The organism is Vibrio sp. D401a, assembly GCF_030248515.1.
Classification (GTDB): domain Bacteria; phylum Pseudomonadota; class Gammaproteobacteria; order Enterobacterales; family Vibrionaceae; genus Vibrio; species Vibrio rotiferianus.
Window position 1 is genome coordinate 57,672 of the sequence record NZ_JAHGAI010000012.1, and the last position, 115,343, is coordinate 173,014.

A 115,343-nucleotide genomic window follows, 5' to 3' on the forward strand; every position below is an offset into this window, starting at 1 on the left:
GAACCACTCTTGCATTTTATTTGCCGTTTCGGCTTGTAGTGAACCAGAGCGTGTCCATTCTTTTAGCATGCTTTCGAACTGAGGTAGGTCGAAGAAGAAATGCTCAGAGTCTTTCATTACTGGAGTAGCGCCAGATACTGCTGATTTTGGATCAATCAGCTCAGTTGGGCTGTACGTCTCACCACAGTTATCACAGTTGTCACCGTATTGGTCTTCTGACTTACACTTAGGACAAGTACCTTTTACGAAACGGTCCGGTAGGAACATTTCTTTCTCAGGATCAAACAGCTGAGAGATAGTACGGCTAGAGATAAAACCGTTTTTCTTAAGCTCTAGGTAGATGTGAGAAGCTAGCTCACGGTTCTCTTCTGAGTGTGTGCTGTGGTAGTTATCAAAGCTAATATCAAAGCCAGCGAAGTCTTTTTGATGCTCTTCGCTTACTGCAGCGATCATCTCTTCTGGTGTAATACCCATCTGTTGTGCTTTTAGCATGATTGGCGTGCCGTGAGCATCGTCAGCACAGATGAAGTTTACAGTGTTGCCGCGTAGGCGTTGGTAGCGAACCCAGATGTCAGCTTGAATATGTTCAAGCATATGACCTAGGTGAATCGAACCATTAGCGTACGGAAGGGCACAAGTTACCAGCAGTTTTCTTGGATCGTTTGCCATACTTAATAATCGCTTTTTGATAGGTATAAAAAAATAGAGAGTAATACTACCCCATGAGCTTCCTAACGCCAAGGCATCAAACCATGGATTGCCTTAGTTTTTTTGGGGTTCTGAATCTTGTCTCTGGGTGCTACGATTAGAGTGTTATACCCAAGTGACTTCAAGATGCGAAAAGGCCTAAGCACTTTGAGGTCATTTAGGTATAAAGGAGGCGTCATGCACCAGTTCACTTCAAAACAAGACTTTTGTCATTGGCTTAACCAGTTCCAACATCCGCAGTTGGTGGAAAACTGGGCAGATATTCATGGGATGGTCGCGATTCCAGCGCAAGGCGGCATCCAAATTACTTTGCCATTCGCGAGCAACGAGCTTCAACAAGCGCTGAGCGATTGGATCAAAGAACAGCAAGCAGCAGGTGATGTCCCTGCGTTTGAGTTCCAGATTGAGCTCGGTGTCAAAGCGCTTGAAACCCAGGTTCAGAATGCAGTTAAGGGTGTTAAGAACATCATTGCAGTCAGTTCTGCGAAAGGAGGCGTGGGTAAATCGACAACGGCGGTTAACCTTGCTTTAGCTATTGCACAGTCGGGTGCGAAAGTTGGCTTGTTAGATGCTGATATCTATGGCCCATCGGTTCCTATGATGTTGGGGCAAGAAGACGCGAAGCCTGAAGTTCGTGATGCGAAATGGATGGAGCCTATTTTTGCTCATGGCATCTATACTCATTCTATCGGTTACTTGGTAGATAAGTCGGAAGCGGCTATTTGGCGCGGTCCTATGGCCTCCAAAGCGCTATCACAACTGCTGACAGAAACGGATTGGCCTGAGCTTGATTATTTGGTGATTGATATGCCACCGGGTACAGGGGATATTCAGCTGACGTTGTCACAACAAATTCCAGTAACAGGTACTGTACTTGTTACTACGCCGCAAGACTTAGCTTTGGCTGATGCTCGTAAAGGTGCTGCGATGTTCCATAAAGTGAATGTACCAGTGGTGGGCGTCGTGGAGAACATGAGCTATCACATTTGTAGCCAGTGCGGAGCGGTTGAGCACATATTTGGTACGGGTGGCGCTGAAAAAATGTCGCAAGAGTTTGGTTTGGCGTTGCTTGGGCAGATCCCACTTCATATATCAATGCGAGAAGATATTGATGCGGGTATCCCAACTGTGGCAAGACGTGCTGATAGCGAGCATGCAGGTTACTACAAACAACTTGCGGATCGTGTGTGTTGTACAATGTATTGGCAAGGCAAAGCAAAACCAGATGCTATCAGTTTTACTATGGTGAACTGAGTTTAATATCAAGGCCGGTTGAATATTGTGCATTTAAACGTTTGCTTGGCGGTTAATCCTCTGAGTAGATAGAAACTTATAACTAAACCCTAATTCCAACTAGTAACGAAGGGGTGAACTCCCTATAATCAGGCAGTTTATCTTTTTATGTGACTAGAAAATCATCATCGGGTGCAAACTAATGTCTGATAATAATCAATGCGTCATCGTAGGTATTGCTGGCGCTTCTGCTTCTGGAAAAAGTCTGATCGCGAGCACAATCTACAATGAGCTTCGCGAGAAAGTGGGCGATCATCAAATCGGTGTCATCACGGAAGATTGCTACTACAACGACCAAAGCCAACTAAGCATGGAAGAGCGTGTAAAGACTAACTACGACCACCCGAGCGCGTTGGACCACGACCTACTCTGTGAACACCTAGAGAAGTTGGTGCGTGGCGAAGCTGTAGAAGTACCAGAATACAGCTACACAGAGCACACTCGTACAAGCAACACCACTCCAATGACCCCTAAAAAGGTAATCATTTTGGAAGGTATCTTGCTGCTAACAGACCCACGCCTTCGTAATTTAATGCACGCGACAGTGTTTATGGATACTCCACTTGATATCTGTCTACTGCGTCGCGTTAAGCGTGATGTTGAAGAGCGTGGCCGTACTATGGAGTCGGTTCTTAAGCAATACCAACAGACAGTTCGTCCGATGTTCATGCAATTTATCGAACCTTCTAAGCAATACGCGGACATCATCGTACCTCGTGGTGGTAAAAACCGTATCGCAATCGACGTTCTTAAAGCGCACATTGCAAAACTTCTGAAAGCTTAAGCCTTTAGACGGCTATATCGCTTTATTTTTGTATAAAGAAGTGGCACCTTAAGTGCCACTTCTTTTTTTTGTTTTTAAATTAGCCAGTTGCAATACAAAATCGGACATTTTTCACGCTTTCGTGGAACTGTCAGCGATAAAAAAAGTCTGCGCTTATAATTGTAAAAACACCCGAGCAAGGAAAAAGCGAATGAAGAAACTGCTCTTAGTCATTGCCATCCCGATTGTGGCGATTTTGGCTGTTATTTTAGGGTTAGTGATTTTTGTTAATCCAAACCAATTTAAACCACTGATTGTGGAACAAGCTCAAAAGCAAACCGGCTTGGAACTGGTCATTGAGGGGGACATTAGTTGGCAGTTTTTCCCATCAATTGGCTTCGAACTGGGTCGCACTGAATTAAGAAACCCACAAGGCTTCAGCCAACCAAATCTATTTAAAGTTGAGACGGTCGGTGTAGATGTTTCCGTTACTCCTCTGTTCAGCAAACAGCTGGAAATTGGGAATGTCACTCTTGATGGCGCTGAGTTCTATCTTGAAACGCTGAAAGATGGTACCAAGAACATTGATGCGCTAACCAAAGCACAAACTCAGCAAGCAGAAAAAACGACTGAAGCGACTCCAGAGCAAGCGGTAGATTCACAGAGCACGGCTTCTGATTGGACGATCAATCTGGCTGGCGTCACCATCTCTAATGGCTATGTTGAAATCCAAGACAAGCAAGCGGGTAGCTACACTAAGCTGTCTGATATTTCTTTAAACCTTTCTCAGTTTGCCTTTGATAACTGGACAACGGCAGACTTCGGCGTGAAAGGTGAAATGAATGACCAGACGTTTACAGCGCAAGGTAAAGCGGATTTCAAACTGGCGAAAGGTTTAACTAGCTACGCTCTGAAAAACATTAACTTTGATGCAACTTACCGCGATCCTGCAAACAAAATTGAATCTGCGACCATTGGTTTAGACACGTTTGAGTTCGATAGAGTAAACAACCTAAGCTACGCATTAAAAGGCGAAGCAGGTGGCATGAAGCTTGATATGCAAGGTGGCGGTGAGCTAAACGTCGATAAAGCTATCAGCAAAGTGCAATTGAACAAATTGACGTTGAACTCAACGTTTGAAGGAGATGCGCTTCCACAATCACCAATGAAAGTCGATATGGCTTCAGACCTTTCATTCGATTTGGCTAAGGGCCACTTGAGCTTTGTTCTAGAGAAACTTACTGCAAACGCCATTGCACTTGATGGTAAAGCGGATGTGACTCTAGGCGATATTCCGAAAGTTCGCTTTGCTGTACACAGTCCTAACATCGACTTAGATGAGTTCCTTGGCTTAAATCAACAAGCACCAGTTAGTGACAAGCCAGCGTCCGGTGGCGAAAGTGCGCCAGCAGGGCCGGAAGTTGAACCAGACTTATCTGCATTAAAGACTCTGGATGTGAAAGGCGATATTACGATTGATAAGTTCAAAGCGGCTAACGCGAAGATGGAAGCGGTTAAAGCAAGCTTCTCTATCAATCGTGGTGTCTTTGACCTAACTTCATTCAGCTCTAAGTTGTACCAAGGTACGATTACTGCAACCGCTAAGCTAGACGCACGTAAATCACCTGCAACTTACTCAGCGAAGAAGTCAATTAAAGGTGTCCATATTCAACCATTGCTGATCGATGTAGCCAACAACGACATGTTGGAAGGTACTGGTAACATTGATGTAAACGTAAGTGGTAAGAGCTTAACGCCAACTGGCATCAAGAAGAACCTGACCGGCACGGTCGTGATCAATTTTGCCGATGGCGCTGTGAATGGCATTAACGTTGCTCAATTGATCCGAGAAAACTACGCGCGATTCAAAGGTCAAAGTCTAGAAGGTACAGATGAAGTTAAGAAAACCGACTTCAGTGCTATGACAGCGACCTTGAAGTTGAACAAAGGTGTAGTCTCTACCGATAATATGAAAGCGCAGTCTCCACTTCTTCGCGTTCGTGGTAAAGGTAAAGCGAACTACCTGAATGAAACGGTTGACTTCACCATCAGCACCTCGATTGTGGGCACGCTAGAAGGTCAGGGCGGTAAGAACATTGATGAACTGAAGGACATTACTATTCCTATCAATGTTTCTGGTAAGTGGGCAGATCCTAAGTTTAAGCTGGTCTTTGATGATGTGTTGAAGCAAAAAGCACAGAAAGAAATTGACCGTGGTGTAGAGAAGCTAACGGATAAGATCAAAGACGAGAAAACCAAAGAAGCAGTAGATGGCTTGCTGAAGAACCTGTTTAACTAACAGACCCTAGTAAAAGAAAAGGGTTGGCATTGAGCCAACCCTTTTTAGTTTGTAGTCTTTTCGGAAGCAACGACGGATGCTTACCAATCTACGCCTTTCAGAGCTTTAACACCGGATTCAAAAGCGTGCTTTACGTTCTTCACTTCGGATACAGTGTCGGCCATTTCGATCAAAGTGCGGTGTGCTCCGCGACCAGTAATGACGACAGATTGCATTTTCGGACGGTTGTTCAGCGCTTCGACCACTTCATCTAGGTCGATATAGCCATAGCTCACCATGTACGTCAGTTCGTCAAACAGAATTACATCAATCGATTCGTCGGTGAGCATACGCTTACACTCTCGCCAAACCAGTTGCGCTGCTTCAGTATCGGCAGTTTTGTTTTGTGTCTCCCATGTAAAACCCGTCGCCATGACTTGGAACTCAACACCGAGCTTTTCAAGTAGGTTACGCTCTCCGTTGTCCCATGTCCCCTTGATAAACTGAGCAACAGAACACTTCAAACCGTGGCCCACCGCTCGCGCAATAGTACCGAAGCCTGAAGTCGACTTACCTTTGCCATTACCTGTAATGATCAGCAATAAACCTTTTTCTTCTTGGGCGGCAGCGATCTTGGCGTCTACCTGTTGTTTTACTTTTTGTTGGCGAGCCTTATGGCGTGCTTCTTTGTTTTCTTCGATAGACATAGTACTTCCTCAATTCCTTTTTGTACCTTGTACGGGGTGACTTGGGTTCATTGAATTATCTCGCTATGATAGACCAACACACCGTGAAGAAAAACCATCGATAATTCAGGGAATAAAATGAAGAAACTACTCGTTGTTTGTATGGGAAATATCTGCCGCTCGCCAACCGGGGAGGCAGTGCTAAGAGCAAAAGCGCAAGAGCTAGGTGTAGTTGTAGAAGTGGACTCTGCTGGGACAATTGGCTACCACGCTGGCAACCAGCCTGATGCGCGTTCGATGCAAGCTGGTAAGCAACGAGGTTATTCGTTTAAAGGGATGCGTTCTCGAAAGGTAACATTAGAGGACTTTAAGGAGTTTGATATGGTGCTAGCCGCGGATAAAGCGAACTTGGCTGATCTTCTCGATCTTTGTCCTAGAGAGCATCGCCATAAAGTATCACTGTTTTTGAGTCACTCAAGTTCTGATTACAATGAAATCCCAGACCCATATTATGGTGGTGATGCAGGCTTTGAATTGGTACTTGATTTGATTGAAGAGGCGTCAGAAGCGATTTTGAAGAAGCTCTAAGCATTTACAACGTGCCAGATACCAAAAGGGATGAGTATTACTCATCCCTTTTTGCATTATTCATACAGCTAAAAACTGCAATTTATGTTGGCTTAGCCAGCCAGAATGTCAGTTGCAACTTTATAGCTTGGGTCTTCTTTTACGTTGATTTCTACCAAGCTACCAGCTTTATCTAGAAGCTTGCGGCAGTCTGGGCTCAAGTGGCGTAGGTGAAGTGTTTTACCTAGTGCAGCGTAGCGCTCTGCCAAAGTTTCAATCGCTTCGATTGCGGAGTGATCTGTTACGCGAGAGTCTGCGAAGTCAACGATAATATCTTTTGGATCGCCGTGCGCGTTAAACAGTTCTAGGAAGTTTGCCGCTGAGCCGAAGAAGATAGGGCCGTGAATCTTGTACTCTTTTGAGCCTTCATCATTTAGTCGAGTATCGGCATAGATATGTTTCGCATGTTGCCATGCAAACATGAGAGCAGATGCTACAACGCCCACTGCAACCGCAACCGCTAGGTCAGTTAGAACCGTCACAACTGTTACTAGAACAATAACGAAGAAATCTTGTTTAGGTACACGACGTGCCAGTTTGAATGTCGCCCATTCAAATGTGCCGATAACCACCATGAACATTACACCAACGAGCGCGGCTAGAGGGATCATCTCAATCAGCGAAGAAGCAAATAGGATGAACATCAGTAGAGCGATTGCAGCAACGATACCTGATAGACGGCCACGACCACCTGAGTTCACGTTGATCATTGACTGGCCGATCATCGCACAACCACCCATTGCACCAAACACTGAACAAGTCATGTTCGCCATACCTTGACCAATACATTCACGGTTAGATTGACCACGTGTGTTGGTCATTTCATCTAGCACCGTTAGCGTCAGTAGAGACTCAATCAGGCCGATAGCCGCAAGAATGATTGCGTAAGGTAAGATGATTTGCAGTGTTTCAAGAGTGAAAGGTACTGCTGGAATAGAGAAGGTCGGAAGAGAACCCGCCAAAGTCGCTGCTTCGTCACCAGACATAGTACGTAGGAAGTCAACAACTGTACGCGTTTCTAGATCCAAGCCAACCACAAGAGCCGTCACCGTCACGATTGCTACTAGAGAAGACGGTACCGCAGTTGTGAGCTTTGGTAGGAAGTGAATGATCGCCATTGTTAGCGCAACGAGCCCCAGCATTAGCAGCATTTGGTCTTGTGGTAGCCAAGTTAGCATGCCGTTGATGTCTGGTGCTTTAAACTGGCCTAATTGTGCTAAGAAGATAACAATAGCAAGACCGTTTACGAAACCAATCATTACCGGGTGAGGTACGATTCGGATGAATTTACCTAGCTTGAATAGACCAGCTGCGATCTGAAGAATACCCGCCAGCATAATAGCAGCAAATAGGTATTGAACGCCGTGAGTCGCGACCAGCGATACCATAACAACGGCCATTGCGCCTGTTGCACCAGAAATCATACCTGGGCGACCACCAAAGATAGAGGTGATAAGGCCAACAATAAAGGCTGCGTACAGGCCAACCATAGGGTCAACACCGGCAACGAATGCAAATGCAACGGCTTCAGGGACCAGTGCTAATGCAACAGTTAGGCCTGATAGCACGTCGTTTTTTACGGAGTGCTTAGAAAATTGAGGGAATTCGAACATGTTTTGTATTGAGTTCTCTTGGCGATGAATTTCTCTCGACACATATTCGTATTTGCACAAGCACTGGTGGTCGAAGTTGTTACTTCGTATCAGCGCAAACCGTAGTAAAAAAGAGCAGCATCAGAATGGTGTCGAAAACTTGAGTCGGCGAATGCTACCGAAAAGTGTGATTAAGTTCAAGAATGAAGGGGATATTGACGCACAAATGTGATCCGTCATTGATATTAATATGGCTAATTAGAGTTAACACTTACTTCAACAAAAAAGGCTGCCAATTGGCAGCCTTTTGCTTCTTATTTCGCTTAATGCGATGACAAGCTAAAACTTAGTTAAAGTTAGGCTTTGTCATTCCTGAAGATGCACGGTTAGTCGCTACTTGGCTACCTGCACCTTTTGGTGCGTAGCGCTCAGCTTTAAACGGTGCTGCTGAAACAGTAATCTCGCGAAGCTCTTGAGGACCTGGTGCTTTAGTCATCGGAGCACTAGCGCGTGGCTTAGCTGCTACTTTGATAACTTCAGCTTTAGGAGCTGGTGCAGCGATTGGTGCTTCTACTGCAACTTGCTCTACAGTGTCTTCTACCACTTCAACTACTGGCTCTTGAGCTGCTTCTGTGGTGGTTTCAGCTTGCTCTACCACTGCTGGTTCAGCCACTGGTGCTGCTGCAATAGGTGCTTCTACAACCGGTGCTTCTACAACTGGAGCTTCTACTTTCGTTTCTACAGGTTGTTGAACTTTTGGTTCAACCACTGGCGTTTCAACGACTGCAGGTTGTTCACGGCGAATGATCACTTTACCCATCGCCATTTCAGGGCAAGCAAAACCACCTTGGATTGCAGGTACTGCTGTCGCTACTACCGCTGCTTCTTCCTTCACTCGCTCTTCCTTCTTAGGCGCTGGTTTTGGAATGTAGCGTGGCATCACTTTGCCCATTGCCATCTCAGGAGATGCTACACCACCTTTACGTAGGCGGAATGGGTTAGGGCGACGATCGCGACCACGACGACGACGTTGACCGCTTGCACGTAGGTGACGCGGTGAACGACGGTTACGACGTTGTTTTGATTCTGCTTTGTTATCCTTATCCTGTTGAGTCTCAGCCACTGCCTCTACTGGCTTCTCTACAGGAGTTTCAATCGCTTTTACTGGAGCCTCAGCTACCTGTTCTGAAGCTTGCTGATCTTTAACGCGTACAGATTTGTTAAGTTTGCGACGTTGACGGCGCTCTTTAACTTTTTCTGCTTTCGCATTTGACTTCGCTTTGCTCTCTTCAGGTTTCGCTTCAGAGCCAGTACGAGCTTCAGCCGCAAGCTGTAGACCTTTTTCCGCTACCTTAGCGTTTGCTTTCTGCTCTTGAGCTTTATCAGCTTGCTGAGCTTTTGGTTTGCGTTTTTGGTTACGGTTTTGCTGTTTATTAGGCTGTTGTGTTTCGTTTTGCTCTGTTGCTTGCTCATCACGTGGCTTGCGACGACGTTTGTTATCGCGGTTATCTCTGTTGTCACGTGGGTTACGGCGACGGTCGTTACGATCACGTCTGTTGTTACGTTTGTTGTCGCGTGCAGGCTTAGTTTCTTCTTGCTTAGGTTCTTCTTTTTCTTCGTTAGAACCAAATAGGAAGCTGCTTAATGCTTTGAACAAACGACTAAACAAACCAGGTTTTTCTTCTTGCTCTACGTCTTTCTTCTTAGGCGCGGCAGCCGCAGCAGCAGGTTTCGCTGCTGGCGTTGGAGCTGATTGAGTTGAAGAAGCAAAGCCTTTTAGTACAGGTTCTTCGATCTTCTTAGGCTTTAATTCAGTCTCTGGTACTTCTTTGCCTTCTGCTTCTTTCATTGCTTCCAGTTTCTTTGGAAGTAGGTAAGAAAGCAGGTCGAACTCTTCGCCTTCACGAACACGAATCACTTCAAAGTGCGGTGTTTCCATATCTGAGTTAGGAACAACCGTGATCTTCACTTCTTGTGTACGCTCAATGTGGTTCACAGAGCGACGCTTTTCGTTTAGAAGGTATGATGCGATTGGAACAGGGACAACTGCCAGCACTTGAGCTGTATTGTCTTTTAACGCCTCTTCTTCGATTAGACGAAGTACAGAAAGCGCTAGAGACTCGTTGTCACGAACAACACCAGTACCTGTACAGCGAGGACAGATGTGGTGGCTTGCTTCTGCTAGAGATGGGCTCAAACGTTGACGAGACATCTCCAATAGACCGAAGCGAGAAATGCGACCAATTTGAACGCGAGCGCGATCTAGACGAACGGCTTCACGTAGACGGTTTTCTACTTCACGCTGGTGGCGTACAGGTGTCATATCGATAAAGTCGATAACTACCAGACCACCAAGGTCACGCAGTCGCAACTGACGAGCAATTTCATCAGCAGCTTCAAGGTTAGTGTTAAGTGCTGTTTCTTCGATATCACCACCCTTTGTTGCACGAGCAGAGTTAATATCGATAGAAGTCAGTGCTTCTGTTGGGTCGATAACGATAGAACCACCAGACGGTAAGCGCACTTCACGTTGGAAAGCTGATTCAATTTGGCTTTCGATTTGGTAGTGGCTGAACAGTGGAACTTCACCATCATATTTCTTCACACGGTTGATGAAATCTGGACGCACTAACTGAATATGCTCTTTCGCACGTTCGTAGATAGTGTTGCTATCGATCAGGATTTCACCGATATCACGACGTAGGTAGTCACGGATTGCACGAACAATAACGTTACTTTCTTGGTGGATTAAGAATGGAGCAGGGTTAGAATCTGCAGCACCTTTGATCGCTCCCCAATGATTTAGGAGTACGTTTAAATCCCACTCTAGTTCTTCAGCACTCTTACCAACGCCAGCTGTGCGAACAATTAAACCCATACCTTGCGGCAGTTCAAGAGTACTCAATGCAGCTTTTAGTTGCGTACGCTCATCACCTTCGATTCGGCGAGAAATACCGCCAGCTCGAGGGTTGTTAGGCATCAGAACTAGATAACTACCAGCTAAAGAGATGAAAGTAGTCAGGGCTGCACCTTTACTACCACGCTCTTCTTTTTCCACTTGTACGATTACTTCTTGGCCTTCGGTCAGCACTTCTTTAATGCTTGGTCGGCCTTGGTAAGTGTAACCTTCAGGGAAATATTCGCGGGCAATTTCTTTAAGAGGAAGGAAACCATGACGCTCAGCACCGTAATCAACAAATGCGGCTTCTAAGCTTGGTTCAATACGTGTGATACGTCCTTTGTAGATATTCGCTTTTTTGGACTCATGACCTGGACTCTCGATATCAAGATCGAAAAGTCGCTGGCCATCAACCAGAGCGACACGCAACTCTTCTTTTTGAGTTGCGTTAATTAACATTCTTTTCATTGAAAATTTCTCGTTGTCTTTTCTTTTGTCTTTCTAGTCAACTTGTCACTGTTTTTTCGCTCTTTCACGGTGCCTGATCCCATGGCTATATTTTGCAGCCTCCCGGCTGGAAGGGGATGCTCTTGGGCACTTCAGTCATCACAAGTCTAGTTTAGGTTTCGTTGGAAACGCAGGCTTGTGACCCGCTATATGGTGCGGTAGATACTCAACGTGAATATGCGAGGAGTAGAGTAACAAGTGTGTTGAATTCAGCATGTCTTACGCCAATGCAGCACCTGAGCTTCAACAATCTACTCACATTGCTTGGGGATAAATGATTGGTAATGAACAAAATGTAACCAAACCTTCCTTAGCAGCTGTGAACTATAGCAGTGCAGGTGGATATCAGCAATCTGCTTTCACGCAAACGTTGGAAAATTTGGCGCTAAATTCAAGTTTTGTAATTTATAACTGGCTGTTTCATAAGCAGTTGAGTCTAGAAAATTGAAAAAGAGGCAAAGCAGATTGAGAAGTTGGCCAAGAGTTTTGATAATTGAAACAAAAGGTTGGCGTGTTTTAGAACTATTTATGGCAACAAGTATTTCTTTTGTGGCAAGAATAATGTGAAGTCGTACAGATTTGGGTTTACAATACCGCGCATGAGCGAAATAAGAACACAAGTCCAGTTCGTCGATATCGACGAAGATATGGCGGGTCAACGCATTGATAATTTCTTGCGTAACCAATTAAAAGACATCCCAAAGAGCATGATTTATCGAATTGTGCGCAAGGGCGAAGTACGCGTAAATAAAAAGCGCATTAAAGCCGAGTACAAACTCAAAGCAGGCGATCTTGTTCGTATTCCTCCAGTTACGGTAGAAAAGAAAGAAGACGACGTTGCACCAAGTACCAAGCTAAACAAAGTGGCAGAGTTAGAAGATAAGATCATTTTTGAAGATGATCATATGCTGATTCTTAATAAGCCTTCTGGAACCGCAGTTCATGGTGGTAGTGGTTTGAAGTTTGGCGCGATTGAAGCACTTCGTGCTTTGCGCCCACAAGCTCGCTTCCTTGAGTTAGTTCACCGTATCGACCGTGACACTTCCGGTATATTGCTTGTTGCGAAAAAGCGTTCGGCACTACGCCACTTACAAGCACAGTTCCGTGAAAAGACAGTGAAGAAGTTCTACTTTGCACTTGTCATGGGGGAGTGGAAAGCAAGCTGTAAGGTTGTTAATGCACCACTGCTAAAAAACGAAGTGAACAGTATTGTTCGAGTGAACCCAAATGGTAAACCGTCAGAAACACGCTTCAAGATTTTGGAAAAGTTCGACCAAGCAACGCTAATCCAAGCAAGCCCGATTACTGGTCGTACTCACCAGATTCGTGTGCATACCCAATATACAGGGCACCCAATTGCATGGGATGATCGTTACGGTGACCGCCGCTTTGATGCTTATACTGGGCAAGTTGGCTTGGATCGTTTGTTCCTTCATGCGGCGAACATCAAGTTCCAGCACCCATCGAATGATGAGTGGATGGAGATCAACGCGCCGATGGAAGCGAAATTAGAGAAAGTCTTAGCGGGTTTGCGTAAAAAGTAGAGGCAAGAGTATCTACACCCTTCGGGGCCGCAAAAAGCTATGTAAAAGCCGATGTTAATACATCGGCTTTTTTGATCGTAGAAAGCTTTTTAGAGAGTGGCGGCAGCTTTGCCTGTTGAGTTATGAGAACTTTGTGCTCAGCAATACCGTTGAAAGAGATCCCCAACTCGCTCGTTTCTCACTTTTGAGGATGACGTGCAGTGAATTCTGAATTTAAGTGGGTTATGACTTACTTTTTGATGGATGAGCTTAAACGACGTCATTCCCGAAAGCGACGAAGGAGCGTTGTCGGGAATCTCTAGTTGAGATGCAAAGTCATTAGCTTGATGACTGCTTACACCGTCCATATCAACCCTTTGGAGTCTTCTGTATTCCCTACAAAACCTCTAACCCTTGCTTTTGCAGCATATCGATCAAATCAATCAGTGGCAGGCCGACTAGCGTATTCGGGTCTTTGCCGACTAACTTCTTAAACAGACAAATCCCCATACCCTCGCTTTTAAAACTGCCAGCGCAGTAAAACGGTTCTTCTCTGTCAACGTAACGCTCGATTTGCTCGCGAGCCAAATCTCTGAAATGTACTTCAAAGGTATCGAAGCCGACTTCAGTATGATTTGTAGCGGTGTTATGTACCGCAAGCCCGGTATAAAAAGTGATGGTTTTACCGCTTTGAGCTAATAGCTGTCTGATTGCGTTTTCTCGGCTTAGCGGCTTACCCACAATTTCACCGTCGATAACACAAACTTGGTCACTGCCAACGACCAAACTGTCCTGAGTTGTGTGGCAAGATGTCGCTTTTCCAATCGCGAGCCTTTGAACGAGCTCTAAAGGGGGTTCATTAGGTAAAGGCGTCTCGTCACAGTCTGGTGATAAGCAAGTAAAAGGTACTGCTAGTTTTTCCAGCAGTTGTTTACGAAAAGGAGAGGTTGAGGCTAAAACCAGTTGGTAATTTTTCATTTTGAATTACAATTCGCACAAGCATTTTCACTAGGATAATCGATCAAAATCGATTCTGGCTAATGCTCTGTATGATAAGCGTAAAAAAGTACAACTTTTTTTCCTTTTTCTTTGACTAATTTTGATTTGGAAGATAATATTCGCGCCCTATGCAAAAGGTAAAAATACCGCGAACAGTTGATCCGGCGAAGTCCGCACAGAAACGATTAGATTACGATGGCATCATCCAAGCTAGTCTTTTCAAGCGCTTAGCGGAAACAACTGAAGGCGTAAAACGCGACGCAGAAGTCTCATTGTCATTTGATATTGATGAACAGCGACTTGTTGTTATCTCTGGTAAAGCTAACATCGAAGTCGATTTAGAGTGTCAGCGTTGTAATGAGGTATTCACACATTTGTGTGAAGTTGAATTCCTTTACACTCCTTACTACGGTGAGAAGACGGAAGAGGAAGCACCAGAAATTTATGATTTGGTAGATCTAAATGAGTACGGTGAATTAGACCTTATACAACTAGTTGAAGACGAGTTCATCTTAACATTACCTCAAATCGCAATGCACGATGAAGCGGATTGTAGCGTTGATTCAAATAACATGGTTTTTGGTGAGATTCCTGAAGAAATTGAGGAAGAAAAACCGAATCCATTCGACGTTTTGAAAAATCTGAAAAAGTAACTGGTGTGGTAGCCGCTTCTTCTTTAGGTTTTTAACCCAATAGTATAGGAGTAGGGTCAATGGCCGTACAGAAAAACCGTAAAACTCGTTCTAAGCGCGGTATGCGTCGTTCACACGATGCGCTAACTACAGCTGCACTATCTGTAGACGCGACTTCTGGTGAAACTCACCTACGCCACAACGTAACTGCTGAAGGTTACTACCGTGGTCAAAAGGTTATCAACAAGTAAGGTTGAACCTTTGCAAAGTATTACCGTTGCACTTGATGCAATGGGCGGGGATTTCGGTCCACGCGTAACAGTGCCTGCCGCCGTGCAGGCACTGTCTCATTTCCCAGAGCTAAAAGTGATTCTTATAGGTGATCAATCTCTGATCACGTCTCAATTATCTCAACTAGGTGCCTCTACCAGTTCTCGTTTGAGCATTCTTCATAGCGAGAAAGTGATATCAAACTCAGAAAAGCCATCTTTAGCATTACGCAATAGCCAAAACAGCTCTATGCGTATGGCCATCGATCTTGTTTCTGAAAGCGAAGCAGACGCATGTGTGAGTGGTGGCAACACCGGTGCGCTTATGGCGCTCTCACGTTTCATTCTTAAACTGCTTCCTGGTATTGAGCGTCCTGCTTTAGTTTCCGCATTACCAACTATCAGCGGCAAGCGTACCTGGATGTTAGATCTTGGTGCGAATGTGTCGTGCGATGCCGACAGTTTGTTCCAGTTTGCAGTGATGGGCAGTGCATTAGCTGAGGAGCACCTCGGTCATCCACCTCGTGTGGCTGTACTAAATATTGGCGCTGAAGAAATCAAAGGAAACGATTTGGTCAAGCGCTGTGCAGAAATGCTTTCTCAAACCGACGCAATTAATTTTGTGGGTTATATTGAAGGTAATCAAATTTTGCATGACGTAGCCGATGTCATTGTTTGTGATGGCTTTGTTGGTAACGTATGCTTAAAAGCCAGCGAGGGAACAGCACAACTCTTTATCGAAAAACTTAAAACCAGCATGATGGCATCAACGATAAAGGGATGGATTGCTAGAAAGTTGTTTTCTCGGCTATTTAATGAACTAAAAACACTGAACCCCGACCAGTATAACGGCGCAAGTTTGCTAGGATTGCGCGGCATTGTCATAAAAAGCCATGGAAGTGCGGATGTATCTGCGATTGTCAATGCACTTGGCGAGGCAGTACACGAGGTCAAACGACAAGTACCAAGCCGTATTAGCGATCGTTTGGAAGCGGTTTTACTCGAGAGGCATTATTAGTCTTCATGCATAGCAAAATATTAGGTACTGGCAGCTACCTGCCATCTCAGGTGCGTACTAACGCAGACCTAGAGAAAATGGTAGATACAAGTGATGAGTGGATCGTAGCTCGCACGGGTATTAAAGAGCGTCGAATTGCAGCAGAAAATGAAACGGTTGCAGACATGGCATTCTACGCAGCTGAAAACGCTATCGATATGGCCGGCATTGATAAAAATGATATCGACCTAATTATCGTTGCTACTACTAGCAGTAGCCATACTTTCCCTTCATCTGCGTGTCAGGTGCAGGGAAAGCTTGGCATTAAAGGTTGTCCAGCATTTGACTTGGCCGCTGCTTGTTCAGGCTTTGTATACGCCTTATCTGTTGCTGATCAACACATCAAATCAGGTATGTGTAAAAACGTACTCGTGATTGGTGCAGACGCATTATCGAAAACGTGTGATCCAACGGATCGTTCAACCATCATCTTATTTGGTGATGCGGCAGGAGCGGTAGTGGTTGGCGCGAGCGAAGAGCCGGGTATCATCTCTACACACGTATACTCAGACGGTCAATTTGGTGATCTGTTGAGTCTGCCGGTGCCAGAACGTGGCAAAGATGCGGACAAATGGCTGCACATGGCGGGTAACGAAGTATTCAAAGTGGCAGTAACTCAGCTATCTAAGCTAGTGAAAGACACACTTGAAGCGAACGACATGCACAAGTCTGAACTAGACTGGCTAGTGCCGCACCAAGCGAACTACCGCATTATTTCAGCGACAGCGAAGAAGCTTTCGATGTCACTAGACCAAGTCGTGATTACACTTGATAAGCACGGCAACACATCAGCGGCAACTGTGCCAACAGCACTGGATGAAGCAGTACGTGATGGTCGAATTAAACGCGGTCAAACTTTACTTCTTGAAGCGTTTGGTGGCGGATTCACTTGGGGCTCGGCTCTGGTGAAATTCTAAGTTTCATAAGAATTCAAAATTTAAGATGCGCTACCGTGCATCTTATTTCTTTTTACTTTGCTTAAAGGAAAACAACATGAGCAAGTTTGCTATCGTATTTCCAGGCCAGGGTTCACAAGCTGTAGGTATGCTTGCTGATCTAGGCGAACAATATGACGTAGTAAAACAAACATTTGCAGAAGCATCTGACGCACTAGGTTACGACCTATGGGCGCTTGTTCAAAATGGACCTGCAGAAGATCTAAACCAAACTTTCCGTACACAGCCTGCATTGCTAGCTTCATCTGTTGCTATCTGGCGCGTATGGCAAGAGCTTGGTCTTGAGCAACCAGCAAACCTAGCGGGTCACAGCCTAGGTGAGTACTCAGCACTAGTATGTGCTGGCGTGATTGACTTTAAAGAAGCAATCAAACTGGTTGAGCTACGTGGTCAACTTATGCAAGAAGCCGTACCAGCAGGTACTGGTGCAATGTACGCGATCATCGGTCTAGATGACGAAGCGATTGCAAAAGCTTGTGAAGAAGCTGCGCAAGGTGACGTAGTTTCACCAGTAAACTTCAACTCGCCTGGTCAAGTTGTTATCGCAGGTAGCAAAGACGCAGTAGAGCGCGCGGGCGTACTATGTAAAGAAGCGGGTGCAAAACGTGCACTTCCTCTTCCTGTTTCAGTGCCTTCACACTGTGCACTAATGAAACCAGCAGCAGAGAAACTAGCGGTTGCGCTAGAGTCTATTGAATTCAACGCACCACAACTTCCAGTTATCAACAACGTTGATGTGGCAGCAGAAACGGATCCTGCAAAAATCAAAGACGCACTTGTTCGTCAGCTACACAGCCCAGTTCGTTGGACTGAGAGCGTGCAGCTAATGAGCGAGCAAGGCGTAGAAAATCTTCTTGAGCTTGGTCCTGGCAAAGTACTGACAGGTCTGACTAAACGTATCGTGAAAACACTAAGCGCAGCAGCTGTTAACGACGTAGCGTCGCTAGAAGCTGCTAAGTAATTCGTTCACGATAAGAAAAGGAAAACACAACATGATGAATCTAGAAGGTAAGATCGCTCTAGTGACAGGCGCAAGCCGTGGCATTGGTCGTGCGATTGCTGAGCTTCTTGTTGAACGCGGTGCAACAGTAATTGGTACTGCGACTTCTGAAGGTGGCGCAGCAGCGATCAGCGAATACCTGGGTGAAAACGGTAAAGGCCTAGCACTTAACGTGACTGACGTTGAGTCTATCGAAGCGACACTAAAAACCATTAATGATGAGTTCGGTGTAATCGATATTCTAGTTAACAACGCTGGTATCACTCGCGATAACCTACTAATGCGTATGAAGGATGACGAGTGGAACGACATCATCAATACGAACCTAACGCCAATTTACCGCATGTCTAAAGCGGTTCTTCGCGGTATGATGAAAAAACGCGCAGGTCGCATCATCAACGTAGGTTCTGTTGTTGGTACTATGGGTAACGCTGGTCAAACGAACTACGCAGCAGCGAAAGCAGGCGTAATTGGTTTCACTAAATCAATGGCTCGTGAAGTCGCTTCTCGTGGTGTAACGGTTAATACAGTCGCTCCTGGTTTCATCGAAACTGACATGACTAAGGCGCTAAATGATGACCAACGTGCAGCAACGTTATCGAACGTGCCTGCAGGTCGTCTAGGTGACCCACGTGAAATTGCATCAGCAGTAGTATTCCTAGCTTCACCTGAGGCAGCTTACATTACTGGTGAAACTTTGCATGTAAATGGCGGCATGTACATGGTTTAATGCACAGTTCGTGCAAAATAAGCTATTTTACTTTATGAAAAATAGCCTATAGTTGCTGTTAACTGTCATTAAGTTGTGATGGTCGTGCACAAGATTTGTGCATGATTTAAGTCAAAAATGTATTGAAATTCGGTTAAATTCGCTAATTTTGTGGTTTGACCAGCAAGGACCCCCTTGCAACTTTCCATAGTTCGAATAAACTACGGAATCATCGCATTAGGCGAAATCTGTAAAGGAAAAGAAAAATGAGCAACATCGAAGAACGCGTAAAGAAAATCATTGTTGAACAGCTAGGTGTAGACGAAGCAGAAGTTAAGAATGAAGCTTCTTTCGTTGACGATCTAGGTGCTGATTCTCTAGACACAGTAGAGCTAGTTATGGCTCTAGAAGAGGAATTCGACACTGAGATTCCTGACGAAGAAGCTGAGAAAATCACTACTGTTCAAGCTGCAATCGACTACGTAAACAGCGCTCAGTAATTATCTCTCCCAGGCGGTCTCCTAGACCGCCTGTGTTCTTTCTAACTTCTTCTATCCTCTCATAGAAACATTCAATTCCCGGAGAATTATATCGTGTCCAAGCGTCGTGTAGTTGTCACAGGCATGGGTATGTTGTCACCGGTAGGCAACACAGTAGAATCATCTTGGAAAGCCCTGCTAGAAGGTCAAAGCGGAATCGTTAACATCGATCATTTCGATGCAACGAACTTCTCAACTCGTTTTGCAGGTCTTGTTAAAGATTTTGATTGCACAGAGTACATGTCTAAAAAAGATGCTCGTAAAATGGATCTATTTATCCAGTACGGCATCGCAGCAGGTATCCAAGCGTTGGATGACTCTGGCTTAGAAATTACCGAAGAAAACGCAGCTCGAGTTGGTGTCGCAATCGGCTCTGGTATTGGCGGTCTAGACCTAATCGAAAAAGGTCACTCAGCACTTGTTGAGAAAGGCCCGCGTAAAGTTAGCCCATTTTTTGTTCCTTCGACCATCGTAAACATGGTTGCAGGTAACCTATCTATCATGCGTGGTCTTCGTGGTCCAAATATCGCGATCTCTACTGCATGTACTACAGGCCTTCACAACATCGGCCACGCAGCTCGTATGATTGCATACGGTGATGCAGAAGCGATGGTAGCAGGTGGTGCCGAGAAAGCATCAACACCGCTAGGCATGGCTGGTTTCGGCGCGGCTAAAGCATTATCGACTCGTAATGATGAGCCTCAAAAAGCGTCTCGTCCATGGGATAAAGGCCGTGACGGCTTCGTTCTTGGTGACGGCGCGGGTATGATGGTTCTTGAAGAGTACGAACACGCAAAAGCTCGTGGCGCTAAGATTTACGCAGAGCTTGTTGGCTTTGGTATGTCTGGTGACGCTTACCACATGACTTCTCCAAGTGAAGATGGTTCAGGTGGCGCACTAGCAATGGAAGCCGCGATGCGTGATGCAAACATCATCGGTACGCAAGTTGGTTACGTTAACGCTCACGGAACATCAACACCTGCTGGTGACGTAGCTGAAATCAAGGGTGTAAAACGTGCTCTTGGTGAAGAAGGCTCAAAACAAGTATTAGTATCTTCGACTAAATCGATGACTGGCCACCTACTAGGTGCTGCAGGTTCTGTTGAAGCTATCATTACGGTTCTTTCTCTGGTTGACCAAATCGTTCCACCAACGATTAACCTAGATGATCCTGAAGAAGGCCTAGATATTGACCTTGTACCGCATACTGCGCGCAAAGTTGATATGGAGTACGCAATCTGTAACTCGTTTGGCTTTGGTGGCACAAACGGTTCACTTGTATTCAAAAAATTCGCTGAGTAAGAATCTCTAACACTGTTTTAGAGTAGCGATACTTGTATTCTAACGGCTCGATGCTTAGCATTGAGCCGTTTTGTTTTATTTGTCGATCAGAAATCAAAGGGTATCTGAATGTTCTGGGTAAATGGACTTCCACAAACGCATGTTTCGCTCGGTGATCGCTCATTTCAGTATGGTGATGGCTGTTTCACTACTATTAAGACTAAGTACGGTCAACTGGAGCACTGGCAAGCGCATATTGAACGTATGGAGGCGTGTCTAAAAACATTGCAAATACCTTTCCCAGATTGGAATACGGTTTTTGATTGGGCGATGCTCGCGGTCTTAAATGACGAGGCGGCAGGAATCAAGATTCATATTAGTCGTGGTTGTGGTGGTCGAGGGTACAGCCCAAGCGGTATAGATGGTCCGGTTGTGACTATTTCGAACTTTGCATTTCCTTTTCATTATGCTCAGTGGCAAGAAAATGGTGTGCAGTTAGGTATTTGTGAAACCCGCCTTGGCATCCAACCATTACTTGCAGGTCACAAGCACAACAACCGAATAGAGCAGGTTCTCGCAAAGGCGGAAATTGATGGTTCTGAATTTGCCGATGCTGTGACGTTAAATGTGCAAAATCATGTCATTGAAACTACAATGGCAAACCTTTTTTGGGTTAATGATAAAAGGGTATACACACCGGATTTGAGTTTGTCCGGTGTGGCCGGCGTAATGCGCCGTAAGGTATTGGAGTTTCTCCAAGCTGAAGGTTACCCGGTGAAGGTAGCCCAATTCACACTGACAGATTTGCTTGATGCAGAAGAGGTGTGGATGTGTAACTCACTATTGGGTGTAGCGCCGGTTTGCGGTATTTCAACACCAGAGAACAAGATTGAACTTCCAATTGGAAAACTGACTCGACGACTTCAAGGGAATCTAAATACGTGATTAAAAAACTGTTTGCTTTTGTTGTACTGATTGCCGTTATTGGTGCAGCAGGTGCTTTTTACGTTGTTTCACAGACTAAGCAATACGTTAACTCGCCAATCCTTATAGAACAGCCACAGCTGTTCAGCGTTGAAAATGGCACCAGCTTTCACCGAGTCATGCGTGATTTAGTGAAAGATAATATTATTGAAGCTTCTGATTACACCCGCTTAATGCCTCACCTTTACCCAGAGCTTCTTCAAGTGCGAGCAGGCACTTACCAACTAGAGCCAAAGCTTTCGCTTTATCAAACGTTAGAACAGCTCAATACGGGCAAAGAACATCAGTTTGCAATAACATTTGTGGAAGGTAGTCGCTTTTCTGAATGGGTTGAACAACTAAGTACAGCACCTTATGTAAAACATGACTTAACCGGATTATCTGAAAAAGAGATGGCTGAAAAGCTAGGTATTGAGCGCGAAAAGCTTGAGGGCTTATTCCTTGCCGAGACCTACCATTACACAGCAGGCACGAGTGAAAGTCAGATCTTAGAGCGTGCTCATACTAAGTTGAACAATATTCTTGATGCTCATTGGGAAGGGCGCCAAGAGAAACTGCCGATTAAAGACAAATACGAAGCTCTGATCCTTGCTTCAATTATTGAAAAAGAAACGGCAATCGACTCGGAGCGTGAACGAGTGGCGTCTGTATTTGTCAACCGTCTCAATAAACGCATGCGCCTGCAAACTGACCCGACCGTTATTTACGGAATGGGTGATGCGTACGATGGTAATATTCGTAAAAAAGATTTACGTACTCCAACGCCATACAACACATACACAATCAACGGTTTGCCACCAACACCAATCGCTATGGCAGGCGAAGCGTCGATTGAAGCTGCTTTAAACCCAGAAAACAGCAAATATTTATATTTTGTAGCAAGCGGAAAGGGCGGACATGTATTTTCGAAATCCCTTGCTGAGCACAACCGTGCTGTACGTGCCTATTTAAGAGAACTAAGAAAGAATAAATGATGAAAGCAAACTTTATTGTCGTTGAGGGCCTAGAAGGCGCGGGTAAAAGTACTGCGATTAAAACCGTTTTAGACACGCTGAAAGCGGCGGGTATTGAAAACATCGTCAATACTCGTGAGCCGGGTGGTACACCACTGGCTGAGAAAATGCGCGCGTTGGTTAAAGAAGAGCACGAAGGCGAAGACCTAAAAGATATGACCGAGCTGCTTTTGCTTTACGCCGCGCGTGTTCAGTTAGTTGAGAACGTGATTAAACCAGCACTAGCAAACGACCAATGGGTGGTGGGTGACCGTCATGATTTGTCTTCTCAAGCTTACCAAGGTGGTGGTCGTCAAATCGATGCGTTGCTGATGAAGAACCTGCGCGATACGACTCTAGGAGAGTTTAAGCCTGCTTTCACTTTGTACATGGACATTGATCCGCGCGTTGGCCTTGAGCGTGCACGCGGTCGTGGTGAACTCGACCGCATCGAAAAGATGGATATCAGCTTCTTTGAGCGTACTCGTGAGCGTTACTTGGAACTCGCGAATGCAGATGACTCTATCGCAGTTATCAATGCAGAGCAGTCGATTGAAGAAGTAGCACAAGACATCAAAGCCGCTTTGAACGAATGGCTAGCATCATTGTAAGCAGGATGTGGATTGAGGTGATTCATGCTAAATGACTTTCCATGGTTACAACCCGTTTGGGATAACCTCAAAACAAGTTTGGATTCAGAACGAGTTCCAGGTGCACTGTTATTACAAAGTGAGAAAGGCTTAGCCGTTGAAAAGTTGGTTGAGCTCTTTAGTCATTCACTTTTATGTCAAAACTACACCAGTGAAGCGTGTGGGTTCTGCCATAGCTGCCAGTTGATTCAGTCAAACAGCCACCCTGACTTACACTGGGTCAAACCAGAGAAGGAAGGGAAGTCAATTACGGTTGACCAGATTCGAGGGTGTAACCGTCTTGCTCATGAGTCTTCCCAGCTAAATGGCTACCGTGTGTTTATTATTGAGCCTGCGGATGCGATGAACGAGTCTGCATCAAATGCGTTGTTGAAAACACTCGAAGAACCGGGACAGAAGTGTTTGTTCTTGCTGGTGACGCATAATCAAGAGCGATTGCTTCCAACCATTCAGAGCCGTTGCCAGCAGTGGGTAGTTACGCCGCCTTCAACAGAACAAGCAATGAGTTGGATGAGCGAGCAGGGCGCCTCGAAAGTGCCGCCGTACGCACTCAAGCTAAACATGGGGTCCCCCATAAACACACTAGAAGCGGTAAAAAACGGTGAGCTTGATGAGTACCAAGTGTTTGAGCGCTGCTTTATAGATACTTTGTCTTCTCCCGTTTCTGATGTGTTTCAATGTGCGTCTTTAATGGCTAAGAACCCGGACAAAACATTGGATTGGGCTTGGCACTTGTTAGCGGATGCACAAAAAGCGCAATTTGGTGTGGTCGAAGTGGACCAACTTCCGGGGGCTGATAAGTTTCCTCCGAGCAACTACAACGGCTTATACTTAGCAGCACAAAAATTGCTCGAATTAAAGGCTCAAATGCAAACCTTCCCAGGCTTAAACCTTGAGCTACTTTCTATGAATTGGTTAATTGAATCACGAGAGGCATTATGTTCGTAGATTCGCACTGTCATTTAGACAAATTGAATTACGATGATCTTCACATCAACGTTGAAGACGTTATTAATAAAGCAAAGCAAGCGAATGTCACAGAGCTTCTATCGGTTGGCGTAACGCTGGACTCGTTTCCTAAGATGCTGGAGTTGATCACACCTTATGAGAATGTTTATGCTTCTTGTGGTGTTCATCCACTCGACGTGGAAAGTGCGTTTTCATTAGAAACGCTACACCAACATGCATCGCACGAAAAGGTGGTGGCGATTGGTGAAACGGGCTTGGATTATCACTACAAGCCAGAGACAGCAGCACTGCAAAAAGAACGTTTTGAGCAGCAAGTTGACTTAGCTGTCGAATTGAACAAGCCACTTATCATCCACACTCGTAATGCACGAGAAGATACATTAGAAATTCTTCGTAATGGTGGTGCCGAAAAATGTGGTGGCGTGATCCACTGTTTTACTGAAGATCTAGCATTTGCAGAAGCGGCGCTTGATTTAGGTTTCTACATCTCAATTTCAGGTATTGTGACCTTCCGCCAAGCAACAGAACTAAAAGAAGTTGTGAAAGCTTTACCACTAGAGAAGTTGCTCATTGAGACGGACTCGCCGTATTTGGCTCCTGTTCCTCACCGCGGAAAAGAAAACCAACCAGCTTATGTAGTGGAAGTTGCGGCCTATATTGCGCAGCTAAAAGGGTGTGCTTTATCTGAGGTCGGGCAAAAAACCACCGAAAACTTCCGAAATCTTTTTTTGCGTTAGAAATCATTAAATAGTTTAAAAAAGGGGCGCAAGCCCCTTTTTTGTTGATTAAAGCAACAAAACTACTAATTAATTTAATGTTTACTAAAAATGTTGATTTACTGAAGGCCTAAACCTACAAATGTAATTTTGTTACTAAAAATAACATCGTGGTTTATTTTATTTACGCACTAAAATTAATTTTATAGATATAAAACCAGTTAAAAAACAACAATTTAAGTGTGGTGCAAACCTTTTCATTAGCTCGTTTTTCATGTGATCTAAGACTTGTTTTGAAACTAAATTTCGTAACTGTGTGGAAAGTTTGAGGGTCATCAATATATATTTAGAGCCGGAAAATATAATGCAACGTGTGGTTACATTTTCATTGGGTGCTAACATTTAGGCTACGGGGGTGTGCCGTTAGTGCCCAAATAATACTTATAATTTATCAGGAGCATAAACATGTTTAAGAACCTTTTTGCAAACCTGCAAAAAGTTGGTAAAGCTCTGATGCTACCAGTATCAGTGTTACCAGTCGCAGGTATCCTACTAGGTGTTGGTGCTGCCCACCTAAGCTTCATTCCAGAGATCGTTTCGAACCTAATGGAACAAGCTGGTGGCTCAGTATTCGGCCAAATGGCACTTCTATTTGCTGTTGGTGTAGCACTTGGCTTCACAAACAACGACGGTGTAGCAGGTCTTGCTGCAATCGTTGGTTACGGCATCATGACAGCTACACTAGGTGTTATGGCTGGCATCATGGGTGTTGAGAAAATCGATACAGGTGTACTAGGTGGTATCCTTGTCGGTGGTGTTGCTGCTTGGGCATTCAACCGTTTCTTCAAAATCCAACTTCCAGAGTACCTTGGCTTCTTCGCTGGTAAGCGTGCTGTGCCAATCATCACTGGTTTCGCTGCGATTATCCTAGGTGTTGTACTATCTATCGTGTGGCCGCCAATCGGCGGTGCAATCTCTGCATTCTCTGACTGGGCTGCGCACCAAAACCCACAACTAGCGTTCGGTATCTACGGCGTTGTTGAGCGTTCTCTAATCCCATTCGGTCTACACCACGTTTGGAACGTACCATTCTTCTTCGAAGCAGGTACTTGTGTGAACGCTGCTGGTGAAACTCAAAACGGCGTACTAACTTGTTACCTAGTTGCTGATGAAGCATCTCGTGCTGCTGGTAATGGCTTCGGTCAGCTAGCGGGTGGTTACATGTTCAAGATGTTCGGTCTACCAGCTGCAGCAATCGCTATTGCTCACTGTGCTAAACCAGAAAACCGCGCGAAAGTAATGGGTATCATGGCGTCAGCTGCACTGACTTCATTCCTAACTGGTATTACAGAGCCAATCGAATTCTCATTCCTATTCGTTGCTCCACTACTATACGGTATCCACGCTCTACTAGCTGGTTCTGCATACGTTGTTGCTAACACTCTAGGCTTCGTACACGGTACTTCATTCTCTCACGGTCTGATCGATTTCCTAGTTCTATCTGGTAACGCTCAGAAGATGGGTCTAATGATTGCTGTAGGTCTAGTTTACGCTGCAATCTACTACGCAGTATTCCGCACTGTAATTACAGCACTTGATCTGAAAACTCCTGGTCGTGAAGATGAATCTGAAGATGCAGTAGCAGCTACTGGTTCTGACATGGCAGGTGAGCTTGTCGCAGCATTCGGCGGCAAAGCTAACATTACAGGTCTAGACGCATGTATCACTCGTCTACGTGTTGCAGTTGCTGACACAGCAGCAGTTGACCAAGACAAGCTAAAACAACTAGGCGCTGCTGGTGTTGTAGTTGTAGCAGGTGGTGTTCAGGCTATCTTCGGTACTAAGTCTGACAACCTGAAAACTGAAATGGATGAGTGGATTCGTAACCACGGCTAATCTCAATCATTCATAAAAAAGGAGGCTTCGGCCTCCTTTTTTCATTTTTGCTTTTCATTATCCCTTTCTTGTATGTGTCATAGTGGGTCGTTGCTTAGCAATTAGTCACGTGATCTTGTTCTCAGACTTACGTTTGTAGCCTTTTTCGCACATCATTCTTACTCATTGCTGACACAATAAAATCGCATAATGTTTGAATTATGTACACTGTTTTTTAAGAGTAATGACGTGTATGAAAAAGAAAATAATGCTGGTCGCGGCACTGTTTCCCAGTGTTAGCATGGCAGCAGATCAACCGAAGAACTTTTCTGTAGGTATGGCAGTGGATCAGCAACTGAGTGTTGTAATTGAAGTTGAAGACAAGTACCGCGGTATTATTGGTAATGATGGTATGGCATTTGATTACATCGCTAAGCGTGGCACATTCGACCAAAGCATGCCATTGACGTGGTATGTCGGTGTTGGTGGTTGGTATGAGTGGGATGATGAGTTCGGTGTCCGTGTTCCGCTCGGCTTAAACTGGGATCTATCTAAAGGCTGGGATCTGTACGCCCAAGTTCATCCGGAGATAGATTTTTATAAAGGACCAGATTTACAAATCGGTGGGGCGCTTGGTATCAAATACAATTTCTAATAGAGACAAAAATGCCGGCATTGAGCCGGCATTCTGTTGTTGAAACTTATCCGTTCTATGAATTAACGGCGTTATTGCTGTTTATTCATTGCTCTTTTGATGCATACCGCGGCTCCACCCCAAGTGATGCCAAGACCGATAATCATCATGATGATTGCACTTGTTGTCATTACGCTTTCTCCTTGCTCACGACGTTAATCAATACACCAGACACAAATAGTGCGGCAATCATTACCCAACCAAGAGTTAGGTCGTAGCCACCGTAACCTTCGGTGAGAAGGGCGTACAGCTTGGTTGCCAAGATAACTGCTAACATGATTGGTGTGACAAAGCGTAAACAGATTTCGAACCATTGACCAACAGAGAAGTCAGAGCGCTCATTTACGTAGTTACGAACTTCAGGCACTTGTTTCAACAACCAAGCCATTAGAACGATTTCTACTAGGCCGCCAACCATAATACCAACGTTGTTTGCGAAGTGGTCGACAAGGTCCAGAAGAAGCAATCCGCCGTTGGCCGCGAATGCCATCGAGACAACAAATCCAGTACCAATCACTACGTTTGCAGCTTTCTTACGGCTCCATTTTAATTTGTCGATAACGGCTGAGGTTACCGCTTCCATGATTGAGATGTGCGAGCTTAAGCCTGCAACAACCAAAGCAAAGAAGAACAAAGGACCAAGGATGTATGGCGCTGGTAGTAGGTTAATTGCCGCAGGTAACGTCACAAATGCCAAGCCCACACCCGCAGAGACTACCTCAGTAAGCGGTTTGCCTTGTTCTTGAGCCATATAACCCAATACCGAGAAAATCATGATACCGGCAAGGATAGAGAAGCCACAGTTGATCAATACCGTCATGAATGCGTTGTTGGTGATGTCTGATTTCTCTGGCAGATAGCTCGAGTAAGCCAGCATAATGGCAAAGCCGATACTCAGTGTGAAGAAGATCTGACCGTAAGCCGCTGCCCACACTTTTACGTCCCAGATTTTGCTGAAGTCTGGTTCGAACATGTAGTTCACACCGTCTAGCGCACCAGGAAGGAAAATCATGCGACCGATCAGGAAGATCACCATAATGAACAATATAGGCATCATGATCTTAGATGCGCGTTCAATACCTGATTTCACACCGCTCACAATCGCAGTATAGGTAATTGCCCAAGCAATCAGCATGGATACGGCGATCTTCCATTGAATGCTGCCTAAGTCCGTTGGAGAGTTATCACCAAGTTTTAGGTATTCACTAAAGAAGAATGCGTTGGTATCGGAACCCCAACTTTGAGTGAACGACATCCCAAAGTAAGAAATTGCCCAACCAATAACCGCAACATAGTAAACGGCGATGACGGCAGCAACGCCAACTTGGAACCAGCCAAGCCATTCAAATTTTGCGTGGATTTTTGCCAATGTTTTTGGTGCAGAACCACGGTATTTTTGACCCATACTGAACTCAAGGATCATGAATGGAATACCTGCTGTGATCATGGCGAAAAGGTAAGGAATAAAAAAGGCACCGCCACCATTCTCATAGGCCATGTATGGGAAACGCCAGATGTTACCCAAACCGATGGCTGAACCGACTGCGGCTAAGATGAATCCCGCACGGGATCCCCATTGTTCTCGCTTCATATTTGACCCCTGTACGACTCCCTAAGGAATGAAGCTCTTCTCGGCAATGAGCAAAACCAGTAGAACAAAGGACAACTGTTATCCGTCAGCTTTCTATCCGATATTCGGTGTTGGTATAAAATTCTGGTGTTTTGCTTTGCGTTGCCTAACAAGAAATAGAATTAAATGCTTTAAATTTTGATGTGTGTTTGCAAAAGCTGAAATATTCTTCTGCTTTCTGTCTTCAGACTAACTTTTTACATTATTTATCGCAATAGATTCTAAATGTTAATGATAATATTTTATCTGGTTTAAATATTGTTAATTAGTCGTTTTTTAGGCCATTAGATCGAGGGGGAGAGTGTCTTGTGAAATAAAATTGTGTTTGCTGGGTGTGATTTTGGTCAAATAATCTGTTTTTTAATATTAGGGCGTATCGCTATGTTCCCTACGCCCAATAGATGATTTTCCGTTAAAAGCCTTAACTAGAAGCGAAAGGTAAAACCAATATTTGATTGGAATTGGTTCATCCAGTCGGTTTCAAACTTTATTACACAGTTGGAACCGTCATCTGGCAGTACACACGCTCCGGACGTATCGTTATCAACAACAGTCCCAAGCCAACGGACTTGTGCTGTTAAGGCGAATTCCGGTGATATCGCGTATTCCATGCCTAAAAAAGCTGTGGCCGAAAACCCATATTTCGTATCAGCCCAATCTACATCGGTATAAGCGGCGCCTAAACCAATACCTAGCTGTGAAGACCAACCTTGGCTGATAGGGTACAAGATGCTGCTCTGAAAATGGAGATAGTGAAAATCAGAATTATTATTGACTCGTTCTAATTCTGTAGACTGGTAAGAGTAGAATAGACCCAATCGTCCATTCTCAAATGGCGTTTCAACAGCAAGTGCATAGTTTGGTGATGGTTCAATGTCAAATTTAGCGCCGTCCTCATCTTCAACATTTCCGCCGCCGGTAAAACCTATATAGGGAGTAATTATAACTTCTGCATGGCAGGTGATACTGCCCAGCAATAATGCACTCCCAATTAGCCACTTGATATTGTTCTTCATCTTGCTATCTCCCTATATTAACTAGATTAATTGTGATGCCTTAGCCAAAATTGTGCGACTAAATTAGCCATTTCTTGAACATAATTCACACTGGTGTTATTAATTTGTTACAACAACAGGAGGTGTCTATGGAACACGATCTCAAATCTGCCCTACTCATTGTCGTAACAGTCTTTGCTGTCTTACTTACATTCGGCATCATAGCGATTACGACAGCTTAACCTAAGAGGTTGAGCCTATGATACGCAACAGCGGTATTATCACAGACAGCCACATAGAGCTTGAATTCTCAGTTTATGAGCACTATTGGCAAGGGAAAACAGCTTTGGTCGCTCAAGGTGGCGGCCAGAGAGGGATTTTTACCGCTGGTGTGTTGGATGCATTTCTACTCTCCAACTTCGATCCTTTCGATGAATTTTATGGTACTTCCGCGGGTGCCCTCAACTTGTGTGCGTTTTTATGTCGTCAGCATGGGATGGGAAAAGCGTTTATTACCGATCTTACGACTTCAACAGAATTCTTTAACTTATTCGGATATATCCGTAAGAAGCAGTACTTAGGGCTCGAATGGGCGTTAGAACGTATCCAAGAATACCCATATAAACTCGATCTCGATTTGGGACACCGCTCTCTTGGTCACCGAAGGGCATTTGCTGCGGTCACCGATACGCATTCTTTATCTGACCGTTATTTACCTATGCTAGGAAAACGCTGGTTCGAAACTATGATCGCGACTTGTGCGATTCCCAAGCTATATCAAGGAATCGTTAACATTGATGGCTCACAGTATGTGGACGGTGGGGTTTCTGCTTCCATTCCGGTGCAAGAAGCTTGGCGTCAAAATGCTCGCAATATCATTGTGATAAGGACTGAGCCATTCTCTCCGGCTCAAGCTAAAGAGAGTGAAACTGGTCAACATGTTGAGTGGTATCGAGAGTCATTCAATTCAGTTCAAGATACTTGGCAGCAGCGAGTTGAGCAATGGAAAGAAGATTGGAGCAGCTTTTTACAGCAGAAAGTGGCGGCTGCTCATCAAACTAAAATGCCGGGACATAAGTTATTAAACGGTGGGCGTTGGTTGTTTGGTGCAGATAACCTATATCGCCTGAGTCATTTGATTGGTGAGCACTTTGACTCTGGCCTCGCAGACATGCTGATGATTCATTATCAGACATACGAGTTGACCCAAGAGTTTTTAGCGAACCCACCCGATGACACGTTTATTTTGCAAGTGGCTCCAAAAGAGGCATTGAGGGCGTCTTCACTGTTGAGTGAGCCCGAGGATTTGGAGCACGACTATCAACTGGGACTTCAAGCCGGGTTCAACTTAATCAGCCTCTATGATGAACTCAAATCGGATGGTTTGGAAAGGGCTTAAAATAGGCTCAATACTCGCTGAGAATATTGAGCCTAGCGATAGGTTAGCCCTAAGCCGATAAGATTCGCATACAGTTCGTTGAACCTACCACGTCCATTACATCGCCTTGGGTAATAATCACTAAATCACCCTCGTGTAATAGGCCTTGCTCTTTGAGAGTCTCAATCGCAGCATGTGCTGTTGTAAGCCCAACATCACCTTTGGAATCAAAGTATACTGGCGTTACCCCTCTGTATAACGCTGCGCGGTTGAGGGTCGATTCATTTCGCGAAAGAGCAAATATCGGCAGACCAGAGCTTAATCGAGACATCATCAATGCTGTTCGGCCAGATTCGGTTAATGCGATCATCGCTTTGATGCCTTCCATATGGTTGGCAGCATACATCGTCGACATTGAAATGGTTTCTTCAGCCGTTTCAAAAGTTCGGTCTAAGCGGTAACTAGAGTGATTTGCTTCTGACATCTTCTCAGCACCCATGCACACCTCGGCCATGGATTTAACCGTCTCTACCGGGTAGAGGCCTGCTGCTGTCTCTCCCGATAGCATAACGGCATCTGTTCCATCTAATACTGCGTTGGCTACGTCCATAACTTCAGCACGTGTTGGCATTGGGTTTGCCATCATCGATTCCATCATTTGGGTTGCTGTAATGACAAGTCGGTTTAGGCTACGAGCACGGCGAATAAGTTTCTTTTGTACGCCAATTAGTTCTGGGTCTCCGATCTCTACACCGAGGTCACCACGTGCAACCATTACTACATCAGAAGCCTTGATAATGTCATCAATAGAGTCGTTGCTTGCGACAGTTTCGGCGCGCTCGACCTTAGCGACCAATTTTGCTTCCAATCCAGCGTCTCGTGCGAGTCGACGGGCATAGTGCATATCCTCCCCATTACGAGGGAAAGATATTGCTAAGTAATCGACTTTGATCTCCGCAGCCGTCAATATATCGGCTTTGTCTTTATCCGTAAGGGCATCGGCAGATAAGCCACCACCTTTTTTATTAATGCCCTTATTGTTCGAAAGAGGGCCACCTACGGTCACTCGAGTATGGACTTTATTACCTTCAACTTTCGTTACCTGTAGTTGTACACGGCCATCGTCCAATAATAGAATGTCATTAGTGGTGACATCTTGTGGAAGCTCTTTGTAATCAAGTCCAACAGCTTCTTGGTTACCTTCGCCCCTTGGGAGATCGCTGTCTAAGGTAAATTTGTCACCCACGGCCAGAGTGATTTTCCCCTCTTTAAACGTGGATACGCGAATTTTGGGGCCTTGAAGATCTCCTAAAATAGCAACCTGTCGCCCGAGTCTTGCCGCTATCGCTCTTACTTTTTCAGCTCTGACTTTGTGGTCTTCTCTGGTACCGTGAGAAAAGTTCATACGGACGACGTTTGCGCCAGCTTTGATGATATCCTCAAGGACGTTGTCTTTATCTGTAGAAGGGCCAAGAGTTGTAACGATTTTTGTTCTTCTTAGTGTTGAAGTCATAAATTCTCCGAGGAATGCGATGTAGGGACGAGATAAGTATATGCACAGTCTTTAGCTATTGTTCACTTTTAGCGCAAAGCTCTGTAGAAACACCATGCTTCAGACTTTGGTTCCTAGTTTGAGGAAAAAAATAAGTGTCTTGCCATTCAATTTATCAGCAGTTGATTTTCTGTTATTTGATTGAATACACAAACAAACATGTTTATACGTGACGCTTGTCACGGGGATCTATCAATTCACTTCACAATTACTTCGCAAAGTAAAAAAATTACCGAGTTATAGAATTTCGGAGTGCAAGATGTACATGGCTCAACCGGGCCATATTGATCATATCAAACAGGTCAATGCTGGTCGTGTATACAAACTAATTGACCTAAAGGGTCCAATTTCTCGAATTGATTTATCCAAGCAAAGTGAGCTTGCGCCTGCGAGTATCACAAAGATCACTCGAGAACTAATTGAAGCCCACCTTATCCATGAGACGACGGTGCAAGAAGCTACGAGCCGTGGACGTCCGGCGGTAGGTTTGCAGGTCAATAATGAAGGTTGGCAGTTCTTGTCGATGCGTTTAGGCCGAGGCTATTTGACGATTGCACTTCATGAACTGGGCGGTGATGTTCTTATCGATACCAAAATCGACATCCATGAGCGTGATCAAGACGACGTGCTTGAACGCTTGCTTTACGAAATTGATGAATTTTTTCAAACTTATGCCGATCAGCTTGATCGCGTGACTAGTATTGCGATTACACTTCCTGGCCTCGTGAATTCAGAACAGGGAATTGTATTGCAAATGCCGCATTACAATGTTGAAAACCTAGCGCTTGGTCCTGAAATCTACAAAGCGACGGGGCTACCAGTCTTCATTGCTAACGATACTCGAGCTTGGGCGCTAGCTGAAAAGCTGTTTGGTCACTCACAAGAAAACGATAACTCGGTTCTTATCTCTATCCACCACGGACTCGGAGCAGGCATCATCCTTGATGGACGAGTACTGCAAGGTCGTCACGGAAACATCGGTGAACTCGGGCATATCCAAATCGACCCGAATGGGAAGCGCTGTCATTGCGGTAACATTGGCTGTCTAGAAACGGTAGCAAGTTCGCAAGCTATCCGCGAAGAAGTGGTGAGCCGTATTGCGGATGGTGAGCCGTCTATTCTTGCTGAACAGGAAGAGATGAGTATTGAAAGCATCTGTGAGGCGGCAGCAAACGGAGATCCGCTAGCCGTTGATGTGATTGAAAAGCTTGGTCGTTATTTAGGTTCAGCTATCGCTATCGTAATCAATCTTTTCAACCCTGAAAAGATTCTAATCGGTGGGGTTATCAATCAAGCAAAAGATGTGCTTTATCCTTCGGTTCGTCGCTGTATTGAAGAGCAAAGCCTTCCTGTTTACCACCAAGATCTTGAATTAGTCGAGTCTCGCTTCTACAAACAGGCAACAATGCCTGGTGCTGCGCTAATTAAACAAGCCCTTTATGACGGTCAATTGCTGATGAAGGTGATTGAAGGTTAATCCTTTTTTCGTAGGTTTAGTGAGATAGCTACACCTACGAAACCGTGTTCATTGCTATATTCTCTCCATTCATGTAATTTCCTCTAATTATCAAGGCAACTTAACTTTTTCTCATTTGAGCCGATATTGTAAGAAAGTTGCTTGTCATTTTTTAAGGTAGTAGGAAGTCGTATGTCTGGAGTTTTAAATACCGTTGATCAGCGTACAAATTTAGTAGGTGAGAACCGACTGGAATTATTGTTGTTTACTTTAAACAGTCGACAATTGTTTGCTATTAACGTCTTTAAAGTAAAAGAAGTGATTAAGCTACCTCCGCTAACCAAGCTTCCTGGCTCACATTACAATATTCGTGGTGTTGCTTCTTTACGTGGAGAAGCTGTTCCGGTTATCGATTTACGTCAATCTATTGGTTTTCCTCCTCTGCGTGGTGATGCTGAGGAAGAGAACTTGATTATTACCGAGTACAACCGCTCTATTCAGGGCTTTTTAGTTGGTCCTGTACGCAATATCATTAATACGGCTTGGACCGAAATCCAACCGCCGCCGAAGACTTCAGGGCGTTCAAATTACTTAACTGCGATTACCCAAGTCAAAGAAGGGGATGGTTCGCAGATCGTAGAAATCATAGACGTTGAAAAGGTTTTAGCTGAAATCATTCATTATGATGTGACGATCTCTGAAGGTATTTTGGATCAGAATCTTGTTCAAGAAATGGTGGGTCGTAATATTCTGATTGTGGATGATTCTTCTACAGCTCGAAACCAGGTTAGGGACACCTTGTCTCAGCTTGGTCTAAATATCATCGAATGCTGTGATGGCCTTGAAGCCTTAACTTTGTTAAAGCGTTGGTGTGACGAAGGTAAGGAAGTATCTAAAGAGCTACTTATGATGATTACCGACGCAGAAATGCCAGAGATGGATGGATATAAGTTGACTCACGAAGTTCGTACCGACCCACGCATGTCCGATCTATTTGTTACTCTGAATACGTCATTAAGTGGCAGTTTCAATGAGGCAATGGTGCAAAAAGTAGGTTGTGATCGCTTCATTTCGAAGTTTCAACCCGATTTGTTGGTAGAAGTTGCCCAAGAGCGTTTACGCCAAGTCGTTTATCCTGAGGGATAAAGGATAGTTACAATTTACCGTATAAGCTGTGGTGATTAATCGCCCTGCTTTTGCTATGCTTTAGTTACATATTTTTTACAATGAAATATGTAAGGTATACCACGTCACTTTTCACCTACTAACATAGGGCAGTTCCTTTTAATGATATGGCTAACATCTAAAGTCGTTATGACTTTATCTTTGTTACTGTATAGGGAATACAAGAAAAAGCGTACGGAAGCGGAAGCTGATAATTAATTCAGCGGATTTGAGAAGGGAGGGCTAACCTCCCTTTTTTTGTCTAGCCCTTACTTTAGTGGCACAGCTATTAAGGTATTATTTCTTAATGGAAATCACGCGATTTACTTTTTAGTTCAGCAAGATTGTGTGTGTAGTCGATGAGCTTCCCTGCGATTACGTGCGTCACTTCCCCTTCTCGTTCTAGAATACCTTTGACCATCAATACTTTTGAGGTGAGATAAGCCTGCTTTTGAGCACGTGCGGTTGCTCGCCATACCACCACATTAATGTTGCCCGTATCGTCTTCCAAAGTGAAAAAGGTCACGCCAGCAGCGGTGCCGGGAGATTGTCTGCCTGTGACGACACCGACGACCGTTACTAAAGATTTGTGCTCTTTTTCTACCAGTTGCTTCATCCGAGTAAAGCGTGGTAACTTGCCTGCCTCTTCCAGCAAAGTAATCGGGTGGCGACTTAGCGATAGTCCGGTACTGGCGTAATCTTCTATCAAACTCTCGTATTCAGAAGGCTGAGTTTGGTAACTCATCACTGGCTCTTCTACATGAGTGAACAAGGGTAAGTCTGATAACGAATCCATCGCTGCCCAACGTGCGTTATAGCGATTGCCAGAAAGGATCTGAAATGCATTAGCAGAGGCGAGTAATTCAATATCGCGGCGGCTTCTTAAGATTTGTTTTACCTCTTGGATACTGCGATAGCCAGTTTTTGGTCGGCGTTCGACCAGCCGAGAAGCACTCTCTTGGTTAAAGCCTTTCACTAATCGAAGCCCCAGTTGAACACCAAAGCGACCATTAGGACGCTGAACCAAATGATGCTGATACGAAGAGTGATTAATGCAAACAGGCAGCACTTCCACGCCATGTCGGCGAGCATCTTGCACCAGTTGAGAAGGGCTATAAAACCCCATCGGTTGGCTATTAAGTAGGGCTGTATAGAACTCAGCCGGGTAATAGAACTTTAACCATGCGGAGCAGTAAGCCAGCACCGCGAAAGAGGCGGAGTGACTTTCTGGGAAGCCATACTCGCCAAAGCCGCAGATTTGGTCGAAGATGCGCTCTGCAAATTCCAAGTCATAACCGCGCTCAAGCATCCCGTCGATAAGCTTTGGTTTGAACTTGGCGAGATCGCCGTTCTTTTTCCATGATGCCATTGCTCGTCGAAGTTGGTCGGCTTCTCCGCCACTGAACCCTGCTGCTACCATCGCGAGTTTGATCACTTGCTCTTGGAAAATCGGCACGCCCATAGTGCGCTCTAGTACGCTTTTTACTTCTTCCGATGGATAACTGATCGGTTCTTCACCGTTTCGCCTTTTTAGAAACGGATGCACCATATCACCTTGGATTGGGCCCGGACGGACAATCGCAATCTGTACGACTAAGTCGTAGTAACGTGCAGGCTTCAAGCGTGGCAGCATGCTCATTTGTGCGCGAGACTCAATTTGAAACACGCCAACGGTGTCCGCTTTTTGGATCATACGGTATACGTGTGGATCATCTTGTAAGCGCGTGATCTCGGCAATCGACAGTGATCGCTGGTGGTGTTTCTCAACCAATTGAAAGCATTTACGGATCGCGTTTAACATGCCCAGTGCCAGTACATCGACTTTCAGTAACTTTAAGCTTTCTAAATCATCTTTATCCCATTGAATAATCGTACGATCTTCCATTGAGGCATTTTCGACAGGCACCAGCTCATACAAAGGGCCTGATGAAATCACAAAGCCGCCCACGTGCTGAGATAAATGGCGCGGAAAGCCGATGATCTCGTTCACCAACTGGATAAACTGCTGGCCTTTTAACGATTCTGGTTGCAGCCCTAATTCGATGATTTGTGCTTGCCAAACTTGGCTGCGATCACGTCGATTAACGTTTTTGATGAAGAAGTCCAATTGCGTTTCTTCAATCCCCAACGCTTTACCTACTTCACGCACGGCGCTTTTAAAGCGATAGCTGATAACGGTGGCAGCTAAAGCGGCACGTTCGCGTCCGTACTTCTTGTAGATATATTGAATGACTTCTTCACGGCGCTCGTGTTCAAAGTCGACATCAATGTCTGGCGGCTCTTTTCGCTCCCGACTAATAAAGCGTTCGAATAGAACTGAGATTTGTCTAGGATCGACGGCGGTGATTTCTAAGCAGTAACACACCACCGAGTTTGCCGCAGAGCCTCGTCCTTGATAGAGAATCCCTTGCTGCTTAGCGAACATTACAATGTCGTGAATGGTGAGAAAGTAATAGTGATATTGCAGCTCTTCAATAAGCGCTAATTCATTCTCGATGGTTTGATGAATGTCTGCGGGTACGCCTTCAGGAAAGCGCAGTTTTTTACCATGCTCGACCAACATTCGCAGATAAGAGGTAGGGGTGTAACCGTTTGGAATCAGTTCTGTTGGGTATTCGTATTTTAGATCTGAGAGGTTGAAGTCGCACAAGTCAGCAATGTGGGCGCTTTCAACTAACCATTCGGATTTGTAAATTCGAGAGAGTTTGTTCAATGGACGCAATGCCCGTTCGGCATTGGATAAACGACCAAAGCCGAGCTTATCAACGCTACAACCGTGTTTTACTGCTGTCAGGACATGTTGTAACGGTAAGCGTTCAACAGCATGCATCAAAACGCCACCACAAGCGGTAATCGGCAATTGGAACTCGTTTGCTAATAATTCACAGTGTGTGGTGTAGGCATCGTCATCACCACCTAAATGACGCTGAATCGCGACCCATAAGCGATGAGCGTGATGCTGCTGGAGCCAACGTCCCCAATAATGGTCATTCTCTTGATGAGTCGGGAGCCACAACACAAGGCAGTGACGAATTGACATTAAGTCCCATTCAGATAACTGATAGCTGCCTTTCTCGCTGCGGCGTCTCGCATTGGTGATGACCCGACACAGTTCAGCGTAAGCTTTACGGCAGGGGCAAAGTAGTACCACTTGGCACTCGTCATTGAGCCAAAACATGCTGCCGACAATTTGTTTTATGTCGAGTTTATGTTGCTCGATGGTCGCATGGGCTTTTACTACGCCCGCAACCGAGCACTCATCGGTGATCGCAATGGCTTGATAGCGATAAAACGCCGCCTGCAACACCAACTCTTCTGCATGAGAAGCGCCGGTGAGAAAGGAGAAGTTGGACTGACAAAACAGTTCTGCGTAACTCATAACGACCTAACAAAAATAACCGTCGATTTAACAAAAATAGCCATGGAGAAACCAATGCTTGTGCTGATCGCGAAATACCCATAACCAACGACCTTGCTTGGTGTGAGCAACGTAATAATCACGCATGATCTCGTCACCATCCCACCATCCAGAGACAATCCGTTCAGGTCCATGCACTAGAGATACTTGTTCTTGTAGCGCGATAGGGGCGGGTAATTGCATCGCGGGGCGCAGCAGAGCAGGGATGGTGTTAATCGGGACATCCGGCTCATCGGCTGGGCGATATTGACTGGCTTTCTCTGGCCTTGGATCGCAGGCTATATTGGGTTTGAGGACCGCGCTTTTGCCCAATTTAGCTTGCAGTAAAGAGAGCAGCTCTAACGCGTTCATTTGGCCTTTTTGCCCAGCAAAGAAATCGCGTGCAGAGCTTAAAGGTTCACCTTGACGCTCTACTTTTAACGTCAGGCCGATAACAGGACCGTTTAACGTGACGGATTCCAAACTCAAACTCGCCAATTGTTGCCAGCGTTGGCACAAGTAATCGCCTTGCGCGGATGTGAGCAGAAGGTGCTGTGCTTGTTTGTCTCGCTGGTGGAGGGTTAAGCACAGTTCAAACGCGACTTTATCGCGTAGCTTGAGAAAGGTTTCGAGCTGACGAAGCAACTTAGCCAGTGGCTTTTCAATCCATTGGACGTTTTCGATCTCAAACAGTAGCTCCAAATAAACTTGGAAGGATTCGGTTGGATGATAAAAGTCGGCAGGATGCTTAAACTGCCCAGTCAGTCGACCAACGTAATTCACCAAATCAATGTCGAATCGGCGTGCGATGTCTTGTAGCGGCAGTTCAAGCAAGCCTTGCAGTGTGGTAACACCTACACGCTGTAACTTCTCAACGGTAGTACTGGATAAATCCGTCAGTGTTAGGGGCAGTGGCGATAAGGCTTGCTGCATGGCAGATTTGTCTTCGCTGATGAAGTTCGCTCCTGCCAATGCCATCAACTTGGCAGCAAAAGGCGAAAAGCCACATCCGAATTGAAAGCTTAATCTTAGCTCCGATAAATGAGCGCTGACTTTAGTCCAATAGTTTTGTAGCCCTTCATACAGATTAAGCATTGGGGTTGCGCGCAGTAAAATACCTTGGCTTGGCATCAACACAACATCAGACGTGATCAAATACAGCCACTGGGCAATTTCTTGTAACTTGCTTAACTCAGTTTGCGGATGATAAGGGTGTACTTGGAGATCTCGGCACAAGGACGCGGCACTTCCTAAACCCATGTTGGTCTTAATACCTTGTTGCTCAGCAATCTCATTGTATTGAATGATCCGACAACGTTGGCTTTCTACAATTACCACTGCTTGCTCTTGGTTATCACCAAAGAGGGCATCTAACTGTAGGCGAGGGAAGTGCAAGTAAATCCACAAAGTCATATCGCTAACCTTGGCTCGCTAATGGGAAATTGACCACGGTCGATGGAATATGAGTTGTATTTGGCATTACTAATTGCGGGTAGTGGTGCTGGAAGTTGATATTGACACTACCTTTACTCCAGCCGCCTTTTCGTTTGAGAATCTCCACGCTGACACCTTGTTCATGGCCTTGCAATTTCAGACTCAATGAAACAGGTAAAGACAAACGATTGGTCATGTTGGGTTTGAGCATAAACAGAGGGCAAGAACCTTGCTCACTCGCCACTTGCAGGCGTTTTACTTGGTGGATCTCTAGCTCATCTTGCCATAGCAAAACGTTGGTACACACGCCGCTCTTGAGGCATTGCTCCGCTGCCCATAATGCATCACGCTGATGTTCAGGTGTGATCACCCACACCTGGTTGATGTCCAAGCCAATGCTGTGGAGGAACAATGAATTTATCAACGCTGGTGGCTGAATGAATGCTGTTACCCCTCTCGAAAGAGATGCTTTTAAGTAAGGCGCAAGCAAACGCAGCTCACCAATGCTGCCTACGGATTCCATTTCTACCACACCGTGAGGAGGAAAGCCGCCGCCAAGCAGGGCATCTAGATCAGGAAAACCAGAACTATGGAGGAACTGATGGTCGTCTGCTTTGGTTAAATTTGCTTGCCAAACAAGATGTTGGCTTTTTAAGTGTTGGATGATGTCTTGCATGAATAAAATACCTGTATATATATACAGTATATTTCTGTAGGGAAAAGTCGCAAGATTTTTATAGGAAGAAATACGAAAAAAGGCAGCGTTTGCTGCCTTTTCAATCGATTATGTGAGGTAACCTGAGTTGGTTACTTACGCTTTGGCTGCGCGTCGATACATTGGCCGTTTACATCAGTGACCGCAGGATCCATTAAATGAAGGTACAGCGGCATGATATCCAGTGGAGTTTTTAGTGTATTCGCATCTTCACCTGGGTAGGCTTTTTCACGCATACGAGTGCGAGTTGCACCCGGGTTAATTGCATTAACGCGAATTGGCGTGTCGCTCAACTCATCTGCCAATACCTGCATCATGCCTTCTACGGCAAACTTAGAAATAGCGTATGAACCCCAGAAAGCACGACCAGAGTGACCAACGGTTGAAGAGGTAAAAACAATACGCCCCGCGTCTGATTTTCGCATGATAGGTAGCAGAGCTTGAGTCATCAGCACTTCGGATTTCACGTTAATCTGCATGATGTCGTCGAAATCTTCTTCATTGATTTGCTCAAATGGACACAGCGTGCTGAGAACGCCGGCGTTGTGCAATAGGCCATCCAAGCGACCAAATTGACCTTCGATGGTTTCTGCCATATCGATGTAGTGCTGCTTTGTTGCACCTTTCAGGTCAAGTGGGATGATCGCAGGCTGAGGGTAGCCCGCAGATTCGATTTCATCGTAAATGGATTCAAGGTTTTGAACGTTTCGACCAAGTAGAATCACAGTCGCACCGTGCTGAGCGTAAGAAAGTGCAGCTTGGCGACCGATACCATTACCTGCACCAGTGACAAGAATGACTTTATCTTTTAGGGCATCTGCTGAAACGGAGTAGTTCACGGTAGTAAATCCTTATTATTGTATCTAGTTCCGACGTACAGGCTTCATGTTCGTTTGTGTAGAAATGCGCCTGTTTCTCAATGGAAAATCTTGGTAATCGTGACAAGTTGGTTACAATACACCAATTCATGTGTTATACCAATTCCAGAACGGTTGTCCGGTATGTTATTTGAACGCTATCAATCAGAACAAGAGGTTACTGATTTTCTTGCCTTCTCTCTGATTTTTCTACGTAACATATTGATGACTATCACTGGTATGAGATAGAGGAACTCTCATTGGAATTTTTATTAGATTACGGTCTGTTTTTAGCCAAGATTATCACCGTTGTAGCGGCAGTTGTTGTGCTGCTGATTATTGCAAAATCAGCAGGTGGTAAGTCAGGCGCGGCAAAAGGCGAATTAGAAGTTACGAATCTTTCTGAGCGTCATAAAGATGCGGTAGAGCAACTAGAGCATCACTTACACGATGACGCTTTCATCAAAGCGCGTGATAAAGCGGTTAAGAAAGAAGAAAAAGAAAAGAACAAATCTCGCGAGAAAGAAATCAAACAAGCGAGCAAAGAAGGCTCTCTTGATAGCAAACGTGAACCACACCTGTTCGTTCTGGATTTCAACGGCAGTATCGACGCCAAAGAAGTAGCATCACTGCGTGAAGAGGTGACAGCAGTATTAGCCGTCGCTCGCGAAGGTGATGAAGTTCTGCTTCGTCTAGAGTCTGGTGGTGGCATGGTTCATGGCTATGGCTTGGCATCTTCTCAACTTGATCGAATCAAAGCAGCCGGTCTGCCTCTGACAATTTCTGTCGATAAAGTAGCAGCAAGTGGCGGCTACATGATGGCGTGTGTGGCTGACAAAATTGTGTCAGCACCGTTTGCGATTGTTGGCTCTATTGGCGTTATTGCGCAGATCCCTAACTTCAACAAACTGTTGAAAAAGCATGATATCGAATACGAACAGCTGACTGCGGGTGAGTACAAACGTACACTGACCATGTTTGGTGAGAACACCGACAAAGCGCGTGATAAGTTCAAGCAAGAGCTTGAAGAAACGCACGTACTATTCAAAGACTTCATCCGTGAGCGTCGCCCAACGCTAGAGCTTGAAAAAGTGGCAACAGGTGAGCATTGGTTTGGTACGCAAGCGAAAGAGCTAGGGCTGGTGGATGAAATCAGTACTTCTGACGACCTTGTGGTTGCGGCATGCAAAGAGAAAACAGTGTTGGCCGTTCAATACGTACAGAAGAAAAAACTGGCGGATAAACTTGCTGGCGTTGCTAGCAAAGTGGCTGATAGAGTGGTGCTGAAACTTGCAGAGCGCGGTCAAAAGCCGATTGTTTAATCAATAATACGGCTATTTAAAGTAAAAACGGCGAGGGTGAAAACTCTTGCCGTTTTTATTGGAACTTTCCCCAATAGCGTGAATCCAACTGCGCATTAGGTGTAATGCTTTACAGGACATTTTTCCTCGCCCCAGAGGGCAATTACCCGTATAATACGCGCCTCGAAAACCGAGCAAATTGCTGAAAAAGAAATTATAGGTGGAGAAGAACATGTCCTCTCAAACTCCGGTTGTTACCGTAGATGGACCTAGTGGTGCAGGTAAAGGCACTTTATGTATGTTGCTAGCAAAGAAGTTGGGCTTCCATCTTCTTGATTCTGGCGCGATTTATCGTGTACTTGCACTTGCAGCGATTCACCACGGTGTAGACACTGAGTCAGAAGACGCGCTTGTCCCACTAGCTACTCACCTAGACGTTCAGTTTGTTGCTGAAGGTGACCTAGTAAAAGTGATTCTAGAAGGCGAAGACGTTTCAGGTGAACTTCGTAAAGAAGAAACCGGCATGGCTGCGTCTAAAGTGGCAGCACTGCCACGCGTTCGTGAAGCATTATTGCGTCGTCAGCGTGCATTTGAGACCGCTCCGGGTCTTGTTGCTGATGGTCGTGACATGGGTACGGTTGTATTCACGGGTGCACAAGCGAAAATTTTCCTTGATGCAAGTGCAGAAGAGCGTGCAAATCGACGCCTTAAACAGTTGCAAGATAAAGGGTTAGATGTTAGATTTGCTGACCTTTTGAGCGAGATCCAAGAGCGTGACGACCGAGATCGTAACCGCCCAGTGGCGCCACTACGCCCTGCAGAGGATGCGCTTGTGCTAGATTCTACGTCGATGACTATCGACGAAGTGGTAGAAAAGGCACTACAATATATCGAATCGAAGCTAGCTGAGTAATGATACTCGGCTAGACTAAGAGCGTTGGTCGCAAGGATGATGACTGGCGAATTTAATAACCCCATGCGGTAGGATACCCGTGGACGTTTAATTTATTGAAGATTAAATAAATGACTGAATCTTTTGCTCAACTCTTTGAAGAGTTTCTAAACGAAACAGAATTCCAACAAGGCAGCATCGTTAAAGGTACTGTAGTAGCTATCGAGAACGGTTACGTTCTTGTTGACGCTGGTCTTAAGTCTGAATCTGCTATCCCTGCTGAACAGTTCAAGAACGCTGCTGGCGAACTTGAAGTTGAAGTTGGTGCTGAAGTAGACGTAGCTCTAGACGCTGTTGAAGATGGTTTCGGTGAAACTCAACTTTCTCGTGAGAAAGCTAAGCGTCACGAAGCTTGGATCGTTCTTGAGAAAGCTTACGAAGAAGCTGAAACTGTTGTTGGTATCATCAACGGTAAAGTTAAAGGCGGTTTCACTGTTGAACTAAACGGTATCCGTGCTTTCCTTCCTGGCTCTCTAGTAGACGTACGTCCAATCCGCGACACTGCTCACCTAGAAAACAAAGAGCTAGAGTTCAAAGTTATCAAACTTGACCAAAAACGTAACAACGTAGTTGTTTCACGTCGTGCAGTTATCGAATCTGAGAACAGCGTTGAGCGTGACGAGCTTCTAGAAACTCTACAAGAAGGTTCTGAAGTTAAAGGTATCGTTAAGAACCTTACTGACTACGGTGCGTTCGTTGACCTAGGTGGCGTTGACGGTCTTCTACATATCACTGATATGGCTTGGAAGCGCGTTAAGCACCCATCTGAAATCGTTAACGTTGGTGACGAGATCCAAGTTAAAGTTCTTAAGTTCGACCGTGAGCGTACTCGCGTATCACTAGGTCTTAAGCAACTAGGCGAAGATCCATGGGTAGCAATCGCTAAGCGTTACCCAGAAGGTCACAAACTAACTGGTCGCGTAACTAACCTAACTGACTACGGCTGCTTCGTTGAAATCGAAGAAGGCGTTGAAGGTCTAGTACACGTTTCAGAAATGGATTGGACTAACAAGAACATCCACCCATCTAAAGTTGTTAATGTTGGCGACGAAGTTGAGGTTATGGTTCTTGAGATCGACGAAGAACGTCGTCGTATTTCTCTAGGTCTGAAACAGTGTAAAGCTAACCCATGGCAGTCATTCGCTGAAGCACAAGCTAAAGGCGACAAAGTTACTGGTAAGATCAAGTCTATCACTGACTTCGGTATCTTCATCGGTCTAGAAGGCGGCATCGACGGTCTAGTTCACCTATCTGACATTTCTTGGAATGTTGCTGGCGAAGAAGCTGTACGTGAGTACAAGAAAGGCGACGAGATCTCTGCAGTTGTTCTAGCAGTAGACGCTGAGCGTGAGCGCATCTCTCTAGGCGTTAAGCAAATGGAAAACGACCCATTCAATGCTTACGTTGCTGATAACAAGAAAGGTGTTCTAGTTAACGCTACTGTAACTGCTGTTGACGCTAAAGGCGCTACAGTTGAAATCGCAGAAGGCGTTGAAGGCTACATCCGTGCTTCTGAAGTATCTCGCGATCGCGTAGAAGATGCTTCTCTAATCCTAAGCGCTGGTGATGTTGTTGAAGCGAAGTTCACAGGTGTTGACCGTAAGAACCGCGTAATCAACCTATCTATCAAAGCTAAAGATGAAGCTGATGAGCAAGAAGCAATGGCATCTATCAACAAGCAAGACGAAGCTGCTTTTGGTAATGCAATGGCTGACGCTTTCAAAGCTGCTAAAGGCGAATAATTTACTCGCTTAAGCTAAAAAGGAGCCGCAAGGCTCCTTTTTTATGCTTGTTACAAACTAAGTAGTAATACTAATGTCGATAAACTATCTTGGTAAAAGGCATTTTTTCATTACGCATTTTGCATAAAATTTGTCTAGAATTGATAGCAAGTGTTTGTTGGAATTAGTATTACTTACTATAATGAGTGATAAAAATACTCTAAGAGGGCAACTATGACTAAGTCAGAACTGATTGAAAGACTCTGCGCTGAGCAAACACACTTGTCAGCGAAAGAGGTAGAAGATGCTGTAAAAGATATTTTGGAGCATATGGCCTCTACACTAGAGACCGGTGATCGTATCGAGATCCGTGGCTTTGGTAGTTTTTCTCTTCATTACCGCGAGCCTCGCGTAGGTCGCAACCCTAAAACTGGCGACAAAGTGGAATTAGAAGGTAAGTACGTTCCTCACTTTAAACCAGGTAAAGAATTGCGTGAACGCGTAAATATTGGCAGTTAATTGTCAACTAACGGTTTGAAAAAGCGGCATACTCTACAGTATGCCGCTTTTTTATAGCCAAAAAGTGAGCAAGTAGAGTTGAATCTAGCACCTAGAAGTGACTTCGGTATAATATACGTGGTCTGAAGAAACATTTTCCTGCATAATCTTACCTACTTACTCCTCTAAGGGTGATGTAATATGAAAATTATAAAAATTATCGCTGTACTAGCTCTCTTTTTAATTGCACTGGCTTTAGGTTCTCAAAACCAAGAGATCGTAGCTTTCAACTACTTAATTGCAAAAGGTGACTTCCACCTTTCAACATTGTTAGGTGTTGTATTTGTGGTTGGCTTCGCATTGGCATGGGTAATCTTTGCTAGCATTCAGTTTAAGACGCAGCTTCAAGTTCGTCGTTTGAAAAAGAAACTGAAAAAATACGAGCCGATAGAAGCACAGAAACCTGCAAAACCTGCAGTAGAAAAACAGGCATAAGGATAAGGCCCAACTTTAATGCTTGAACTACTCTTCTTGTTATTGCCGATAGCCGCCGCGTATGGCTGGTACATGGGGCATCGCAGCGCTCAGCAAGACAAGCAGAAGCAATCTCATCAAATATCCCGTCAATACGTGACGGGTTTAAACCTGCTTTTGTCTGACCAGTCAGACAAAGCGGTTGATCACTTTATTGAATTGCTCCAAGTCGATAATGAAACGATAGATACCCATCTAGCGCTGGGTAATCTTTTCCGTTCTCGAGGTGAGGTGGATCGCGCAATTCGTATTCACCAAAATCTCATCTCACGTTCTGGCCTGACCTTGGATCAGAAAAATCTCGCTCTTCAGCAGCTAGCTAAAGATTATATGGCTTCGGGCTTTCTCGACCGTGCTGAAAAGATATTCGAGCAGTTAGTTGAAGAACCCGATCATAAAGAAGGCGCTTTGCAGCAGCTTGTCACCATTTATCAACAGACCCGAGAGTGGGATAAAGCAATTTTCTATGCCAATCAGCTTTCCAAGCTAGGTAAAAAGCGCACACGAATTCGTGCCAATATTGCCCATTTCTGGTGTGAGCTTGCCATGCTTGACCAAGCTGACGGTAATACCAATAAAGCCATTCAACACTTCAAGAAAGCACTCTCGGAAGATCCGAAATGCGTCCGCGCCAGTATTTCGCTGGGACGACTGTATTTAGAGTCTGAAGACTATAAGCACACTATTAAGTATTTGACTGGCGTACTAGAGCAAGACAAAGACTTCGTCAGTGATGTACTGCCTACCATTGCGGAGTGTTACCATCATCTTGGTCAAGAAGAAGAGTTGGTAGAATTTCTACGTACCTGTATAGGTAAAAAAGCGGGCGTGTCGGCCGAGTTAATGTTGGCTCAGCTTGTTGCTCATCATGACAGTGTCGGTGCTGCTCAAGAACTGTTAACTAAACAGTTATTGAAAAATCCTACCATGAAGGGCTTTTATCGCCTTATCGACTACCATATTGCAGAGGCGGAGGATGGCCGTGCAAAAGACAGTTTGTCGACGCTTCAAGCAATGGTTGGTGAACAGTTAAAAGTTAAACCACATTACCGATGCAGGAAATGTGGTTTTTCCACTCATTCCCTTTACTGGCATTGTCCATCTTGTAAAGGATGGGGGACGATCAAGCCAATCCGAGGATTGGACGGTGAATAATTTTAATGCAGCTGGCAGAGTTTCTGTCCGCTGCATTTTTTTAACCTTTTATTTAATAAGAACCAAAACTAGTTAGGAGATGAAATGATCGACCAAAAAGTTATTGTCGCACTGGATTATGACAACCAAGCAGATGCACTTGCGTTCGTAGATAGAATTGATCCTGCGTCATGTCGCCTAAAAGTAGGCAAGGAAATGTTTACGCTATTTGGTCCTGATTTCGTACGTGAGCTTCATAAACGTGGTTTCTCTGTGTTCCTAGACCTGAAGTTTCACGATATCCCGAATACGTGTTCAAAAGCAGTTCGCGCTGCGGCTGAGCTAGGTGTATGGATGGTGAACGTTCACGCGAGTGGTGGTGAACGTATGATGACGGCATCTCGTGAGATTCTTGAACCTTACGGTAAAGACCGTCCACTGCTGATCGGCGTGACTGTGCTTACAAGCATGGAGCAAAGTGATTTGGCAGGTATTGGCTTGGACGTTGCACCTCAAGAGCAAGTGATTCGCCTAGCAACGCTGACAAAGAATTCAGGTCTTGATGGCGTAGTATGTTCTGCGCAAGAATCATCGCTACTGAAGAATGAACTTGGCAAAGAGTTTAAGTTAGTGACTCCGGGTATTCGTCCAGCAGGCTCAGAACAAGGTGATCAACGCCGCATCATGACGCCAGTAGATGCAATCCAAGCAGGTTCTGATTACCTAGTGATTGGTCGTCCTATTACTCAAGCTGCTGACCCTTCAGCAGTACTAGCTACAATTAATGCAAGCTTGTTAAACATGTAAGTTTGAACAACATAAAATTAAGAAGGCGGAGTGGTAACACTTCGCTTTTTTGTTTACTGCTTTCCTCAAAAAGTCGAAAGGCTAGAGTCTTGATATTCACGAAGAAGCTAGGACTTCTAACTATAATGATCACACTTTAGTAACATAATGAGTTGTGATGATGGAAATGTGCAACCATGTGTTATTGATGGGTTGCGTTACAAATACGTAACGAATACTATGCAATAGATGCATTCACTGCGTTGTAAGGTCTAGGATGACCTAGTGAAACTCTCTGATTTTAATACTGAAATAGAATGGAACTTGCTTAGTATTATCTCCTTCATGATTTCTTGAACTGCGTTCACCGCATTCTCTCTGGGGTTCACTTGTTTTTTCCTAGTTTACGACGTAAACACAACAAGGAAGAATACAATGATAAGAAACCTGCCACTTACGGCACTGGCAACCTTGGTCGCTACGAGCTTTCAAATGAACGCTACGGAACTGCCAGCTGATATCGAATGGATTTCAAATAATAACGAACCATTATTTGCCTCAGAAGAAGCAGTAAGAGGCGGGACGCTGCGTACTTATATGCTGAGTTTTCCTCAGACTCTTCGTAGTGTAGGCCCTGATGCTAACTCCGGTCTTCGTCAGTACTTTATGGATGGTGCTCCAAAACTGGCTCAGCGTCACCCAAATACGGGTAAATGGATTCCTCAGCTTGCTAAAGAGTGGGCGTTTGGTGATGACAATAAAACCGTTTACTTCAAGCTTGATGACACAGCGAAATGGTCGGATGGTGAAAAAATCACCGCGGACGATTACGTGTTTATGATGAAGTACTACACATCTAAAGACATTATTGACCCTTGGTATAACGACTTCTTCAAAAACAGTATCCTGAGCGTCGAAAAGATCGACGAGTATACCATTAAAGTTGATCTCGCCGTTGCGCAAAGCCATGACTCATTGATGGTAATGATCAACATGCCAAGTAATGGTTTTCAACCTCGTCCAGAGCATTTCTTTGCTAAAGAAAAAGATGAAAATAATGATGGTATGCCGGACAACTTTGTTCGTAAGTTCAACTTTAAGGCTGAACCTACCGCTGCGCCATACTACTTAGATAAAGTTAAGAAAGGTAAGAGCGTAACGTTTAAACATGTTGGTGACGATTGGTGGGGCTACAACAATCGTTATTACAAGAATCGCTACAATGTAGATAAAGTGCGTATTACAGTGATTCGCGATCAAGACATTGCGATGAAGCATTTTGAAAAAGGTAATTTAGATTACTTTGACATGGTATTACCAAACCTTTGGCATGACAAAACAAGCGGTGATGTCTATAAAAATGGTTATGTGCAGAAGTATTGGGGATTCAACCAAGCACCTCAAGGCGCTGGTGGCTTATGGATGAATACTGCTATGCCAATGCTAGACGACTTAGAAGTACGTAAAGGTGTCATGGCTGCAACGGATTATGACGGCATGATTGAAAACATCATGCGTGGTGACTACTCGCGTAAACCTCATGGTCTTGGCTTTGGTCATGGTAACTATGATGATCCTAATAACACACCTCCAAAGTTTGATGCCGCAGCTGCGATTAAGCACTTTGAGAAGGCAGGCTTTGATAAGATTGGCGCTGACGGTGTTCGTATTAATGACAAGGGGCAACGCTTAAGCTTTGCAATTACCTATGGTTACAACTCATGGACTCCACGTATTGCTTACTTGAAAGAGCAAGCAAAACTGGCTGGCTTGGAATACACACTGAATCTTGTTGATGGTTCATCGGCATTTAAGTATATCCTTGAAAAGAAACACCAATTAGCCTTCTTGAATATGGGCTCTGGTGAGATTCCTGCGTACTGGGAGTACTTGCACTCTGATAACGCGAACAAACCACAAACTAACGCGCATACGAATTACAGCAGTCCTGAGCTAGATAAGCTGATTGAAGCATATGACAATGAGTTTGAGCAGCAGAAACGCTACGACCTATCACGCCAGATCCAAAAGTATGTATCTGAAGCGAATATCATTGTTCCTGGATACATGGTTCCTTACACGCGTGAAGCACACTGGCGTTGGGTTAAAGTACCAAAAGATGGTATGACGAAGAGCACAGAGTGGATGTTCCACCCAATGGATGTTGGTAACTTCTGGATTGATAAGACAGCGAAGAAAGAAACAGAAAAAGCAATGAAAGCGGGGAAAGCCTTCCCAGAAGTCACTTTCATTGATGAGCGATACAAGCTGTAATCGAACAGAGAATAAAGAGCCCACCATTAGGTGGGCTTTTTATTTTAAGCAACTTTAGAACTGGGTACGCCGCTATGAAACTTAAAGTCGTCGTCTAGAGTGCTAATTAGTTCCGCTTCGATTTGGCCGAAATAAGTCACACGCTCACTAATATCTTTACCAGCAATTTGCTCTGCGAGTATCAAGTAATCTTGATAGTGACGCGCTTCTGAACGTAGTAGGGATACGTAGAATTTTGCGATATCGTCATCCATGTGCGGGGCTAGTTTTGCAAAACGTTCACAAGAGCGAGCTTCGATGTACGCACCAATGATGAGCTTATCAATCAAAGTTTCTGGCTCGTGTGTTTTCATGTGCGAAATTAGAGTTTTTGCATAGCGACTAGCTGGAATGTTTTTGTATTCCACCCCACGGCTCTCCATGATTTCCAATACTTGGTAGAAATGGTGCAATTCTTCTTTGATCAGTAAAACCATCTTATCAATTAGATCTTGGCTATATGGCGAATCTGATTTTGCAATGATCGCTTTAGAGATATTACTTTTACCCTTCAATGTCGCAAGTGAGCCCGTTTTGCGATAAGCGAAATCTTCGTAGGGTTTGAACCAATCGAGTAGGGTGTGGGCACTAGTCTGGTCTACTGCGTATTTACGGATCAAGAACATCGCTGACTGCCCAGCCTTGAGTTCACACAGTAGATGATCCAACAAAATAGTTTGAAGGTTTTCTGGCTTTTTTGCTTCCTCAACCCATTCATCTGGGGTGCTGCATTGCAAGAACTGGTTAATTGGAGCAAGAAGATCCTGATAGGCGTCGAGATTAATCATTTTAATTTTTAGCACTTTACATTCAAATTTTATCTATTCAGCTTATGCCTATTCAAAACGATAAGACGTAAAAAAGGCTGCAAACGCAGCCTTTAATCGAATAGGGTGGAAAGCTTTTATCGAGTTTACCACTTTTTCTTTTCACCGAAGAGTGCTTCCATATCATTGTCACGCTCTTTATCGGCAATTTGCTGGACCTCGGCATCATTCTTATCTTGACGTTTCTTATCTAAGTCACCAAGCATTTCTTCAAGTTTTTGTTTAGCTTGAACAGAGTAAGCATCATTTTTTGTGCTTAGAGCATCAATACCTTTACGAAGCAATTGTAGTGCAGTGCCAGGCTGACCTCGAGCGATAGAGTCATTCGCTCGTTTGATTACGTTTTCGATGTTGATGCGGATTTGCATTGTTTCTAGACGAGCGTTTTCAGTCACGTACGTCTGAGTATCTAGGCGGCCTTTGTTGTGCTCATTTCGGATAGTGTCACGTAGGCGCTTAACCAGCTTAAGCATAACAATCGCTTGCTTATCACTGGTTGGTAGCTTAAAGCTGGTGCTATCTCCACCTTTATAATTGGCTTTCAACTGGTCGATTTGTTGCTTCATATTTTCGATTCGTTGAACAAGCTGCTTATTCTTTGGATCTAGCTCTCGCATGCTTTCCAGTGCATCGAGAATGCGGTTATTAAGACACACTAAAAGTTCTTTACTGAAAGGAATATGGTGCGCATGTCCGATAAGTTCTTCAGTCCCATCTATGAGTGCTACATATCGAGCTGATTCCTGTCTTCTCGCAGTTTCAACTTTAACTTTATATTGCAGCATGATGTTATAGCCGAGCACCAACACCAATAAGATGGCAACTAAGGCAATGATTAAACCAATATTCATATCTTCTGTGTCTGCTTATATTTTTTTGATGGCTAGCGTTCAAGAATACATGAATCTTATCTTACTCGGCACCCCATTTGTTTGATTATTTTGCATTAGGCACATTTTGATGATGAATTGAACAAAGAATGCGGCCTAAAGAACAAATAAAGCGTTCTACGCGCAAGGATTTATGAACCTAACATCTCGAGGTTACTTGGGTGTATATGGGTATAAGTTAGAAAGATCTGTTAATTTAATGGTTAACACGTTATAACTAAAGATTATATCGTGCCAGCTAAATAGCTTGATGCGCTTATGCGTTCGGCAAGATGACACGATGTCCAATGTTCATCTCCATTTGAGTAAGGGATTACTATGAAACTGCAGCAACTGAAGTACATTGTTGAGGTTGTTAACCATAATTTAAATGTGTCTGCTACCGCAGAAAGTCTATATACGTCCCAACCTGGTATCAGCAAGCAAGTTCGTTTGCTTGAAGATGAGCTTGGTATTCAAATATTTGAGCGTAGCGGAAAACATCTAACTCAAGTGACGCCTGCAGGTGAGGAAATTATTCGAATTTCTCAAGAGATTCTTGCTCGCGTTGAAAGTATCAAGGCGGTCGCAGGTGAACATACACACCCAGAAATGGGCACGCTGAACATCTCTACAACTCATACTCAAGCACGTTATGCATTGCCAGATGTAATCAAAGGCTTTACGGCTCGTTACCCGAAAGTATCGCTGCACATGCACCAAGGTACGCCTTCACAGATGTCTGAAGCGATTGCCAAAGGCACGGCGAACTTTGCGATTGCAACAGAAGCGCTTCATCTCTACCAAGATGCCATCATGTTGCCTTGTTACCACTGGAATCGTTCTATCGTGGTACCTAAAGATCACCCTCTTGCGAAAAAAGAGACGGTAACCATTCATGATTTGGCTGCATATCCTCTAGTTACCTACGTGTTTGGATTTACAGGGCGTTCGGAGCTAGATACCGCATTTAATCGTGAAGGCCTAACGCCACGCGTTGTGTTTACGGCAACTGATGCAGACGTAATCAAAACTTATGTCCGTATGGGTATTGGTGTTGGTGTGATAGCAAGTATGGCTGTCGATGAGGAGCAAGACGGTGATCTGGTTGCGATTGACGCTAGCCACTTATTTGGTGCAAGCACTACGAGTATTGGTTTCCGTCGTGGTACCTTCCTGCGTTCATACATGTTCGACTTCATGGAGCGTTTTGCTCCACATTTAACTCGCCCTGTCGTTGAGCAGGCGATTTCACTGAAGTCGAACGCGGAAATCGAAGAGATGTTTAAAGACATCGAACTTCCGGTTAGATAACACTTCATTGATGTTTCGATTCCCTCTACAATGCGCTCGTTGTAGGGGGAGCTATGAAAACGCAATTTCAATTTATTAATGACTGCTTAATCGAAAACCAATCTTTGTGGCGATTCGAGCCATTTAAAAGCAGCATTCACACATCATTACCATGGCAAGAGCAACATCCCCAGTTGTGCCAGTGGCTAGCGTCTCTTAGTCCCTTTCAAATCGAAGAATACAAAGCAGAGCCCGAACTTGCGTTGAAAGCGCTTAGCCCGTTTTTACCTGAACTTAAGCAACTCGCTGATCTTACCCATTTAGAAACGTTGACTTTAAACGGTTTGGAGCTTGCCCGTGGTTTAGATAACGGCATCCCCGGTCGTAAATTGGAGCAAATTAGCTCGATGGGAGAAGCGGCGATTCAGCTTCATCATGGTGAAGAATGGTTAGAGTGGTGTTCAGGCAAAGGTTATTTGGGGCGAATCCTGACGACGCAAACCGATCAGCCCGTCACCAGTTTTGAATACCAACAGGCACTGTGCGATTCGGGGCAACAAGCGGCGAATGAGCATCATTGGAAGATGACGTTTATTCAAGGTGACGCGTTCGATAGCAAAGCGAAGGCGGTGTTTAAGCCGACGCAACACGCGGTGGCACTGCATGCGTGTGGTGATCTCCATGTTCGTTTGATGCAGTATGGCAGCGAAAATGGTGTGGCAGCAATGACGATCTCACCTTGCTGTTATCATTTGATTCAGTCTGAGCAGTATCAGCCGATGTCGGAGCGGGTCAGAGCGTCTTCTCTCTCGTTGTCTAAGCAAGAGCTACGTATTCCGCTACAGCAAACTGTGACAGGTGGTGAACGTGTACGCCGTCATCGTCAGCAAGAAATGGTATTTAGGCTGGGGTTTGATTTAATCACTCGACAAGGTTTGGGTATGGAAGGGTATCAGCCGGTGCCAAGCATTCGTAAGTCGCAGTTAAGTGATGGTTTTGAGTCTTTGTGCCGCTGGGCGGCGGATCAGAAGGGCATCGATCTTTCTCAACAAATCAACTTCGATTATTTTGAAAAGTTAGGCGAACAACGCTTTTGGCAAATGGAGCGTTTGAGCCTGGTTCAGTTGGTCTTTCAACGGCCGTTGGAGATTTGGCTTGCTTTGGACAAAGCACTTTATCTTGAAGAACGTGGTTATCGTGTTAGATTGGCAGAGTTTTGCGCTAAATCTGTCACACCTAGAAACATATTAATTTGTGCTTATAAGGTTTAGTTATTTTTTATAATTAAATGCTCTATGCAAAAAAGCCCACTTTAGAGTGGGCTTTTGTAAACAAAACGTGACAATTTATGCGTTATTTTGTCATTAGTTGAACATTGCGATAGCTTGCGCTGGTTCAACATATTCTAGGTCAAAGCTCTCAGCAACTTCTTTACAAGTCACTTTACCGTGGATAACGTTTAGACCTTCAAGGAAGCCGTTGTCTTCTAGAAGTGCTTCACGGTAGCCTTTGTTTGCAAGCTTCACGATGTATGGAAGCGTTGCGTTGTTCAGCGCGAATGTTGAAGTACGAGCAACTGCACCTGGCATGTTTGCAACACAGTAGTGAACCACTTCGTCAACGATGTAAGTTGGGTCTGCGTGCGTTGTTGCGTGAGAAGTCTCGAAACAACCGCCTTGGTCGATTGCTACGTCAACGACCGCCGCGCCTGGCTTCATCTTAGCAATGTGCTCTTTTGTTACCAGTTTAGGTGCTGCTGCACCAGGGATAAGAACCGCACCGATAACTAGGTCTGCTTCTAGAACATGCTTCTCAATAGCGTCTTCTGTAGAATAAACCACTTTAGCGCGACCTTGGAATTCCTCGTCTAGTTTACGTAGTGTGTCTACATTACGGTCTAGGATTGTAACGTCTGCGCGAAGACCAACAGCCATACGAGCTGCGTTTGCGCCAACGACACCACCGCCCACAACAACGACTTTCGCTGGTTCAACACCAGGAACGCCACCTAGAAGTAAACCACGACCCCCGTGTGATTTTTCTAGAGTTTGGGCACCAGCTTGGATAGACATACGACCAGCAACTTCTGACATTGGTGCTAATAGTGGCAAACGACCCATATTATCTGTTACAGTCTCATAGGCTATACAGACAGCTTTGCTCTTGATTAGCTCATCAGTTTGTGGAAAATCTGGTGCTAGGTGTAAATAAGTAAATAAAATCTGCCCTTCGCGGAGCATTGCTCTCTCGATAGCTTGGGGTTCTTTTACTTTGACAATCATGTCTGCTTTCGCAAACACGTCAGCAGCAGTAGGAAGAATGGATGCGCCTACAGCGATGTAGTCATCGTCTGAAAAACCGATGCCGGCACCTGCATTGGTCTCAACAAAAACTTGGTGACCATGTGAGATGAGTTCTCTCACGCTAGCTGGGATCATGCCCACACGGTATTCGTGGTTCTTGATTTCCTTAGGTACGCCAATGATCATCCTGTGTCCTCTTTCTATAATGGTTGTATTAACTGTTTGTAGGGTGTTATTGTCGAATTAATATCTAGTATAGATATTGTTTTACAAAATTTGGCCCTAAATATTAAAAAGTTGTAGTATATTTTTTTGCAAGGAAGTAATAAGGTGGAATAAAAAATGGCAGACAACTATAAAAAGCCGTCCAAGGAACTAGACCGTATCGACCGCAACATTCTTAATGAATTGCAGAAAGACGGTCGTATTTCAAACGTAGAGCTTTCAAAACGTGTAGGACTTTCTCCGACTCCATGTCTGGAGCGTGTACGTCGATTGGAGCGTCAAGGCTACATCACAGGTTACACTGCGTTACTAAACCCGCAGTATCTAGATGCATCTCTACTCGTGTTTGTAGAAATCACTCTAAACCGTGGTGCACCAGATGTGTTTGAGCAGTTTAATGCCGCTGTTCAAAAACTAGACGACATTCAAGAGTGTCATCTAGTATCAGGTGATTTCGACTATCTTCTAAAAACCCGTGTATCTGACATGGGTGCATACCGTCGACTACTAGGCGATACGTTACTGCGTCTTCCAGGCGTAAATGACACTCGTACCTATGTAGTTATGGAAGAAGTGAAACAAACTAACCAGCTAGTGATTAAAACTCGTTAAATTATTGCAAAGAAAGCGGTATATGCTTCCGCTTTCACCATTGAATAATTGGGTTTTTCTCTTTGATATGGTTAAATCAATTTACCGAGCGGCTTTTGCCGCTCGGATTGTTTTGCTTATTTATTACTCATATCGTATTCAAGTTGATTTATGTTCAAAGAGAACGCTAAGAAAGTCGAAACTATTATCAAAACCAGTGAAGAGCCTCAGTCTTCACGACTCAATGGCTTCCAACGCTTAAAAGAATGCTGCCTGATTGTTGGCGTTCTCAGTTCAGTTTTACTCGCCGTCGCATTATTCACTTTTAGTCCTGCCGATCCTTCATGGTCACAAACGGCTTGGGGAGGGGAGATTAATAATGCTGGCGGTGTGTTTGGAGCTTGGCTTGCTGATACCTTATTCTTTACGTTTGGTTCGCTCGCTTATCCTATACCTTTCCTATTGATCATCGGAGCGTGGGTTGCTTTTCGTAAACGCGGAGAGGATGACCCTATAGATCTGATGCTTTGGGGTACCCGCCTGCTTGGCTTGGTTATTTTGATCTTAACCAGTAGCGGCCTTGCGGATATTAACTTCGACGATATTTGGTACTTTTCATCAGGTGGTGTAGTCGGTGATGTTCTGACAAGCTTATCGCTGCCAACTCTAAACGTGCTAGGTACCACTCTGGTTCTATTGTTCTTATGGGGTGCAGGTTTTACCTTGTTTACTGGTATTTCATGGCTTTCGATAGTTGAATGGCTTGGAGATAAATCTCTAAGTTTGCTTTCTGCTATTTTGAACAAGGTTCGCGGAACAGAAAAAGAAACCATCGAACCTCAGCTAGATGAAGTTGTTGCAGATAGTGTGCCTCAACGTCTCAATGAACAAGAGACTGAGACTGAGACTGAGGATGAAGTACTTCCGCATCTTACTGCTTATGATATTGATGACAGTAAAGAGCCAGAGCCTGTACATGAATACCCAATCTACATGCCTCAATCGGCAGCAAAACCGTCTCAACCGCCAGAAGAGGCGCCAACTCCTGCAACGCCGGCGGTAATGGTCAATACAGATAATGTTGATCCAGAGGTTGAGCGAACTAAGCAGCTAAATGTCACCATTGAAGAGCTAGAAGCGGCGGCGCAACAAGCCGACGACTGGGCTGATGAAGTGCCACAAGTTCAGCAGCCAGTTATTGATACTGTTGTTACTCAGCCTGAAGTCTCACAACCTGTTTCTCAAGATTCAGTTCTACAGCAAGCTGTTCCTCAACAAGCTATTCATCAGCAAGAATTGCCGCAAGAACCGCTTGTTCAGCCTGAACCTGCTGTATCAGAACAGTACGATAACGAGCCAAGTTATGACGAATACGCTCAGTTTGCAGCAGAGCAAGCTCAGCACGAACAGCCTTCAATTCATGCATCGTTTGAGCAAGAAAATACAGAGAAACCTCAACACGAAGAGCCTGTGATTAACGCTGCAGCACTGGATAACATTGTTGAACAAGCTGAGCCAAGCCAGCACATCGAACCAACGATTTCGAATCTAGATGTTTTAGATGAAGAAGATGAGTACCAAGCGCAGCAGGCTCAACCAACTTATATGGAGCCGCAACAAGCAGCTGTTAACCCACAAGAAGCTATGCAGGCTGTTCAAGAACAACCTGTGCAGCAACACGTTGCGTCTCAACCACAACCTGCATCGCCTTCAGCTACGTTTGAACCTGCACCTCAAGAAGTTGAGGTAGAAGAAGTTCAAGAAGGCGACCAAGATGTGGCTGCGTTCCAAAATATGGTATCGAGCGCTCAGGCAAAAGTGGTCGCTCAGCAAAATCCATTCTTGGTACAGCAAGAGCAAAACTTGCCAGTACCAGCAGAGCCACTACCAACGCTAGAATTGCTTTACCACCCAGAGAAGCGCGACAACTTTATCGATCGTGATGCTTTGGAAGAAGTGGCTCGTCTCGTTGAAACTAAGCTTGCAGACTACAAGATTAAAGCGGACGTGGTCGGCATTTATCCTGGTCCTGTTATCACTCGATTCGAACTTGATTTGGCGCCAGGTGTAAAAGTAAGCCGAATTTCTGGTCTATCTATGGACTTGGCTCGTGCCCTGTCTGCAATGGCTGTGCGTGTTGTAGAAGTGATTCCGGGCAAACCTTATGTAGGTCTTGAGTTGCCTAACATGAGCCGCCAAACGGTATTCCTATCTGATGTAATCAGTAGCCCTCAGTTTGAACAAGCAACGTCACCAACAACGGTAGTACTTGGTCAAGATATCGCCGGTGAAGCGGTTATTGCTGATATTGCGAAGATGCCTCACGTGCTAGTAGCGGGTACAACCGGTTCTGGTAAATCAGTAGGTGTAAACGTGATGATCTTGAGTATGCTATACAAAGCATCACCTGAAGATTTGCGTTTCATCATGATCGACCCGAAAATGTTGGAGCTTTCCATCTACGAAGGTATTCCTCATCTTCTTTCAGAAGTTGTAACGGACATGAAAGATGCGTCTAACGCACTGCGTTGGTGTGTGGGCGAGATGGAACGTCGTTACAAACTGATGTCGGCACTGGGTGTACGTAATGTGAAAGGCTTCAACGAGAAGTTGAAGATGGCAGCAGAAGCGGGTCACCCAATTCACGACCCATTCTGGCAAGAAGGCGACAGCATGGACACTGAGCCGCCGTTGCTAGAGAAACTGCCTTACATCGTTGTGGTTGTCGATGAATTTGCCGACCTAATGATGGTGGTAGGTAAGAAGGTTGAAGAACTGATCGCTCGCTTGGCGCAAAAAGCGCGTGCGGCAGGTATTCACTTGATCCTTGCGACGCAGCGTCCATCGGTTGACGTTATTACCGGCCTGATTAAAGCAAACATCCCAACGCGTGTGGCGTTTACTGTATCTACAAAGACGGACTCACGTACTATCCTTGACCAAGGCGGTGCAGAATCGCTATTGGGTATGGGTGATATGCTTTACTTACCACCGGGCTCAAGCCATACGACCCGCGTTCACGGTGCGTTTGCATCGGATGATGATGTTCACGCTGTTGTGAACAACTGGAAAGCGCGTGGTAAACCAAACTACATCGATGAAATCATCAGTGGCGACCAAGGCCCAGAAAGCTTACTTCCAGGCGAGCAGATGGACTCGGATGAAGAAGTGGATCCACTGTTCGATCAAGTGGTTGAGCACGTGGTTCAATCGCGTCGTGGTTCGGTTTCTGGCGTACAGCGTCGATTCAAGATCGGCTACAACCGAGCGGCTCGAATTGTTGAGCAGCTTGAAGCACAAGGCATCGTAAGTGCTCCAGGTCATAACGGTAACCGCGAAGTATTGGCTCCTGCGCCACCAAAAGATTAATGAACTTGTGTTACTCACCTCAGTCCAAATGAGGTGAGTAACTTTAGGTCTTTGACCCTCTGATAGGTATTTGAATGAAAAAACTATTTTCAGCGAAACTTTTTTCTACGCTTGTTTTAAGCTTTTCTCTCTTCTCTACTGCAAATGCAGCGACACCTAAAGATGAATTAAACAAACGTCTTTCTATGAACGATGGTTTCAGTGCGGACTTCTCTCAGCAAGTTATCAGCCCTGAAGGCGAAACGGTAATGGAAGGAGAAGGCACGGTTGAGATTGCTCGTCCGAGCTTGTTCCGTTGGAGCACCACATTCCCTGATGAAAACTTGTTGGTTTCTGACGGTAAAACATTGTGGTACTACAGCCCGTTCATTGAACAAGTGAGTATCTACTGGCAAGAGCAAGCAACCGAGCAGACGCCATTTGTTTTGTTAACGCGTAACCGTGCAAGTGATTGGGATAACTACCAGATCTCTCAAAAAGGTGATCAGTTTACTCTTATTCCTACCGCGGTAGACTCCACACAAGGCCAATTCCAGATTAATATTGATGCTAAAGGTGTGGTGAAAGGCTTTAACGTGGTTGAGCAAGACGGTCAGAAAGGCTTGTTCACCTTTAACAATGTGAAGCTTGGTAAACCTAAGGCAGATAGATTCACATTCACAATTCCAGATGGCGTGGAAGTGGATGACCAAAGGAATTAATTGGCAGTGAGCAATTACACATTAGATTTCTCGGGGGACGAAGATTTTCGTCCCCTTGCTGCTCGTATGAGACCGGAAACGATTGAACAGTACATCGGTCAGCAGCATATTTTAGGTCCTGGTAAGCCACTACGCCGTGCGCTAGAGGCTGGTCATATTCACTCTATGATTCTCTGGGGACCACCAGGCACAGGTAAGACGACATTGGCGGAAGTGGCAGCAAACTATGCCAACGCTGAAGTTGAGCGTGTGTCTGCGGTGACGTCTGGCGTGAAAGAAATCCGTGCAGCGATTGAGAAAGCGCGAGAGAACAAAATGGCAGGCCGCCGCACCATCTTATTTGTTGATGAGGTGCATCGCTTCAACAAATCTCAACAAGATGCGTTTTTACCGCATATTGAAGATGGCACCGTTACCTTTATTGGTGCGACGACAGAAAACCCATCGTTTGAGTTAAACAACGCATTGCTGTCTCGTGCGCGTGTGTACAAGCTAACGTCTCTCGATAAAGATGAAATCTCGTTGGCGCTGAATCAAGCGATCAGTGACAAAGAGCGTGGGCTGGGTAATACGCCTGCACACTTCGCCGACAATGTTTTAGACCGCCTAGCAGAACTGGTAAACGGTGATGCTCGCATGTCTCTCAATTACCTTGAACTGCTTTACGATATGGCAGAGGACAATGCGCAGGGTGAAAAAGAGATCACATTGAAGTTGCTTGCGGAAGTAGCAGGGGAGAAAGTATCTCGCTTTGATAACAAAGGCGACATTTGGTACGACCTAATTTCTGCGGTCCACAAATCCATTCGTGGCTCAAACCCTGATGCTGCACTTTACTGGGCTGCGCGGATGATTGCTGCAGGTTGTGACCCTTTGTATATTGCCCGTCGATTGCTAGCGATTGCCTCTGAAGATGTGGGTAACGCGGATCCTCGTGCAATGCAAGTGGCACTGTCCGCTTGGGATTGCTTCACCCGTGTTGGTCCGGCAGAAGGTGAACGTGCGATTGCGCAGGCAATTGTGTATTTAGCATGCGCGCCAAAAAGTAATGCGGTGTACGTAGCATGGAAACAAGCCCTCACAGACGCCCATAACTTACCTGAATATGAAGTGCCGCATCACCTTCGAAATGCGCCAACCAGTTTGATGAAAGACATGGGTTACGGTGCAGAGTATCGTTATGCTCACGATGAGCCTGGCGCTTACGCCGCGGGTGAGCAATATTTGCCACCTGAAATGGACGATCGTAGGTACTATCAGCCTACAAATCGTGGTCTAGAGACCAAAATCGGCGAAAAGTTAGATTACTTGGCTACTTTAGACGCAAATAGCCCACAAAAGCGCTATGAAAAGTAGGCGTTTTTGGATACATTTGTTCAGTAAATTTTTTTAACGCGTACGCTTGGAAAGTGCGCGTGATTTCACAACACAAAGCATAGGATTAACAATGCTGGATTCTAAATTACTTCGTACAGAGCTGGATGAAACAGCTGCTAAACTGGCGCGTCGTGGCTTTAAGCTAGACGTAGATACTATTCGTAAACTTGAAGAACAACGTAAGTCCATTCAAGTAGAAGTAGAAAATTTACAATCCACGCGTAACTCCATCTCCAAGCAAATCGGCCAAAAAATGGCAGCTGGCGACAAAGAAGGCGCAGAAGAGATCAAGAAACAAATCGGTACTCTAGGTAGCGATCTTGATGCGAAGAAAGTTGAACTTGAGCAAGTAATGGCTCAACTAGATGAATTCACGCTATCTGTTCCAAACATCCCAGCGGATGAAGTGCCAGATGGCAAAGATGAAAACGACAACGTTGAAATCTCTCGTTGGGGTGAGCCGAAGTCTTACGACTTCGAACTGAAAGATCACGTTGACCTAGGCGAAATGGGCGACGGTCTAGACTTCGCAAGTGCTGTTAAGATCACTGGCGCACGTTTCATCGTGATGAAAGGCCAATTTGCTCGTCTACACCGTGCAATCGCTCAGTTCATGCTAGATCTTCACACTGAAGAGCACGGCTACACAGAAATGTACGTACCTTACCTAGTAAACTCTGACAGCCTATTCGGTACTGGTCAGCTTCCTAAGTTCGGTAAAGACCTTTTCCACACTGAGCCGCTAGTAGAAAAAGTAAACGACGAAGAGCCACGTAAACTGTCTCTAATCCCTACTGCAGAAGTGCCTGTAACGAACCTAGTTCGTGACACAATTTCTGACGAAGCGGATCTACCAATTAAGATGACAGCTCACACACCATGTTTCCGTTCGGAAGCAGGTTCTTACGGTCGTGATACTCGTGGTCTGATTCGTATGCACCAGTTCGACAAAGTTGAGCTAGTACAAATCACTAAGCCAGAAGATTCAATGAACGCACTAGAAGAGCTAACAGGTCACGCTGAGAAAGTTCTACAACTTCTAGAGCTTCCTTACCGTAAAGTGGTTCTATGTACAGGTGACATGGGCTTCGGCGCTCGTAAGACTTACGACCTAGAAGTTTGGGTTCCTGCTCAAGAAACTTACCGTGAGATCTCTTCATGTTCTAACATGTGGGACTTCCAAGCTCGTCGTATGCAAGCGCGTTTCCGTCGTAAAGGCGAGAAGAAACCTGAGCTTGTACACACGCTAAACGGTTCTGGTCTTGCTGTAGGTCGTACAATGGTTGCTATCCTAGAAAACAACCAAGAAGCAGACGGCCGCATTGCAATCCCTACAGTACTTCAGAAGTACATGGCGGGCGCAACGCACATCGGTTAATTCGTTAACCACTAGAACACCAAAACCCAGCCTTAGTGCTGGGTTTTTTGTTATCTGCGTCGAGTGAAAATACGTTGTTATGTAATTAGCACACGCATTAGTGACGAGCTCGCCCAGAATATGGCAGTAGATGAAAAATGATATTTTTCTAAGCGGTTTTTCACGTGACAAGCTAACGTCCTCATTTGTCTTTGTTGTTAAACTTTATGCCAGTAAACCACCTTTTATTACGTGTTATTTTTGCGCTTACCTTGCTCGTTTTCGGGAGGGTTATCGCAAGCGAACTTATCCAGCCTCAATACTTAGATAGTGAGCGGACAGACCGCTTTTTCGCACGTGAAGTCGCGAAACCTTCCAAAGAAAATATGCAACTGCGTAATTCACTCGACTGGGGATACGGGCTTGAGTTGAGAAGTGCGTCTGCCGACACAAAATCGGTGTCTAATTGCAAAGATTTAGCTAATGCAAGCTCAGCGGGTTTTACTGCGGCTAAAGCTTATGAATACGGCGCGTTCAAAGCTTTTTTAACACAGTGTCAAACATGGAGTGAGATGGCAAAGTTAGCTGCCTCTAAGCGTTCATATCTATCGAAATTTAAGTTAGATAATAGCTTTCCTAGTTTAGCCCCAAGTGCGCTTGCTTTTGTTATTTCTAACGAAAGCGCTGATAAAGCAAAGACACTATCAACGTGGGATGAAGCGGATCGTATCCAAAGAACTCAGGTCGCCAGTCCAGTGAGAGCAGAGTACTTCGACGCGACCGATGGTTTTCAAGTCATTACGATTGTGGCAAAAGGGGATTACAACGCTGACGGCATCGAGGATATCGTTATTGAGAAAGAGAATAGCGTACTCAGTGGCTCGTATTCTTCTTCACACGGCTATGTATTAACTCGCATGTCTGAGCAAGCGCTATTTACTGTGTTGGCTGAATGGTAATGAAACGATTGGTGGTTATTTGTTTTTTAGGTGTTGCCATGGTGAGTACGTTTGCTGTCGCTGATACCTCGCCTAGAAAAGTCTTTGAATGTTCAGTAAACCAAACTATGAACTTTAGTATTTCGATAGAACAAGGCAAAGGCGAGCTTCTCTTTAATAAGTCCATTGTGAATCAAAGCCCAGTTTTTCAGCGGATAAAACCTCAAGATTATCGTGTTGAACATTACCATCGAGCGTTGGTAGGTGAGAAGTCACTGGAATTTAGTATTGGTGAGCGCGTCATATTAGTCAGTGAGTACTTTAGCGAGGAGTTTAATGAGGTAGAGAAGATACTCAGTGTTACTTTGAGAGAGCCAGAGCAAACGCAATATTATGAGTGTGAGGAAGGGAGTATGAGTAACCTTGCATTGCTTTTTCAAGAGAGTAGCGATTAACCGATGATATAACAATTATTACCAATACGTAATAGTGTTTTCTTATACGCCCTAATTATCTTGTTATTTGTAACCGATATAATCATCCACCTTACCACGGTAAGTAGATTTTCTCATTCAAGTAACGAGGAGGGCTTATGGCCGTAGGGTGGGCAAACGACGACAGCGTCAGCCAACAAATTCAACATACCATCGACGACGAGATCTCCCGTGTTCGTGGCAGTATCAAACAGGGCGAAAGTGCTCATTATTGTGATGAATGCGGAGATGAAATTCCTGAAGCGCGTCGAATAGCCATGAAAGGCGTTCGTTTATGTATCGAATGTCAGTCAACTATCGAATTGATGTCTCAACGCCAAGCATTATTTAATCGACGAGCCAGTAAAGACAGTCAACTTCGATAGCTTTACTGTTCAGGAAAATAAAGAGACGGTTTGAGCCTCATACTCAAACCGTTTTCGTGCTGAGTTGAACTATAAAGCGAAGCAATCTTTACGTTGCAACGCTGCATCAATCGCGTTAACTAGCTTCTCAATATCTTCCGGCTTGCTGATAAATGGCGGCATCATATAAATCAGTTTGCCAAATGGACGAATCCAAACTCCGTGTTCAACAAACAAGGCTTGGATGGTTTCCATATTCACTGGGCGATGCGTTTCTACAACGCCAATGGCACCCAACCAACGGGTGTTTTTAACCAAGTCGTATTTTTCCAGTTTTGGCAGTAGTTCAGAAAATAGTGTTTCGATTTGTTGGGTTTGCTGCTGCCAGTTGCCTTGTTCTATCAATTCTAAACTTGCGGTGGCAACGGCGCAGGCGAGCGGGTTACCCATAAAGGTTGGGCCATGCATGAAACAACCAGCATCACCACCACAAACAGTATCCGCGACGTGTTTGCTCGCTAGGGTCGCAGAGAGTGTCATGTAGCCGCCGGTGAGTGCTTTACCGACACACAAAATGTCTGGCTGAATATCTGCGTGTTCGCAAGCAAACAGTTTACCGGTACGCCCAAATCCGGTTGCGATTTCATCTGCAATCAATAACAAACCGTGTTTATCACAAAGCCTACGCACGCCTTTGAGAAATTCTGGATGGTAGATACGCATACCGCCTGCGCCTTGAACGATAGGCTCTAGGATCACCGCAGCGAGTTCTTGATGATGCGTTTCAATCTTGTGTTCAAAGTCTGTAAGATCTTCTGGGTTCCATTCATCCCAATAACCACAATTTGGTGACTCCGCAAAGATATGCTCAGGCAAAAAGCCTTTGTAGAGAGAGTGCATGGAGTTATCAGGATCGGTTACCGACATTGCCGCAAAGGTGTCACCGTGATAACCGTGTCGCAGAGTCAGAAACTTCGGTCGGCGTTCGCCCTTCGCATGCCAATATTGCAGTGCCATTTTTAAGCTGACTTCTACGGCAACGGAGCCTGAATCGGCAAGGAATACATGTTCAAGATTACTTGGTGCGAGGGATAGCAACTTCTTACACAAACTGATTGCTGGCTGGTGGGTAATCCCGCCGAACATTACATGCGACACCTTGTCGATTTGCTGGTGAGCCGCTTGATTTAAGTGCGGGTGGTTATAGCCGTGGATAGTTGACCACCAAGAGGACATACCATCGACAAGCTCAGTCCCGTCTTCCAATTTAATGTGTACACCACTTGCTGATGCCACAGGGTAGCAGGTCAGAGGTGTCAACGTTGAGGTGTAGGGATGCCAGATGTGCTGGCGGTCGAAGGCGAGATCCATGTGCTATTCCAATAGTAATTGAGTTTAAAAAATGAACAGGTGTAAACTTTGTTGTATTGCGTTGTGTTGACAGTTTATCGAGACTCAGTAGACTGTCAACACAACAAAAAAAGTGACTAAAGGAATACACGTGGAAGTTCGTCATAACTGGACGCATGCTGAAGTGCGCGATCTCATGGAAAAACCATTCATGGATCTCCTATTCGAAGCGCAGCTTGTTCATCGTCAATATCAACAAACCAACCATGTTCAAGTAAGCACGCTTCTGTCGATTAAGACAGGTGCTTGTCCGGAAGATTGTAAGTACTGTCCTCAGAGTGCTCGTTACACCACAGACATCGAAAAAGAGCGTTTGATGGAAGTAGAGCGCGTACTCGACGCTGCACAAAAAGCGAAAAACGCGGGTTCTACTCGATTCTGTATGGGTGCAGCGTGGAAGAATCCAAAAGAGCGTGATATGCCGCATTTGACCGACATGATCAAAGGTGTGAAAGGCATGGGTTTAGAAACGTGTATGACATTAGGCATGTTGACACCAGATCAAGCAAAACAACTGGCAACCGCGGGTCTGGATTACTACAACCACAACCTAGATACTTCACCTGAGTTCTACGGCAATATCATTACCACACGTACTTACCAAGATCGTTTAGATACCTTGTCTCACGTTCGTGATGCCGGCATGAAGATTTGTTCTGGTGGTATCATCGGTATGGGTGAGAGTGCCAATGACCGAGCGGGCTTGTTGGTTGAATTAGCTAACTTGCCAGTACACCCTGAAAGCGTGCCAATCAACATGCTGGTTAAGGTGAAAGGCACACCACTGGAAGAAGTGGACGATGTTGAGCCATTCGATTTCATTCGCCTGATTGCGATTGCGCGCATCATGATGCCTCAATCAGCGGTTCGTCTATCGGCTGGCCGTGAAAACATGAACGAACAAATGCAAGCGCTGTGTTTTATGGCGGGTGCAAACTCAGTCTTCTATGGCTGCAAACTTCTGACCACGCCAAACCCTTCTGAAGATAAAGACATGATGCTGTTCAATAAGCTCGGCATTAACAGCCAAGAAGTGTCTCAAAAACCTGATGAAATCGAAGAAAACGAGTTGCTGGATCGCGTTGTAGAGCGTGTTGCTGCTCGTCCAACAAAAGACGACCTTTTCTACGATGCCAGCGTTTAAATCTCGTATCGAGTCCGCCCTTGCCGCCCGTAAAGTGCAGGGGCTGAATCGTTCGATGAATGTGGTGTTTTCTGGCAACCAATCGATTTTGGAGTACGAAGGTAGACGCTACATCAACTTCTCAAGTAACGACTACTTAGGCTTGGCCAATGACCAAGCGCTTGTTCGTGCTTGGCAGCAAGGCTTGAGTGTATACGGCAGCGGTAGTGGCGCCTCTCCAATGGTGACAGGCTTTAGTGCAGCGCACAGCAATTTAGAAGCGGCACTGACCGAATGGCTGGGTTACGAGAGGGCAATCCTGTTTGGTTCTGGCTTCAGTGCTAACCAAGCGCTGCTGTTTACTCTGCTAGAAAAATCAGACGTCCTCATTCAAGACCGTTTGAACCATGCTTCTTTGATGGAGGCTGGGATGTTGTCGCCAGCTAAAATGAAGCGCTTCAAGCACAATGACATCGAACACCTAAAGTCGCTGCTGAATAGCGAAGACAACCATCTAGTTGTGACCGAAGGAGTATTCAGTATGGACGGTGATTGTGCACCAATTCATGATATTGCCGAAGTTACACGAAGCCACGATACTTGGTTCGCCGTCGATGATGCACACGGTATTGGCGTTCTTGGTGAATCCGGTGGTGGGTCTTGCGAGCTGGCTTCAGTAAAGCCTGAGTTGTTGATCGTTACTTTTGGTAAAGCGTTTGGTATGTCTGGCGCGGCTATCTTATGTGACCACGCAACGGGGGACTTTTTAACTCAGTTTGCTCGTCACCATGTGTATTCCACGGCGATACCGCCAGCACAAGCGTATGCGTTGACGCATGCTGTCTCTATGATTCAAGAGCAGTCTTGGCGACGTGAAAAGCTTGCAGAGCTAAGTGAAGTTTATCGAGATAGCCTCAACGAACTCGACGGTTTTGTTGAAACGAAAACCTCGATTAAGCCATTTATGATTGGTGAATCCGAACTGGCTTTACAGGTTGCAAGCGCTTGTCGTCAAAACGGTATTTGGGTGACAGCGATTCGTCCACCGACGGTACCTAAAGGAACATCTCGTCTTCGAATTACACTCACTGCCAATCACACTAATGAACAAGTTAAAACGCTTTCAGTGGCACTGAAGCAAGCATTAGGAGCGCTGTAATGGATAATGCAACCACCGCTTTAGCAGAAACGGCCGCATTGGAGAGTTTCTATCAAGACAAAGACGCGATTGCTTCCTCATTTGGCAAAGCAGCTGAAACATACGATAAGCACGCGGCGTTTCAGCGTGACGTTGGGCATCGCTTGCTTGATAAGCTTCCAGAGGACTTAACGGGTAAACGCGTTCTCGATTTGGGTTGTGGTACAGGCTACTTCTCTCACCTGCTCCAACAACGTGGCGCAGAAGTGGTTTGTGGCGATATCTCACAAGCGATGTTAGATAAAGCGCAGCAGCGTTGTGGTACACAGCGAATGCAGTACCAGTTAGCCGATGCCGAAAACTTGCCATTTTATGATGAGAGCTTCGATTACGTTTTTTCAAGTTTAGCTTTGCAATGGTGTGCGGATTTAAGCTACCCACTGCGAGAATTGCGTCGTGTGCTAAAGCGAGGAGGGACGGGATGCTTCTCTACTCTGGCGGATGGCTCGTTGTATGAGTTACGCGAGGCGTGGTCAAAAATTGATACACATCAACACGTGAATAACTTTATTACCCACAATCAGGTAAAAATTGCGTTAGCGCAATCTTGGTGCCACAACCATCATCTAGACTTGACCCCCATCACAGTTTGGTACGACTCAGCGTTTTCTGTCATGCGTGATCTCAAAGGCATTGGTGCAAATCACGTAAGCGGGCGCTCACATGGCTTGACGAGCCGTCGCACTTTGTTGCAAGTTGAGCGTGCGTACCAAGCATTTAGAAACGATCAAGGTCTTCTACCTGCAAGTTATCAGGTTTGTTTTGGAGTCATAGTTAAATGATTGATGCATTTTTTATTGCTGGTACGGATACTGATGTAGGAAAAACGGTAGCGTCTAAAGCTATTTTGCAGGCACTTGGTGCAAAAGGGCTTAACACCATTGGTTATAAACCAGTGGCAGCAGGAAGCGACAAGACGGCGGAAGGTTGGCGCAACTCGGATGCATTGCATCTGCAAAAAGCGGCAACGCTGGATATCGCGTACGACGATGTAAACCCATACGCTTTGGAATTGCCTGCTTCTCCTCACATTGCCGCAAAGCATGAACATGTAGAAATTAAATACGAAGTATTGAGTGAAAAATTAGCTCAACACAAAGAGCAATCAGACATTGTTCTAGTGGAAGGTGCTGGTGGTTGGCGCGTGCCTGTGTCTGACACAGACAGCTTGTCGACTTGGGTGCAGCAAGAACAGTTGCCAGTTGTACTGGTTGTCGGTATTAAACTGGGCTGTTTGAGCCATGCATTGCTCACTGCTGAGATCATCAAAGCGGATGGTCTGAATCTCGTAGGTTGGGTGGCAAACCGCGTTAACCCAGGCACGGAGCACTATGCGGAAATCATCGATATGTTGGAAGAGCGTCTAGACGCGCCGAAACTCGGTGAGATCCCATACATTCCAAGTGCGAAGCGCAAAGAGTTGGGTAAATACATCAATGTCGAACCGTTGCTAAACGTATAATTAACCGACAAACAAAAAATACAAAAAGGGCTGCATCATGCAGCCCTTTTCTCATGTAAACCTTTGTGCCTTATCGTAAGATTCGACGCTTAGTTTATTTCTCTTGGCTAAGCCCCATCAACGCTTGTTGTGTTTCTGCAACACGCTTTGACATTTGAGCATCAGTTGAAATACCTAGCTGTTGTTTTGCCTCATCCTCTGAGATACCTAGGTGACAACAAAGTAAATCGATAGCCATTTGATAGTCGTTAGTTTCTACCATGATTTTTCCCTCAAGACATGGAAGTTTGGAGCTGCTTAATTGTCCTAAAAGCTAACCCCGTTTCGTTCATCTAACCCGAATCTAGCACGTACAGATAGTCGCACAATAAGACCAAAGTCTATACTCGGTCTAAAGTGCTGATTTAAGAGTGTAAAAAGGTGTGTATTATTTCAGTCTCGAAAACAAATGTTGCAATTTATTGCTTAACCTTGTTTTTAACGCGGATAGACTATATCTATAACGCAACAGAGCTTGAATCTAGCGAAATCGCCTCGTAGAGTTCTGTTTCATATAACAACCGTTTTTATAAAAACGATAAGCTTCCTCGGAGAAAAGTAATGAAGCGAATTATGTTATTCCTAGCAACTAACCTAGCAGTCGTGCTAGTGCTTAGTGTTGTTCTGAATATTGTTTACGCTGTAACTGGAATGCAGCCAGGCAGCCTGTCTGGTCTACTACTGATGGCAGCAGTGTTTGGTTTTGGTGGCGCATTCATCTCGCTAATGATGTCTAAGAGCATGGCACTACGCTCGGTAGGCGGCATGGTGATTGAGAGCCCACGTAACGAAACTGAACATTGGCTTCTAGAAACAGTTGGTCGCCAAGCTCAACAAGCGGGCATCGGTATGCCAACCGTCGCTATTTATGATGCGGCAGACATCAACGCATTTGCAACCGGTGCTAAGCGTGATGATTCGCTAGTTGCAGTATCTACAGGTCTTTTGCACAACATGACTCGTGATGAAGCGGAAGCGGTACTTGCGCATGAGGTTAGCCACATCGCTAACGGTGATATGGTGACCATGACGCTAATGCAAGGTGTAGTGAATACCTTCGTTATCTTCCTATCTCGTTTCATTGCTAACATTGTTGCTTCGAATGACGATGAGGAAGGCCAAGGTACAAACATGATGGTTTACTTCGGTGTGTCTATGGTGCTTGAACTGGTATTTGGTTTCCTAGCTAGCTTCCTGACTATGTGGTACAGCCGTCATCGCGAATTCCACGCTGACGCGGGTGCAGCGCATCTTGTGGGTAAAGAGAAGATGATCGCGGCGCTTGAGCGTCTGAAGATGAGCCACGAATCTCAACTGGATGGCACTATGATGGCGTTTGGTATCAACGGTAAGCGTTCGATGACTGAGCTTCTAATGAGCCACCCACCGCTAGATAAGCGTATTGCGGCACTACGTAGCCAACAGTACTAATCATTCAGCAAATAAATAGTTAATCTCCTGAAAAGGCTTGGTTTTTTGACCAAGCCTTTTTTTGTATCTATTGATCGCTACCGCACTCCATCACGTATCACTCTACAGAAACAAAGTTATACAAAAATATTTTTGTACAACTTTTCATGATTGGTCTATCTTGTACATATAATAATTTTGTACAACTGTTGAAGTAATATAGGAGCATAGAAATGGACATTCATTCAGTTGGCAACATATATCAAAAGCTGAGCAAAGCTAATTTGCACTTGCTAGAAGAGGTTTACCACCAGGATGTGGTTTTTGAAGATGCTGCTCATCGTCTAGAGGGCTGGCCTGCGCTTTCCGATTATTTTCAATCGCTCTACACCAACGTTATCCGTTGTGACTTCATTATTCACGATCATCAACAGGTGGGCGAGACAGGGTTTCTTACTTGGACCATGGATTTACAGCACCCAAAACTACAGAAAGGCGCGCCGATTTCAGTCAATGGTGTTTCTCATCTCAAGTTTAGTGAAGGGCAGGTTATCTACCATCGAGACTATTTCGATTTAGGAGAGATGCTGTACGAGAATCTGCCTCTACTTGGCTCTGTCGTTAGAACCATTAAGCAGAGGCTAGGACAATGAGCGGTTCAGTTCTTATCACTGGCGCAACGTCTGGCATTGGTAAGCAGCTCGCTTTGGACTACGCCGGTGAAGGTTGGAAAGTGATTGCGTGCGGCCGCAACGAAGCGGTGTTGGCCGAGCTAGAAGCGGCGTCGATTAACATCTCGATATTACGCTTCGATGTGACTCAGTACGAAGAAACGATCCAAGCGCTCTCACAACTGCCGTTCACTCCTGAAACTTGGATCTTTAACGCTGGCGACTGTGAATATATGGACGACGGCATAGTGGATGCGAAACTCATGGCGCGTGTCATGAACGTTAACGTTGTAGGTGTGGCGAATTGTGTTGAAGCGTGTCAGGGACAGTTTGAACGTGGGCATCGCGTCGTTATTGTCGGTTCTATCGCATCAGAGGTGGCATTACCTCGTGCAGAAGCCTATGGCGCGTCCAAAGCTGCAGTCAGCTATTTTGCCCGCACACTAGCCGTCGACCTGAAAAAGAAAGGCATCAAAGTCGTGACGGTGTTTCCTGGCTTCGTTGAAACGCCACTCACAGATAAGAACACCTTTGATATGCCGATGATTGTTACGGCCAATCAGGCCTCGGCTGCTATACGAAAACAATTGGATGCCAACAACAGCCATATTTATTTCCCAGCGAGATTTACCGGAATTTTACGTTTTATCTCGTTGCTTCCATACAGCTGGCAAGCTCGGCTAACCGCAAAACTCGTATCATAAGAAGGAAGAAGCATGAACACGGCAGGAAGAAAGAAAATCGCCATCGTTGGAACGGGTATCTCTGGCCTTACTTGTGGCTATTACTTGCATAAAGAACATGACGTAACGCTGTTTGAAGCGAATGATTACATTGGCGGCCACACTGCAACCGTTGATGTCAGTCTTAATGACAAAGAGTATGCAATCGACACTGGGTTTATCGTTTATAACGATCGTACGTACCCAAACTTTATCAAAATGATGAACGAGATTGGCGTTGAAGGTCTGCCGACTCAAATGAGCTTCAGTGTCAGAAACGATGGGAACGGACTAGAATACAACGGCCATACCGTGTCGACATTGTTTGCTCAAAAACGTAACTGGGCAAACCCGAAGTTCTATCGCTTTATTTTCGAGATTTTGCGTTTTAATAAACTTGCAAAGCGCTTTGCTAGCGATTCATCAACGCAATCTCAAACGCTTGGCGCTTTTCTCGATGAGCACAAATTCAGTGCATTCTTTTCTGACAATTATATTCTGCCAATGGGCGCTGCGATTTGGTCTTCGACTTTAGCGGATATGCGCGCGTTCCCGCTCATGTTCTTCTTGCGCTTCTTCCTCAACCACGGTTTGTTGGATGTGACCAACCGACCACAATGGTATGTGATTAAAGGTGGTTCACGTTCTTACATTCCACCATTGACCAAAGGTTTTGCCGAGAATATTCGTCTAAACAGCCCTGTCGAAAAAGTGATTCGCAACGAAAAGGGCGTTGGCGTTCAAGTTCCCGGAGAAACACATTGGTTTGATGACGTGATCTTCGCTTGTCACAGCGATCAAGCAATGCGAATGCTAGAGGATATCAGCCCAATTGAGCAGGAAATATTGGGGGATATGACGTATCAAGCTAATGAGGTTGTTCTTCATACCGATACCGGTCTATTGCCAAAACGCAAGGCGGCGTGGGCATCTTGGAACTACCTATTGGAAGGCAGTGAAGATGAGCAGCAACGTCTTCCTTCGCTTACTTACAATATGAACATCCTTCAGCACGTTCAATCAGAACATACATTTTGCGTGACGTTGAACAGCACCAATCAAATCAACCCAAACAAAATTCTGCGCTCATTCACTTATCATCATCCTGTATTTACTACGGAGTCGATTGCAGCGCAGCAGCGCAAAGACGAAGTTCAAGGTAAACAGAGCACGTGGTTCTGCGGCGCTTATTGGTATAACGGTTTCCATGAAGATGGTGTGCGCAGCGCGATTGACGTAGTTAAAGGGCTAGAAGAAAAGTATCGCGAACAAAATGTGGTTCCTTTTGAAAAAGGCGCGGCGTGATATGGATAGCCAGATGAACAGCCGACTGTTTATAGGAAACGTTCGCCACCGTCGATTCACGCCTGTGAATCATGAGTTGAACTACTCATTGTTTATGCCTGCCATCGATGTTGATGAGCTTGATGCTTTAGAGAAAAAAGTATGGGGCTTTGGTTCTCGTTGGTGGCATTGGGCACGCTTCAAGCGTAGTGATTACATCGGTGAAGGTAGCGTTAAGTCGGCAGTGCAGAACAAAATTGAAGAACTGACGGGTGTTCGCTGTACTGGCAGAGTCGTCGCAGTTTGTCACTTGAGGTATTTAGGGCTGTATTTCAGTCCAGTTAATTTCTACTACGTTTATAACGAGGAAGGTGAATGGAAATACCTTCTAGCAGAGGTGAGTAATACCCCTTGGAATGAACGGCATTATTACGCCGTATCGGCAGATAAAGAAGACAAAGAGTTTGGTTGGGAGCAAGACAAAGCGTTCCACGTTTCACCATTTAATCCGGTTGACCAACTCTATCGTTGGAAAGTTAAACCTCTGACAGACAAGTTGAATATTCATCTTGAATGTCACAAAGGGGAAAAACACTTCGATGCCACGATGGCAATGAAAGCCAAACCGCTTTCAAGCAAAACCTTATTGAAATGCTTGATCGTTACGCCAATCCAAACGGTAGAAGTAATGGTTGGTATCTATTGGCACGCTCTCAAACTATGGCTTAAAGGCGCGCCGTTTTACTCACATCCTAAATACGCTCAACCTGAAACGACAGAACCTGAGCAAGTGAGTAAAGAAGAAAAGAATAATAAGCACAAGGAGAACTCTGCATGTTAAATACGACTTCTATGGCAATGCCGCGCGAATTAACGACGACTCAAAAAGCGGCTCGTGGAGTTCTTTTCCAGTGTCTGCAAAAAATGGAAATTGGGTGTCTGACGGTGATTGAAAGCTTCAAAACCGAGACGACGGAGCGCAGTGAGCGCTTTTCAACTCCAAACGGGGACTACAATGGCGAACCTGTGGCGGCGACCATTGAGGTGAAGCATCCTGGGTTTTACTCGCGTCTATTGCAAGGTGGCAGTATTGCTGCTGGCGAAGCTTACATGGACGGCTGGTGGGACAGTCCAGATTTGACGGCATTGATGAAGTTGATGGCTCTCAACATGCGTGCACTGGATAAGCTCGAAGAGCAGGGCAGTTGGCTTACAAGGTTGTTGTATAAGTTCAGTCATTGGACTAACCGCAACTCCCAAGAAAACTCCCGTAAGAATATTCATGCTCACTACGACTTGGGTAATAACTTGTATGAAGCGTTTCTTGATACCAACATGCTGTATTCGTCAGCATTGTACAACGAAGTGGGCAACTCATTAGAACAGGCACAAATCAACAAAATGGATCGACTGTGTCAGCAACTTGAGCTGAAAGCTAGTGATCATGTCATCGAAATTGGCACCGGCTGGGGTGCAATGGCGATTTACATGGCTGAACAATATGGCTGTCAGGTGACGACGACAACCATTTCTGAAGAGCAGCACGCGTACGCGGAGCAGAAGATCAAAGAGCGTGGCTTAGAAGACAAAATCACTCTACTCAAAGAAGATTACCGCAACCTAACCGGTACGTATGACAAGCTTGTTTCTATTGAAATGATTGAAGCCGTGGGAAAACAATTCCTGCCTTCGTACATTAAGGTTTGTGAGTCTTTGTTGAAGTCTGGTGGTTTGATGGCGATTCAAGCGATTACAATTGCCGACCAACGTTATGATTACTACAGTAACAACGTCGATTTTATTCAGAAGTACATTTTCCCAGGAGGCTTTTTACCTTCAGTCACATCCCTTACTCAAGCGACTACGAAGTACAGTGACTTGGTTACCCGAGATCTGTTTGATATTGGGTTGGATTATGCCAAAACGCTTAATGAGTGGCATCATCGCTTTAATCAAGCCGAGAGTGAAGTGCGCTCGTTTGGTTACGATGATCGCTTCGTGCGCATGTGGCGTTATTACTTGAGCTACTGTGAGGGTGGCTTCTTAGCTCGCACGATCAGTGCCGTTCACATGACGTTTCAGCGTCCGTAGTTCGTTATGAGAGTGTTTGTTGCATCGACATGGTTCCAACTCTGCTGGTTTGCCGCGGTGCTTGGGACCTATCAATGGCAGTGGCTGACGTTAATACTGACGTTATTTACCTTGGTGTACTGCTGGAGAGTCGAACCCTCCGCTCTCAAGAATATCGCCATGATTGTATCTATTGGCTTGGTCTTAGATACCTTCAATAAGCAATTTTCCCTCTTTATATTCCCAACCCCTTGGTTGCCCATATGGCTTGTTTGTCTGTGGGTTCTATTCTCATGGTATGCCTACCAACTCAAGTCAATTTTGTACCGTTTTCCAAAAACCTACGTATCTATAGTAGGCGGTATCGGAGGCACAGCGAGTTACTTTGCTGGCTACAAACTCCAAGCCGCTGAATTTGGCCTCAGCGTTGGCACCACGCTTACGATCTTGTTCGTCGAATGGTGCGCAATGATGCTTCTGATACTCAAGGTGTACGGAAATGAAAAGCTTGAAGAGAAATTGGAGACGGAAACTGATTAGCAGTGTTATGGCAGTCTCCTTGTTCTATGCAGTGCCTTTGCAAGCTCAAAATGTGGTTGGTTTGAGTGAGATAATAACCACTAGCAATTGGCAACAATGGCAAACGGTCGGTGAGGCACAACTCACTTGGTTTGTTTTTGATATTTACAAGTCCCGCCTAAAAGCACCCGATGGTCAGTACTCGGTGTCTAGAGACGTTTCTCCCCATCCTTTTGCTTTAGAGATCAACTACCAGCGCGATATCAGTAAAGAGCAACTGCTCGATGTGACTGATGAGCAGTGGCAAAAGCTGGGCTTTACGGAGCCTTACCGCCAAAAGTGGATCTTGGAGCTGGACACAATGTTCCCCAACATTAAGAAGGGTGATGAGCTTACCTATCTCACTGATGGTAAAAATGGACAACTTATCTATCGAAAAGCCGGGAGCGAGCCGTATAAAACCGTCGGATATGTGAAAGATGAGCGACTTAATGATGCGTTTCTTTCGATTTGGTTATCACCGAAAACAGAGTTTCCTAAACTTCGTAAACAACTGATAGGGCAGGTAAGGTAGTGAAATTATTGAAACTAATGCTCAAAGCACCAGTGATTGCTGCGGTAACGCTTCTTAGCGCATGCTCTGCTGATATTGATAACTATCAAGCGGCATCACCAGCCTTTGATCTGTTTGGCTACTTTGAAGGTGACGTCAAGGCTTGGGGAATGGTGCAGGACTACACTGAGAAACAAACTCGCCGATTTGAAGTCGATATAGTCGGCACAGTGGAAGGTAATGAACTAACGCTTGTGGAAGACTTTGTCTTTGATGATGGCGAGCTCGACCAGCGTATATGGGTCATTACCAGACTCGAAGATGGTACTTATCAAGGTAAAGCGGACGATATTATTGGTGTTGCGACCGGGAAAGAGAAGGGTAATGCGCTGCAATGGCAATACGACTTCGAGCTGAAAATGGATGATTCAACCATCACGGTATCGTTCGATGACTGGCTTTACCGCCAAGATGAAATGCACGTATTTAATCTCACCAAGATTAAGAAGTTTGGCGTTGAAGTAGGGACGATTACACTGTTTTTCCAGAGGCAATAGAAATAAAGAAACGAGATGCGGGAGCGCTTCGCTGTAAGAATCGAGAGGGGCGCGCTAGTATTTCAGTAAAGGGAAGTTAAACTTGGGATGTGTGGGTAGCAGTTGCCTCTTGAATGACTATAACTGAGCCTTATCCCTTATCCCTTATCCCTTATCCCTTATCCTGAAACTTAGCATTCCATAGGGCGAATCCCGTTCCCCCTAAACGAAGAAAGGGTTGACGCTTTCACGTCAACCCTCAAATTTATCCGATTCTCGATTCTCGATTCTCGATTCTCTTAAAGCTTATCTGTCAGCTCGATTGCTTGACCGATGTAGTTTGCTGGCGTCATCTCTTTCAGACGTGCTTTCTCATGCTCAGGAAGCTCAAGACCGTCGATGAAGTTACGCATTGCTTCGCCATCTACACGCTTACCACGAGTTAGCTCTTTTAGCTTCTCGTATGGCTTCTCGATGCCGTAACGACGCATTACTGTTTGTACTGGCTCTGCTAGTACTTCCCAGTTCTTGTCTAGTTCAGCAAGAAGTGCTTCGCGGTTTACTTCTAGCTTGCTGATGCCTTTAAGCGTAGAAGTGTAAGCGATGATTGCGTAGCCAACACCAACACCAAGGTTACGTAGAACCGTTGAGTCAGTTAGGTCACGTTGCCAGCGAGAAACAGGCAGTTTTTGTGCTAGGTGACCGAACACAGCGTTCGCAAGGCCTAGGTTACCTTCTGAGTTTTCAAAGTCGATTGGGTTAACTTTGTGAGGCATTGTTGAAGAACCAATCTCACCAGCAATGGTTTTTTGCTTGAAGTGGCCTAGTGCAATGTAACCCCAAACGTCACGGTCGAAGTCAATCAGGATAGTGTTGAAACGAGCGATAGCGTCGAAAAGCTCAGCGATGTAATCGTGTGGTTCGATTTGAGTTGTGTAAGGGTTCCAAGTAACGCCTAGAGACTCAGTGATGAACTCTTCAGAGAACTTGTGCCAATCTAGCTCTGGGTAAGCAGAAAGGTGTGCGTTGTAGTTACCTACTGCACCGTTGATTTTCGCTAGGATCTCAACGTTTTCGATTTGCTTGAATTGACGTTCCATACGGTACGCCACGTTTGCCATTTCTTTACCCATAGTAGATGGAGAAGCAGGCTGACCGTGTGTACGAGATAGTAGAGGAATATCGCGGTATTCCACTGCTAGTGCTTTGATAGCGTCGATTAGGTTACGGATTTCTGGAAGAATCACGTTCTCACGCGCTTCTTTAAGCATAAGAGCGTGTGATGTGTTGTTGATGTCTTCAGAAGTACATGCAAAGTGGAAGAACTCGTTTACTGCGTGCAGTTCAGGAACGTCTGCTACTTTCTCTTTTAGGAAGTACTCAACCGCTTTAACGTCGTGGTTAGTTGTACGCTCGATCTCTTTGATACGGCGTGCATCTTCTTCAGAGAAGTTTGCAGCAAGGTCGTCTAGGAATTGGTTTGCTTCTGCGCTAAACGCTGGCACTTCTGCAATTTCAGCAGTAGCAGCAAGCTTTTGTAGCCAGCGGATTTCAACGATAGTACGGTATTTTAGTAGACCGTATTCACTGAAAATTTCGCGTAACGCAATTGTCTTGCTTCCGTAACGGCCGTCTACTGGTGAAACAGCAGTCAATGCTGACAGTTCCATGATGTTCTCCTGAATTGGGTTTCTAAATTTCGTGAGCTTTATACCAATAACTGTGGCAATTGTCACGAATATTGCGCAAACGTTTGCGCGAGATTTGTTTTGGTCTAAAAAAATGAGCTCGCGATAAACGCGAGCTGCTTACTAGATACCTTATTACATTCGAGCAAGAAGGATTTGCGCTTGCTCTACCATCTTTTTGCGTCCGAAGATTAGGTGGCGACGTTTACCGCCAACTTGACGCCAAAGTACTGCACTACGAATACCCGATAACAACAGCGCACGAACTTTATGCTGGTTAGAGGTTTGTTGCAGTACCGATGGAGTACCAGTTACTTGAATACGAGGACCAATAGGGCTGACTACATCCAAGTAAATGCTTGCTAGGTTGCTGATCATTTGATCATCTAGCAATTCAAAATGTTCCGTTTGACGCTGAGCCATTTGGATGCGATCACCAAGTTGTGACATTGCATCGTTACGACCCGATAGCTTGCGCTCTAATGCCATTAGGCTGATGATGTAGCGAGTGACTTCACTTCCCGATGGGGTGCTATCAATCCCTTTCACCAAGCATTCAAGACCCAGCTTAAGATCGGCTTCGCGACCGAAAACACCAATGGTGTTCGCTGGGCTAGTATTTAAAATGGCGTTAATTGACGTTTCAAAGGCATCTTGATCACAATGTCCGTCTCTCGCTACCTGCTGAACTAAAGCAACAGCTTGGCAGATACCTGCAAAAGCGATAGTACGGTCATAAAGTGTATTCGCCACGTAACGACTCCTAAGCTTGAGAATATTTAATGCGTTGCTCGATGATGCCGCCACCTAGGCACACGTCATCTTTATAGAACACAGCTGATTGACCCGGCGTCACAGCAATTTGTGGCTCGTCAAAGATCACTTTAATGTTTTCATCATCGATAGGGATGATTGTACAAGGAATATCTTCCTGACGGTAACGAGTTTTCACTGTGCACTTCATAACATCGCGAATTGGCTCACGATCTACCCAGTGAAGTTGTGATGCAAGTAGGCCTTCTGATTTCAGCATTGGGTGGTCTTTACCTTGAACGGCAATCAAAACGTTACGTTTAAGATCTTTCTCGCCAACGAACCATGGGTCTTCGTTACCACCGCCGCCTTTACGGCCACCGATGTGTAGACCTTTACGCTGGCCTAGTGTGTGGTACATAAGGCCTTGGTGCTGACCAATCACTTCGCCCTCAGGTGTTTCAATATCACCTGGTTGAGCCGGAAGATATTTACCAAGGAACTCTGTGAACTTACGTTCTCCGATGAAACAGATACCCGTAGAGTCTTTCTTTTTCGCCGTGATTAGATCTTGTTCTTCCGCGATGCGGCGCACTTCTGGCTTCTCTAGATCACCCACAGGGAATAGGCTACGCGCAACTTGCTCGTGGCTTAGCGTGTATAGGAAGTAGCTTTGGTCTTTATTGCCATCTAGACCACGTAGCATCTGTGGCTTTTCACCGTTTTCTGGGAAAGAGCGACGCACGTAGTGACCCATTGCAATGTAATCAGCATCAAGCACTTCATCAGCGAATTCTAGGAATGCTTTGAACTTGATTTCTTTGTTACAAAGAATGTCTGGGTTTGGTGTACGGCCTGCTTTGTATTCAGCAAGGAAGTACTCAAATACATTATCCCAGTACTCAGCAGCAAAGTTGATGGTGTGTAGGTGAATGCCTAGCTTGTCACATACTGCCTGAGCATCAGCAAGATCTTCTGCTGCTGTACAATATTCTTCGTTGTCATCTTCTTCCCAGTTCTTCATGAACAGGCCTTCTACTTGGTAGCCTTGTTGCTTGAGAAGATACGCAGAAACAGATGAATCAACGCCGCCGGACATACCGACGATGACTTTCTTTTGGCTGTTATCAGACATTACTAAACACCACTTAAATAAACGGGACGCAGATTCTACCAGAATCCACAGGCCGGTGACAGATCCGAGATCGAAATCACACTTCGATTTGCTGCACTTTTCTCCAACAAAATCGCAAGTTGGTAATTTCATAAGTATAGAGATGGTATATATGGCATAGTTGGCAAAAATCCAAGAGGAAAAATCAAATGACCGAAGAAAACCAATTTATGCAAGAAGCTGAGTTGATTGAAATTGTCGAAAATCAACTCGAAGACAGCAACCCACTTAAAGTAAAAGAAACGCTCATGCGCCTAATGATGACAGGCACACCACGTGAAGACGCGATTGCAATGATGGCGTGTGCGATGTCGATTGAGATTTTTGACGTGATGAAAAATGAAGGGGAGTTCAACTTAAAGCGTTATAGCGAGCACCTGGAGCAATTACCTGATCTAAGCTTTATGGAAGGTGAATAAGTAGCCTGAAAGAAAAAAATAGACTGCAAACGTTTGCTATAATTGCTTTTATTGCTGCTTTTATAACAGCGGTATAGAATCCGTTCTCCTTTTCATCCCTTATTCAGACAAACAATATGAAATTTCCTGGACAACGCAAATCGAAGCATTATTTTCCTGTTCATGCTCGCGACCCTTTAGTGAGTCAAGCACAAGAAAGCAAGAAAATGACGCGTACTCACATTATCGGTATTGATCAGACGTTGGTAGATATCGAAGCTAAAGTTACCACGGATGTAATCGAAAAATATGGTTTGAGTAAGGGACACTCGCTGGTAATTGATGATGCAACGGCAGAAGCGCTTTACCAGCAGCTAAAAGAAGACAACCTAATTACGAATGAGTATGCGGGCGGTACGATCGGTAACACGCTACATAACTACTCTGTATTGGCAGATGACCGCTCTACACTTCTAGGCGTTATGAGCCAGGATATCAAAATCGGTAGCTACGGTTACCGCTACCTATGTAATACATCAAGCCGTATGGACTTAAACTACCTTCAAGGTGTTGAAGGTGCAATCGGTCGTTGTTTTGCTCTTATTACTGAAGACGGTGAACGTACTTTCGCAATCAGCGAAGGCCAAATGAACCAACTTCACCCAGACAATATTCCTGAGAAAATCTTCAAGAGTGCATCTGCTCTGGTTCTCACAGCGTACCTAGTTCGTTGTAAAGAAGGCGACCCAATGCCTGAAGCAACCATGCGCGCGATTGAATACGCGAAGAAACACGACGTACCAGTGGTATTAACACTAGGTACTAAATTCGTTATTCAAGATGATCCTACATTCTGGCAAGAATTTATTCGCGATAACGTATCGGTTGTGGCAATGAATGAAGATGAAGCAGAGGCACTTACTGGTGAATCTGATCCATTGGCTGCGTCTGATAAAACATTAGAATGGGCTGATCTTGTATTATGTACAGCGGGCCCTGTTGGATTGTTTATGGCGGGTTATACAGAAGATGATGCTAAGCGCGAAACTTCACTTCCATTGCTTCCTGGCTCGATCGCGGAATTTAACCGCTACGAATTTAGCCGTCCAGCGAAAAAGGATGCAAGTGTAAACCCAATTAAAGTTTATTCTCATATTTCTCCTTATATGGGTGGCCCTGAGAAAATTAAAAATACCAATGGTGCTGGTGATGCTGCGTTATCTGCAGTACTTCATGATATGGCCGCAAATAAGTACCACAAAGAAAATGTGCCAAACTCCAGCAAGCATGCGCATCAGTTTTTAACGTATTCTTCGTTTTCGCAAGTATGTAAATACGCGAACCGTGCAAGCTATGAAGTGCTAGTGCAGCATTCTCCTCGTCTATCTCGTGGACTGCCTGAGCGAGAAGACAGCCTAGAAGAGGCGTACTGGGAGCGTTAACCGTTCTTCACCATGACTTTATAAGGCGCATATTTTTATGCGCCTTTTTTGTCTGAGCTTTCTGAGTTTAGTGAAGAATACAAATGTGTAAGAGATAAAAAAGGCTCCTTAGAGGAGCCTTTTTAGTATGACTGTTGGTCGAGATTAGATTAGGAAATCATCTAGCGATTTACCGGCATCCAATTGCTCTTGAATTGCAGAAGGTGTACGGCCTTGGCCTGTCCAAGTTTTCTCTTCGCCAGTTGTATCTACATATTTGTATTTAGCTGGGCGTGGAGCGCGCTTAGACTTAGTTTTTGTTTTTGTTTCACCTGATAGTGCGCTAATTAGTGCATTAACGTCGATACCATCTTGGGCGATTTGTTCTGCAATTGCTGCTAGTTTTGCTTCTTGCTCTGCTTGTGCAGCGCGATCAGCTTCTTCAGCTTCTTTGCGTTCTTGAACTACGATAGTTAGTTTATCTAGTGCTTCTTCAAGTTGCTCTAGAGTTAGCTCACGTGAAAATGCGCGTAGGCTACGAATATTTAGAAGTGTTTTTGTCAGCTCAGACATAACTGTTCCTATTCTTTAAGTAGGGTGTTTGGTAATAATAATGCTAGTGATTAATTAAAACAAACAAAATAATAGAAATATTAAACTTTAATATTTAACGCCATCTTTCCGTGGTTGGCAAACAATAAATAATTTTTTCTATAAAAGTTCAATATTGGAGCGTACTGTTTAATATAAGTTCAAACTTATTTGGCCTAGTAAGCATTATTGGCTTTAATACTCAGCGGGAATCACTCTAATCATAAAGTTGTTAATCTATTCTTTAGGTGAAAGGCCGCTGTATGACCGATAGAATTTAAATATGCGATATGAGACTTACTCTTATTTGGGGAATTGCTCCTTTTCGAATATTATGAGCTTAAATGCACAGTGCTAAAGGTAGAGTGTTTACGTCAGCTTCTATTTATTTAATTAATGTGATTGCAGTTGCGTAATCCATGTTTCAGTTACATTTCATTTATAAATCATTGTGACGATTATTTATCGATTTAATTTAGTTTGATGTGTTGCATTGGTGGTCCTCATGAGTACAATGGCAAATACCTGATGCAATATTGCAGACAATATGTTGTTAATTTGTACGATTAATGGTTGATTGTTTGTTGTTGCCGTAGAGGCGCAGTCTCGAAGAGTAGCTATTATTGGGGTGATGCCAATGAATAATAGTGGAAGGCGAAGATTGCCGAAGTAAGTGGCCTATCGAAACCACTTGCTGGGGTTGTATCCGAAAGGAGCAACACTGCCATAGTATATAAACATTAAACTATGGAGCGCTACTGTAGGGTTGGGTGGAGTGTTCGCTTCCCTGTCGCTAAGTTCAACATGAGCACGTACCGTATGCTACGTGACTTGTCTGCAGTAGATCTCTAGCCAAACTTTGGTTTTTGAAGATCATGAATTTAATAGATTTTGCACATTCTCCTGTTTCGTTATTACCGCCTATTGTTGCATTGACACTGGCGATTCTAACTCGACGCGTATTAGTTTCTCTTGGTGTAGGTATCGTACTTGGTGCGATTCTGCTTAATGATTGGTCTATTGGTAATACAGTAGGCTATGTGAGTACTCAAGTTTCTTCTGTCTTTATTGAAGACGGTGGTATTAACACTTGGAATATGAGTATTGTTGGCTTCCTAATTCTTCTAGGTATGACAACAGCGTTATTGACACTGTCCGGTGGTACGCGCGCTTTTGCAGAATGGGCGCAAACACGAGTAAAAAGTAAACGTGGTTCTAAACTTCTTGCTGCCTTCTTAGGCGTATTCATTTTTGTCGACGATTACTTTAACAGCCTTGCAGTAGGTGCGATCTCTCGTCCGGTAACTGATCGTTTTTACGTATCTCGCGCTAAGCTTGCGTACATCCTAGATTCAACGGCTGCACCAATGTGTGTGATCATGCCAGCTTCTAGCTGGGGTGCGTACATTATTACGATTATCGGTGGTATCTTGGTGTCACACGGTATCACGGAGTACTCAGCGCTTGGTGCTTATGTACGCCTTATCCCAATGAACTTCTACGCTGTCTTTGCGCTACTAATGGTATTTGCAGTTGCGTGGTTTGGTCTTGATATTGGCAAGATGCGTGACCATGAAATCGCAGCATCTCAAGGCCGTGGTTTTGACAAAGATAAAGAAAACGATACTCAAGAAGCTCACGAGCTTAACGAAGAGCTAGATATCCGTGAAAGCGAGAAGGGCAAAGTTTCTGACCTAGTGCTTCCAATCGTAACGCTTATCGTTGCTACTATCGCATCTATGCTTTACACCGGTGGTCAAGCACTAGCTGCGGACGGTAAAGAGTTTGCTCTTCTAGGTGCGTTTGAGAACACCGATGTTGGTATGTCTTTAATCTACGGTAGCTTGCTTGGTCTGGCTGTAGCACTGTTTACTGTGTTTAAACAAGGCATTCCAATGGCAGAGATTGTTCGCACACTTTGGATTGGTGCTAAATCGATGTTTGGTGCGATCCTAATTCTTGTATTCGCATGGACTATCGGCTCTGTTATCGGTGACATGAAGACGGGTTCTTACCTATCGACAATGGCGCAAGGTAACATTAACCCTCATTGGCTGCCGGTTATCCTATTCTTGCTTTCTGGTCTAATGGCATTCTCAACAGGTACTTCATGGGGTACGTTCGGGATAATGCTTCCAATCGCGGGTGATATGGCTGGTGCAACAGACGTAGCACTAATGCTACCAATGTTAAGTGCTGTTCTGGCTGGTGCTGTATTCGGTGACCACTGTTCACCTATCTCAGATACCACAATTCTGTCATCGACTGGCGCACGTTGTAACCACATTGATCACGTATCAACGCAGTTGCCTTATGCGCTTTCGGTAGCACTTGTTTCATGTGTGGGCTTTATTGTTCTGGGTATGACAGCGTCTATTGCGTTCTCGTTTATTGCAGCATCAATTACGTTTGTGATTGTATGTGCAGTACTATCTTGGATCTCTAAGTCTAAAATGGCGTCATGCCAAAACGCTTAGCGCATTGAATGTAGCTTATTAAAAGAGGAAGCTCCGCCGAGGTCAGGCGGAGCTTTTTTTTAACGCGATATATAGGTGAGGGGGGCTATCGCGTTTTTGGGGTAACAGTTAGAGAAAAGTAGTGCTGTAAAATACACCTCAACTTACTTAAACAATATTGGTTATTAAGCAAGGGCTATGCCGGATTTAAGTCTTTGATTTTATTATAGCTAGAATGGCAGTTATCTTGGCTTTTTGCTAAGTAACTGAAAGTGTGGATTACGTGTGTTACACAGTGTTACGTTACACTTTATACGTGTAAGTTATATTTCTTGATGAGACGATATAAGGTGGTTCTGGAAATACCAAGTTGCCTTGCAGCAGCGCTCATATTATGTTTGTTATCTTCAATAGCTTGAAGCAGGAACTCTAAGTCAATTTGTTCGCTATTAGGCAGGATTTCTCTATCTTTGCTATTTAATCCCAGATCAGCTTCTAAGATTGTGCCATCTTCACTCATTACAATAGCTCGCTGAATGACATTTCTCAGTTCGCGTACATTACCTGGCCATGAATGCGCCATTAATTTATCTTCAGCTTTTTTTGATATCTCGAATTCTTCTCCATTTTGCAGCTGATTTAAAAAATGCTGTGCTAATAACAAAATGTCATGACCACGACGTCTGACAGGAGGTACGGAGAGCGGAAGGATGTTTAGACGATAAAAGAGATCCTCTCGAAAGTTCCCCCTTACCACTTCACTTTTTAAATCCACGTGGCTAGCAGCGATAATACGACAATCAACGTTTAAGCATTTGTCCCCACCTAACTTTTGAATTTGCTTACTTTCCAAAAAGTGCAATAAATGTATTTGCGAATCAGGTGGCATATCGCCTATTTCGTCTAGAAAAAGCGTTCCCTTATTTGCTCTTTCGACAAATCCAGTGCGATCATGGATTGCGCCAGTGAAGGCGCCTTTCGTGTGTCCGAACAGCTCCGAAGCTACAAGACCTGAAGGTATAGCCCCGCAGTTGACCGAGACAAAAGGGTGTTCATGTCGTGACGAAAGTTCGTGAATTATGTGCGCACAGAGTCCTTTACCGACGCCTGTCTCGCCGTGAATCAGCACCTCAGCATCGCTTTTGGCGTATTTAGCGATGTTGGTGCGTAACTCGTTAATGCATGAGCTTTCTCCGATCAAAAGCTGAAGTTGTGGATGCTGGTCAGCAGTGGTCTGCTTAACTCCCACTTTGCGAATTTTCATTAATATTATTTCTTCCGATGCCCCATAAGAAGGATAGTCAGGATTAGCTGTCTCAGGGATGATTCGCGCTCTCAAATATGAGAATGACATGTGGTTCTCAGTGTTCAACCTAACAGATTCACTTTTTGCGAAATGGGTTTACATGGTTTCACCAAGTTAAACATCTACAACGCGATTTGATGTGAGGTTAAGATTGAGCTAACTTTAATTTGTTTAAAAACAATTGGTTAAGTGGTGTTTTGCTAAAAGTTTAATTTTTGTGTTGAAAAACATCAGAAGCTTAGTTAGTGTGGTTGTTAACGAAGCAATTCAATCGAGTTTAAATAAGTATGCGTAATTTTGTAATGAACATTCATCACCATCATCACCCAGCCTAGTCTTTCGGGAGATGTACGCATACCCGGGAGATAGGAAACTCCCGGAGGTGAAAATCAAAGTGAAAACAGATTTCAAACCCTCGGGAGACCAACATCTCTCGAGGGTTTTTTAGTTTTACTGGTTTATAAAATATTCAAATTACCAAATTTTGCACAGGGATAAAGCAATGCAAACACAACGCTTAAGAATCGCAATTCAGAAAAAAGGCCGCCTAAGCAAAGAGAGCCAAGCTCTACTGAAAAAGTGTGGCGTGAAATTCAACGTAATGGGTGAGCGTCTAGTCGTTCACTCAGAGAACATGCCAATTGATTTGCTTTTGGTTCGTGATGACGACATCCCTGGTCTGATTATGGATGGCGTAGTAGACCTTGGCTTTATCGGTGAAAATGAACTGGAAGAAGTTCGTCTAGATCGTAAAGCGTTGGGTGAACCGTATGAATTTGTTCAACTTCGTCGTCTTGATTTCGGTGGCTGCCGTTTATCTATCGCAATCGACAAAGACGAAGAGTACAACGGTCCTCAAGACCTCGCTGGCAAACGTATCGCTACGACATACCCACAACTGCTAAAAGCTTACATGGATGAAGCGGGTGTTCCTTTCTCTGCATGTATGCTGACAGGCTCTGTAGAAGTTGCCCCTCGCGCGGGCCTTGCTGATGCCATCGCTGACTTGGTTTCTACAGGTGCAACGCTAGAGGCTAACGGTCTTAAAGAAGCTGAAATTATCTTCAAATCAAAAGCGACACTGATTCAACGCACTGGTGAGTTTGACGCAGACAAAGTGGCGCTAATCGAAAAGCTGTTAACTCGTATGCAAGGCGTACAGCAAGCGAAAGAGTCTAAGTACATCATGCTACATGCACCAGCTGAGAAGCTAGACCAAATCAAAACACTACTGCCAGGTGCGGAAGATCCAACGGTATTACCTCTATCTGCTGACAAGCAAAAAGTTGCGGTTCACTTGGTAAGTACTGAAAACCTGTTCTGGGAAACCATGGAACAGCTAAAAGAACTGGGTGCGAGCTCAATTCTAGTACTACCAATTGAAAAAATGATGGAGTAACCGCAATGAGAACAGTCGTATGGCAATCGCTAAGTGAAACGCAGCAAGACTCAATTCTAGAACGTCCTGCAATTACAGAAGGTGCGAATATCACCGCCGCGGTTTCTGAAGTAATCGCAAAAGTTCGCAAAGAAGGTGATGCTGCATTATTGGAGCTGACTGAGAAGTTCGACCGTGTGAAACCGGAATCCATCCGTGTTTCCGCTCAAGAAATCGATGAAGCGTCAGCGCGTCTTTCTGAAAAAATGAAGAACGCACTGGAGCAAGCGTATGAAAACATTGCTAAGTTTCACAAAGCGCAAAAGCCACAGCCAATCAAAGTAGAAACTCAACCGGGTGTACTTTGTGAGCAGGTAACGCGCCCAATTCAAAAAGTGGGTTTGTACATTCCCGGTGGCAGTGCGCCATTGCCATCGACTGTTTTGATGCTTGGGGTTCCTGCAAAAATTGCAGGCTGTCGTAAAGTAGTGCTTTGTTCTCCACCGCCAATTGCTGACGAAATCCTCTATGTAGCAAAACTGTGTGGTATTGATGAAGTGTACAACGTTGGCGGTGGTCAAGCTGTCGCTGCGATGGCTTACGGTACAGAGACAGTATCCAAAGTCGATAAGATATTTGGCCCGGGCAACGCCTATGTGACAGAAGCAAAACGTCAGGTAAGTAATGATTTCCGTGGCGCAGCGATTGATATGCCAGCAGGCCCATCAGAAGTGTTAGTGATTGCCGATGAAACCGCAGACCCAGACTTCATTGCTGCAGATCTTCTAAGCCAAGCGGAGCACGGCCCTGACTCTCAAGTGGTACTTGTGACACCTTCACCTGTGATTGCGGATCAAGTGACGGATGCGGTTCAACGCCAACTTAAAGAACTGTCGCGTGCGGATATTGCCGAGCAAGCATTAGCTTCAAGCTTGATTATTATCGCCGAGTCTCTGACTCAATCGGTTTCAATTTCAAATTACTACGGTCCTGAGCACTTAATTGTTCAGACTAAGAACCCACGCGAGCTTCTGCCTCTATTAGACAACGCAGGTTCTATTTTCCTCGGTGATTGGTCGCCTGAATCAGCAGGTGATTACGCATCTGGTACTAACCACGTTCTTCCTACTTACGGTTACACACGTACTTATTCAAGCTTAGGCTTGGCGGACTTCTCTAAGCGTATGACGATTCAAGAGCTGTCTGCTGATGGTCTAAAGAACCTTGCCCCTACAGTAGTCACAATGGCTGAAGCGGAAGGCTTAGATGCACACAAACGTGCAGTGACTATCCGCGTAGAAAAATTGGCAGCAAAGTAAGAGGGCAATGAGATGGAAAAGCTAGCGCGTAAACAAGTCCAACAACTTACCCCTTATTTATCGGCTCGCCGAATTGGTGGTACCGGTGACGTATGGCTAAATGCCAACGAATCACCATTTAACAATGAATACAAAACAGACTTTGCTCGTCTTAATCGTTACAGCGAATGCCAACCGAAAGAACTGATTTCCGCTTACGCAGCGTATGCGGGTGTGAAACCAGAACAAACGCTGACTTCTCGCGGTGCAGATGAAGGCATTGAACTACTGATTCGTGCTTTCTGTGAGCCGGGTGAAGATGCGATTCTTTACTGTCCACCAACTTACGGTATGTATGCCATCAGCGCAGAAACCATTGGTGTCGAGCGAAAAACCGTGCCACTAACGTCAGATTGGCAACTAGACCTTGCAGGTATCGAAGCTAATCTGGATAACGTGAAACTGGTTTTTGTATGTTCGCCAAACAACCCAACGGGTAACTTAGTTAAGCGTGAAGATATTGTCTCTCTGCTTGAGATGACAAAAGACCGTGCAATCGTGGTGATGGATGAAGCGTACATTGATTTTTGCCCTGAAGCATCAACGGTAGATTTACTGGCGCAATACCCGAATCTCGCAATTCTGCGCACTCTGTCGAAAGCTTTTGCGCTTGCAGGTCTGCGTTGTGGATTTACGCTTGCGAACGAAGAGCTGATTAATGTACTTCTTAAAGTTATCGCACCATATCCAGTACCGGTGCCAGTAGCAGAAATTGCCACTCAAGCGCTTTCTGAAGCAGGCCTAGCGCGAGCGAAGTTCCAAGTTCTCGACTTGAACGCGAACCGTGCTTACTTACAGGTGGGTTTGTCGATGATTCCGGGTCTGGAGGTTTTTGAAGGATGGGGTAACTACCTATTGGTGAAATTCCCAGATGGTGATGGGCTTTTCAAAGCCGCTTGGGAGACGGGTATTATTCTGCGTAACTCGCCAATCGAAAACTGTGTACGTATCAGTGTAGGGAACCGTGACGAGTGCGAAAAAACACTTGGATTTATTAGAAACTACTACTCATAAGTAGAGAAAAAATTTATCGCTCTCGCTCAATAGTGGGAGCGCCAAAAGAATAGCAATAAGGAAGTTCGAGTGAGCAAACAACAAAAAATCCTTTTTATCGACCGTGATGGCACCTTAATTGTTGAGCCGCCAGTTGATTTTCAAGTAGACCGTTTAGATAAGCTAAAACTAGAGCCATTTGTTATCCCAAGCCTGTTGTCGTTACAGGATGCAGGATACCGCCTAGTGATGGTAACTAACCAAGATGGTTTGGGTACCGACAGCTACCCACAAGCAGACTTTGATGCTCCACACAACATGATGATGGAGATCTTTGAATCTCAAGGTGTAAAGTTTGATGACGTGCTGATTTGTCCTCACTTCGATGAAGATAACTGCTCTTGCCGTAAGCCTAAACTAGGCTTGGTAAAAGAGTATCTTCAAGGTGGCAAAGTTGATTTCCAAAACTCTGTTGTGATTGGCGATCGTCAAACCGATCTTCAACTTGCAGAAAACATGGCAATTCGTGGCATTCAATACAACCCAGAAACCATGGGTTGGAAACAGATCTTGAAAGATCTAACGGTGAAGGCACGCGTTGCTGAAGTGATTCGTACTACGAAAGAAACAGACATCAAAGTTGCGGTGAACCTTGATGAACAAGGCAGCAATGACATCTCTACTGGTCTTGGCTTCTTCGACCACATGCTGGATCAAATCGCGACACACGGCGGATTCCAGATGGTGTGCAAAGTAGAAGGTGACCTGCACATTGATGATCACCACACGGTAGAAGATACCGCTCTTGCTTTGGGTCAGGCGTTGAAAGAAGCACTGGGTGACAAACGTGGTATTGGTCGCTTTGGTTTCAGCCTGCCAATGGATGAGTGCTTGGCACAATGTGCACTGGACCTATCTGGTCGTCCTTACCTTAAGTTCGACGCGCAGTTTAGCCGTGAGCAAGTGGGTGACCTTTCAACAGAGATGGTGGTTCACTTCTTCCGTTCTCTGACTGACACCCTAGCGTGTACGCTGCACCTTTCTTCTGCGGGCAACAATGATCACCACATCATTGAGAGCCTATTTAAAGCGTTTGGTCGCACTCTGCGCCAAGCAATCAAAGTAGAAGGCACCGAGCTACCGAGTAGTAAAGGCGTACTTTAAGGCTAACGTTAGCAAGGAGAAAAACAGTGACAGAACAGAAAGTTGTCATTATCGATACTGGCTGTGCCAACGTCTCTTCGGTGAAGTTTGCTATTGAACGCCTAGGTTATGACGTAACGATTTCAAAAGATCCACAAGTTGTATTGGCGGCTGACAAGCTATTCCTACCGGGCGTGGGAACCGCCAGTGAAGCGATGAAAAACCTAGAAGAGCGTGACCTAATCAGCTTGGTAAAACAGGTAGAGAAGCCGCTACTAGGTATCTGTTTAGGCATGCAACTGTTGGGCAAAGTGTCTCAAGAAAAAGGCCAGAAAGCAGATGAGTTAGTCGAGTGTCTTGGACTTTGTGATGGTGAAGTGAAGTTGCTACAGACTGGCGACTTACCGCTGCCGCATATGGGCTGGAACACGGTGTCTGCAACAGCAGGTAATCCACTGTTCAAAGATATTGAAGAAGGTGAGTACTTCTACTTCGTGCACAGCTTTGCAATGCCAGTTGGGGATTACACAATTGCTGAATGTGAATACGGCAACCCGTTCACAGCCGCAGTACAAAGTGGCAACTACTACGGTGTGCAGTTCCACCCTGAGCGTTCTTCAAAAGCGGGCGCGAAGCTTATTCAAAACTTCTTAGAATTATAAAAGGGATTTAGTGTGATTATTCCAGCTCTTGATTTAATTGAAGGACAGGTGGTTCGCCTTTATCAAGGTGATTACGGCCAAGTAACCGAGTACAAAGTCGACCCAGCAGAGCAGTTCAACTTGTACCATCAAGCTGGTGCAAACTGGCTACACTTAGTGGATTTGACTGGCGCGAAAGACACAACAGCGCGCCAGCTTGACTTGATTGCAAAGCTACTAGCAAGCACGCCAGCGAACATCCAAATCGGTGGTGGTGTGCGTACAGAGCAAGACGTGATTGATCTGTTAGAAGCCGGTGCGCAGCGTGTTGTCGTCGGTTCTACAGCGGTAAAACAGCCAGAGCTTGTGAAAGGTTGGGTGGAAAAATACGGCGCAGAGAAAATCGTTCTCGCGCTAGATATCAACATCGACCAAGACGGTACGCGTAAAGTGGCGATCTCTGGTTGGCAAGAAGATTCAGGCGTGACCATCGAAGCTTTGATCAACGATTATCTGACGGTAGGTCTACAGCATGTGCTTTGCACGGACATTTCTCGTGACGGTACGCTAGAAGGCTCAAACGTTGAGCTTTACGTCGACCTATGTAAACAGTACCCACAAGTGCAGTTCCAGTCTTCAGGTGGCATCGGCTCATTAGCGGATATCGAAGCGCTAAAAGGCAGCGGTGTTGCTGGTGTGATTGTTGGTCGTGCGCTGTTAGATGGTAAGTTCACAGCAGAGGAGGCGTTTGCATGTTGGCAAAGCGAATAATTCCATGTCTTGATGTTCGTGATGGACAAGTGGTGAAGGGCGTTCAGTTCCGCAACCACGAAATCATTGGCGACATCGTTCCTCTGGCGCAGCGTTATGCAGAAGAAGGCGCTGATGAGCTTGTGTTCTACGATATTACCGCTTCAAGTGATGGTCGTGTCGTCGATAAAAGCTGGGTCGCTCGTGTTGCAGAGGTGATTGATATTCCTTTCTGTGTCGCTGGTGGTATTAAATCAGCAGAAGACGCAGCACGCATTCTTGAGTTTGGTGCAGACAAGGTGTCTATCAACTCACCTGCACTGGCGAACCCTCAGTTGATTACTGACCTTGCTGATAAATTTGGTGTGCAATGTATCGTCGTTGGTATCGATTCATACTACGACAAAGAGACAGGCAAGTATCAGGTTTACCAGTTTACTGGTGATGAAGAACGCACCAAAGCGACCCAATGGGAAACCCGTGATTGGGTGCAAGAAGTACAAAAACGCGGCGCCGGTGAAATCGTACTTAACATGATGAACCAAGATGGTGTCCGTAACGGCTACGACATCGAACAACTGAATATGGTGCGCGAAGTATGTAATGTACCGCTGATTGCATCGGGTGGCGCGGGTGCTATGGAGCACTTCGCAGAAGCCTACCAAAAAGCCAATGTGGATGGAGCGCTTGCTGCATCGGTATTCCACAAACAAGTCATCAACATTGGTGAATTAAAGCAGTATTTGAAACAACAAGGCATTGAGGTACGACTATGAGTGTAAAAACCGCCGAAGTAAGTTCGCTAGCCGAGCGAATCAACTGGGAAAAGGTGGATGGTCTGGTACCTGCCATCGTACAAGATTTCCAATCAAGCCAAGTGCTGATGATGGGTTATATGAACCAAGATGCGTTGGCAAAAACGGGCGAAACGGGTCAAGTGACGTTTTTCTCTCGTACCAAGCAGCGTCTTTGGACGAAAGGTGAAACCTCTGGCAACGTATTGCAACTAGTGAACATGCAGCTAGATTGCGACAACGATACGCTACTCGTGAAAGTGAATCCCATTGGTCCTACGTGTCACTTGGGTAACACAACTTGCTGGGATGTGGACCCTCAAGAGGAGTCACAAATGGTGTGGCTTCATCAACTTGAGCAGCTATTGGCTGCCCGCAAGAGTGCCGACCCCGATTCCTCTTATACTGCCAGTCTTTATGCCCGTGGCACCAAGCGTATTTCGCAAAAAGTGGGCGAAGAAGGCGTTGAAGTCGCGCTTGCGGCGGCGTCGGGCGATAAGGCGGAGTTAGTGTGTGAATCGGCAGACTTGATTTATCACTTAATGGTATTGCTTCAAGACCAAGGCCTATCGATGAATGACGTAGTGAATAAACTGAAAGAGCGTCATAAATAAACCTGCTATAGATAAATGAAAGCCCCTATGCTCTCGAGCCTAGGGGCTTTTTTACTTTAGTGTTCTTGATTCGAGGGAACCCCCGGCAACAGTGCTAGTAGCGATTAGACCTGAATCACACTCGTTCCTCGCTGTTTAGAATGACGGTATATTTTCTAATGGTGCTTGCAGTAGAGTTAGTTACGTCAAACAGGTACATTAATTCACGTGATTCCGAAGAGCCTAAGCGAGGTCAAGAATCCAATTAAATCGAACGTAATGAGCTAGGTATGGATGCTTTACCCACAACACTTCTTAAACTTCTTACCGCTTCCACAGATACACGGGTCGTTGCGACCTACTTTTAGGCTACTTACTGGCTGGTTTAAGCGTGGATCTTGTTCTGGTTCTTCTTCTGGCTCTTCTTCAGGAAATGTGCCGTCAATGTAGTACCAAAGCCCATCTTCTTTCACGAAACGAGAACGTTCTGTCATACAGTAGCGTTTGCCGTCCTCATCAAAGTAAGCGTTGAATTCAACAAAACCTTCATTCTCACTGCTACCCGCTTCAGCTTTTACTACCTCAAGCTTGCACCAATCGCTATCGATCGACTGGGCAATGCCTTCGCGTTGCTCTTCTGCATTACAGCTTGGGTGATAAGTGTTTACCACGTAATCCACTAAACCTAGTACATGTGCACAGTAACGAGAGCGCATCAGTTGCTCTGGTGTGGTGACGTCTGCATGGTTGTTGTGGGCAATTTCACAACACTGTTGGTAGGTGCGGTTAGAGCCGCAAGGGCAAGAAGAAGCCATAAAATGAAATCTCGATTAATTAAGCGGTAAAAACAAACAACCTCACATAAGTGAGGTTGCAGGTATTCTTTGGGGCATTATAGCGGTTTAGGGCGTTTGAGACAGCAGTTCTTGAGCCCAGGCAGTTGATTGATTGAACGCTTTTGCCAGTTGAGGTTCTGTTAGTTTAAGTGCCTGACAGTATTTTTCAGTGGTTTCCCAATCGGCTTTTTCATACGAGATGATCATTGACAACAGGTAACCTAGAACGCCCTTTTTGCTAGTTAATGCCGTTTTGATTTCTTCATCAACAGGAATGTCTTCAATCACATCAGCGAGAGGCTGGTCTAATAACGAGTCCAGCAATGAAAACATACCGGTTAGGAATGCTTGGCCGGGATCGTACTTAGTGTTCATTTGGCTCAGTAGTATCTCACACATGCGCGCGCGTTGAATGGCTAATGAGTATAGGGAATCTGGTTTGTCTTCATGTACAGAAGCGATGGCGACGAGTGATATAAACCGTCTTAAACGATCTTCCCCTAAATATACCAAGGCTTGTCTAAAGGATTTCAACTTTGTCGTCAGTGTGTAGCCTGAGTTTACATAAGTCATTAGCTTATAAGACAAGGTTACATCGATAGAAAACAGTCGCTCGACTTCATTGAAATCAATTGGCTTATCAGCAATCTCTTTACACAGTTGAATGACGGTTAAAAAGGCAGGATTTAAGCGCTTTTTTTGAATCATTTCAGGTTTGCTAAAAAAGTAACCTTGGAAGTAATTGAATCCAGCATCTAGGGCTTGTTCAAATTCTTCATAGGTTTCTACTTTTTCTGCAAGAAATTCAATATCTAGATGACTTAGCGCACGAATAAATATCGACGCTTTTTCAATGGGTACGACCCTGATATCAAACTTAATTATCGAAATAAAAGGCAAGAAGCGCTTCCAAGCTTTCGTTGGCACAAAGTCATCTAATGCCACTCGATACCCAGAAGAATGCAAGTGTTTTATCGCATTGAGCAGTTCATCGCTTGGCTCACAATCTTCCAGAACCTCAACAACTAAAGATTCTTTTGGAAAAAGAGTCGGAACAAGGTTCACTAGGCTTTGATAAGGGAAATTTACGAAGCCAAGCTTGTCGCCCAAAGTACTGTAGTGAGTTGATAAGAAATGATCCGACAGTAAACGACTAGTGGCCAGCTCAGGCTCTACTTCTGGAAAGGTATTTTTTGGCCCATCGCGGAAGAGAAGTTCATAACCGATAGTTTTCTTTTCTCTATCAAGAATAGGCTGACGAGCTACATACGAATACTTCAATGCGGTACTTTATTCTGTTAAATCTATTAGTAATGATAATAACGAGTTTTCACAAAAGATCTATGGGCTATACGTCAATCTTAAACATCCAAATGATACATTGGTGAAATTACGTTCGAAAAGGTCGATTGTGAAGGTGAAAATCTTCAGAATCTACTTGTAAAACTGAGCCTTGTGTATACCAATCACCTAAGACAATACGAGTAGTTTTAACACCATTTAGCTCAAAAATATGTGTATTTGGGCGGTGTGTGTGACCATGAATCATTAGGTTGACGCAGTTTTGAGACATGACACGCTCAACTTCTCCTTGGTTAACGTCCATGATGTCGAGAGACTTGGTTTTTTTGTCGTCTCGAATATCAGACTGAACTTTGGCGACAATTCTTTTTTTAACGAACCAAGGAATACGATTAAATAGCCATTGAAGCCAAGGCTTATGAACGGTTTTCCTGAACTCTTGATATTTCTCGTCGTCGATGCAAAGTGTATCGCCATGCAAGATCACGGCCTTTTGACCATAAAGATCAATAGTGCAGACATCATCGAGCAATGTCATGCCAGTTTCTTTGCAAAAGCGTTTACCTAGTAAAAAATCTCGGTTGCCTTGGATGAAGAAAACAGGGACACCAAAATCCGTCAGTGCTTTAAACTCGGCACGGATTTGGTCTGCAAAAGGGGTGTTATCATCGTCACCAATCCAGAACTCAAATAAATCACCAAGCACGTAAAGTGCATCGGCATGAGTCGCTTCTGTACGCATAAACGTGACAAAGCACTCCGTGATATCCGGACGAGAAGGGGTAAGGTGGAGATCAGATATAAATAATGTCGTCATAGAAATAAGGGGAGGCGACGCCTCCCCACAAACTTATCTCTTGATAGCAATTCTATAGAATTACTCTTCGATTGTAGTACCAGTGATCAGTACGTCTTCTAGAGGTACGTCTTGGTGCATGCCGTAAGAACCAGTGCTAACGCCTTTGATCTTATTTACGATGTCCATGCCTTCGATTACTTCACCGAATACACAGTAACCCCAACCATCTAGGCTTTCGCTACGGAAATCTAGGAACGTGTTGTTGTTTACGTTGATGAAGAACTGAGAGCTTGCTGAATGCGGCTCCATAGTACGTGCCATAGCAAGTGTACCTACTTTGTTGCTAAGACCGTTGTTTGCTTCGTTCTTGATTGGTGCACGTGATGCTTTCTCACGTAGACCAGACTCCATACCACCGCCTTGGATCATGAAGCCGTCAATAACACGGTGGAAAAGAGTGTTGTCGTAGAAACCGTCGCGGCAGTACTGAAGGAAGTTTGCGCTTGTTTCTGGCGCTTTCTCTTCGTTTAGTTGAATCTTGATGTCACCAAAATTAGTGTGAAGGGTGATCATGCTACTTTCCTTTACTGTGTTGTATTGAAACTGCGATTCTAGCCTAAGTTATTACGCTTTAAAAACTCAGGAAGAACAAATTAATAGTTTTGTGCTTGAAGTTTAGCCGATTATCGTTTTATCCGTGAATTGCTATTACCTAATAAGGTCTGAGTTGTTATACTCGGCGTTCTTGTTATCCATTCACAATCATAGATAGAGATCATGTTAAAGATATATAACACACTCACAAGACAGAAAGAGGAATTCAAACCAATTACAGCCGGCAAAGTTGGCATGTATGTCTGTGGAGTTACCATCTACGATCTCTGTCATATCGGTCACGGTCGTACATTTGTTTCTTTCGATGTAGTGTCTCGCTACCTTCGTTACCTTGGCTATGACCTAACATTTGTACGTAACATCACTGACATCGATGACAAAATCATCAAGCGTGCTGCTGAAAACGGTGAATCTTGTGATTCACTGACTGAACGTCTTATCGGCGAAATGCACGCTGACTTCGATGCTCTGAACATGAAACGTCCTGACGTTGAGCCTCGTGCGACTCAGTTCATTGCTGAAATCATCGAATTGGTTGAAAAGTTAATCGAGCGTGGTTTTGCTTACGTTGCAGACAACGGCGACGTAATGTTTGAAGTCGGTAAGTTCAACGAATACGGCAAGCTATCTAAGCAAGATCTTGATCAGCTTCAAGCTGGTGCTCGTGTCGATATCGAAACAGCAAAACGCAGCCCACTAGACTTTGTACTTTGGAAGATGTCTAAGCCAGGTGAACCAACATGGGAATCACCTTGGGGTCCTGGTCGTCCAGGTTGGCACATTGAGTGTTCTGCAATGAACTCTTCAATCCTAGGTAACCACTTCGATATTCACGGCGGCGGTTCTGACCTTCAGTTCCCACACCATGAGAACGAAATCGCGCAATCATGCTGTGCACACGACACGCAATACGTGAACACATGGATGCACAGCGGCATGGTAATGGTAGACCGTGAGAAGATGTCTAAGTCTCTAGGTAACTTCTTTACTATCCGTGACGTTCTTGGTCACTACGATGCCGAGACGGTTCGTTACTTCCTAATGTCAGGTCACTACCGTAGCCAGTTAAACTACAGCGAAGATAACCTAAACCAAGCACGCGCTTCTCTTGAGCGTCTATACACGTCTCTACGTGGTCTAGATCTAAATGCAGCGCCAGCGGGTGGTGAAGAGTACGTGTCGCGCTTTACTGCAGCGATGAACGATGACTTCAACACGCCAGAAGCTTACTCAGTACTGTTTGACATGGCGCGTGAAGTAAACCGTCTGAAGACAGAAAACCTAGAGAAAGCGAGCGAGCTAGGTGCGCTAATGCGTGAGCTTGCGGAAGTGATTGGTATTCTCCACCAAGATCCGGAAGCGTTCCTAAAAGGTGACGCTGGTAACGATGATGAAGTGGCTGAAATCGAAGCACTAATCAAGCTACGTAACGACTCTCGTGCAGCGAAAGACTGGGCTAACGCAGATATGGCTCGTGATAAGCTGACGGAGATGGGCATTGTTCTGGAAGATGGCCCAGAAGGCACAACGTGGCGTCGTAAGTAATTGAATCTTTTAAAAGGGCTGATGATTCAGCCCTTTTCTTTACAAGCTTTTATAAATTCTAAACTTTAACGAAGGTAGTGCTCTGTGGCTCAGATGTATTTCTATTACTCAGCAATGAATGCGGGTAAATCGACAACTCTTCTTCAATCTTCATTTAACTACCAGGAGCGTGGCATGACGCCTGTGATTTTCACAGCAGCGTTAGATGACCGTTATGGTGTGGGTAAAGTGAGCTCTCGTATTGGTTTGCAATCAGACGCGCAATTGTTCCGTCCAGATACTAATCTATATCAAGAGATTGCAGCACTGCATGAGGTTGAAAAACGTCACTGTATTCTGATTGATGAGTGTCAGTTCCTATCTAAAGAGCAGGTTTACCAACTCACAGAGGTGGTGGATAAGCTGCATATTCCAGTACTTTGCTATGGTCTTCGCACCGATTTTCTAGGCGAACTTTTTGAAGGCAGTAAGTACCTGCTATCTTGGGCTGACAAGTTGGTTGAACTCAAAACCATCTGTCACTGTGGTCGCAAAGCAAACATGGTTATCCGTACTGATGAGCATGGCGTCGCAATTAAAGAAGGTGATCAAGTCGCAATCGGTGGTAACGATCGTTACGTATCCGTTTGTCGCCAGCACTACAAAGAAGCACTTGGCAAATAAGTGAGTCTAGATAAGAGAAAGCCACCGAATCCGGTGGCTTTTTTGTAGTTTGTTAACTGATAAGCGTATTACGCTAGGCCGAATTCAAACTTTTCTCTTAGTGCCTGATAAGATGACTCAACGTGAGCTGGGATTTCTTGTTCCGTTTGAAAGCCTTTCTCTGGGTATGTTTTCACTCGAGAAAAATCTTCCATTAGTGCCTCAAGTACCATCATTAGCGTCATCTCTTCGTTGATATATTCAAAGAAAGGATGCGCAGTGGACGTGACTTGCAGTTGTGAATAAGGCGATTGCCACTGTTTTTCGAAGGTCGCAATAGCGCGTCGTTCCATAAATGGTTTTTGGACCAAGATAAGAGACTCGCACTTAATCTCTTTTTCTCTCAACAATTGTTCGGTGAAGCGAACATTCTCACCGCTATTGCTCGACTTTGTTTCGACCAATATTGCTTCATTTGGCACGCCTGCAAGCTTGGCGATTTCTGCAAAGGTTTCAGCTTCGCTTTTGTCAAACAAGCCATCCGTAAAACGGCCTTCACCGCCAGAAAATATAATCAGAGGTGCAAGCTTTTGGTGGTAAAGCTTTGCGGCGTATTCGGCAACACGTAAATCATTGCTACACATAACAAATATGCAGTCAGCCGGTGTGAGTTCCTGGTTGAGTTGCATGTAATCCCACAAGGTTTCAATGTGTTGATAAAGCTTCATAGTGCATCCAGCGTTGAGTTGAATTGGAACTGGTAGCCAAGCGCAATAAGCTTGTCTGCAAGGATTCGTTTATCGGTAGTTTCAGTGACTGGCGGAAGGGCAATATCCAAATCACTTCTCGTAATGGCCGCTTGGTAAAACTCGGCTTTGCTGACGGTGTTCGGCGTAGTGGCGTTAACCACTTCATTGCTGATCTGATTGAGAGCGAAGGCGGTTGCTGCGACAGCGTCGTTTTGATGCAACATGTTTGCAGGGGCTTTGCGGCTTACTTGTTTTAATCGCAGAGCAAAGCGAGAAGGGTGGCGGTCGGAGCCGATCAAACCACTACAACGTACGATGGCATAGTCGATGCCAGAATCAATCACGTATTGCTCGGCTTGCAGCATAATACGTGCGTTATCCGAGAAATGTGGATTGTCTTGTGCTAAAGCGAATGTGGCGTCTTCCTCTCTCATATCGACGGGCAAATTTGGATAGACCGTCGTTGAACTTACCATCAAAAGCTTTTCCACGCGGCTTACTTTTGCAGCTTCAACTAGGCGTTGCCATTGCAGTGCATACTCTTCACCGTTGCCTTTGCGAAAACCTGGCGGAAAAGCTCCCACAACGCGCTCGATATGGTGCTGTTTGATAATATCAATGAGGTGTTGCTCGGAGTTGAGTTCATTGAGATCGAGTAGGGCAGTGGAAATGGAGGAGATTGGGAATTCATCAAGCTTTGCTTGGCTTCGGCGAGTGGCTGTAACTCGATGTCCCTGCTCGGATAAGACTTGTACAAGTGGTGTTCCTAGCCAGCCTGCGCCAACGATCAATGTATTTGCCATCGGTAAGTTCCTACTTTAGACCCCGATTATGATTCAAACAGGGTTTGTAATTCTAATCTGGCTTGCTGGTGTAGGGGATCGGAATGCCATTTTTGGTGTTGTATCAAGTCGATATTAACTTGCCATGCCAGTTTCGTGAATTCTTCACCAATTTTGGTCAATGTATTGGGCGAGTGTGACACCAAATGATTTGGAAGAAAGCACCAGCCAAATCCCTGATTTGCCAGTTCCAATAAGATGTAATAGTTGTCAGCGTACCAGATATCGGGGCTCAGCGCCTGATTGATTCCGCTAGTATCGGCACTCTTTGAACGAATAACCAATTGTCTATGTTGCTTTAATTCGTCGATATGACGAATTTTTTGCGCCGCTAAAGGATGTTTTGAAGAAATGAAAACATCAAATCCAATATTTCCCAGATTCGAGAAGTCAATATTTTCCGGCATTTGTAGGTCGCTGAGAATGATGCCTGTTGTTGCTCTACCTGATTTTACCAACTCGATGATGTCTGGGCTTGAGCCCGTCAAACATTCAACTTGGATATCTGGGAATTGCTGCTCAAGTTTTTTGAGTGCCTTAGGGAGGTTAGTAAGTGGAATTCCCTCATCGACAGCGAGGATGAACTGTGTCGCTTGTGGTGAAAATAGCTGGCAAGCTTTATTGTTAAGTCGGTTCAACTGGCTGATGGTTGCCAATGCATAAGGTAAAAGCTCTTGGCCTTTTTCAGTTAACTTGGGGTAGCGACCCGAGCGATCGAACAAGTCGACGCCGCAATCGAGTTCCATATTCATTATATGTTGGCTCACCACAGACTGAGCTCGGCCAAGCTTCCTAGCGGCTGCGGAAAAAGAACCGACTTCGGACGTGGCAACAAAAGCCTGTAATTGTTCAATAGTAAACATATCGTTTATACCGATGGTATCTAACTTTTTATCATCTTAATAATAGATAAAATGCGCGTCATTGAGTAGAACTATTTAGGTAAATAATCATGACTCGTAACGAACGTATTTTTCACGCAGTATTATTCGAAATGATTGCGCTAGCGATCATTGTACCAGTGACATCCTTGATCACAGGGAAGGGGTCAAGTGATTTAGCAGTGGTAGGAATCGGCTTGAGCCTGTACACGGTCGTATGGAACTACATTTACAACCTTTACTTCGATAAGTGGTTTGGTTCAAACCGAGAAGAGCGAAGCTTAATGATGCGCATTGGCCATACGATTGGTTTTGAAGGAGGGTTGATCTTTATTACGATTCCGGTCATCGCTTGGTTTTTACAAATCACGCTATTGCAGGCTCTAGCGCTAGAAGCTGGTTTCTTAATCTTCTTCTTGTTTTATGCAACAGGCTTTAACTGGGCGTATGACAGAATCCAACCATTTGGAAAGTTTAGAAAACTCATTGCTTAGGGTCGATAAATGACGTGATAAAAAAGCCACCAAAATGGTGGCTTTTTCTTGTTAGGAACTCGAGGCTTTGTTTATTGCTATTCGGCAGAAAGCACACGTAGGATTTTGTCGGCATGTTCCGCGATTTCGATGCCTTCATCGGTTAGATAACCACCATCAGGCTGAGTACATAGCTGTTTTGCATACAGACGTGATACTGCTGCGTGCATCTCTTCAGATGCTTCTTTGTGAACTTTAATGCCAGTTGCTGCGCTGCTTAGATCGAATTGAAGAAGCAGGTTCAGTTCAGCGATATGGTCAGCAGAATATTTCATAGGTAATTCCTTCGTACTTTTTTATCCAAGCTAGTCTGAAAATAGAGGTTGGGCAATAGAAATCCGTTAGAAGTGTTAAGTGTAGCGCTATAGGGCTGATATAACGCGGGATTTTTATTCGATGGTAAACATGCGAACAAAAAATACTTGATGGTTAGGGTAAGAACTCATAGTTGAGTTTTATCGATTACCGTCTCAACAACAACAAATATAGTAAACATTAAAAATAGCCCTTGAAAAACTCTGGAAATGGAGCGATTATCCGCGCCTCGTTAATTGTTTCTAAATGTTACACTTCCATGAACTTCAATCAGTTTGACTCACTACTACCGCCTCAGGCTGCTGAACGTGCCGCCGAAGTAGGTGTTGGCAAAGCGACCAAAGCTCCAATGAAATCTTTCCTGCTGGCGATTTCTGCAGGCATTCACATTGGTATTGCTTTTATTTTCTACACAACGGTAACCACAGGTGCAGGCGATATCCCTTGGGGTATTACGCGTCTTATTGGTGGCTTGGCGTTTAGCCTTGGCTTGATTTTAGTTGTGGTAACGGGTGGTGAACTGTTCACCAGTTCGGTACTTACACTCGTTGCGCGCGCGAGTGGCAAGATTTCATGGAAAGCCCTTATGAAGAACTGGCTAGTGGTTTACTTCGGCAACATGGTTGGCGCAGTACTGCTGGTAGTATGTATGTTGATCACTAAGCAATACATGTTCGATGGCGGTCAAGTAGGCTTGAATGCAATGGCTATTTCGCAACATAAGTTGCACCACGGCTTCTTCCAAGCCGTCGCATTGGGCATCATGTGTAACGTTTTAGTATGTATCGCTGTTTGGATGACGTTCAGCGGTCGCACTCTAACTGATAAGATCGCCGTAATGATCTTGCCAGTCGCGATGTTTGTTTCTGCTGGTTTTGAGCACTGTATTGCGAACATGTTCCAAGTGCCAATGGCGATTGGTATTAAGTATTTTGCGCCAGAGTCTTTCTGGCAAATGACAGGTGCCAACATCGCTGACTACGCGGATCTAAATATGATCGGTTTCTTGATGAACAACCTGATCCCTGTGACGATCGGTAATATCATCGGTGGTGGTGTCTTCGTTGGCATGTGGTACTGGATGATCTACCTACGTGATGAAGACAAGCATCTGAAATAGTTTTCAAAAAAGGCAAGCCCTATGGCTTGCCTTTCTTTTATCTGAATGTTTTCACTGATCCGTTAGACGAGCTCTTCATTGATGCCAAACTCATTTGGGATCCAATGGGACGTCATTTCTACAGGCTCCTGTGTGAGCCAATCTACTATTGCTTCTGACACTAAGTCATCGATCTTTTCGTGGGTGGCCAACCTATCCATGATGCTCTCTCCCTTCGTCGGTTAACTGAACTCTAGGAGAAGTAGATGACGCTTCTATGACCAACTCGTGAACGTTTGATTCATGAGCAGAGATTGATCTTAAAGTTGTACCTATGTTTCTTGTTGCTTATGGGTTTGTGTGGGTTATCCACATTTTCTGTGGATAACCTGTCTCAAAGATCGTGAGTATCTTTTTGGATCGAGAAAAATTCATAAAATGAGATGCTTATGTGATGTCAAAGTGACCAGTTTTACGGTTTTTCCTTGTTGACAAACTTCACTTTTATGAGGCCTTCTTTGGTTTGTACACAGCTCAGGGTCATCTCCAAAGTGATCGCGACAGACACACTCAGCATGACAAAAATCGCCAGCATGATGACCAACTGGTACTTGATTGCAACCATTGGGCTAGCACCACCTAAGATTTGACCAGTCATCATTCCTGGAAGCGTCACCAAGCCAGTCGTTGCCATAGAGGCGAGAATTGGGGCCAGAGATTTACGAAGCGCTTCCTGAAGAAAAGGGAAGGAGGCGTATTTGGGTGATGCACCTAAAGATATAGCGGCTTCATATTCAGATTTTCTTTGTTCGAATGCAGTGAATAAGTTCTGCAGGGCAACGATGTTGCTGCTCAAGCTGTTGCCTAGCAGCATGCCTGCCAAAGGGATCATATATTGTGCATTGTAGAATGGTTCGGGTTTTACCAAGCCGAAAATAATAGCGGAAAGGATAGGGAGTAAGCTGCATGCTAATCCGGTGATTAGGGGCAGCATAAGTGGTTTTTTGGGTAAGTTTGCTTTACCAACAATAGAGCTCGCCCCAACAATAACCATGATTGCTAGCCAAAGAAGATTCACCAGCAAACTGTTTAAATTAAACAGGTATTCCAGATATACACCGACAAGAATCAACTGAATGGTCATGCGGGCGACACTCATTGCGGTATCTGTGGCAATGCCTAGTTTGTACCTAGCGTTGATTGTGAGTGGGACTAAAAGAATTAGGCCGAAAAGTGCTAATTCAAACCAGTCTATATCGACAACGTGCTCCATAAATCCTCTCCAAAAATCAACATTATGATTTTAACGGAGTACGTTTGCTTTATGAATCAAGTTACTCTTCTTTTTCGTAATCTTCCTTCGAGAAAATAACCTTCAAGTAGTGGGTTTTTATTAACATAAACTTCACAAGATACTGGATTTAGACGGAAAATCAGTAATTCTGTAGCACAAAAAAATCCGCAAAATTGTAAACAAAGTTATGCTGATGTTATATGATTAACAAATTTACAAAAGACTTATTTTTACACATCTATTAATATTTTTTAATAAAGAATATCAATCAAACACATATCCGGATGAGCTCAAAAAAGTATTGAATAACAAGGGTTGAAGTGCCGGATTTAATTGAACCTTACTAATAGTATGGTCTAACATTTTCCAATAGAGATTGTACAAAAACTTAAGCTTGGTAATACAGGCTTTCCATAACACTAGATACAAAATAGGCAAATGTATGAGTGATGTTAACAAAGTTGAGAGTGGTGAAAAACGCTCACTGGAGTGGAAGTCTTTCCTCTTCATTGCAGTTGTTCTCTTCCCAATTCTGAGTGTGGCTTTCGTAGGCGGCTACGGATTTATTGTTTGGGCACTGCAAGTGTTCTTCTTTGGTCCTCCAGGCGCGCACGGCATGTAAGCCGGTGAGCTCATAACCACACTTTTGAAAAGATTTTAAGAGAGCAAATAATGAAATCATTAATCATTAAACTGTGGCGTACGATGACGCGCCCGGCAGTTCATATCAGCCTTGGCGTGCTGACTATGGGCGGTTTCATCGCTGGTGTTATTTTCTGGGGTGGCTTTAACACAGCCCTAGAAGCTACCAACACAGAAGAATTCTGTATCAGTTGTCACACAATGCGTGACAACGTATACGTTGAACTGCAAGACACAGTTCACTGGAAAAACCACTCTGGTGTTCGTGCTACTTGTCCAGACTGTCACGTTCCACACAACTGGACTGATAAGATCGCTCGCAAGATGCAAGCATCTAAAGAAGTATTTGCACAGGTATTTGGCAACTACGACGAACCGGGTGTTTTCGAAGAGCGTCGTATCGAACTTGCTAAACACGAATGGGATCGTTTCTCTGCGAACAAATCTCTAGAGTGTAAAAACTGTCATAACTACGAGTCTATGGACTTTGAGCAAATGTCTCCAACCGCTCGTATCCAAATGAAACAAGCTGCTGAAAAAGATCAGAGCTGTGTTGACTGTCACAAAGGTATCGCGCACAACCTACCAGCTGGTATGGACAGCATTGGCGGTATCGTTGGTGACCTTGAAGGTATGACTTCAAACACTGACTACGGTGTTGGTCAACAACTTGTAAGTGTTCGTCACCTACCAATCTACTTCGACGATAAAGGTGCTAAAGAAGCAGGTCTTCTAAACCCAGCATCGACTGTTAAAGTTCTTGAAGAGAGAGGCGACTACGTTGAAGTTGAAATCGATGGCTGGCGTAAAGCGAAAGGCTTCGGTCGTGTAATTCAAGAAGACTTCGGTAAGAACATCGCAGTAGCATCACTACTAAAAGAAGCATCAACAGACGCTAACGTTGTGACTGCTGGTGAGAAGAAAGTTGATGAGCTAACAGGTCTTCCTTGGGAGAAAGTAGCTGCGAAAGTATGGATCAAGAAAGAATCTATGCTGAACGACATCAACCCTGTATGGGAAAAATCAAAAGAAGCTTACAAAACTAACTGTTCTGTATGTCACACACAACCTGCTGAAGCGCACTTCGATGCGAACACATGGCCAGGTATGTTCGACGGTATGCTAGCGTTCGTTAACCTAGATACAGACAGTGAAGCACTGATCTTGAAGTACCTACAGAAGCACTCTTCAGATTATGCTGAAGGTCACCACTAATAAGCGTCGGATTGGAGTAAATTAAATGGCTATTACACGAAGAAGTTTTCTTAAAGGTGTAGCAACCACAAGTGCAGCGTCAGTTATCGGTCCAAGCTTATTGGCTTCAGCATCTGCAAACGCAGCTGAGACTACTGGTACTTGGAAAGTAACAGGTTCACACTGGGGCGCGTTCCGCGCCCACATCTACGCGGGTAAAGTTCAAGAGATCAAACCGCTAGAACTAGACCAGAATCCAACAGAAATGTTGAACGGCATCAAGGGCATCATCTACAGCCCATCACGTGTTCGTTACCCAATGGTTCGTCTAGATTGGCTGAAGAAGCACAAATACAGCGCTGAGACGCGCGGTAACAACCGTTTCATCCGTGTAACTTGGGATGAAGCTCTAGATCTGTTCTACCGTGAGCTAGAACGTGTTCAGAAAGAATACGGTCCATGGGCTCTACACGCAGGTCAAACTGGTTGGAACCAAACTGGTGCGTTCAACAACTGTACGGCACACATGCAACGTGCTGTAGGTATGCACGGTAACTTCATCACTAAAGTAGGTGACTACTCGACTGGTGCAGGTCAAACCATCATGCCTTACGTACTTGGTTCAACAGAAGTTTATGCACAAGGTACGTCTTGGTCTGAAATTCTAGAGAACTCAGACAACATCATTCTTTGGGCAAATGACCCAGTGAAAAACCTGCAAGTAGGTTGGAACTGTGAAACGCACGAATCTTTCAACTACCTAGCGCAGTTGAAGGAAAAAGTAGCGAAAGGCGAGATCAATGTTCTTTCTGTAGACCCAGTTAAGAACAAGACTCAGCGTTACCTAGAGAACGACCACCTGTACATCAACCCGCTAACAGACGTAGCATTCATGCTTGCTGTAGCGCACGTGCTGTACAACGAAGACCTATACGACAAGAAGTTTATTGAAACTTACTGTCTAGGTTTCGAAGACTTCATCAAGTACGTTCAAGGTGAAACGAAAGATAAAGTTGTTAAGACACCTGAGTGGGCTGCACCTATCTGTGGCGTGAAAGCGGACAAGATTCGTGAATTCGCACGCATGCTGGTGAACGGTCGTACACAGATCCTTATGGGTTGGTGTATCCAACGTCAAGAGCACGGTGAGCAACCATACTGGGCAGCAGCAGTAGTTGCAGCAATGGTTGGTCAAATCGGTCTACCTGGCGGTGGTATCTCTTACGGTCACCACTACTCAAGTATCGGTGTACCTTCAACTGGCTTCGCGGGCCCTGGTGGTTTCCCTCGTAACCTAGATACTGGTATGAAGCCGAAGTGGGATAACAACGACTTTAACGGTTACAGCCGTACTATCCCTGTTGCACGTTGGATCGACTGTCTGCTAGAACCAGGCAAAGAGATCAACTACAACGGTGGTAAAGTTAAGCTTCCAGACTTCAAGATGATGGTGATCTCGGGTTGTAACCCATGGCACCACCACCAAGATCGTAACCGCATGAAGCAAGCGTTCCAGAAGCTACAAACAGTAGTAACGGTTGAGTTCGCTTGGACTGCAACGTGTCGTTTCTCTGATATCGTGCTTCCAGCATGTACTCAGTGGGAACGTAACGACATCGACGTGTACGGTTCTTACTCGAACAAAGGTCTGATTGCTATGCATCGTCTAGTGGACCCATTGTTCCAATCTAAGCCAGACTTCCAAATCATGAGCGAACTGACTCAACGCTTTGGTCGTCGCGACGAGTACACTCGTGGCATGAGCGAGATGGAATGGATCCGCAGCCTGTACAACGATTGTAAGAAATCGAACGACGGTAAGTTCGAAATGCCAGAATTCGATGAGTTCTGGGAGAAGAGCGTACTAGACTTCGGTCAAGGTAAGCCTTGGGTTCGTCACGCTGACTTCCGTCAAGATCCAGAAATCAACCCACTGGGTACGCCTTCTGGCTTCATCGAGATCACTTCTCGTAAGATCGGTCGTTACGGTTACGAACACTGTCAAGAACACCCAATGTGGTTCGAGAAATCAGAACGTTCACACGGTGGTCCTGGCTCTGACAAACACCCGTACTGGCTACAGTCTTGCCACCCAGACAAGCGTCTGCACTCTCAGATGTGTGAATCTGAAGACTTCCGTGCAACTTACGCTGTTCAAGGTCGTGAGCCTGTATACATCAACCCAGTTGATGCAAAAGCGAAAGGCATCAAAGACGGTGACTTGGTACGCGTATTTAACGACCGTGGTCAGCTTCTTGCTGGTGCTGTACTTACTGACAGCTACCCACGTGGTGTTATCCGTATTGAAGAAGGTGCGTGGTACGGTCCTCTAAATGAGAAAGTAGGTGCAATCTGTACTTACGGTGACCCTAACACACTAACTCAAGACATCGGCTCTTCTGAGCTAGCACAGGCGACTTCTGCGAACACATGTATCGTAGACTTCGAGAAGTTCACTGGTAAAGTTCCACCAGTTACTTCATTCGGTGGCCCAATCGAAGTAGCTTAATCAGAGCGCTAAACTTTAAATGAAATGCCAGCCTTCGGGCTGGTATTTTTTTAACCAAAATTTCAGTGAGAATTCTCTCAATACTAATTAGATGAAAGTGAATAGGATTCGGTTTCGTGAGCTTGGTAACGAATTGGGAGAATGAAGCGAAGGATAATGGGGGAAATGACACAATAAAGATCAAGTGAGTAGATACTCTATGGCACAGACCATTCAATTGGCCAATCACACCGAAATCTCGGTAAGTAATAATGATCTGCAGTTTGAGATTGTTGGCAATCAGGCCCACTTTTCGTTTGCCGGACTTCACAATAAAACTTTCACCGAACGTGAAGTGTTATTCGAAATGCCATTTATGTATGAGCATGGTGCAACAGTCATTGGTGACGGTTTTCAAATGCTTGCGCAAACCTCTGGCACGATTTCTCAACCAGTCGAAGTAGGGCGTTGTCCTGACAACAATAGCTCTTACAGAATTTATCCGGAAAACGCACCTAAACGTTATTACAACTATTTAGTTATTGAAGATTCTGCAGGCTACAGCTTGTTTGGCTTCACCTCTTGTCGCCGCTTTGCCGGCTATTTTGAAGTGCAACAGCATGACGATCGCTGGGTTCTATCAGCGGCCATTGATGGCGAGCACACCCAAGTATCAGACTGGGAGCACAACAATCTTGAATCGGTTGCGGTACTGCGAGGAAGTTCATTGTCTGAACTTTACAAAGAGTACAGCGAAATGATTGCTGAGCATCATCCTGTCCGTAATGGTGTTGTGCAAGATGCGCCAATTGGTTGGTGTTCTTGGTATGCCTACTACGCCGATGTCACTGAAAATAACATTTTGGACAACGTTGAATGCATGCAAGATAGTTTGTCTGAACTTGAATGGGTGCTGCTAGATGATGGTTACCAGGCATTTATGGGCGATTGGTTAACGCCATCAGACAAATTCTCTGGTGGGGTGAAAGAGCTGATTCATAACATTCGCGCGAAAGGTAAAAAACCAGCGATTTGGATGGCGCCATTCATTGCACAGCCAGAGTCTGAAATTTTTAAAAATCATCCAGATTGGTTTGTTCGCCACAATGACGGCAGCTTATTGAAAGCCGAAGAGGTAACTTATGGCGGATGGCGCTGCACACCTTGGTATATTCTCGATACCTCCAATCCAGAAGTACAAGATCATTTAACCCACGTTGTTTCAGTCATGCGTCAAGAGTGGGGCGTCGAGCTATTCAAATTAGACGCAAACTACTGGGGCACGTTAAAAGGTAAGCGAAGCCAATCGGGAGTTACTGGTGTAGAAGCTTATCGTATGGGCATGGAAGCGATCGCGAAAGGGGCTGGAGATGCGTGGCTGCTCGGTTGTAACGCACCAATGTGGCCTTCTTTGGGGCTCGTTGATGCAATGCGTGTTTCTGATGATGTAGAGCGCCATAGCCATCGCTTTGAACAAATCGCGAAAGAGACCTTTTTCCGCAGTTGGCAGCATCGTAAGCTGTGGCAAATTGATCCAGATTGCGCGACGTTTACTTCGTTACCAAACCAAGCGGCTTCGCGAGAAGATTATCAATTCCATCGTAATGCTCTACTGGCGTGTGGCGGTTTACTGCTATCTGGTGACCCTTTACCAGAAATCACGTCATTTGCGAGTAAGACGCTAGCAAAGTTGATGCTGCGCCAGCGTCGTAATCAGGAATCTGCTAAGTTTACCGCGCTCGGTTTGAACCATGCTTTCCTACCACTAACATCTAAAAACGATTTGCACTGTTTGTTCAACTATGCGAACGATGAAGCGACAGAGTTTACGCTTACTGCAGACCAGCCTACCGATTGGTACGATTACTGGACAGGGGAGAAGCTTAACCAAGATCCTTGTCAGTTATTGCTAGTTAGCTTGGATAAAGGCTTGAATGCTAAAGCTATTGTGACCGCATAATCTGCTTAAGTTGAAAAAGTAAAAGAGCCTCGATTGAGGCTCTTTTTATATCCATTTGCATTAGATTATTAATATTCGAATAGGAAAAAGTATCCGTAGCCGACAATTAACGCAGGGATTGCCGAGTAGACAGTCGCAACTAACGCTGCTTTTGGTGCCATTGCAATAGCAGGGAATAGGGCATCACCATCATTTGAGATCGCATTCGATAATTGTGCTGACAAAGGTACGGCACCAGAAATGTAAAGACTGGTAACGAGGATCTGCGGCCCACAGCCTGGTAGCATGCCAATCGCAAGGCCAATAAGTGGCATCCAAATCCCCCAACCAGAGAAAGTCGTGCCTAAATCCAGACCTGAAAAGTACGTAGTGAGCTCAAAAGCGAGGAAAGCCAAAATCACCCATGCGCTAACAAAGTTAGTATCCTGCGCGGCTTTTTGAATTGGGTGAGAGTCTATGATTTTGTCATCTTCCGATACGGTCGACTGGTAGTCGCCAAGTTCCTTGGTCATTGCCCACAGGAACATACTTATCACCGCAAACGTCGCCCCTAACCATTCCATGGTATTGTCTTTCAATCCAAGCATTTGGTTAATGTCGACTTGAAAAGAACCAAGTACTGCAACGATAGTGACAGGCACAAGCAACCATTTCCAAAACGCACCTTGCAAGTTAATCGCGCGCTGCTCCATGGGGGTATGTGTGTCGCCGTGGCTGTTGCAGCACTGTGCTTGAGGTGACTGTTCTTTCTCCTTTGGGCGGAGGAAATCATCTGCATGAAAAGCATTCACTACCCATCCGGACAGAGTACCAACCACAATACCTAAGGCGATAACACCAAAACCAGTAGCTGGTTTCGCTGCTAGCAACAAGAAAGCTGCATCGCCCATGGTCGAGGTAAGTACGGCCACAATCGCCCCAAATCCCACACGCCCACTAATGAACTGGGTTGTTACGACGATTGCGCCACCACAGCCCGGAAGCGCACCAAGGAGTGCTGCAAAGAACACTTGATGACCGCGAGAACGATGATAAAGCGCCGTCAATCGGTTGGTCTTCGACATGAAATTCGACAGGTAGTGGTAAATCGCTAGTGTTGCTGCCACATAACAAGAGACCGCCCAGAATGAATCAGATAGGGTTGCAACGGTGACTTCTCTCGTTGCGTCGCTTGCTAATAGAGCCAGCAGCGCAACAGGAAGCAATAGTCGCTTATAAGCAAGGCGAAATTGAGTGGGTTGCAGCAACTGATGTGCCGAATTAAAAATCTTGGTCGCGTTCATAATTAGCTCAAATGCAAATGGTAATGATTCTCATTATATGAGAGTGAGAATTATTCGCAATAGGCGGTAACAACTTTTCTTCGTGTCAATCTGCCCCAAATCAGGTAAAGTAAGCGACTTTGTGAGCAAACCCGCTTCCTCGGTGTAATTCGTTATGCAATTCACCCTATTAGGAAGCCATCAAACT

109 protein-coding genes, 1 riboswitch and 1 other annotated feature (1 of these 111 only partly in view) are annotated in these 115,343 nt (G+C 44.9%); of the genes, 75 read left to right on the top strand and 34 right to left on the bottom strand.

Translation table 11 applies throughout. From position 1 onward, the window contains the following. Positions 1 to 669: the start of a methionine--tRNA ligase gene (gene metG / locus KIV41_RS07055; protein WP_285335957.1), read on the bottom strand. It extends 1,392 nt beyond the left edge of the window; only the first 669 of its 2,061 coding nucleotides appear in the window; it begins with the start codon at positions 667 to 669; the stop codon falls past the left edge of the window. A 216-nt stretch (positions 670 to 885) separates the two neighbouring features. Between metG and apbC the strand changes: the two genes are divergently transcribed. The 3 genes from apbC (at position 886) to KIV41_RS07070 (ending at position 5,063) form a co-directional block, all read left to right on the top strand. After that, complete coding sequence (apbC, locus tag KIV41_RS07060) at positions 886 to 1,962, top strand: iron-sulfur cluster carrier protein ApbC (RefSeq protein WP_285335958.1); 1,077 nt, start codon at positions 886 to 888, stop codon at positions 1,960 to 1,962. A gap of 181 nt (positions 1,963 to 2,143) precedes the next feature. Beyond that, a complete protein-coding gene (gene udk / locus KIV41_RS07065) occupies positions 2,144 to 2,785 on the top strand; it encodes a uridine kinase (protein ID WP_010449330.1) in 642 nt (213 codons plus the stop codon). Between the two features lie 190 nt (positions 2,786 to 2,975). Continuing rightward, a complete protein-coding gene (locus KIV41_RS07070) occupies positions 2,976 to 5,063 on the top strand; it encodes an AsmA family protein (protein WP_285335959.1) in 2,088 nt (695 codons plus the stop codon). A gap of 80 nt (positions 5,064 to 5,143) precedes the next feature. Here the strand turns inward: KIV41_RS07070 and cobO are convergent, their stop codons facing one another. Then, complete coding sequence (gene cobO / locus KIV41_RS07075; protein WP_285335960.1) at positions 5,144 to 5,749, bottom strand: cob(I)yrinic acid a,c-diamide adenosyltransferase; 606 nt, start codon at positions 5,747 to 5,749, stop codon at positions 5,144 to 5,146. A 117-nt stretch (positions 5,750 to 5,866) separates the two neighbouring features. Between cobO and KIV41_RS07080 the strand changes: the two genes are divergently transcribed. Then, a complete protein-coding gene (locus KIV41_RS07080) occupies positions 5,867 to 6,316 on the top strand; it encodes a low molecular weight protein-tyrosine-phosphatase (RefSeq protein WP_285335961.1) in 450 nt (149 codons plus the stop codon). Between the two features lie 92 nt (positions 6,317 to 6,408). Here the strand turns inward: KIV41_RS07080 and KIV41_RS07085 are convergent, their stop codons facing one another. Next, positions 6,409 to 7,968: a SulP family inorganic anion transporter gene (locus tag KIV41_RS07085; RefSeq protein ID WP_010449321.1), complete on the bottom strand. Its 1,560-nt coding sequence runs from the start codon at positions 7,966 to 7,968 to the stop codon at positions 6,409 to 6,411. Positions 7,969 to 8,293: 325 nt separating this feature from the next. Then, positions 8,294 to 11,314: a ribonuclease E gene (gene rne, locus KIV41_RS07090; RefSeq protein ID WP_285335962.1), complete on the bottom strand. Its 3,021-nt coding sequence runs from the start codon at positions 11,312 to 11,314 to the stop codon at positions 8,294 to 8,296. Between the two features lie 313 nt (positions 11,315 to 11,627). Between rne and KIV41_RS07095 the strand changes: the two genes are divergently transcribed. Both KIV41_RS07095 and rluC read left to right on the top strand, forming a co-directional pair. Then, positions 11,628 to 11,801, top strand: a complete 174-nt coding sequence (locus tag KIV41_RS07095; RefSeq protein WP_010449316.1) for a hypothetical protein — start codon at positions 11,628 to 11,630, stop codon at positions 11,799 to 11,801. Between the two features lie 151 nt (positions 11,802 to 11,952). After that, on the top strand, positions 11,953 to 12,897 hold the full coding sequence (gene rluC / locus KIV41_RS07100) for a 23S rRNA pseudouridine(955/2504/2580) synthase RluC (RefSeq protein ID WP_071234667.1): 945 nt from the start codon (positions 11,953 to 11,955) through the stop codon (positions 12,895 to 12,897). Positions 12,898 to 13,272: 375 nt separating this feature from the next. Here rluC and KIV41_RS07105 read toward each other — a convergent pair whose 3' ends face one another. Continuing rightward, positions 13,273 to 13,854, bottom strand: coding sequence for a nucleoside triphosphate pyrophosphatase (locus KIV41_RS07105; protein ID WP_285335963.1), 582 nt, complete (start codon positions 13,852 to 13,854; stop codon positions 13,273 to 13,275). 149 nt (positions 13,855 to 14,003) lie between these two features. On the opposite strand from KIV41_RS07105, the gene yceD reads away from it, so the two are divergent. The 15 genes from yceD (at position 14,004) to KIV41_RS07180 (ending at position 27,159) form a co-directional block, all read left to right on the top strand. Continuing rightward, a complete protein-coding gene (yceD, locus tag KIV41_RS07110; protein ID WP_010449311.1) occupies positions 14,004 to 14,528 on the top strand; it encodes a 23S rRNA accumulation protein YceD in 525 nt (174 codons plus the stop codon). Positions 14,529 to 14,587: 59 nt separating this feature from the next. Continuing rightward, entirely contained in the window at positions 14,588 to 14,758 is a 171-nt protein-coding gene (gene rpmF / locus KIV41_RS07115) for a 50S ribosomal protein L32 (protein WP_005396978.1), read from the top strand. Positions 14,759 to 14,768: 10 nt separating this feature from the next. Further along, on the top strand, positions 14,769 to 15,794 hold the full coding sequence (gene plsX / locus KIV41_RS07120; RefSeq protein WP_010449303.1) for a phosphate acyltransferase PlsX: 1,026 nt from the start codon (positions 14,769 to 14,771) through the stop codon (positions 15,792 to 15,794). Between the two features lie 5 nt (positions 15,795 to 15,799). Next, on the top strand, positions 15,800 to 16,750 hold the full coding sequence (locus tag KIV41_RS07125) for a beta-ketoacyl-ACP synthase III (RefSeq protein ID WP_038887080.1): 951 nt from the start codon (positions 15,800 to 15,802) through the stop codon (positions 16,748 to 16,750). A 76-nt stretch (positions 16,751 to 16,826) separates the two neighbouring features. Further along, positions 16,827 to 17,750, top strand: a complete 924-nt coding sequence (gene fabD / locus KIV41_RS07130; protein WP_010449299.1) for an ACP S-malonyltransferase — start codon at positions 16,827 to 16,829, stop codon at positions 17,748 to 17,750. Between the two features lie 34 nt (positions 17,751 to 17,784). Then, complete coding sequence (fabG, locus tag KIV41_RS07135; protein ID WP_010449297.1) at positions 17,785 to 18,519, top strand: 3-oxoacyl-ACP reductase FabG; 735 nt, start codon at positions 17,785 to 17,787, stop codon at positions 18,517 to 18,519. Positions 18,520 to 18,764: 245 nt separating this feature from the next. Beyond that, positions 18,765 to 18,998 (top strand): acyl carrier protein, encoded by a 234-nt coding sequence (gene acpP, locus KIV41_RS07140; protein WP_004406112.1) that lies wholly within the window; start codon positions 18,765 to 18,767, stop codon positions 18,996 to 18,998. A gap of 93 nt (positions 18,999 to 19,091) precedes the next feature. Further along, the gene (fabF, locus tag KIV41_RS07145; protein ID WP_010449277.1) at positions 19,092 to 20,339 is read left to right on the top strand and encodes a beta-ketoacyl-ACP synthase II; all 1,248 of its coding nucleotides are present in this window, start codon (positions 19,092 to 19,094) and stop codon (positions 20,337 to 20,339) included. 108 nt (positions 20,340 to 20,447) lie between these two features. Beyond that, positions 20,448 to 21,263, top strand: a complete 816-nt coding sequence (gene pabC, locus KIV41_RS07150; RefSeq protein ID WP_010449275.1) for an aminodeoxychorismate lyase — start codon at positions 20,448 to 20,450, stop codon at positions 21,261 to 21,263. Next, a complete protein-coding gene (gene mltG, locus KIV41_RS07155) occupies positions 21,260 to 22,276 on the top strand; it encodes an endolytic transglycosylase MltG (protein ID WP_252040902.1) in 1,017 nt (338 codons plus the stop codon). Before pabC ends, mltG begins: the two co-directional genes overlap by 4 nt. Beyond that, positions 22,273 to 22,905 (top strand): dTMP kinase, encoded by a 633-nt coding sequence (gene tmk / locus KIV41_RS07160; protein WP_143692721.1) that lies wholly within the window; start codon positions 22,273 to 22,275, stop codon positions 22,903 to 22,905. The genes mltG and tmk overlap by 4 nt, the downstream gene beginning before the upstream one ends. Positions 22,906 to 22,929: 24 nt before the next feature. Next, the gene (locus tag KIV41_RS07165; RefSeq protein ID WP_282066132.1) at positions 22,930 to 23,892 is read left to right on the top strand and encodes a DNA polymerase III subunit delta'; all 963 of its coding nucleotides are present in this window, start codon (positions 22,930 to 22,932) and stop codon (positions 23,890 to 23,892) included. Then, positions 23,883 to 24,650, top strand: a complete 768-nt coding sequence (locus KIV41_RS07170) for a TatD family hydrolase (RefSeq protein ID WP_010449267.1) — start codon at positions 23,883 to 23,885, stop codon at positions 24,648 to 24,650. The genes KIV41_RS07165 and KIV41_RS07170 overlap by 10 nt, the downstream gene beginning before the upstream one ends. 444 nt (positions 24,651 to 25,094) lie before the next feature. Continuing rightward, positions 25,095 to 26,525 carry a PTS glucose transporter subunit IIBC gene (ptsG, locus tag KIV41_RS07175; protein WP_182026211.1) on the top strand — a complete coding sequence of 477 codons (1,431 nt, stop codon included), beginning with the start codon at positions 25,095 to 25,097 and terminating at the stop codon, positions 26,523 to 26,525. A 232-nt stretch (positions 26,526 to 26,757) separates the two neighbouring features. Next, positions 26,758 to 27,159, top strand: a complete 402-nt coding sequence (locus KIV41_RS07180; protein ID WP_285335964.1) for a hypothetical protein — start codon at positions 26,758 to 26,760, stop codon at positions 27,157 to 27,159. Between the two features lie 71 nt (positions 27,160 to 27,230). Here KIV41_RS07180 and KIV41_RS07185 read toward each other — a convergent pair whose 3' ends face one another. The 3 genes from KIV41_RS07185 to KIV41_RS07195 all read right to left on the bottom strand — a co-directional run bounded on the left by KIV41_RS07185 (position 27,231) and on the right by KIV41_RS07195 (position 29,844). Continuing rightward, positions 27,231 to 27,329, bottom strand: coding sequence for a MetS family NSS transporter small subunit (locus tag KIV41_RS07185; RefSeq protein ID WP_010449261.1), 99 nt, complete (start codon positions 27,327 to 27,329; stop codon positions 27,231 to 27,233). Then, a complete protein-coding gene (locus KIV41_RS07190) occupies positions 27,329 to 28,789 on the bottom strand; it encodes a sodium-dependent transporter (RefSeq protein ID WP_285335965.1) in 1,461 nt (486 codons plus the stop codon). The genes KIV41_RS07185 and KIV41_RS07190 overlap by 1 nt, the downstream gene beginning before the upstream one ends. A gap of 464 nt (positions 28,790 to 29,253) precedes the next feature. Further along, positions 29,254 to 29,844, bottom strand: a complete 591-nt coding sequence (locus KIV41_RS07195) for a hypothetical protein (protein WP_010449257.1) — start codon at positions 29,842 to 29,844, stop codon at positions 29,254 to 29,256. 128 nt (positions 29,845 to 29,972) lie between these two features. On the opposite strand from KIV41_RS07195, the gene KIV41_RS07200 reads away from it, so the two are divergent. Both KIV41_RS07200 and KIV41_RS07205 read left to right on the top strand, forming a co-directional pair. Continuing rightward, the gene (locus tag KIV41_RS07200) at positions 29,973 to 30,065 is read left to right on the top strand and encodes a YnhF family membrane protein (protein ID WP_010449255.1); all 93 of its coding nucleotides are present in this window, start codon (positions 29,973 to 29,975) and stop codon (positions 30,063 to 30,065) included. Positions 30,066 to 30,082: 17 nt separating this feature from the next. Beyond that, on the top strand, positions 30,083 to 31,222 hold the full coding sequence (locus KIV41_RS07205) for a patatin family protein (RefSeq protein ID WP_285335966.1): 1,140 nt from the start codon (positions 30,083 to 30,085) through the stop codon (positions 31,220 to 31,222). Between the two features lie 49 nt (positions 31,223 to 31,271). Here the strand turns inward: KIV41_RS07205 and pyk are convergent, their stop codons facing one another. Beyond that, positions 31,272 to 32,714 carry a pyruvate kinase gene (gene pyk / locus KIV41_RS07210; RefSeq protein ID WP_285335967.1) on the bottom strand — a complete coding sequence of 481 codons (1,443 nt, stop codon included), beginning with the start codon at positions 32,712 to 32,714 and terminating at the stop codon, positions 31,272 to 31,274. A 298-nt stretch (positions 32,715 to 33,012) separates the two neighbouring features. On the opposite strand from pyk, the gene KIV41_RS07215 reads away from it, so the two are divergent. Both KIV41_RS07215 and KIV41_RS07220 read left to right on the top strand, forming a co-directional pair. Then, on the top strand, positions 33,013 to 34,230 hold the full coding sequence (locus KIV41_RS07215) for an ROK family protein (RefSeq protein WP_010449249.1): 1,218 nt from the start codon (positions 33,013 to 33,015) through the stop codon (positions 34,228 to 34,230). Between the two features lie 171 nt (positions 34,231 to 34,401). After that, a complete protein-coding gene (locus tag KIV41_RS07220) occupies positions 34,402 to 35,355 on the top strand; it encodes a chemotaxis protein CheV (protein WP_010449247.1) in 954 nt (317 codons plus the stop codon). A 322-nt stretch (positions 35,356 to 35,677) separates the two neighbouring features. On the opposite strand, the gene KIV41_RS07225 is transcribed toward KIV41_RS07220, so the two are convergent. From KIV41_RS07225 to KIV41_RS07240, 4 genes are all read right to left on the bottom strand, one after another. After that, positions 35,678 to 38,752, bottom strand: coding sequence for an error-prone DNA polymerase (locus KIV41_RS07225; RefSeq protein WP_285335968.1), 3,075 nt, complete (start codon positions 38,750 to 38,752; stop codon positions 35,678 to 35,680). A gap of 27 nt (positions 38,753 to 38,779) precedes the next feature. Beyond that, positions 38,780 to 40,183 carry a DNA polymerase Y family protein gene (locus tag KIV41_RS07230; protein ID WP_285335969.1) on the bottom strand — a complete coding sequence of 468 codons (1,404 nt, stop codon included), beginning with the start codon at positions 40,181 to 40,183 and terminating at the stop codon, positions 38,780 to 38,782. Between the two features lie 4 nt (positions 40,184 to 40,187). Beyond that, entirely contained in the window at positions 40,188 to 40,880 is a 693-nt protein-coding gene (gene imuA / locus KIV41_RS07235; RefSeq protein WP_285335970.1) for a translesion DNA synthesis-associated protein ImuA, read from the bottom strand. A 131-nt stretch (positions 40,881 to 41,011) separates the two neighbouring features. After that, positions 41,012 to 41,758, bottom strand: coding sequence for a YciK family oxidoreductase (locus KIV41_RS07240; RefSeq protein WP_285335971.1), 747 nt, complete (start codon positions 41,756 to 41,758; stop codon positions 41,012 to 41,014). Between the two features lie 278 nt (positions 41,759 to 42,036). On the opposite strand from KIV41_RS07240, the gene sohB reads away from it, so the two are divergent. The 8 genes from sohB to KIV41_RS07280 all read left to right on the top strand — a co-directional run bounded on the left by sohB (position 42,037) and on the right by KIV41_RS07280 (position 50,976). Next, positions 42,037 to 43,098, top strand: a complete 1,062-nt coding sequence (gene sohB / locus KIV41_RS07245; RefSeq protein ID WP_285335972.1) for a protease SohB — start codon at positions 42,037 to 42,039, stop codon at positions 43,096 to 43,098. Between the two features lie 211 nt (positions 43,099 to 43,309). Continuing rightward, positions 43,310 to 43,990, top strand: a complete 681-nt coding sequence (gene cmk / locus KIV41_RS07250; RefSeq protein ID WP_010449241.1) for a (d)CMP kinase — start codon at positions 43,310 to 43,312, stop codon at positions 43,988 to 43,990. A gap of 110 nt (positions 43,991 to 44,100) precedes the next feature. After that, positions 44,101 to 45,771 carry a 30S ribosomal protein S1 gene (rpsA, locus tag KIV41_RS07255; protein WP_010449240.1) on the top strand — a complete coding sequence of 557 codons (1,671 nt, stop codon included), beginning with the start codon at positions 44,101 to 44,103 and terminating at the stop codon, positions 45,769 to 45,771. Between the two features lie 213 nt (positions 45,772 to 45,984). Then, positions 45,985 to 46,269: an integration host factor subunit beta gene (ihfB, locus tag KIV41_RS07260; RefSeq protein WP_010449239.1), complete on the top strand. Its 285-nt coding sequence runs from the start codon at positions 45,985 to 45,987 to the stop codon at positions 46,267 to 46,269. A gap of 180 nt (positions 46,270 to 46,449) precedes the next feature. Beyond that, entirely contained in the window at positions 46,450 to 46,743 is a 294-nt protein-coding gene (locus KIV41_RS07265) for a lipopolysaccharide assembly protein LapA domain-containing protein (RefSeq protein ID WP_010449238.1), read from the top strand. A gap of 18 nt (positions 46,744 to 46,761) precedes the next feature. Beyond that, positions 46,762 to 47,937, top strand: coding sequence for a lipopolysaccharide assembly protein LapB (gene lapB, locus KIV41_RS07270; RefSeq protein WP_010449237.1), 1,176 nt, complete (start codon positions 46,762 to 46,764; stop codon positions 47,935 to 47,937). A gap of 84 nt (positions 47,938 to 48,021) precedes the next feature. After that, a complete protein-coding gene (pyrF, locus tag KIV41_RS07275; protein ID WP_285335973.1) occupies positions 48,022 to 48,723 on the top strand; it encodes an orotidine-5'-phosphate decarboxylase in 702 nt (233 codons plus the stop codon). A gap of 414 nt (positions 48,724 to 49,137) precedes the next feature. Next, on the top strand, positions 49,138 to 50,976 hold the full coding sequence (locus tag KIV41_RS07280; RefSeq protein WP_285335974.1) for an extracellular solute-binding protein: 1,839 nt from the start codon (positions 49,138 to 49,140) through the stop codon (positions 50,974 to 50,976). A gap of 44 nt (positions 50,977 to 51,020) precedes the next feature. On the opposite strand, the gene KIV41_RS07285 is transcribed toward KIV41_RS07280, so the two are convergent. Together KIV41_RS07285 and KIV41_RS07290 are read right to left on the bottom strand one after the other, a co-directional pair. Next, positions 51,021 to 51,803 carry a tRNA isopentenyl-2-thiomethyl-A-37 hydroxylase MiaE gene (locus tag KIV41_RS07285; RefSeq protein ID WP_010449234.1) on the bottom strand — a complete coding sequence of 261 codons (783 nt, stop codon included), beginning with the start codon at positions 51,801 to 51,803 and terminating at the stop codon, positions 51,021 to 51,023. A gap of 125 nt (positions 51,804 to 51,928) precedes the next feature. Beyond that, positions 51,929 to 52,693 carry a hypothetical protein gene (locus tag KIV41_RS07290; protein WP_010449233.1) on the bottom strand — a complete coding sequence of 255 codons (765 nt, stop codon included), beginning with the start codon at positions 52,691 to 52,693 and terminating at the stop codon, positions 51,929 to 51,931. Between the two features lie 357 nt (positions 52,694 to 53,050). Here KIV41_RS07290 and cysB point away from each other — a divergent pair, with 357 nt between their 5' ends. Continuing rightward, a complete protein-coding gene (cysB, locus tag KIV41_RS07295) occupies positions 53,051 to 54,025 on the top strand; it encodes an HTH-type transcriptional regulator CysB (RefSeq protein ID WP_010449232.1) in 975 nt (324 codons plus the stop codon). A 53-nt stretch (positions 54,026 to 54,078) separates the two neighbouring features. Then, positions 54,079 to 55,275: a methyltransferase gene (locus tag KIV41_RS07300; protein WP_252040889.1), complete on the top strand. Its 1,197-nt coding sequence runs from the start codon at positions 54,079 to 54,081 to the stop codon at positions 55,273 to 55,275. Positions 55,276 to 55,368: 93 nt separating this feature from the next. Here the strand turns inward: KIV41_RS07300 and ald are convergent, their stop codons facing one another. Beyond that, positions 55,369 to 56,493 carry an alanine dehydrogenase gene (gene ald, locus KIV41_RS07305; RefSeq protein WP_010449229.1) on the bottom strand — a complete coding sequence of 375 codons (1,125 nt, stop codon included), beginning with the start codon at positions 56,491 to 56,493 and terminating at the stop codon, positions 55,369 to 55,371. A gap of 156 nt (positions 56,494 to 56,649) precedes the next feature. Between ald and lrp the strand changes: the two genes are divergently transcribed. From lrp to KIV41_RS07345, 8 genes are all read left to right on the top strand, one after another. Beyond that, complete coding sequence (lrp, locus tag KIV41_RS07310) at positions 56,650 to 57,144, top strand: leucine-responsive transcriptional regulator Lrp (protein WP_038882782.1); 495 nt, start codon at positions 56,650 to 56,652, stop codon at positions 57,142 to 57,144. 150 nt (positions 57,145 to 57,294) lie between these two features. Beyond that, positions 57,295 to 60,492 (top strand): DNA translocase FtsK 4TM domain-containing protein, encoded by a 3,198-nt coding sequence (locus KIV41_RS07315; protein WP_285335975.1) that lies wholly within the window; start codon positions 57,295 to 57,297, stop codon positions 60,490 to 60,492. Between the two features lie 74 nt (positions 60,493 to 60,566). Next, positions 60,567 to 61,193, top strand: coding sequence for an outer membrane lipoprotein chaperone LolA (gene lolA, locus KIV41_RS07320; RefSeq protein ID WP_010449221.1), 627 nt, complete (start codon positions 60,567 to 60,569; stop codon positions 61,191 to 61,193). Next, entirely contained in the window at positions 61,194 to 62,549 is a 1,356-nt protein-coding gene (locus KIV41_RS07325; RefSeq protein WP_029561011.1) for a replication-associated recombination protein A, read from the top strand. A gap of 91 nt (positions 62,550 to 62,640) precedes the next feature. Further along, a complete protein-coding gene (serS, locus tag KIV41_RS07330) occupies positions 62,641 to 63,948 on the top strand; it encodes a serine--tRNA ligase (protein WP_005437179.1) in 1,308 nt (435 codons plus the stop codon). A gap of 365 nt (positions 63,949 to 64,313) precedes the next feature. Continuing rightward, positions 64,314 to 64,886, top strand: a complete 573-nt coding sequence (locus tag KIV41_RS07335) for an ATPase (RefSeq protein WP_285335976.1) — start codon at positions 64,314 to 64,316, stop codon at positions 64,884 to 64,886. Next, positions 64,880 to 65,320, top strand: coding sequence for a hypothetical protein (locus KIV41_RS07340; protein WP_285335977.1), 441 nt, complete (start codon positions 64,880 to 64,882; stop codon positions 65,318 to 65,320). The genes KIV41_RS07335 and KIV41_RS07340 overlap by 7 nt, the downstream gene beginning before the upstream one ends. A gap of 137 nt (positions 65,321 to 65,457) precedes the next feature. Continuing rightward, positions 65,458 to 65,724: a DksA/TraR family C4-type zinc finger protein gene (locus KIV41_RS07345; protein ID WP_041055156.1), complete on the top strand. Its 267-nt coding sequence runs from the start codon at positions 65,458 to 65,460 to the stop codon at positions 65,722 to 65,724. Between the two features lie 69 nt (positions 65,725 to 65,793). Here the strand turns inward: KIV41_RS07345 and bioA are convergent, their stop codons facing one another. Further along, the gene (bioA, locus tag KIV41_RS07350; protein ID WP_041055159.1) at positions 65,794 to 67,074 is read right to left on the bottom strand and encodes an adenosylmethionine--8-amino-7-oxononanoate transaminase; all 1,281 of its coding nucleotides are present in this window, start codon (positions 67,072 to 67,074) and stop codon (positions 65,794 to 65,796) included. A 130-nt stretch (positions 67,075 to 67,204) separates the two neighbouring features. Between bioA and bioB the strand changes: the two genes are divergently transcribed. Genes bioB through bioD form a run of 4 tightly spaced genes read left to right on the top strand, consistent with a single transcriptional unit; the run spans position 67,205 to position 70,896 of the window. Then, positions 67,205 to 68,257 (top strand): biotin synthase BioB, encoded by a 1,053-nt coding sequence (gene bioB, locus KIV41_RS07355; RefSeq protein ID WP_005378222.1) that lies wholly within the window; start codon positions 67,205 to 67,207, stop codon positions 68,255 to 68,257. Next, on the top strand, positions 68,244 to 69,395 hold the full coding sequence (gene bioF / locus KIV41_RS07360) for an 8-amino-7-oxononanoate synthase (RefSeq protein ID WP_071234689.1): 1,152 nt from the start codon (positions 68,244 to 68,246) through the stop codon (positions 69,393 to 69,395). Before bioB ends, bioF begins: the two co-directional genes overlap by 14 nt. Beyond that, positions 69,395 to 70,216 carry a malonyl-ACP O-methyltransferase BioC gene (bioC, locus tag KIV41_RS07365; protein WP_252040881.1) on the top strand — a complete coding sequence of 274 codons (822 nt, stop codon included), beginning with the start codon at positions 69,395 to 69,397 and terminating at the stop codon, positions 70,214 to 70,216. The genes bioF and bioC overlap by 1 nt, the downstream gene beginning before the upstream one ends. Continuing rightward, positions 70,213 to 70,896 carry a dethiobiotin synthase gene (gene bioD, locus KIV41_RS07370; protein ID WP_009698190.1) on the top strand — a complete coding sequence of 228 codons (684 nt, stop codon included), beginning with the start codon at positions 70,213 to 70,215 and terminating at the stop codon, positions 70,894 to 70,896. Before bioC ends, bioD begins: the two co-directional genes overlap by 4 nt. Before the next feature lie 94 nt (positions 70,897 to 70,990). Here bioD and KIV41_RS07375 read toward each other — a convergent pair whose 3' ends face one another. Further along, the gene (locus KIV41_RS07375) at positions 70,991 to 71,158 is read right to left on the bottom strand and encodes a hypothetical protein (RefSeq protein WP_005450789.1); all 168 of its coding nucleotides are present in this window, start codon (positions 71,156 to 71,158) and stop codon (positions 70,991 to 70,993) included. Between the two features lie 338 nt (positions 71,159 to 71,496). Between KIV41_RS07375 and htpX the strand changes: the two genes are divergently transcribed. The 9 genes from htpX (at position 71,497) to KIV41_RS07420 (ending at position 78,721) form a co-directional block, all read left to right on the top strand. Beyond that, positions 71,497 to 72,366, top strand: coding sequence for a protease HtpX (htpX, locus tag KIV41_RS07380; RefSeq protein WP_009705745.1), 870 nt, complete (start codon positions 71,497 to 71,499; stop codon positions 72,364 to 72,366). Positions 72,367 to 72,578: 212 nt separating this feature from the next. Next, a complete protein-coding gene (locus tag KIV41_RS07385) occupies positions 72,579 to 72,998 on the top strand; it encodes a nuclear transport factor 2 family protein (RefSeq protein ID WP_252040879.1) in 420 nt (139 codons plus the stop codon). Then, entirely contained in the window at positions 72,995 to 73,720 is a 726-nt protein-coding gene (locus tag KIV41_RS07390; RefSeq protein ID WP_285335978.1) for an SDR family oxidoreductase, read from the top strand. The genes KIV41_RS07385 and KIV41_RS07390 overlap by 4 nt, the downstream gene beginning before the upstream one ends. 12 nt (positions 73,721 to 73,732) lie before the next feature. Beyond that, on the top strand, positions 73,733 to 75,043 hold the full coding sequence (locus tag KIV41_RS07395; RefSeq protein WP_285335979.1) for an NAD(P)/FAD-dependent oxidoreductase: 1,311 nt from the start codon (positions 73,733 to 73,735) through the stop codon (positions 75,041 to 75,043). A 1-nt stretch (position 75,044) separates the two neighbouring features. Next, positions 75,045 to 75,863 carry a DUF1365 domain-containing protein gene (locus tag KIV41_RS07400; RefSeq protein WP_045394344.1) on the top strand — a complete coding sequence of 273 codons (819 nt, stop codon included), beginning with the start codon at positions 75,045 to 75,047 and terminating at the stop codon, positions 75,861 to 75,863. Then, positions 75,857 to 77,113 (top strand): cyclopropane-fatty-acyl-phospholipid synthase family protein, encoded by a 1,257-nt coding sequence (locus tag KIV41_RS07405; protein WP_252040872.1) that lies wholly within the window; start codon positions 75,857 to 75,859, stop codon positions 77,111 to 77,113. Before KIV41_RS07400 ends, KIV41_RS07405 begins: the two co-directional genes overlap by 7 nt. A gap of 6 nt (positions 77,114 to 77,119) precedes the next feature. Then, positions 77,120 to 77,632: a DUF2878 domain-containing protein gene (locus KIV41_RS07410; RefSeq protein WP_252040870.1), complete on the top strand. Its 513-nt coding sequence runs from the start codon at positions 77,120 to 77,122 to the stop codon at positions 77,630 to 77,632. Next, positions 77,592 to 78,185 (top strand): chalcone isomerase family protein, encoded by a 594-nt coding sequence (locus KIV41_RS07415; RefSeq protein ID WP_252040868.1) that lies wholly within the window; start codon positions 77,592 to 77,594, stop codon positions 78,183 to 78,185. The genes KIV41_RS07410 and KIV41_RS07415 overlap by 41 nt, the downstream gene beginning before the upstream one ends. 17 nt (positions 78,186 to 78,202) lie before the next feature. Next, positions 78,203 to 78,721 (top strand): DUF3833 domain-containing protein, encoded by a 519-nt coding sequence (locus tag KIV41_RS07420; protein ID WP_252042136.1) that lies wholly within the window; start codon positions 78,203 to 78,205, stop codon positions 78,719 to 78,721. A gap of 278 nt (positions 78,722 to 78,999) precedes the next feature. Here KIV41_RS07420 and purB read toward each other — a convergent pair whose 3' ends face one another. The 3 genes from purB to mnmA form a co-directional block, all read right to left on the bottom strand. Continuing rightward, positions 79,000 to 80,370, bottom strand: a complete 1,371-nt coding sequence (gene purB, locus KIV41_RS07425) for an adenylosuccinate lyase (RefSeq protein ID WP_010449178.1) — start codon at positions 80,368 to 80,370, stop codon at positions 79,000 to 79,002. Positions 80,371 to 80,523: 153 nt separating this feature from the next. Next, on the bottom strand, positions 80,524 to 81,141 hold the full coding sequence (hflD, locus tag KIV41_RS07430) for a high frequency lysogenization protein HflD (RefSeq protein ID WP_005427511.1): 618 nt from the start codon (positions 81,139 to 81,141) through the stop codon (positions 80,524 to 80,526). Between the two features lie 10 nt (positions 81,142 to 81,151). Further along, complete coding sequence (mnmA, locus tag KIV41_RS07435) at positions 81,152 to 82,276, bottom strand: tRNA 2-thiouridine(34) synthase MnmA (protein ID WP_038882799.1); 1,125 nt, start codon at positions 82,274 to 82,276, stop codon at positions 81,152 to 81,154. 188 nt (positions 82,277 to 82,464) lie between these two features. Here mnmA and KIV41_RS07440 point away from each other — a divergent pair, with 188 nt between their 5' ends. Both KIV41_RS07440 and KIV41_RS07445 read left to right on the top strand, forming a co-directional pair. Next, complete coding sequence (locus KIV41_RS07440; protein WP_010449173.1) at positions 82,465 to 82,734, top strand: hypothetical protein; 270 nt, start codon at positions 82,465 to 82,467, stop codon at positions 82,732 to 82,734. Positions 82,735 to 82,850: 116 nt separating this feature from the next. Further along, complete coding sequence (locus tag KIV41_RS07445) at positions 82,851 to 84,155, top strand: inosine/guanosine kinase (protein WP_010449171.1); 1,305 nt, start codon at positions 82,851 to 82,853, stop codon at positions 84,153 to 84,155. A 144-nt stretch (positions 84,156 to 84,299) separates the two neighbouring features. On the opposite strand, the gene KIV41_RS07450 is transcribed toward KIV41_RS07445, so the two are convergent. Then, complete coding sequence (locus KIV41_RS07450) at positions 84,300 to 84,707, bottom strand: H-NS family nucleoid-associated regulatory protein (RefSeq protein ID WP_010449168.1); 408 nt, start codon at positions 84,705 to 84,707, stop codon at positions 84,300 to 84,302. 603 nt (positions 84,708 to 85,310) lie between these two features. Continuing rightward, positions 85,311 to 85,491: riboswitch (Lysine riboswitch) on the top strand. Positions 85,492 to 85,600: 109 nt separating this feature from the next. Between KIV41_RS07450 and tet(35) the strand changes: the two genes are divergently transcribed. After that, on the top strand, positions 85,601 to 87,202 hold the full coding sequence (gene tet(35), locus KIV41_RS07455; protein ID WP_285335980.1) for a tetracycline efflux Na+/H+ antiporter family transporter Tet(35): 1,602 nt from the start codon (positions 85,601 to 85,603) through the stop codon (positions 87,200 to 87,202). Between the two features lie 289 nt (positions 87,203 to 87,491). On the opposite strand, the gene KIV41_RS07460 is transcribed toward tet(35), so the two are convergent. After that, on the bottom strand, positions 87,492 to 88,445 hold the full coding sequence (locus tag KIV41_RS07460) for a sigma-54-dependent Fis family transcriptional regulator (protein ID WP_010449165.1): 954 nt from the start codon (positions 88,443 to 88,445) through the stop codon (positions 87,492 to 87,494). Positions 88,446 to 88,797: 352 nt separating this feature from the next. Continuing rightward, positions 88,798 to 88,936 (top strand) — a sequence feature (His leader region). Between the two features lie 53 nt (positions 88,937 to 88,989). On the opposite strand from KIV41_RS07460, the gene hisG reads away from it, so the two are divergent. The 8 genes from hisG (at position 88,990) to hisIE (ending at position 96,158) form a co-directional block, all read left to right on the top strand. Next, entirely contained in the window at positions 88,990 to 89,886 is an 897-nt protein-coding gene (gene hisG / locus KIV41_RS07465; protein ID WP_252040864.1) for an ATP phosphoribosyltransferase, read from the top strand. A 5-nt stretch (positions 89,887 to 89,891) separates the two neighbouring features. After that, positions 89,892 to 91,184 carry a histidinol dehydrogenase gene (gene hisD / locus KIV41_RS07470; RefSeq protein WP_285335981.1) on the top strand — a complete coding sequence of 431 codons (1,293 nt, stop codon included), beginning with the start codon at positions 89,892 to 89,894 and terminating at the stop codon, positions 91,182 to 91,184. Positions 91,185 to 91,196: 12 nt separating this feature from the next. Beyond that, positions 91,197 to 92,237, top strand: a complete 1,041-nt coding sequence (hisC, locus tag KIV41_RS07475; RefSeq protein ID WP_088880578.1) for a histidinol-phosphate transaminase — start codon at positions 91,197 to 91,199, stop codon at positions 92,235 to 92,237. A gap of 69 nt (positions 92,238 to 92,306) precedes the next feature. Then, positions 92,307 to 93,380: a bifunctional histidinol-phosphatase/imidazoleglycerol-phosphate dehydratase HisB gene (gene hisB, locus KIV41_RS07480; protein ID WP_010449156.1), complete on the top strand. Its 1,074-nt coding sequence runs from the start codon at positions 92,307 to 92,309 to the stop codon at positions 93,378 to 93,380. 26 nt (positions 93,381 to 93,406) lie between these two features. Next, entirely contained in the window at positions 93,407 to 94,021 is a 615-nt protein-coding gene (gene hisH, locus KIV41_RS07485) for an imidazole glycerol phosphate synthase subunit HisH (RefSeq protein WP_285335982.1), read from the top strand. A 12-nt stretch (positions 94,022 to 94,033) separates the two neighbouring features. Next, entirely contained in the window at positions 94,034 to 94,771 is a 738-nt protein-coding gene (gene hisA / locus KIV41_RS07490; protein WP_285335991.1) for a 1-(5-phosphoribosyl)-5-[(5-phosphoribosylamino)methylideneamino]imidazole-4-carboxamide isomerase, read from the top strand. Beyond that, positions 94,753 to 95,526 carry an imidazole glycerol phosphate synthase subunit HisF gene (hisF, locus tag KIV41_RS07495; protein ID WP_004749837.1) on the top strand — a complete coding sequence of 258 codons (774 nt, stop codon included), beginning with the start codon at positions 94,753 to 94,755 and terminating at the stop codon, positions 95,524 to 95,526. Before hisA ends, hisF begins: the two co-directional genes overlap by 19 nt. After that, positions 95,523 to 96,158 (top strand): bifunctional phosphoribosyl-AMP cyclohydrolase/phosphoribosyl-ATP diphosphatase HisIE, encoded by a 636-nt coding sequence (hisIE, locus tag KIV41_RS07500; protein WP_285335992.1) that lies wholly within the window; start codon positions 95,523 to 95,525, stop codon positions 96,156 to 96,158. Before hisF ends, hisIE begins: the two co-directional genes overlap by 4 nt. Before the next feature lie 278 nt (positions 96,159 to 96,436). Here the strand turns inward: hisIE and KIV41_RS07505 are convergent, their stop codons facing one another. The 4 genes from KIV41_RS07505 to KIV41_RS07520 all read right to left on the bottom strand — a co-directional run bounded on the left by KIV41_RS07505 (position 96,437) and on the right by KIV41_RS07520 (position 99,647). Further along, the gene (locus KIV41_RS07505; RefSeq protein ID WP_045394375.1) at positions 96,437 to 96,952 is read right to left on the bottom strand and encodes a YchJ family protein; all 516 of its coding nucleotides are present in this window, start codon (positions 96,950 to 96,952) and stop codon (positions 96,437 to 96,439) included. 87 nt (positions 96,953 to 97,039) lie between these two features. Next, positions 97,040 to 98,254, bottom strand: a complete 1,215-nt coding sequence (locus tag KIV41_RS07510) for an EAL and HDOD domain-containing protein (protein WP_045394378.1) — start codon at positions 98,252 to 98,254, stop codon at positions 97,040 to 97,042. A gap of 109 nt (positions 98,255 to 98,363) precedes the next feature. Beyond that, positions 98,364 to 99,092 (bottom strand): UDP-2,3-diacylglucosamine diphosphatase, encoded by a 729-nt coding sequence (lpxH, locus tag KIV41_RS07515; RefSeq protein ID WP_045394381.1) that lies wholly within the window; start codon positions 99,090 to 99,092, stop codon positions 98,364 to 98,366. A 60-nt stretch (positions 99,093 to 99,152) separates the two neighbouring features. Continuing rightward, entirely contained in the window at positions 99,153 to 99,647 is a 495-nt protein-coding gene (locus KIV41_RS07520; protein WP_010449136.1) for a peptidylprolyl isomerase, read from the bottom strand. Positions 99,648 to 99,851: 204 nt separating this feature from the next. On the opposite strand from KIV41_RS07520, the gene cysS reads away from it, so the two are divergent. Together cysS and KIV41_RS07530 are read left to right on the top strand one after the other, a co-directional pair. Then, the gene (cysS, locus tag KIV41_RS07525) at positions 99,852 to 101,234 is read left to right on the top strand and encodes a cysteine--tRNA ligase (RefSeq protein WP_071234710.1); all 1,383 of its coding nucleotides are present in this window, start codon (positions 99,852 to 99,854) and stop codon (positions 101,232 to 101,234) included. A gap of 84 nt (positions 101,235 to 101,318) precedes the next feature. Further along, positions 101,319 to 101,897 (top strand): thymidine kinase, encoded by a 579-nt coding sequence (locus tag KIV41_RS07530; RefSeq protein ID WP_010449131.1) that lies wholly within the window; start codon positions 101,319 to 101,321, stop codon positions 101,895 to 101,897. Between the two features lie 68 nt (positions 101,898 to 101,965). On the opposite strand, the gene KIV41_RS07535 is transcribed toward KIV41_RS07530, so the two are convergent. From KIV41_RS07535 to KIV41_RS07545, 3 genes are read right to left on the bottom strand one after another with little or no spacing between them, the layout of a single operon-like run. Continuing rightward, positions 101,966 to 102,604, bottom strand: coding sequence for a YdcF family protein (locus tag KIV41_RS07535; RefSeq protein ID WP_010449130.1), 639 nt, complete (start codon positions 102,602 to 102,604; stop codon positions 101,966 to 101,968). Further along, the gene (locus KIV41_RS07540) at positions 102,601 to 103,428 is read right to left on the bottom strand and encodes an NAD(P)H-binding protein (RefSeq protein ID WP_285335993.1); all 828 of its coding nucleotides are present in this window, start codon (positions 103,426 to 103,428) and stop codon (positions 102,601 to 102,603) included. Before KIV41_RS07540 ends, KIV41_RS07535 begins: the two co-directional genes overlap by 4 nt. 26 nt (positions 103,429 to 103,454) lie before the next feature. Beyond that, entirely contained in the window at positions 103,455 to 104,330 is an 876-nt protein-coding gene (locus tag KIV41_RS07545; RefSeq protein ID WP_285335994.1) for a LysR family transcriptional regulator, read from the bottom strand. A gap of 89 nt (positions 104,331 to 104,419) precedes the next feature. Between KIV41_RS07545 and KIV41_RS07550 the strand changes: the two genes are divergently transcribed. After that, a complete protein-coding gene (locus KIV41_RS07550; RefSeq protein ID WP_010449125.1) occupies positions 104,420 to 104,842 on the top strand; it encodes a PACE efflux transporter in 423 nt (140 codons plus the stop codon). A gap of 77 nt (positions 104,843 to 104,919) precedes the next feature. On the opposite strand, the gene KIV41_RS07555 is transcribed toward KIV41_RS07550, so the two are convergent. Continuing rightward, complete coding sequence (locus KIV41_RS07555; RefSeq protein WP_010449124.1) at positions 104,920 to 105,156, bottom strand: TIGR02647 family protein; 237 nt, start codon at positions 105,154 to 105,156, stop codon at positions 104,920 to 104,922. Positions 105,157 to 105,455: 299 nt separating this feature from the next. On the opposite strand from KIV41_RS07555, the gene focA reads away from it, so the two are divergent. Then, complete coding sequence (focA, locus tag KIV41_RS07560) at positions 105,456 to 106,316, top strand: formate transporter FocA (protein WP_010449123.1); 861 nt, start codon at positions 105,456 to 105,458, stop codon at positions 106,314 to 106,316. Between the two features lie 62 nt (positions 106,317 to 106,378). Here the strand turns inward: focA and KIV41_RS07565 are convergent, their stop codons facing one another. Together KIV41_RS07565 and KIV41_RS07570 are read right to left on the bottom strand one after the other, a co-directional pair. Continuing rightward, on the bottom strand, positions 106,379 to 106,516 hold the full coding sequence (locus tag KIV41_RS07565) for a hypothetical protein (RefSeq protein ID WP_010449122.1): 138 nt from the start codon (positions 106,514 to 106,516) through the stop codon (positions 106,379 to 106,381). A gap of 251 nt (positions 106,517 to 106,767) precedes the next feature. Further along, positions 106,768 to 107,568, bottom strand: coding sequence for an ABC transporter permease (locus KIV41_RS07570; protein ID WP_285335995.1), 801 nt, complete (start codon positions 107,566 to 107,568; stop codon positions 106,768 to 106,770). A gap of 463 nt (positions 107,569 to 108,031) precedes the next feature. On the opposite strand from KIV41_RS07570, the gene torE reads away from it, so the two are divergent. The 4 genes from torE to KIV41_RS07590 all read left to right on the top strand — a co-directional run bounded on the left by torE (position 108,032) and on the right by KIV41_RS07590 (position 113,873). Further along, positions 108,032 to 108,211 (top strand): trimethylamine N-oxide reductase system protein TorE, encoded by a 180-nt coding sequence (torE, locus tag KIV41_RS07575; RefSeq protein ID WP_010449120.1) that lies wholly within the window; start codon positions 108,032 to 108,034, stop codon positions 108,209 to 108,211. 50 nt (positions 108,212 to 108,261) lie between these two features. Next, positions 108,262 to 109,446 (top strand): pentaheme c-type cytochrome TorC, encoded by a 1,185-nt coding sequence (gene torC / locus KIV41_RS07580; protein ID WP_285335996.1) that lies wholly within the window; start codon positions 108,262 to 108,264, stop codon positions 109,444 to 109,446. Positions 109,447 to 109,471: 25 nt separating this feature from the next. Continuing rightward, positions 109,472 to 111,934: a trimethylamine-N-oxide reductase TorA gene (gene torA, locus KIV41_RS07585; RefSeq protein ID WP_285335997.1), complete on the top strand. Its 2,463-nt coding sequence runs from the start codon at positions 109,472 to 109,474 to the stop codon at positions 111,932 to 111,934. A 199-nt stretch (positions 111,935 to 112,133) separates the two neighbouring features. Further along, the gene (locus KIV41_RS07590) at positions 112,134 to 113,873 is read left to right on the top strand and encodes a glycoside hydrolase family 36 protein (RefSeq protein ID WP_285335998.1); all 1,740 of its coding nucleotides are present in this window, start codon (positions 112,134 to 112,136) and stop codon (positions 113,871 to 113,873) included. 68 nt (positions 113,874 to 113,941) lie between these two features. On the opposite strand, the gene KIV41_RS07595 is transcribed toward KIV41_RS07590, so the two are convergent. After that, complete coding sequence (locus tag KIV41_RS07595) at positions 113,942 to 115,156, bottom strand: putative manganese transporter (protein WP_252040846.1); 1,215 nt, start codon at positions 115,154 to 115,156, stop codon at positions 113,942 to 113,944. Between the last annotated feature and the right edge of the window lie 187 nt (positions 115,157 to 115,343).

Coding starts and splice junctions, on each gene's coding strand:
- ptsG (WP_182026211.1), top strand. CDS start 25,095: ATGTTTAAGAACCTTTTTGCAAACCTGCAAAAAGTTGGTAAAGCTCTG.
- KIV41_RS07570 (WP_285335995.1), bottom strand. CDS start 107,568: ATGGAGCACGTTGTCGATATAGACTGGTTTGAATTAGCACTTTTCGGC.
- cysB (WP_010449232.1), top strand. CDS start 53,051: ATGAAACTGCAGCAACTGAAGTACATTGTTGAGGTTGTTAACCATAAT.
- KIV41_RS07520 (WP_010449136.1), bottom strand. CDS start 99,647: ATGATCACCCTTCACACTAATTTTGGTGACATCAAGATTCAACTAAAC.
- bioC (WP_252040881.1), top strand. CDS start 69,395: ATGGATAATGCAACCACCGCTTTAGCAGAAACGGCCGCATTGGAGAGT.
- rpmF (WP_005396978.1), top strand. CDS start 14,588: ATGGCCGTACAGAAAAACCGTAAAACTCGTTCTAAGCGCGGTATGCGT.
- lapB (WP_010449237.1), top strand. CDS start 46,762: ATGCTTGAACTACTCTTCTTGTTATTGCCGATAGCCGCCGCGTATGGC.
- pyk (WP_285335967.1), bottom strand. CDS start 32,714: ATGACTTCAACACTAAGAAGAACAAAAATCGTTACAACTCTTGGCCCT.
- KIV41_RS07200 (WP_010449255.1), top strand. CDS start 29,973: ATGGAACACGATCTCAAATCTGCCCTACTCATTGTCGTAACAGTCTTT.
- hisC (WP_088880578.1), top strand. CDS start 91,197: ATGGAAAAGCTAGCGCGTAAACAAGTCCAACAACTTACCCCTTATTTA.
- lolA (WP_010449221.1), top strand. CDS start 60,567: ATGAAAAAACTATTTTCAGCGAAACTTTTTTCTACGCTTGTTTTAAGC.
- KIV41_RS07315 (WP_285335975.1), top strand. CDS start 57,295: ATGTTCAAAGAGAACGCTAAGAAAGTCGAAACTATTATCAAAACCAGT.
- cysS (WP_071234710.1), top strand. CDS start 99,852: ATGTTAAAGATATATAACACACTCACAAGACAGAAAGAGGAATTCAAA.
- acpP (WP_004406112.1), top strand. CDS start 18,765: ATGAGCAACATCGAAGAACGCGTAAAGAAAATCATTGTTGAACAGCTA.
- KIV41_RS07345 (WP_041055156.1), top strand. CDS start 65,458: ATGGCCGTAGGGTGGGCAAACGACGACAGCGTCAGCCAACAAATTCAA.
- rne (WP_285335962.1), bottom strand. CDS start 11,314: ATGAAAAGAATGTTAATTAACGCAACTCAAAAAGAAGAGTTGCGTGTC.
- KIV41_RS07285 (WP_010449234.1), bottom strand. CDS start 51,803: ATGATTAATCTCGACGCCTATCAGGATCTTCTTGCTCCAATTAACCAG.
- KIV41_RS07340 (WP_285335977.1), top strand. CDS start 64,880: ATGGTAATGAAACGATTGGTGGTTATTTGTTTTTTAGGTGTTGCCATG.
- bioA (WP_041055159.1), bottom strand. CDS start 67,074: ATGGATCTCGCCTTCGACCGCCAGCACATCTGGCATCCCTACACCTCA.
- udk (WP_010449330.1), top strand. CDS start 2,144: ATGTCTGATAATAATCAATGCGTCATCGTAGGTATTGCTGGCGCTTCT.
- KIV41_RS07390 (WP_285335978.1), top strand. CDS start 72,995: ATGAGCGGTTCAGTTCTTATCACTGGCGCAACGTCTGGCATTGGTAAG.
- hisD (WP_285335981.1), top strand. CDS start 89,892: ATGAGAACAGTCGTATGGCAATCGCTAAGTGAAACGCAGCAAGACTCA.
- yceD (WP_010449311.1), top strand. CDS start 14,004: ATGCAAAAGGTAAAAATACCGCGAACAGTTGATCCGGCGAAGTCCGCA.
- KIV41_RS07070 (WP_285335959.1), top strand. CDS start 2,976: ATGAAGAAACTGCTCTTAGTCATTGCCATCCCGATTGTGGCGATTTTG.
- torC (WP_285335996.1), top strand. CDS start 108,262: ATGAAATCATTAATCATTAAACTGTGGCGTACGATGACGCGCCCGGCA.
- rpsA (WP_010449240.1), top strand. CDS start 44,101: ATGACTGAATCTTTTGCTCAACTCTTTGAAGAGTTTCTAAACGAAACA.
- purB (WP_010449178.1), bottom strand. CDS start 80,370: ATGGAACTGTCAGCATTGACTGCTGTTTCACCAGTAGACGGCCGTTAC.
- KIV41_RS07535 (WP_010449130.1), bottom strand. CDS start 102,604: ATGAAGCTTTATCAACACATTGAAACCTTGTGGGATTACATGCAACTC.
- rluC (WP_071234667.1), top strand. CDS start 11,953: ATGAGCGAAATAAGAACACAAGTCCAGTTCGTCGATATCGACGAAGAT.
- KIV41_RS07385 (WP_252040879.1), top strand. CDS start 72,579: ATGGACATTCATTCAGTTGGCAACATATATCAAAAGCTGAGCAAAGCT.
- KIV41_RS07185 (WP_010449261.1), bottom strand. CDS start 27,329: ATGACAACAAGTGCAATCATCATGATGATTATCGGTCTTGGCATCACT.
- KIV41_RS07590 (WP_285335998.1), top strand. CDS start 112,134: ATGGCACAGACCATTCAATTGGCCAATCACACCGAAATCTCGGTAAGT.
- KIV41_RS07445 (WP_010449171.1), top strand. CDS start 82,851: ATGAAATTTCCTGGACAACGCAAATCGAAGCATTATTTTCCTGTTCAT.
- KIV41_RS07555 (WP_010449124.1), bottom strand. CDS start 105,156: ATGAAATATTCTGCTGACCATATCGCTGAACTGAACCTGCTTCTTCAA.
- KIV41_RS07195 (WP_010449257.1), bottom strand. CDS start 29,844: ATGAAGAACAATATCAAGTGGCTAATTGGGAGTGCATTATTGCTGGGC.
- apbC (WP_285335958.1), top strand. CDS start 886: ATGCACCAGTTCACTTCAAAACAAGACTTTTGTCATTGGCTTAACCAG.
- KIV41_RS07190 (WP_285335965.1), bottom strand. CDS start 28,789: ATGAAGCGAGAACAATGGGGATCCCGTGCGGGATTCATCTTAGCCGCA.
- KIV41_RS07230 (WP_285335969.1), bottom strand. CDS start 40,183: ATGACTTTGTGGATTTACTTGCACTTCCCTCGCCTACAGTTAGATGCC.
- KIV41_RS07505 (WP_045394375.1), bottom strand. CDS start 96,952: ATGGCTTCTTCTTGCCCTTGCGGCTCTAACCGCACCTACCAACAGTGT.
- KIV41_RS07215 (WP_010449249.1), top strand. CDS start 33,013: ATGTACATGGCTCAACCGGGCCATATTGATCATATCAAACAGGTCAAT.
- bioD (WP_009698190.1), top strand. CDS start 70,213: ATGATTGATGCATTTTTTATTGCTGGTACGGATACTGATGTAGGAAAA.
- hisF (WP_004749837.1), top strand. CDS start 94,753: ATGTTGGCAAAGCGAATAATTCCATGTCTTGATGTTCGTGATGGACAA.
- focA (WP_010449123.1), top strand. CDS start 105,456: ATGAACTTCAATCAGTTTGACTCACTACTACCGCCTCAGGCTGCTGAA.
- cmk (WP_010449241.1), top strand. CDS start 43,310: ATGTCCTCTCAAACTCCGGTTGTTACCGTAGATGGACCTAGTGGTGCA.
- cobO (WP_285335960.1), bottom strand. CDS start 5,749: ATGTCTATCGAAGAAAACAAAGAAGCACGCCATAAGGCTCGCCAACAA.
- KIV41_RS07170 (WP_010449267.1), top strand. CDS start 23,883: ATGTTCGTAGATTCGCACTGTCATTTAGACAAATTGAATTACGATGAT.
- lpxH (WP_045394381.1), bottom strand. CDS start 99,092: ATGACGACATTATTTATATCTGATCTCCACCTTACCCCTTCTCGTCCG.
- KIV41_RS07540 (WP_285335993.1), bottom strand. CDS start 103,428: ATGGCAAATACATTGATCGTTGGCGCAGGCTGGCTAGGAACACCACTT.
- torE (WP_010449120.1), top strand. CDS start 108,032: ATGAGTGATGTTAACAAAGTTGAGAGTGGTGAAAAACGCTCACTGGAG.
- tmk (WP_143692721.1), top strand. CDS start 22,273: ATGATGAAAGCAAACTTTATTGTCGTTGAGGGCCTAGAAGGCGCGGGT.
- KIV41_RS07405 (WP_252040872.1), top strand. CDS start 75,857: ATGTTAAATACGACTTCTATGGCAATGCCGCGCGAATTAACGACGACT.
- KIV41_RS07125 (WP_038887080.1), top strand. CDS start 15,800: ATGCATAGCAAAATATTAGGTACTGGCAGCTACCTGCCATCTCAGGTG.
- KIV41_RS07205 (WP_285335966.1), top strand. CDS start 30,083: ATGATACGCAACAGCGGTATTATCACAGACAGCCACATAGAGCTTGAA.
- KIV41_RS07595 (WP_252040846.1), bottom strand. CDS start 115,156: ATGAACGCGACCAAGATTTTTAATTCGGCACATCAGTTGCTGCAACCC.
- KIV41_RS07565 (WP_010449122.1), bottom strand. CDS start 106,516: ATGGATAGGTTGGCCACCCACGAAAAGATCGATGACTTAGTGTCAGAA.
- KIV41_RS07265 (WP_010449238.1), top strand. CDS start 46,450: ATGAAAATTATAAAAATTATCGCTGTACTAGCTCTCTTTTTAATTGCA.
- KIV41_RS07225 (WP_285335968.1), bottom strand. CDS start 38,752: ATGAGTTACGCAGAACTGTTTTGTCAGTCCAACTTCTCCTTTCTCACC.
- fabG (WP_010449297.1), top strand. CDS start 17,785: ATGAATCTAGAAGGTAAGATCGCTCTAGTGACAGGCGCAAGCCGTGGC.
- KIV41_RS07460 (WP_010449165.1), bottom strand. CDS start 88,445: ATGAAAATTCGCAAAGTGGGAGTTAAGCAGACCACTGCTGACCAGCAT.
- KIV41_RS07415 (WP_252040868.1), top strand. CDS start 77,592: ATGAAAAGCTTGAAGAGAAATTGGAGACGGAAACTGATTAGCAGTGTT.
- hisIE (WP_285335992.1), top strand. CDS start 95,523: ATGAGTGTAAAAACCGCCGAAGTAAGTTCGCTAGCCGAGCGAATCAAC.
- KIV41_RS07080 (WP_285335961.1), top strand. CDS start 5,867: ATGAAGAAACTACTCGTTGTTTGTATGGGAAATATCTGCCGCTCGCCA.
- torA (WP_285335997.1), top strand. CDS start 109,472: ATGGCTATTACACGAAGAAGTTTTCTTAAAGGTGTAGCAACCACAAGT.
- fabD (WP_010449299.1), top strand. CDS start 16,827: ATGAGCAAGTTTGCTATCGTATTTCCAGGCCAGGGTTCACAAGCTGTA.
- KIV41_RS07450 (WP_010449168.1), bottom strand. CDS start 84,707: ATGTCTGAGCTGACAAAAACACTTCTAAATATTCGTAGCCTACGCGCA.
- KIV41_RS07165 (WP_282066132.1), top strand. CDS start 22,930: ATGCTAAATGACTTTCCATGGTTACAACCCGTTTGGGATAACCTCAAA.
- imuA (WP_285335970.1), bottom strand. CDS start 40,880: ATGCAAGACATCATCCAACACTTAAAAAGCCAACATCTTGTTTGGCAA.
- KIV41_RS07180 (WP_285335964.1), top strand. CDS start 26,758: ATGAAAAAGAAAATAATGCTGGTCGCGGCACTGTTTCCCAGTGTTAGC.
- KIV41_RS07545 (WP_285335994.1), bottom strand. CDS start 104,330: ATGTTTACTATTGAACAATTACAGGCTTTTGTTGCCACGTCCGAAGTC.
- lrp (WP_038882782.1), top strand. CDS start 56,650: ATGGCAGACAACTATAAAAAGCCGTCCAAGGAACTAGACCGTATCGAC.
- ald (WP_010449229.1), bottom strand. CDS start 56,493: ATGATCATTGGCGTACCTAAGGAAATCAAGAACCACGAATACCGTGTG.
- KIV41_RS07395 (WP_285335979.1), top strand. CDS start 73,733: ATGAACACGGCAGGAAGAAAGAAAATCGCCATCGTTGGAACGGGTATC.
- KIV41_RS07550 (WP_010449125.1), top strand. CDS start 104,420: ATGACTCGTAACGAACGTATTTTTCACGCAGTATTATTCGAAATGATT.
- mnmA (WP_038882799.1), bottom strand. CDS start 82,276: ATGTCTGATAACAGCCAAAAGAAAGTCATCGTCGGTATGTCCGGCGGC.
- KIV41_RS07105 (WP_285335963.1), bottom strand. CDS start 13,854: ATGAAAAATTACCAACTGGTTTTAGCCTCAACCTCTCCTTTTCGTAAA.
- KIV41_RS07375 (WP_005450789.1), bottom strand. CDS start 71,158: ATGGTAGAAACTAACGACTATCAAATGGCTATCGATTTACTTTGTTGT.
- pabC (WP_010449275.1), top strand. CDS start 20,448: ATGTTCTGGGTAAATGGACTTCCACAAACGCATGTTTCGCTCGGTGAT.
- KIV41_RS07440 (WP_010449173.1), top strand. CDS start 82,465: ATGACCGAAGAAAACCAATTTATGCAAGAAGCTGAGTTGATTGAAATT.
- KIV41_RS07085 (WP_010449321.1), bottom strand. CDS start 7,968: ATGTTCGAATTCCCTCAATTTTCTAAGCACTCCGTAAAAAACGACGTG.
- KIV41_RS07410 (WP_252040870.1), top strand. CDS start 77,120: ATGAGAGTGTTTGTTGCATCGACATGGTTCCAACTCTGCTGGTTTGCC.
- KIV41_RS07280 (WP_285335974.1), top strand. CDS start 49,138: ATGATAAGAAACCTGCCACTTACGGCACTGGCAACCTTGGTCGCTACG.
- serS (WP_005437179.1), top strand. CDS start 62,641: ATGCTGGATTCTAAATTACTTCGTACAGAGCTGGATGAAACAGCTGCT.
- KIV41_RS07095 (WP_010449316.1), top strand. CDS start 11,628: ATGATTGGTAATGAACAAAATGTAACCAAACCTTCCTTAGCAGCTGTG.
- hisG (WP_252040864.1), top strand. CDS start 88,990: ATGCAAACACAACGCTTAAGAATCGCAATTCAGAAAAAAGGCCGCCTA.
- bioF (WP_071234689.1), top strand. CDS start 68,244: ATGCCAGCGTTTAAATCTCGTATCGAGTCCGCCCTTGCCGCCCGTAAA.
- pyrF (WP_285335973.1), top strand. CDS start 48,022: ATGATCGACCAAAAAGTTATTGTCGCACTGGATTATGACAACCAAGCA.
- KIV41_RS07420 (WP_252042136.1), top strand. CDS start 78,203: ATGCTCAAAGCACCAGTGATTGCTGCGGTAACGCTTCTTAGCGCATGC.
- ihfB (WP_010449239.1), top strand. CDS start 45,985: ATGACTAAGTCAGAACTGATTGAAAGACTCTGCGCTGAGCAAACACAC.
- KIV41_RS07290 (WP_010449233.1), bottom strand. CDS start 52,693: ATGAATATTGGTTTAATCATTGCCTTAGTTGCCATCTTATTGGTGTTG.
- KIV41_RS07300 (WP_252040889.1), top strand. CDS start 54,079: ATGAAAACGCAATTTCAATTTATTAATGACTGCTTAATCGAAAACCAA.
- KIV41_RS07220 (WP_010449247.1), top strand. CDS start 34,402: ATGTCTGGAGTTTTAAATACCGTTGATCAGCGTACAAATTTAGTAGGT.
- htpX (WP_009705745.1), top strand. CDS start 71,497: ATGAAGCGAATTATGTTATTCCTAGCAACTAACCTAGCAGTCGTGCTA.
- KIV41_RS07400 (WP_045394344.1), top strand. CDS start 75,045: ATGGATAGCCAGATGAACAGCCGACTGTTTATAGGAAACGTTCGCCAC.
- KIV41_RS07335 (WP_285335976.1), top strand. CDS start 64,314: ATGCAACTGCGTAATTCACTCGACTGGGGATACGGGCTTGAGTTGAGA.